Source organism: Fodinibius sp. AD559, from assembly GCF_052712805.1.
The window spans coordinates 1-115343 of record NZ_JBQPVW010000007.1; the positions used below are offsets into that span (position 1 = coordinate 1).

Here is a 115343-nt window from a genome sequence, read left to right on the forward strand (position 1 = left end):
GAACCCCAACCTAAGTTGGGGCTGACAAGGGCTCGACGTGCGATCGTCTGTATGTTCTCAGTCTGTCAAAGAACGAATTGTTCTTCCCAATTTTGGCCGATTTCTTAGAGCCAAAAAAACGGAGTTGAACTCATTTGCTTCTGGGCTCAACCCCGTTTCAAATTGGAATCCTAATGTAAGACCAAACCGGGGTATATGTCAATGTTTTTTTGGGATTAATTTTACTTTTTTTGCCAACCTAAGCTGACGTTATTTAAACCGTATTTTGGGACATAAAATTACTCATAAAGGCTACTTCCAGTCGGATCTTCTTCGAATTCTTGGAAGATTTTTACCCCCAAATAACAAAGTGGCGTATCGAACAGTGCGAAGAAGAATTTAAAGAGGTACGAATTCAAAATTAAGATGACTAATTTGCCAATTGTATCAACGTCTTGCCCCAGGTTTCCGGCAAAGTAAAGGATGGATAAAATGGCCGTTGAATCCACTAATTGACTTACAGTAGTAGATGCATTATTACGTAACCACAAGTGTTTTCCATCTGTTAAATCTTTCCAAAAATGAAACAACCGAACATCTACTGTCTGCGCAACAAGGTAAGCAATCATGCTGGCGATAGTATTGCCAATCATAAATTCATAGACTCCCTCAAAAAGCTGAAGTCCTCCACTTACTCCTGCAGTACTGGGCAGCCAATGGTTTACGGTCATCAGAAACAGCATAAACACATTCATCCAGAATCCCACCCAAACTACCAGTTGGGCTTTCTTTCGTCCATACAGTTCGGATATCAGATCGGTTGCTAAAAAAGTAAAAGGATAGGCAATGACTCCTACCGGCACACTCATTGTATAAATACCATTGTCACGGATCAGCTCGGGAATAACATCCAACATCCAATCAGATAGCTCAACGGAAAATATGGTAACAAACTTGGTCGTTCCAATAACATTTCCCAACACCAGGGATGTCAAAAATATACCAGCTAATGATAAAAACAGAGCATCTCTTTTATAGGTAGCAACAGGGGGCGTTCTTTCACCGTCCATCTGTAAAGTATGGGATTAATTTATTTGAGATTTCTTTTCTAATGATCGTTTCTAATTATAAATTAAATAAAAGCAATTTCCACTCTCATCGTTTCAACCAACTATGAGTAACTCCGTTTATGCACTGATCGACTGCAATAACTTTTATGCTTCGTGCGAGCGTGTTTTTGATCCACAACTCCGTGGCAAACCTATTGCCATTCTTTCGAATAATGACGGATGTATTATTGCACGATCTGATGAGGCTAAAAAAGCGGGCGTAAAAATGGGCATTCCTGAATTTAAAATCAGGGATCTCATCAAAGAAAAAAATATTGTGTTGAAGTCCTCAAACTATGCTTTATATGGGGATATGTCGCGCCGGGTGATGGAAACGTTGCGGCATCTTACGCCCAAGGTGGAACCCTATAGTATAGATGAGGCTTTCATGGAATTTCCAAAACTTATTGCCAAAGATCTGGATCATTTTGGAAAGGAAATAAAAACAACCGTAAAGCAATGGACGGGACTCCCGGTATCAGTAGGAATTGCGCCCTCAAAAACACTTGCAAAAGTTGCCAATGAGACTGCCAAATCAAATCCCCAATATAATGGGGTTTTAAATCTGGTTGAAAATCCCCGACTGAATAACTTGTTAAAAGAAACAAAACTAACTGATATATGGGGAATTGGAACAGGTTTATCACAGCGTTTATTTAAAGAAGGAATACAGAATGCATTTCAGCTAAAACAACAGATCAGCAGAAAGGAATGGGTGCGCAGCAAACTAAGCGTAACCGGGCTGCGCACGGTCATGGAGCTTAATGGTGATCCTTGCCTTAATGTTGAACAGGTGGGCGACCCCCGGAAGGGCATTATGACCTCCCGATCGTTTGGAAAAGCCGTTACAGACTATAATGATCTAAGTGAAGCTATTGCCCAATTTGTCAGCATTGCAGCTGAAAAACTTCGCGCCCAAAATTCTGTTGCATCCCTGTTACATGTTACCCTTCGCACCAATAAGTATTCCAATTATAAATCCAAATATAAGTATGGTATTGAATTCCCCTTGCGCATGCCAACGGCCAATACTTCTCATCTGATCAAATGCGGACATGCCTGTCTGGATAAGCTTTATCAAAGTGACCAGCGCTACAAAAAGGCGGCTGTTATGTTTACGGGAATTTTACCGGAGTCGGAAGTACAGCAAGATCTGTTTAGCAAAAATCACTATACGACAAGTGAACACAACCTGATGCAAAAGGTAGATGAAATCAATACAAAGTATGGTTCGGAAACTACTCATTTTGCGTCAACGGGTATTGAAAAATCATGGCAGATGAAGCAAGAGCATTTGTCCCCCAAGTATACTACCAAATGGAATGAGCTCGTAGAAATCCAGGCTTATTAACATCAAAAATCAACTATTGAACACCTGAACGGTTGCTTGTAACGATTCGGCTATGTCTTCTTGCAATTGCTGCCACTCCTCTTCCAGAGATGATTCCGTAAAACGCTGGTTTACCTCAATCTCTAAACCCAAATAATTATTGTCGGAAAATTGGCTCCGTAGATAGGTCGTAAATCCATCCATCGTACCACGATAGGGCTCATTCATTTTTAGACGGAGTTCTGGTGAACGCTTGCTCAACTCATGACGCCAAAGATAACAAAAATGTTGCTCTGCTTTACTTCGGGGATCAAATAGAAACCCTACATCAACCTCTCGCTCCTCATTTTCCCAGATGGGGGTAAAAGTATGAACACCTACATGAATAGCCTGCTCTCCATTTGCTATCACCTGTTTAATTTTTTCTTCGATTTTTTTTCTATGGGGCCGATAGTATTTCTCAAATATTTTCTCTCGTACCTGCAACGGCTGCTCCCTGGTAAATTCAGAAAAGAGAGTTGGGCTTTGCGTTGAGCGGTTCAGATCCACGAGCAATCGCGTAACAGTATTTAAATAGGGCTCTTTTCCCAATCTCTTAGAAATAGCATTCGTTAGCTCCATAGCCCCTATATCAATACCCCGGTGTGTCTCCAATACTTCGGGATTATGCTCAAACAAATGTCGAAACTCCTCCGGAACTTTATTTCCGGCATGCTCACACGTAATAATAAGTTGAGTTTCCATTTTATGTCAATCCCTTTTTGTCCAATTTCATCACCATATAAGTAACAAACGATTCACCAATATTTCATTCCCTAAAGAGCCTAAAAACAACCACTATTTTTTATACTTTGTTCCGTAATTAAAAATTCAATCATTCACATATATTAATATGTCGCTACTATTTATTGCTCCTGATCGGGATCTTTCTTCCTGGGAAAATGCAATTCACAGTGTTGATCCCAATATTGAAATTGATATTTGGCCCGCCATCGAGGACAAAAGTAAAGTACAGTTTGCCGTATGCTGGAATCATCCCCAACATCTGCTCGATAGCTTTCCCAACCTTAAAGCCGTTTCTTCGCTGGGAGCCGGAGCCGATCATCTGCTTTCGGATGAATCGTTACCAGAATCTGTTGATATCTGTCGTGTTGTTTCCCCATCGCTGGTCCAACAGATGAAGGAATATATTTTAGCGGCCGTTTTAAATATTCAGCGAAATTTTGTGCACTATATCCGTCAAAACGATCAGAGAACATGGCAACCCCATGATCATCCATCCCCAAAAGAACTGCAGGTGGGCGTTATGGGGTTGGGAGAACTTGGCAAACCAACTGCCAAGCAGTTAGCTCATCTGGGATACCAGGTTTCAGGATGGTCCCGATCAACCAAAGAAATTGATGGCGTCAATACTTTTGCCGGCCCAGATGGGCTACAGAAATTTCTCGAAAATATCCACATCCTTATTTGCCTGCTCCCTCTCACCGATGAAACCAAAGACATTCTTAATCTCGATATCTTTAAACAAATCCATGACCGTGGTTGGATTATCAACGCAGCACGAGGTGAACACTTGGTAGACGAAGATTTAATTTACGCATTGGACAGTAATATTCTGCAAGGAGCCTGGCTGGATGTTTTTTCTGAAGAACCGCTCCCCAACAAACATGCGTTCTGGAATCGGGACAATGTTATCATTACTCCCCACATTGCCAGTATTACCAAACCCGATGAAGTGGCTGACCAGATTGTAGAAAATTATAAGCGAGCACTTTCGGGCTTGGAATTAAATCATAAAGTGAATCGCGAACTCGGATACTGACTGATGTAGATTAGTCCTGAGCAACAAGTAAAGATCATGTTTTACTCGTTACTCAATTTTACTATTCACTTATTAACTTTGACCGATGTAATCCAGTCGAATGGATCTTCGGCTTGCCCGTACTGAATATCAGTAATCGCATCGTAGAACTTCTGTCCAACGGGACCTCTGCCCTCAATATCGAACGTCACTGACTGTCCATCGTGATGGACCTCCTCTACCGGAGCCACTACGGCTGCGGTTCCGGCGCCGAATACTTCTTCCAGTTTTCCATCTTCGCCAGCTTGCATCACTTCTTCAATACTGATGCGGCGTTCTTCCACCGGCATATCCCAATGTTTAGCTAATTGAATAATTGAATCGCGCGTAACACCGGGCAAAATAGTACCTCGTAAACTGGGTGTTACCAATACCCCATCAATGACAAAAAAGATGTTCATCGTACCCACTTCCTCAACATATTTATGCTCTTCGGCATCCAACCAAAGCACCTGATCAAATCCCTGCTTTTTAGCCTGCTGCGCCGGATACAAACTGGCCGCATAATTACCAGCTGTTTTGGCAGCTCCCACGCCGCCTTTAACAGCTCGCACATATTGCTGGGTAGTCGTCAACTTCACCGGGCGATCGTAATAAGATCCCACGGGAGATGTGATAATATAAAATCGATACTGTTCTGCTACTCGCGCAGAAATAATGGGATCAAAAGCACAAGCAAAAGGACGTATATATAGGGAGTTTCCATCCTTTTGGGGCACCCATTTATGGTCCAGTTTTATAAGTTCTTTAATTCCTTCTAAGAATACTTCTCGTTCAACCTTGGGGATACACATTCGTTCACAAGATCGAACCATTCGCTCAAAGTTCTTTTCCACCCGAAATAGATTTACTGTCTCTCCATCAACATAATAAGCCTTGGTACCCTCAAATACCGACTGGGCATAATGCAGCACACTTAGGGCTGGTGTTATTTCAATAGATCCATAAGGTTTAATTTCTGGCTGCTGCCACCGTCCATCCCGATATTCGGCCTCGAGCATATGATCTGCAAATTCACGCCCAAATCCCGGATTATCGAGATCTACATTATTTATTCTGCTCGACGATGTACGTGTTATATCAAAAATAGTATCAGTAGTCATAATAAATTCTTTCAGTTCAAGTGTGCTAAAATACAATTTTTATGGATGAATTGCTCCACAAAATCACTTCGACGATAGCTACTGATCCATTTAAAAATCAATAGCAACACGCAATGACTTATCTCAAACTATTTACATTTCAATCTTTTGATAGTTGACAAACTTAAGCGGTTTCTGCTTTTTTAGAATTGCTTAACCTCTTTTAAAGAAATATTTATCGCCAATGAAAATATTATCAAAGTCCTATATTCTTATTTCAATTCTTTTGCTGATAACAGTACATGTTTCATCGGCGCAACAAACAGCCCCTGCTAAAATATTATCGATGCAGGAACGAGCTGAAATAATGAACAACTGGCTCGAATATCGACTCGACAATATTGTTCCCAAACTCATGCAGCGAGAAAATATTGATATGTGGATTATTATTGCGCGTGAATATAATGAAGATCCCGTTATCAAAACGATGCTTCCCGCTACATGGCAGTCCGCGCGCCGTCGTACAATACTTGTTTTTTCGGACAACGACAAAGAGGTAGAGCGAATGGCCGTTGCTCGATACAACATTGGCGAATTTTTTAAAACAGCCTGGGATAAAGACGAAGAACCGAACCAGTGGAAACGCTTGGTCAAAATTATAAAAGAACGCGATCCAAATAACATTGCGCTGAACTATTCTTCGACATTTGCACTGGCCGACGGCATTAGTCACTCTGAGTATAGAGCTTTTACTTCTGCCCTTCCCGAACGTTATCAAAACCGAATAGTATCAGGAGAAAAGCTGGCCATCGGCTGGCTCGAAACCCGCACTGAGCCCGAAATGCAGGTCTATCCGATGATCTGTCATATTGCCCACGATATTATTGCTGAAGGATTCTCGGAGAAAGTCATTCAACCGGGCATTACCACGACAAAGGATGTTGAGTGGTGGTACCGTGAGCGTATTCGGGATCTCAATTTAACAGCGTGGTTTCATCCAAGCGTATCAGTTCAACGGGCGGCCCAGCCTGATACCTCATTTTTAGCTAACTTTTCAAAACGTCCCGCTGAAAATGTTATACGTCCCGGCGACCTTCTACATGTAGATTTTGGGATCACTTATCTTGGACTCAACACCGATACTCAACAGCATGCCTATGTTTTAAAGGCCGGAGAAACGGAAGCCCCAAAAGGATTGCAAAAAGCGTTAGAAACCGGCAATCAATTGCAGGATATTTTAACCAATAATTTTAAAGAGGGATTAACGGGTAACGATATTTTATCAAAAAGCCGAAAAGAAGCTATAAGCCAAAACATCGAACCGAGTATTTATACGCACCCCATTGGATATCACGGTCACGGTGCCGGCCCAACTATTGGTCTTTGGGATCAACAGGATGGTGTACCGGGCAAGGGTGATTATCCCCTTTATGCAAACACCGCTCACTCTATTGAACTTAACGCTACTGTAGAAATTCCTGAATGGGAGAAAGACATTCGTATTATGCTCGAAGAAGATGCCTTTTTTGATGGCGATTCTGTTCGATATATTGACGGCCGCCAGACAAAGCTCTGGCTGATTCCACGACAGCAATAATTCTAACTGATTGATCTTTTTAATGAGCAGTATTGACTCCCTATTAAATCTTCTGAAAAATACTCCGGATGGTCCTTTTTTTAATCCCTGGTATCAAAATGATCCCCAACATGATTTAGATAGTAACGGCCCCGACATCCGTAAAAAACAGTTAACCCACTATCTCAAGGAACGAATAGATACTGCTAAGTACCTGTTCATCGCTGAGGCTTTGGGCTATCAGGGCGGACATTTTACCGGTATTGCCATGACCTCCGAGCGTATTTTACTTGGGCATCATGAATCAGTCCACGGCATTCCGGCCGACGGAGCTTTTCAATCCATCGACCCACAACGTACCAGCAAACCGAAGGTTAATGAAAAAGGAATGTCAGAACCTACGGCTACCATCATGTGGAAAGCGATTTATCAGCTGGGAATTGATCCGTACGAAACCGTGCTTTGGAACGCCCTGCCCTGGCATCCGTACGATCCCGATGAAGGGTTACTCAGCAACCGCACTCCTACCGACAGTGAGCTCGAGCAGGGATATCCCTCACTTAAAGTTTTTTTAGAACTATTTTCTGACGGGCAAATAATTGCAGTAGGACGAAAATGCGAGCAGAGTTTGGACGCCTTCGGGATTTCAAATTATACCCCCGTTCGTCATCCTGCCAATGGTGGGGCCCCAAAATTTCGAAGACAGATGAAGGAACTAATTAGAAATTAAGAATGAAGAATTAGGAATTGAATATCCTACATTCCTAATTCCCAAATTCCTAATTATCATCCCGTGCTTTGCATGGCAGCGGCTACTCCGTTGATGCTTAAGAACAGCGCATCACGTAACTTTTCTTCTTCGGCATTTTCCACTTTTTCTTTGTTTCTCCACCGATCCAGAAGCTCGGTTTGCATCATATTCAGCGGGTAAGTAAATGGATTCCGAAATCGAATTGATTTCTTGATTACAGGATTAATATCGAGCAGTTCATCTTGTCCGGTAATCTGCTTAATGGCATCCTCCGCTTTATCAAAATCTTCTGTAATACGGTTGTGGAATGCTCCATCATCGATATCATGATAAATATTGGCAGTAGGAATATGCGTCCGAGCCATTTCTCGCTGGGCGTTATCGAGTACCGTCTTAAAAAAGATTGCCTCTTCATACCACTCCTGAAGCTGAGCAAGCATCCCCTCTTTCTGCAGTAGCTGCTGTAAAGCCTCACCAATGCCATACCAACCCGGCACGTTGTATCGCACCTGGGTCCATGCAAAAACCCAGGGAATAGCTCGAAGATTTTCAAAATCAGCAGCTTTGGCACTGCCCCGCGAAACCGGTCGGGAAGCAATGGGCAACCGACTGATATGCTCAATGGGCGTCTTTGCCATATACCAACTCCAGAAGTTTTCATTATCAATCAGGTCGCGATATCCCTTCATAGATGTTGTTGCCAGTTGTTCCATCGTTTCATCAAACTGCGACTGCTGCTGCATTTCGGACTGTTCTGAAACCGTTACCCGAATCATTGCATTTATGATTTGCTCCAGATGACGGCGCGTAATAGGTGCAAGTGAATACCGAAATGAGATTACCTCCCCTTGCTCCGTAAAACGAATGCGCCCATTATTACTGACAGGCGGAAGCGCCAAAATAGCCTGGTTCGACCGTCCACCGCCGCGACCGACAGTGCCGCCCCGACCATGAAATAATCTAAAATCAACCTCATACTCTCGACACACTTTACCAAGATCACGCTGCGCCTTTTCAAGGGCCCAATTGGCCATCCAATACCCACCGTCTTTGTTACTGTCAGAATAGCCAAGCATAATTTCCTGTAAGTTATTTCGCGCACTTAACTGCTTCTGATAGACAGGACTCTCATAAATCTCAGTCATAAGCCGTCCGCACTCCTCCAAATCTTCAATCGTTTCAAAGAGTGGAACCACATCAATGTTACTTTCAACCTTGCCATCATCATAACTCCAGAGCCCGGTTTCTTTTGCCAGGATAAGCACTTCCAGCATATCGCTTACTCCGTGGGTCATGCTAATGATATACTCACCAAAACTATTTTCATCCAGCGTCAGCATCTGATCAATAATCTCAAACACTTCCAGCATCTGCGAAGTATTTTCATCCAGATGTGCCTGGACCGGAGAAAGCGGCCGCGGATTTTTAAGCTCGTTGGTCAACAGCTGCACTTTTTCTTCTTCGGATAGAGATCGATATTCATCCGTAACCTGCCCTACTTCCAGCAGTTCGGCAACAGCAGCCTCATGTTTTTCAGAATGCTGCCGGATATCCAATGCTGCCAGATGAAAACCAAATGTTTCAGCTCGAACACGCAAATCCCTCAACTTTCCCTGGGATGCCACACATTGTAATCCGGATTTTTCCAAACTTTTGGATATCAGCTCTAAATCATTGATAAAATCGGATACCCGATATTCCTGCGCTTCCTCTAAAACTTCACTGGGGCGCCCCGTTTTTATCAGATCAAGCTGATGCTGCAGCTTGTGCATCATGTGCGTAACCTTTCGACGATACGGCTCTTGATTGTATAACCGCTGATAGCGATCCGAAAGCGGATCTTCTTGCTCGTCCCGCTCTAACGAGTCCGCCAACTCATCCGATATATCAAACTTATTTTGAGAAATACTCAAGTAACGACGCAAGTCATCGAGCTCACTCAGATACAGCTTCATCACATTCCTGCGCTGTTCCAAAATGGTCTGCCACGTAACCTCCGGCGTCACATTGGGATTACCATCCCGATCGCTGCCAATCCACGAGCGATAACGCAAAATCGTATCAAAATCCGGCACCTCATCGTAGTACATCTCAAAGGCATTACGCAGATCATCATATAAAATGGGAATCGTCTGCCAGATAGCATTTCTGAAATAAAATATCCCGTTTTCAACTTCGTCTTCAACAGTCACCCGCTCCGTTCGAACTTCATCAGTGGCAAGCAGCAAATATATCTCGTTAAAAATATCCAGCGTCAATGCCTTGCGCTCATCCGGCGTTAAATCATTAGCCTTGAACTGCTCAATCATCTCAGTGATATGTTGCTGCTTGGTAAGTACACTGTGGCGCCGGGCCTCAGTAGGATGAGCCGTAATTGTTGGTTGGATGTCGAGCTTCGCTATTACACTGGCCGCCTCATCAACCGAAAACCCCTCTTCTTTTAAATGATAAACAGCCTCTGCAATACTTTCACTGCGGGGGGAATCCGGCCCCGTGTTCATTGCTCGTTCATGGTTGATGCGCGTAATTTCTCGCTGCTCCTGTGAATTCATCAAGTGGAAGAAAACAGTAAAATATCGAAGGAATTGAGCAATTTGATCGGTCGAAAGGTCTGTGATCTTAGACTCCAGCTTCGCTAACGCATCCTCATCTTGCTCATCAAAAGCCTGATGGGCAACTTTTGGAAATGTAACCAGCAATTCTAAAAACTCTTGATCTTCTTTATCTTCAATAATTCTTTCCAGAAAATCCGCCAGCAGCTCCAAACGCGCCGAAAGTTTTTCACTTATACCACTTTGACTACTTCGTTCTTTAATAAGTTTATCCCACTTCATAGATTTTACTTTTTCGTACATTAAAAGATATATATCCAAAATGGGATTTTAATTCTAAAAAACACAATTATGCCAAAACGATGCAACTGGTGTGAAAATACCTTTGATCAATACATTCGATATCACGATGAGGAATGGGGTGTTCCCGTTTTTGATGATCAAATACAGTTTGAATTTTTAGTACTTGAAAGCTCGCAGGCGGGCTTAAGCTGGAGCACGATCTTAAAAAAACGGGAAGGGTATCGTAAAGCCTTCGCCAATTTTAATGTCCAAAAAATAGCTGCATTTGATGAAAACAAGATTCAGCAGCTTCTATCCAATCCCGATATTATCCGCAATGAAAACAAAATACGTTCAGCCATCAATAACGCCCGGCAATTCATTCAAATCCAACAAGAGTTTGGTAGTTTTTGTAACTATATCTGGGATTTTGTGGATGGCGAGCCGATCCATAATCACTGGGAAACTATGGACCAAGTTCCAGCAACCACCAAAATTTCGGACAAGCTTAGCAAAGACTTAAAAAAACATGGATTTAAGTTCATCGGCAGCACGACTATATATGCCCATATGCAGGCTACAGGATTGGTTAACGACCATTTGACATCATGTTTTCGCCATCAGCAGATCATAGACAAATATCAAAGCCAAAATAATGCACAGGAATTGCAATAATTTTACTATTTGTTGCAGAACAACCGTTTTAAAGGGTATTAAAAAAGTTGAATTTTTCTATCTTTGAGGCAAAATAAATTAACCGGCTAACTTTTAAAGAGAAACCATCATTATGCGCTCAATGTTTTCACTGGAAGAGGTTGGAGAAATGTTGGATATGAAAACCAGTGATGTAGAAAAAGAAATTGAAACCGGTCATTTAACCTACTCATTTCACGAGGGGGAGAAAATGATTACACTCTACGATCTGGAAAAATATATGGGAGCTGAACAAACACGAAAAATAACCAACGAATATTTGGAAAAACAAGATACTGAATAGACCGTATTCTCCTTTAAATTATATTATAACCAGAGAATACACTATTATTCTTTCCCTTCCTCACGCTGTCTATTTGCCAGCCACGGTTCTACATTGTCATTCACATATTTAACATCAAACCCATCTCTGCGTAGCAAAGAGGTAGCAACCGAAGCCCGGACTCCGGTCTGGCAGTAAACCACCCACGTTTTATTTTTATCCAACTCCTCTTTGCGCTCTAATAAACGGGTATGTGCAATATTCAATGCTCCTTTGACATGTCCACCATTAAACTCCGTTAACTTTCTAACATCGAGCGCCTGATATTGGCTATCCTCAATTAGCTTGGCCACATCATCAAAGGTAATTGTCTCTACTCGTTCAGTATACTCGCTGCCCTCCAAATACTGTTCTAACTCATCCGGAGTTACATATCCTTTAATGTTGTCCAGTCCAATCCTAATCAGATCGCGTACAGCTTCTTCAAGGTTATCTTCTTCAATAACCAAGTAGATATCCTCGTCTTCTTTTACATAGGATCCAACCACCGTATTAAAAGCCTTGTTATAGGTAGAAAGTAACGATCCTTTTAAATGTGCATCCATAAAATCAGTACGCTCCCGGGTATCAACCACCGCACTTCCCTCCTGCGTTGCACGGTTCACTAATCCTTCTACAGTCATTTTTTGGGGATCAGGAAGAGTGCCAAGTACTTTAGGACCTCCCCGATTATCACGTTTCATACGGGCAAAATAGAGGGGCGGTTCGGGCTGTCCTTCAAGGATAAAATCTACAAACTGCTGTTCATCATCGGATGCCTGAATAGACGGATTATACCGCAACTCATACCCCACCGTTGACTCGGGTACTAATCCCAATGCTTTCCCGCATGCACTACCCGATCCATGCCCTGGCCACACCTGCAAATACTCTGGCATAGATTTAAATTGTTCTACTGATTTATACAGCGTGCGCGCAGATGACTGCATAGCTCCTTTTTGCCCGGCTGCTGTCTCCAACAAATCAGGCCGACCGACATCACCGACAAAGATGAAATCACCGGTAAGCATCCCCATAGGATCACTGGCAGCAGCCCCATCCGTTACCGTAAAACTTACATGCTCGGGTGTATGGCCCGGGGTATGTTTTACTTCAAAATGGATATTTCCAATACTAAACCGGTCACCGTCATCAACCAGCTGGTAATTGTACTCGCTACCTATTAGCCACTCATATTTCCAGTCCTTGTCTCCCTCATCAGAGGCATATACCCTTATCCCCTGCTCGGCAAATTCACGAAGACCCGTCAAATAATCTGCGTGAATATGGGTCTCAGCAGCTGCTACAATATCCAGATCTTCATCTTCTGCTATCTTTTTATACCGATCAATATCCCGCATGGGATCAATTATAATAGCTTCGCCCGTAGCCTGACATCCAATTAAATAGGAATATTGGGCTAATTTCTCCTCAAATATCTGCTTAAAATACATCTGTTAACGCTTCTACCGTTTAAAATGAAAAGGTGGAATTTTCAGCCGTTCAAGATAACCAATAATCATGTAAGAAAACATTTGCTGAAATTTTTACAACTCATAATCTCAATTTCTTACAAGACACCTAATTTGATAAGCCAATTAATTAGAAAATATTAAAATAAGTAACATTTAATATAATCGTAGCTCTTGGTGATAAAAGAATTAATACCAAAGACTATCTTTTCAAGATGATTATTAACCTTTTGCATTCGAGAGAAATTGAAGGTGAAGCCACCACTTTCAATTGTGAATTGAATTTTAATTTAGAAATTCTAACCAGAGCCCAATTAAAGAAAACAAACGGTGTTAGTTTGGTATTAGGTACTGTTACAGCTGCAACTGGTGCTTTTTTAGATTTTGAAAACTTTCATGTTATTACTTCATATCTAAATATATACGGTATCATCTTATAAGAAGTATTTATATATGACAGACATATATTAACGATAAATAAATTTTATTTAATCATGGATATAGTAGTTTTTATCAATTTGGCGATTATTAGCATACTTTTAATGCTCACTACTAAAAAGAACAACTGGTCTCAATTTTATCAAAAAATCTACAATATCACTTTAACAGAAAAATAAAATAGAGATTAAAATAATTTAATATCGTAACAAACTCCTTTTTATCTTTCTTTATTACTTAGGTTATGCAAATCATGTTATTTGAAAATTAAGTATATACAGAAGAATTCCTTCATCAATTTCTCTGTAACATATCTCAATTGGAAACGTCTGATCTTGTTTAAAACAACAAACTATTCATTAGCAAATCATTACGGGCATAAACTCTTCCACTATACATTAACCATAAACTATCAATCATAAATTGGAGTACATATGAAAGTAAAACACAGTACCTGGATTTTGGGATTACTATTGTTCGTTATCTCATTTACCCAGACTACCCAGGCACAATCATTAGATGACTTCGAAGAAAAAGTAACAGAATTTACCCTCGATAATGGTTTAACTTTTATCATTATTGAGCGTCCGGTTGCACCGGTGGTCAGTTTTGCTACTTATGTAAATGTAGGTGGAGCAAACGAACCCGTAGGACATACCGGGATGGCTCATATTTTTGAGCACATGGCTTTTAAGGGGACCCATACCGTAGGGACCACCAATTGGCAAAAAGAAAAGAAAGTGCTCAAAGAACTTGATAATACCTATCAAGAATGGTTAGCTGAAAAATACAGCACCCAACCCGATTCCGCCAAAATGGATACGCTTTGGAGTGAATTTGAAGACCTCCAAGAAGAAGCGGGAGAATATGTGGTCAATAACGAATTCTCAGAAATTATTGACCGCAATGGTGGTACCGGCATGAACGCCACCACCAATCAGGATCGTACAAACTATTTTTACAGTTTGCCAGAAAACCGACTTGAACTCTGGTTTAGCCTGGAATCCGACAGATTTAAAAACCCGGTCTTTCGTGAGTTTTACAAAGAAAAAGAAGTAGTACGCGAAGAACGGCGTATGCGTTCCGAATCGCAACCAATCGGACGTCTTATTGAAGAGTTTGCAGCTGTTGCATATACGGCACATCCCTATGGACGCCCAACCGTGGGCTGGCATTCTGATATCACAGCCACTACAATGGAAGACGCCCGTGAATTCTACAACACCTACTATGTACCCAACAACATTACATTTGCAATTGCAGGTGATGTAGATCCACAAGAAGCCAAACAACTGGCTAAAAAGTATTTTGGGGAAATGAAAGAAGGTCCTAAACCTCCTCCCGTTTATACCAAGGAGCCCGAGCAGCGCGGAGAACGTAGGTTTACCATTCAAGGGCAATCGCAACCATTCTTTATTATGGGATATCATACCGTCGCACAAGATCATCCCGATTTCAAGGCCCTACAACTGCTGGGCAGCATTCTTTCTGGGGGGCGTACCTCTATCCTTTATGAGCGGATGGTTGAAGAAGAGCAAACTGCACTGCAGGTTAGCGCTTTTAACGGATATCCCGGCCAAAAATATGAAACACTTTTTGCCACACTGGCTATACCCAACCAAAATGTTGGAGTAGATACCATGGAGGCATCTATCCTTGAGGAAATTGAAGAAATTAAGAATGAGGGTGTATCCCAAGAGGCACTTGACCGAGCCCGAACCAATGCTCGAGCAAATTTAATTCGAAGTCTCGACTCCAACTCCGGATTGGCTTCTTCATTAGCTTCCGCCGAAAATATGCGGGGCGACTGGCGAAAAGTATTTACGGATATCGAAAAACTCAACGAAGTAACTGTTGATGATATCCAGCGCGTAGCAAATAAATACCTCACCAAAGACAATCGAACGGTAGGAGCTATCGTCAACGAAAAAGACAACTCATCCGACGAGGAGGTTGCCGATGCAAATAACTAACTCATTATTTTCAAAAATTTTGAACAACCATAATTCAACTATTATGAAGAGGTTAAGTTTATTTTTACTTATGGCTGTTTTCGCATTCGCCTGTTCGCAAACCGAACAAATGGCCGATTCGCAACAGTCTGACAATACTTCAACGAATCCATATGAAAATATGGACTTCCCGGAACTCAATGATTTTCAGAAACCCAAGGTAGAAACCTTTACTACCGAAAACGGGATTACCTTCTACTTAGTAGAGGATAAAGAACTACCCTTAATAAATGTGAGTACACGTATTCGCACCGGGGGCGTTCTTAATCCCAATAAAAAAACAGGCCTTGCTTCTATAACCGGTACTGTTATGCGATCTGGAGGAACGGAAACGTATCCTGCCGACTCGCTTAATACTATGCTCGAAAACCGGGCTGCCAGTATTGAAACCGGTATTGGATTTACCAGCGGTAATGCCAGCATGGATGTTTTAAAAGAGGATTTTGATGACCTTCTTCCCGTATTTATTGATGTTCTGACAAATCCGAAGTTTCCTGAAGACAAAATTGAACTGGCTAAAAAACAGCAAAAGTCTTCTATTTCGCGCCGTAATGATAATACCCAGCAGATCGGTATTCGAGAGTTCCAAGCTCTGATCTATGGTGAAAATTCACCTTACGGTCGCACCACAGAATATGAAACCATCAATAATATTAGCCGAGAAGATTTAGTTAATTTCCACGACAAGCACTTCTCAGCAAGTAATATGATGGTTGGTATCGTCGGTGATTTCGATGCTGAAGAAATGAAGAAAAAGCTTCGTAATAGCTTTGGTGAACTTCCATCCGGAGATGAAACCACACTCAAATTCCCAGAAGTGGACTACGAGCCGCAAAGCTCCATCAACTTTATTGAAAAATCTGATGTAAATCAGAGCTTTGCAATGATGGGGCACATCGGCGGCATGCGAGATAATCCCGATTACGCTAAAGTACAAGTTATGAATCGTGTGCTCAGTGGCGGATTTTCTGGACGATTGATGCAGATAGTACGGACTGAAATGGGCTTAGCTTATTCTGTTTCTGGGCAATATGGCATGAACAGTTTTTACCCAGGTATGTTTTTCGCTGGAGTAATGACCAAAAGCTCAACTACTGCCGAAGCTATTGATGCGATCATCGAACAGATTGAACGCCTGCAGGAAGAACCTATCACTAAGCAAGAACTGCAGGACGTAAAAGATCAGATCCTCAATTCTGCGGTTTTTGAGTACGACAGCTACGAAGAGGTACTCAGGGAACGCATGTCAAATGAATATCGCGGACTTCCAGCTGATGCCTTTGAACAGTATATCGAAGGCGTTAAAGCTACCACTATTGAAGATGTTCAGGCTGTGGCTCAAGAGTACTTAAATCCGGATAATCTGCAAATTCTTGTAGTCGGAAATAAAGAAGAAATTGGAGACCAGCTTGAAAAATATGGGGATGTTAATGAGATCGATATCAGCATTCCTGAACCCGGCAGCGGTGAGGAGCAGATGGTTGAGGGTGATGCTGAAAAAGGAAACGAGTGGCTTTCAAAAATGACAGATTCCGTTATTAAGTCCGGAACTAAGCTTAACAGCATTTCTCTTACCGGTGAAATGAACATGCAGGGCCGTAAAATGCCCATGACCACGACTATCAATTACCCTGATGCCATTAACCAAACAATTAAAGGCCCTATGGGTGAAATAAAGGTAAATTATGAGGGTGGATCAGGAACAATGACTGTCGGTGAACAGGAACGTCCCCTTCCACCACAAATGGCCAAAAATCTTAAAAGTACCCTCAACAGAAGTTTTCTCTCAATTGCCCTAAATGCAGACAGTGTTAATCCTCAATATTTGGGCACTGAGGAGGTTGATGGAATGAGCTATGAAAAGATTAACGTAACGGTAGATGGCTCGAACGTTAAACTTCTATTGGATCCGGAAACTCATTATCCGGATATCATCCGTTACAAACAATTTAACCCGCAGATGGGGGAACAGGTTACCGTAGAGAATCACAATTCTGACTGGAAGATAGTCGACAGCGTCGCATATCCATATCTGCAGGAAACAATGATTAATGGGAATAAATCTGGTGAAGCAGTGTACAAAAGCCATAAAGTAAATAAATAGCACGAAGTCTCACATATTGATTCTAAAAGGCCGGAGCATTCCGGCCTTTTTTATTTTACATTGATGGTTATTCAGGAGTACTTTTACAAAAGAACAAGAGTTAAAATAAATCGAGCCAAATGGCACTTTTAGACTGGGAAGAAAACAGACCTGAACCCGATGAGTACGGCGATTTCTATGAAGGATATATCAATCTTGTTGAACAACCGAACGTAATTCAATCACTCATCCAACAAGGGCAAAAAGTTTATACCCTTATCCAGCAACTGACCGATGAAGAGGCAAACTACCGCTATGCCGATGACAAATGGAGCGTTAAAGAAATTATTGGTCACCTGATAGATACCGAACGCATTATGGCTTACCGGGCCTTGTGCATCAGCCGCGGTGAAGAAACTGCACTACCGGGATATGATCATGAATCCTACGTGCAAAAGGGCAACTTTGATCAACGAAGCCTGCAAAGTTTATCCACAGAATATGATGCTTTGCGGAATGCCAACATCAGTATGTTTAACAGTTTCTCTAAAGAGCAAATGTTACACAAGGGAACGGCTAATGAAGTGTCCGTTTCGGTACGGGCATTAGCCTTTATCATCTCGGGACATGAAAAACATCACCTGAATATTTTAGAAGAGAAGTACAATATTTCAACTTCATCTAACTAATCGAAATAGTGAACTGGAAGATTTTTTGTCTGATCTTTGCTCGGATGTACCTAAATCTAAAATCTTCTGTACTATCTTTTGGGGATCGGCAATCTCATCAATTCTGACAACCTCCCCCTCCTCAAGCCAATGCCATATTTTTTCGGCTTTATCTTTCAAGGAACCTATAGTTGTTACTCCCAACTTTTCCAGTGCTGCCGCATTACATTCCTGTTCATACTGTTTTTGAATAGGCACTGCCAATAATTTCTTTCCCAGATACATTGCTTCGGCGCAGGTTTCAAATCCTGCATTACAAATTACCCCTTTGCAAGAAGCAAAACTATCTAAAAAAGGCTCATTGCTCACAGGATGTATTCTTACATTTTCTCTTCTGATAGGCGTATTGCATGAAGGAGAAAATATATGCCAATTCATTTGGGTAAAAGTTGCAAGAAAATCCCTTAATACCTCATGATGAAAAGCCGGTAGATAAACAGTAATGTGATTATCTTCATTTATTTCTAAATTGCGGATAAATCTGCGAATTATCGGCGGTTCAATAAAATCATCGTATCGTTGAAAGTGAAAACCCTATAACAGAATTAGTTGGTGCAAAATGCTTTAATACAGTCTCCGCAAACTGCGATTTATACGCGGGGCGAGACGTTTTATCAGACAGAAAGGCCGCTTGATGACTCAGACCTAACGAAGGGACGTTTTCCAGTTTTGCCGACCAAGCAGATATTGGCTCATAATCACTTATTATCAAATTATACCTATCCAGTGAAATCGAGCTAATATCGTTTATAAGGCTAATCGGACGAAGCTCTTGAAGCGTTTTAAGTATTGAAACACCTCCAGCACGATTATAAGACAAGCTAATTTTTTTATGAAATCGTACTTCCCTATCAACACTAATTCTATTCTTACCACCACTAATTAATACATCCAGAGATGCATATTTACTTAAAGCAGGTAGTAATTCTTTTGCCCTACTAATATGTCCATGACCAGTTCCTTGAATACCATAAAGTATGTTCATTTTATAACTGAAGTATCTTTAAATCGTTGGCGGATAGGTACCATTACCGAACTGTTTTTATCTATGAATTCATCCTCGGTATATTTATACATTGACCATTCTCCATCGTCATATTCTAAGGCCGTCAAATTTTCAATCCAGTCTCCAGAATTCATATAAATGACTGATCCTTTTTCATTTTCATAACCCCGAATTTTTGGCTGATGGATATGCCCACAAATCACATAGTCATACTCATTTTGAATAGCCAAATCCATAGCTGCAACCTCAAAGTTATCAATAAACCGCACAGCTTTTTTAACGCTTTCCTTGATTCGTTTTGAAAGCGAAATTTTGTTGCGCCCCATTTTTTCAAACATCCAATTGACGACACGATTTAATAAAATGAGCAAATCATATCCCTTCCCTCCGATTTTAGCTACCCACTTGGTATGCTTCATGGTGATATCAAAAATATCGCTATGAAAAATCCAGCACTTTTCACCATTGAGTTCCAAGATTAGCTTATCCTTCACAAAAAGCGGCCCTAACTGCAGACTTGAAACCTTACGGATTACCTCATCGTGATTACCAGTCAGATAATAAATATCAGTCCGTTTGCCATCATACTTAAAAGGCATTTTAGCACTTGCATATGCGAATCTGGCCAGTAATACTTTTTAAAATTCCAGATATCAAAAATATCGCCATTAAAAATAAGTAGACGGGGTTCAATAGAATTAAGATACTTTGCTAATTCCACAGCATGACATCCCACTGTACCCAAATGAAGATCAGAAAGAACAACAATATCAACTAATCGCTTGTTGGACATAGGCAGCTCGGTTTTTGGGATAAAAAACAGATTCTATATTATCCCACAATAGCCTAATCGTTATTAATCGATCACGTTTGTGTTAAAATAATATGACCTTAATGTCTCAGGAGAAGGTGTAATAAGAATATTGAATTACAATTCTTTTTGTAAGTTTGACCTATCCCGACGCATCAATTGATCTTAATTCATAAAAAAATGTTACATCATGGCTAAAGATTCTGACAAGAAAAAGATTGTACACGCACATCTACCCAAAAAAGAAACTTATACCACCACACTTACGGCCGGCAAACATGAATTAATGGGCGATGAGCCCAAATCGGTGGATGGTGGAAAAGATAAAGGTCCTGACCCATACGATTATCTGCTGATGTCACTGGGATCGTGTACCGTTATGACCATCAAAATGTATGTCAACCATAAGGGCTGGGATAATGTGGATGACATCTATATAGAGTTACGCCACAACAAACATCATGACGAGGATTGCCAAAACTGTGAAGATCCCAAAAGCAGAATTGATGTCATCGAAAAAGAAGTTATTGTGGAGGGCGATATTACCGATGAACAGCTCGATCGTATCCTTGACATTTCTCAAAAATGTCCGGTGCATCGTACTTTGATGAGTGATATACAATTAGAGAGTTCGATTACAAGAAAATAGCACAATCACCATCGCCTGAAGATAAATCATCAGGCTAAATAACATAAACCCGAAGCTCACTTAAGTGAGCTTTATAAAAAAGATTTAGCCCACGGATTCATCCGTGGACAATAAGATATATCCTGAAAAATTAATTTCCATCCATTTCTGGCAAATAAATTAGTCCACAGCCGCCGGCTCCTGCCCTTCGCTATACCAATCAATGGGCACACAATTGCACATCAAGTTGCGATCACCATAGGCATCATCAACGCGGCTAACGGCCGGCCAAAATTTATTAAACCGCAGATAATCGAGTGGAAAGATTGCCTTTTCGCGACTATAGGGCCGACCCCAATCATCAGCCATTGCTACGCGCATAGTGTGGGGCGCATGCTTGAGTACATTATTTTCGGGATCTGCATTGCCCTCTTCAATCTCTTTTATTTCTTCACGAATTGAAATCATAGCCTCACAAAAACGATCGAGCTCTTCTTTCGTTTCGCTTTCAGTAGGTTCAATCATTAGAGTTCCGGGAACCGGAAATGACATCGTAGGCGCATGAAATCCGTAATCCATCAGGCGCTTGGCCACATCAATTGATTCAATGCCGGCCGATTGCTTAAAGGGACGAATATCTACAATAAACTCATGAGCAGTACGTCCGTTTTTCCCAGTATATAAAATGGGATAGTGATCCTTTAACCGTTCCTTTAGGTAATTCGCATTAAGAATAGCTATTTCAGAAACCTTGGTTAGCCCTTCTGCCCCCATCATTTTAATATACGCATATGAAATTGACAAAATGCTGGCACTGCCCCAGGGTGCTGCTGAAATACTTTTTATAGCATGCTCACCTCCAGTCTCCTTAACGGGATTTCCTGGTAAAAACGGAGCAAGATCCTCCGTCGCTGCAATGGGTCCCATTCCCGGCCCGCCACCGCCATGAGGTATGCAAAAGGTTTTATGCAGATTCAGGTGACAGACATCTGCACCAATCTCGGCAGGACTCGTAAGGCCAACCTGTGCATTCATATTAGCCCCATCCATATACACTAAGCCACCATTATCGTGAATAACCTCGCAAATCTCCTTGATATCTTCCTCAAAAACACCATGCGTTGAGGGGTAGGTAACCATCAGCGCCGCCAAATTTTCTTTATTCTCATCCACTTTTTCGCGCAAATCCTCAAGATCAATATTACCGTGCTCATCACACTCCGTGACTACAACCTCCATACCGGCCATAACTGCGCTGGCAGGATTGGTACCGTGAGCAGAATCAGGGACAATAGTTATATTGCGATGGCCTTCATCTTGATGCTTATGATAAGCACGAATCGTCATCAATCCTGAAAACTCACCCTGGGCACCCGAGTTAGGCTGCAGCGAAACAGCCGGAAACCCAGTAATAGCTGCAAGCTGATGTTCTAATTTATCAAACAATTCGTGATACCCTTCGGCCTGATCTTTTGGCGCAAAAGGATGCAACTTCCCAAATGCTGGCCACGTTAGTGGAATCATTTCTGATGTAGCATTGAGCTTCATCGTGCACGAGCCCAGCGAAATCATAGAGTGAACCAACGAAAGGTCTTTATTCTCCAGCTTCTTCAAATAGCGGAGCATCTCGTGTTCAGAGTGATATAAGTTAAATACAGGATGTTCTAAATAATCAGACGTGCGAGTCAATTTTTCCGGGTAATCAACCTCAACAGATTTTGACAGCTCAGTTACGTTAACCTCGTCTTTTCCATCATTCAGGGATGCAAAAATTGAGAGCAGTTCCTCAACGTGATCCAGATCCTTCACTTCATCAAAAGCAATACCGACTGCCGGCTCGTCAAAATAGCGCAGGTTTAACTTGTTATTCAGCGCTTTCTGGCGAAGTTTTTCTTTCTGATTATCATCCTCAAGCTTCACTTTAAGCGTATCAAAATAGAGATCGTTTACCACTTCAAAACCAAGTTCTTCAAGACCTTTATTCATTACTTTAGCAAGTCCATGGATTCGCTCAGCGATGCGTCGCAGACCTTTGGGACCATGATACACGGCATAAAATCCGGCAATCACAGCAAGTAATACCTGTGCCGTACAGATGTTGGATGTCGCCTTTTCCCGCCGAATATGCTGCTCCCTTGTTTGTAGTGCCATCCTGTAAACGGGGTTCTCCTCAGTATCTTGCGTAACCCCAATGATACGTCCCGGAATCTTACGCTTGTATTTCTCCCGGGTCGCAAAATATGCCGCATGCGGTCCACCGTATCCCATGGGTACGCCAAAACGCTGGGTGGATCCAACAACAACATCTGCTCCCATCTCACCGGGAGGAGTCAACAAGGTAAGGCTCAATAAATCAGCAGCCACTACCGACCGCACATTCTTCTCTTCGCCAGCAGCAATTAAATCTGAATAATCTTCAACAGTCCCATCTGTAGCAGGATACTGTAACAAAATTCCGAAAAGTTCTTCATCTGTGACATCAAGCTCCTTGTGATCACCTACTACTACTTCAATGTCGAGGGGTTCAGCACGCCCTTCCACTACATCTATGGTCTGTGGGTGACACAACTCTGAAACAAAAAACTTTTGAGCTTTTTTGCGCTTGGCTCCGCGACGCATGGAATAAAGCATCGACATCGCTTCAGCTGCTGAGGTCCCCTCATCCAATAGCGAAGCATTCGCCAGTTCCCTTCCGGTTAGATCCGACACCATCGTCTGAAAATTAATCAGTGCTTCGAGCCGTCCCTGGGCAATCTCAGCCTGATATGGGGTATAAGCCGTATACCATCCGGGATTTTCGAGCACATTGCGCAAAATCACATTAGGCGTCAACGTATCGTGATACCCCATGCCAATGTATGATTCGACAATATCATTCTTATTGGCAAGCTCACGAAAATCCTCCAAAAACCGATATTCGCTCATTGGCTCATCAAGATCGATCTGTTCTGGCAATCGAATACCTTTGGGGATGGTTTGATCAATAAGTTCATCAATGGAAGAAGCGCCAATGGCCGAGAGCATTTCACTTTCCTGCTTATCATTGGGCCCATTGTGGCGGTGCATGAAACGTTCTTTATCGAAATTGATACTCATAGCTCAATTTTAAAATTGGATTTTCTCGGAATGGAAATATAGCCGTATGTAAACTTACCAAATACTTCTGCTGATGACCTTGTAGGTACAAATAGAAGTGCAGGAAATTAAGCAAAAATGATAAAAATTAACAGCTGGTAAACATAATTTTAGTAGCAATAAAACTTTTTAAAATAAAGTTGATTACAATAGTAGTAATTTATTGCTATAAATTTTTAGCCTTGGCTAACTTTAATTTTAATAAGGATTATTATTTTTATATCTTCAGATTCAAATAAAAAATAAAAACCTCATTCCATGTTTGATCCGATTGCAATTAAAGACGCCTTTTTTGGACTAAATCCCATAATGCAAAGTTTATTTGGGGGCTTATTTACCTACACCCTAACCGCTTTAGGAGCAGCTCTTGTCTTTTTTACAAAAGATGTGGGTCATAAACTATTGGATGCCATGATGGGATTTGCCGCAGGCGTAATGATTGCTGCCAGCTTTTGGTCTCTATTGGTTCCATCTATTGATATGGCTTCTGCACAGGGAATGATTGAATGGCTTCCTGCCGTTATTGGATTTCTGACGGGCGGCATTTTTCTACGAATCTGCGATGCCTACCTGCCTCACCTGCACATCGGATTGCCCATTGAAGAAGCAGAAGGAGTACCAACATCATGGCGCAGAGCTACTCTTTTAGTATTGGCTATCACCCTCCATAATATTCCCGAGGGTTTGGCTATCGGTGTTCTCTTTGGTGCTGCAGCATCCGGTATTGAAGCGGCCGGGGGAGCTACCGTAATTGGAGCTATCACGCTGGCCATAGGTATTGGGATTCAAAATTTTCCCGAAGGGACAGCCGTTTCTTTGCCGCTACGCCGAGAAGGGTTGTCCGTAGGAAAAAGTTTTTGGTATGGTCAACTTTCTGGTATTGTAGAACCTATATCAGCAGTTATTGGTGCAGCAGCTGTATTAATGGTACAACCTCTCCTACCCTATGCTCTTGCGTTTGCAGCCGGAGCCATGATTTATGTGGTCGTCGAGGAGCTTATCCCCGAATCACAACTACATGGTAATACCGATATTGCCACTCTCGGCACGATGATCGGCTTCAGTGTAATGATGGTATTAGACGTTGCCTTAGGTTAAGTCCCAAAAATTTATTTTATTACTTACAACTTAAAAATAAGTTGGGATCAGGTGACGTAATAATGGGTGATTCAGTTACAGGTAAAAAGGTTCTTATCGTTGAAGATGACATGATCATTTCTATGGTGCTCGAGCGAATGATTAAAAAGCTCGGGCATGAAGTGGTTAAAAAAGTTATTGCCGGTCAAGATGCTATTGACTCTGCCTTTGAGCTTGAACCCGACCTTATCCTTATGGATATACAGCTTAAAGACGATATTGATGGCATTACGGCAATGCAGGAAATTCGTGAGAAATCAGATGTCCATGTTATTTATATTACCGGGAACTCTGACCAGTATAATCTTGAGCGAGCTAAAAAAACTGATTTTGTAGATTACCTGGTAAAGCCGATTCAAATGAGTCATCTTAAGAAATCTATCAGTAAAGCTTTTGCTGAACAGATTTCTTAAGAACAAAGACATTATTCCCCTCTTAAAAGGGTCTTCACTCTCCTTATTGCTATTTAACAAAAGAGTAATAACATTGTTATAGCAGAATAACAGTGTTACATTAAAATTCTTCGCAGCTATCACTTCTTAATAAACAGGAGGAGTTATGGAAGCTAACCTATTTATCGCTGCAATTTCAGGTTTTATTGGCGCTTTAATCTTAACCTCGCTTATATACCTGCTAAAACTATTTGGACAAGATCTCGATATTCCCTACCTCATCGGAACGCGATTCGTAGATATACAAAATAAAACGCAAGTATATATTGTCGGCATATTGTTGCATCTACTTATTGGGGCGGGATGGGGCGTATTATATGTAATATTACTCACCGCCATGGTGGTAACGCCCAATTGGCCAGCTGGTATTCTTTGGGGATTTGGTCACGGCATCTTTGTGGGTATCATGATCGGAATAGTCACTGATACTCATCCCTATATCGGGGAAGATAAGCCCATCAACAGTCCGGGTATTTTAGGTCGAAAATGGGGTGCGCTTATGCCCTACTGGATTTTAGGTCTCCATATCATTTTTGGAGTGTGCACGCTGTCGATTTATCACTGGTGGCTTACTGGATAGCATCATAATTACTAAAATCCTCATTTGATGGCTTGGGATCTTCCTCATCAAACATACTACTGTTACCACCTTCGCCATTGGATAGCCACACCCGATAATCCATTGCCTTAGAGATATCAATATCTCTAACCGTAAAAGCACGACCCTGATTACCACTGGCAACATGAACCGTAAGATTGGTTAGGTCTAATCTTTTTTGAAACGGATTCTGTTTAAGCTGGCACGACTGCATCCGGTATTTCTTAACCATAGCGGTTGTTTTGCTCAGTAATCGAAACGTGAGAATAAGAGTATCTTTACCTCTGGCTATTTCTGCATCTCGGTACTGCTGAAACCCTAACAGCAAGGCAGGTATCAACAGGAACCAACTATAAACACCATAGGGAATGCTCCCCCAAATAATCAAAATTACAGGAAGCGAGATCCAAAGCATTCGAAAGAGGTACCGGCGTAAACCCACCGATGGAACATTAGTATTTTCTGATATCTCGGTTTGATAATCGGGAATTACTTCGTTGATAAAGTTATAAATCTGCGGCTTTGCCAATAAAGGAAATAAGGTTGTAGAGTTCCCTTCTTTTTCTCCGTAACCGGCGCTTTCAATAACTAACGAAGCATATCCCAAAGGCTGACGTAACAGTTCTTCTTTAATTTGTACCGCCTGAATACGATTAAAAGGGATTGTCAGCTGCGTACGCTCAAATAGCCCGCGACTTATCAGCAATTCGTCCTCACGAACCTCTATCACAAAATCGTAATACTTGATAATTGTGCTCGCAAACGAAAACAGCCATGCTATTGCAATAACCGCAAAAATAGACATAGCAATCATAGAAGCGTTAGTACTCCGGGGAATAACCGTTTCTACAAAATGAATCATCTGCTCCTCAGAAATAAGCTGCTCAATCTGAGAAAAAGCCACACCAACCACCGAAAGGGCTACCCCAAATCGACCTGAAGTTGACGCTGCAATAAGTAGATCCTTGGTATCCAGTGCATACACTTTCCGATGAGCAACAGGTTCAGCTTGCTGTGCATCATCAGACTTTTCGGTCTTTTTTAGGAGTAACGCTTTTAGCTTTTCTGCTTTTGTCCGGGTGATCGCACTAATCTTTGCCTCTTTTGAACTACTGCCCGCTGTTTTTACTTCTACGGCCACCAGTCCAAACAATCGCTGAACCACTCCCGCAGAAATATCAATCACCTGAATGCGATCGGAAGTAAGATATAGCTTTTTGCGCACCAGCACTCCCTGTTCAATTCGAAGCTCCCCATCCTCAATGCTGAATTGAAACCGATACCATGAAATGACCCCCCAAATCAATAGAAATAAAAAAGTGCCAATAATCCAGTAGAGCGTAAAGTTAGCTTCCCTTCCGCCACTTCCTACGAAAATTAAAATAACGATGGTAATAAAGTTCGCCCTGATAATATCAAAGGCGTTAGCCAATGCTGCGGCAGGATGTTGTCGCTGTAGTTTAAACATCTTCTTCGGCTAAGCGGGCAAATTTAGAAATTTGATCGCGCACTTGGTCAGCAACTTCTTCATTCAGTGCCGGAATACGGTGTGTTGTCGCTGCCGTAGAAATAGTTACATCTGCTAAATTATAGGATCGAAGAATGGGACCCTGCCGAGTATCCACATGCTGTACTCTTTTAATGGGCACTAATGTACGGGTGATAATAAAAATGCCGCTTTGTAAATCAACCTCATGCTTATCGACCTCGTAAAACCAACGACGCCAGCGAACCTCAGGAATAAAAAATATACCAAACCCTGTTATAACTACAAGTATTGCTGTTATAGCTATAAGAGTCCACGTAGATAAAAAATCAGACTCCGGTGATAGCAGTTTATATCCCCAAAGAAAAAATAATCCGAAAACTAAAAATAAAATGAATATCGATAACGAAACTCGCCATGCCTTGATGGCATCGTGTGATAATTTACTTTTCGGTGATGAACGCATGAGATTAAACCTTCAAAAGATTACAGCGAAAAAAGCGTATATAAAAAAAGCCACTATTACATGGCTTTTCAAAGAAAGATAGGAAAAAAATTATTCGTTGTTCTTGATATCCTGAATTTCAAGACGGACTTCTTGAGCAAGCTTCTTCAATCCTTGCAATCCTTTACGTGCACGGGTTCCGGCTGCTTTGTTCCCTTTCTCGTAGAACTTTACCATATCATCCTCAAAACCCTCGATGATTTCTTTTATTTCGTCGAATCGGCTCATATTTGTTTCCTTTTAAGTTGGTTGTTTAATCAAATGGAGTGTCTCTCCACCTTGGATATTAACATCCATATCAAAATATGAGCTTAAGTTAGTATTTTCAGGATTAAAAACACGGCTTAATTTAAAAATTAAATGATTTACTCCTTAGGCCGCGCATCTTCGGCCTCGGGCACGAAATAAAGCACTGTAAATCCGATCACAAATAAAACGACAATTACACTCATTCCTATACGCTGACTATCAGCAATATAAGTGAGCCAGCCCACTAATAATGGACCTGCAAAAGAGGTTACCTTGCCTGAAAGCGACATTAATCCAAACATTTGGTTTTCTAAGTCGGGGGGTGATACCCGAGCCATATAGGTTCGACTGGCGGCCTGTACGGGTCCTACAAATATTCCCAACACCAACCCAAATACCCAGAACCAAATAAGCTCCGTGACAACTAAGACACCACTGGTTGTGACAATAAGTCCAATCAGTGAGAGCAGCATTGTTGTGCGACTACCCAGCTTATCATCCAGCCAGGCAAACAAGACCGCTCCCAGTCCGGCAGTCACGTTCAGTCCGATACCAAACATCAACACCTCGCGTTCGCTAAAATCAAAAGTTCCCGCTGCGTAAATCCCCCCAAATGCAAAAACAGTAGCCAGTGCATCAATAAAAATCATTCGGGCAATGAGAAAGCGAACGATATATTTGTACTTGCGTACGTTTGCTATGGATGTTTTAAGTTGCTGCCACCCAGACTTGGCGGCCTTTTTCAATGCAATACCTGTCCTTGGCCGATCATTGGTAAACCCAAATAGTGGAAGCGAAAACAGAGCATACCAAACCGCAACCATTAAAAAAGTGGCACGCACATGTTCAGCCATAGCTTTATCTAACCCAAAGGGCGGATTTTCCACATCCACAAACACAAAAAGCGCCACAACCAGACAGGCAAGTCCCCCAGCGTACCCAAGTCCCCACGCCCAACCCGACCAGCGCCCCATCCGCTCTTTCGAGGCTAAATCAGGCAGCATAGCATTATAAAAAATGATGGCAAACTCGGAGCCCACCGTTCCGATGAATACCAGCACTAATGCCAATATTACAAAATCTTGGGACGGCTCTACGAACCAAAGACCGGCAGTAGCCAAAATGCAAAGTAGTGAAAACCAGGCTATCCACGGTTTTCGGCGCCCCATCTGGTCAGCAATAGCTCCAACAAAAGGAGCAGAAATAGCAATTAAAACACCTGCAGCGCCAATAGTATTTCCCCACAATGTACTACCGAGTGTTTCGTCTTGAACCACCGACTGCATAAAATAAGTGGCAAAAACAAAGGTTTGTATAACAGTAAAAAAAGCACTGTTTGCCCAATCAAAAAGTGCCCATGAAAATAGGGAGCATGTTTGATCTTTTTTTTGTTGCGACATCTGAATAACTATGTTTCAAATTCTGCCATATTATGGATGGAATAGTTGGGAAAAGCAATTTGTTATTGTAAACTCAAAGATAAACGAAGAAACAATATATTTATGAAGCACAAAAGGCAAGATCTCATTTATATCTACGATACCGAACACCACAAAATTATTGTAATTGATGGTGAGACAGGAAATCAAATTAAAGAAGAGGATGATCAGGTTACATCGCTCCTCAAATATCTTCATGAAGAGGATAACCCTATTCTACTTCGAAGATTTGCTGTATGGTGTGCCCGGCAGATAAATGACGAACTAAAACCAATACAGAAGAAAATACTTGATCTTGCCGAAAAAGCTATACAGGAAGAAGCTGAAGAGAAAGAACTGCGCGAGCTCTACGAAGAAACTGAAGGAACTGCTATTGCCGCTGACACTACTGGAATGATGCAGGGAAATAAAAATGCCCCTGCCTATCTTGCCGCCCGCGAATGCATCAATCCCGACCCTTTGGAAGGGGCCGTACAGGCTGCCCGCTTTCACCGGCTTTGGGCCGAAATGGAGGACAAGGAAGATGACCTTAACGATGTGGCCCTAAAAGAAGTAAAAGCAGAAGCATCAAAATCGACCATCCAGAAAGTAGAGCAACAACAAACCAACTACTTGCTTGACTTGATGAATGAATAATCATCCATGCCCTTCAAAGCCTGTTAACAACCATATATCCCGAAAATTGGGAAAATAAGGCCCTTTACCTATATTAGCTGATACGTATATATTTATCATCCGCGAGCTATATGTATCAAAACAACGGAAACATATTATTTATTTCTAATGATCAGCAGGTCTTAAGCCGGTTTCGGCAGGCCTATGTTGAGTCGTATAATGTGTTTACGGCATCTACAATTCAGGAAGCTCACAGTACCCTTACTAATTATGATATTCATGTAGTAACCGTAGAACAGATGATGCCGGAAATGAGCGGTTTGCAATTCTGCGAAAGCATTTCTCATGAGTTTTCGGACTTGACCAATATTATTATAAGCAGATCCAAGGATACTAATTCTTTGGAACAGGCCTATAAAACGGGGCTTATTTTCAGGTTTATTTCTGAACCTTTCACAAATGTGGATCTGCAAATGGCCATTGACAACGCCTTACAAATTCACAAGGCCCATTTTGAGAATAAGAAACTATCGCAAAAAATATCCTCGTATGAAGAGGAGCAGCAAGATATTCTGGATCTATTTAAAAAGTATGTCCCTGGCGAAGTAGTATCTCAGACCTTAAAAACTAAAAAAGAAGATATAATGAAACCCGGAGAATCTCGGGTAGTTTCAGTCTTATTTGCAGATATGAGGGACTTTGCAAAAATGACCAGTGACCTGCCGCCTTCTGAGGTAGTTCAATTTTTAAATGACTACTGGGATGTACTTTCCATTGCTATTAAAGAAAATAAGGGATCTATCAATAAGTATATCGGGGATGGGTTATTAGCCGTTTTTGGTGCTCCGGTATCCCACCTTAATAACCATAAAAATGCCGTTTCTGCTGCACTTGATATGGTTGGCCTGCTCGATCGAATTAATATAAAATACAGTGAAAAAATGGGTACTGAAATAAGTATCGGTATTGGTATCAACAGTGGCGAGGTTATTGTCGGAAATGTTGGTACTGATGACTTCATGGAGTATACCGTTATTGGAAATACGGTTAATAAAGCTTCGCGGCTGGAAAAGATTAGCAAGAACAAACCTAATTCAATTATTATAAGTGAACGGACCCACGATCTCGTTAAAGACTCTTTCCAAACATCAGAGCTTAAGGAGAAAAAACTTTCCGAGAAAAATGAGACTATCAAATATTGTGAAGTACTCAGTCCAAAGCCCGGCAATGTTTTTCCTATGAACTCAAAGAGTAATATTCAGTAATACTTTTCCCCATCCTCTCTTTTTAATTCTTGGAAAAGGTAAACGTAAATTTAGATCCCACTTCTGTATTTTTGATATCTTTTTCCGCATTTAGCTGTGCTGCAAAAGTTTCAATAAGCAATGATCCTAAATTTCCTTCGCTGCCAAGATCAAAATCCTCAGGCAATCCCGGACCATTATCTGCGACACTTAGTTTGATGTTATCATTCTCTTTGAAAAGCCCTATCTCTAACACTCCTTTTTTATCCTTTTTAAATGCATGTTTAAACGCATTTACCACAAGCTCATTTATTAAGAGTCCACAGGGTATCACCCGATCAATATTCAGCTCTATCTCATCCAGTTCAAACTTTAAGTCAACCGCCTTTTTATATGCTGTAAAAGTGCCGTGAATTGCTTCAACCAACTCTTTGACATAAGTATCCAAAGCAATATCAGAAAGCGATTTGCTCTGGTATAACTTTTCATGGATCAAAGCCATTGACCGTATTCTCGTTTGACTATCCTGAAGTACATCTTTTGCCTCCTCACTATCTGTGCTATCCAACTGAAGCTCAATGAGCCCCGACACAATAGCCAGACTATTTTTTACTCGATGATGGATCTCTTGAAGCAAAATCTCTTTCTCCTTAAGTGATTCCTGAATTGTACTGGTCTTACTATCCACCCTTTTACGCAGCACCATAACCCAACCTACAACAAGTGCTGTAATGACCCCCAAGCCACCAATAATCAATAACATATAATATTTGGGAAAGTCCACATATTCCAGATCTTCGGGTGTTCGCAGAAAAAGTTTATAGGTTCGTACTTCCGGAAATTCGGGGTTATACTCTGAGATGATACCCCTTACTGATATCTTATCTCCCACGCTCAGAACATCAAAATTGAATTGACCGAACAAGTGATGAAAATTAGATACGTATACCATGATAGTGCCACCTGCTAAATCGCCTGATGATACCCTCAGATATTTTCCATTAAAGGTACTTCCTTTTTCAATAATACTACCTTCTCCTTCGACCAGCATTCCCAAATATTTAGATGGATTGGCTATGGCTTTATTTAGAGATTTTGGGGCAGGCACTTTTGAGGCGTTGCTAAACACTCGATAAGAATCCGCATTAACTTCTGCCAGACCATTATATCGCTGGATTTTCCCTTTTACTACCAAACTATCACCGGGCTGAAAAGGTGTATCAATTTGCATTGCAAAAATAGACATTCCGGCCGAATCATTTTGAATGGATGCCTGCAAATAATGCTCATGGAACAGCCCGGTACTAATATTAGCAATTCCCGTTATTGTTACTTCTTCCCCAAGATAATCAAGCTCATTATCGGCATTCGTATCCGTTCTTATTTTAGAGAATGACCAAAGTGAGTCATCCGATACTTGTCCAAAACAGTATTCTGCCGGAGATAAAGACAGTAATAAAAATAATACTACATATAGCACGACACCTGGAAATTGTTTTTGCCAACCTGATTTTTTCATCGCCGAATTTTGATAAAATTTTCCTAAAGCAGATAATAAATTATTTTATTCTACAAAAGTTGAACATCTAATAAAAATAAAACGGTAATAATATTTTTGCTCTATCGGACTTTTTTCATCCTTCCTGCTGTTACATTCTTCAACCTTAATTAACCACGATTATATTGGAAGAACATTTACGCTGCCTCGTTACTGGTGTAACCGGTTATATCGGTGGACGTCTTGTACCTGAATTGCTCAAAAAAGGATATCGCGTACGCGTACTGTCTCGAGATACAGATCGTCTGCAGGGGCGGCCCTGGATTAACGATGTCGAAGTAGTAGAAGCAGATGTACTACAACCTGATACATTGCCAACGGCCTTACAAGATGTTGATGTTGCTTATTACCTAATACATAGTATGAGCGGAAAAGGCAGTTCGGGGTTTCATGACCGGGATATACAAGCTGCCCGTAATTTTGGCAATGCCGCAGAACGACAAAATGTTGATCGAATTATATACTTAGGGGGACTTGGTGATCCTGATGACCAATTATCTGAACATTTGGCTTCACGACAAAAAACAGGCTCCATTTTAAGAGAATCAGGGGTTTCAGTAACGGAATTTCGCGCCGCCGTTGTCGTAGGCTCGGGCAGTAAATCATTCGAAATGGTCCGTTATCTTACAGAACGCGTTCCTATTATGATTTGTCCGTCTTGGGTATACAGCAAAGTGCAGCCTATTGCCATTCGCAATGTATTACAGTATTTGACATCAGCAATTGAAAAACCTGAAACAAAAAATGAGATCATTGAGATCGGTGGCAGCAGTGTGATCACCTATGCTGACATGATGAAAACTTATGCAACAGTAAATGGATTAAAGCGTATTTTAATTCCAGTGCCAGTCTTATCACCTACGCTTTCGTCTCACTGGGTACATTGGATGACGCCTATTCCTGCCTCATTGGCCCGGCCGTTAATTGAAGGGCTCAAAAATGATGTAATTGTACAAAGCGACAAAGCTCAAAAACTGTTCCCCGAAATAACTCCTCTCTCCTACAAAAAGGCTGTTGAACTTGCCATGGCCCGCATTGATACCGACGATGTAGAAACGACTTGGAATGACGCCCTCATCAGCAGCAAAGGGGATGAAGAACCTGTCATATTAAAAACAAGAGAGGGCCTAAATATTGAACGTCGAATTCGTACTATACACAGCTCTCAAGAACAGGTTTTCAAAACCTTTTCAAGTTTGGGAGGAGAAAAAGGCTGGCCGGTTTTTCAGTGGGCATGGAAACTGCGCGGTATTGCAGATAGGCTTATTGGAGGAGTAGGATTTCGGCGCGGTCGCCGAAATCCTACTGAACTGCGCGTGGGAGATGCGCTTGACTTTTGGCGCGTTGAAGCCATAAAACCGGGCGAATTACTGCGACTACGTGCAGAAATGAAGGTACCCGGGAAAGCATGGCTTGAATTTCAGGCTATCAAACAACAAGAAAAGACAACAAAATTAGTACAAACGGCTTATTTCGCTCCAAAAGGATTATTTGGGCTACTCTATTGGTATGGATTATATCCATTCCACTCGCTTATATTTTCCCAGATGATTGAAAAGCTGGCACAACAAGCAGAAAATAAAAAATGACCAGCGCCACGTCACGTAATTTCTATACTTAACTAATCATTTGAAACCTATTCATCTCTTTGTAGCTTTCGGGTCGAATAAGTAACAACTATGCTTTATTACAAGACATTTTATAAAAATGAAGATAGCGACTGGGTCGTGTTTGTCCACGGTGCGGGCGGAAGCTCCTCGATCTGGTTTAAACAACTACGTGCCTATAAAAAAGAGTTTAACGTGCTAATGGTGGATCTCCGGGGACACGGCAAGTCAAAGGGGATGCTCCAAAAATATTATGAGGAAGAATACTCTTTTAAGATGGCCAGCCAAGATATTATTAATGTGCTGGACGAGATCGGTATCAAAAAAGCACATTTTGTGGGTGTTTCATTAGGTACCATTATTATACGAACAATTGGCGAAATGCAACCCGAACGAGTACAATCACTGGTGATGAGCGGTGCAATTATGCGCCTTAATATACGATCTCGATTTTTAGTTTGGCTCGGACATCTATTCAAGAAAATGGTGCCCTTTATGTGGCTATATAAGCTTTTTGCATGGATCATTATGCCTCGGCAACGACACTCCGAATCCCGAAATCTTTTTATTCGGGAAGCCAAAAAACTCTATAAAAAAGAGTTTCTTAAATGGTTCAATATGACACACGAGGTAAATCCACTACTGAAGTACTTCAGGGAAAAAGAGTTAAAAATCCGCACGTTGTATATTATGGGCAGTGAAGATCACTTGTTTTTGCCACCGGTAAAAAACATAGTAAAAGAGCATACCAAATCCGTTTTAGAAGTGGTAGACAAATGCGGTCATGTGGTAAATGTGGAAAAGCCCGAGGTTTTCAATCGCGTATCGATCAACTTCCTCAAGTCTGAAAACCTTTCTACAAACCCTTCTTAATTACTCCAGAATGTAATCTCATCAACAAAAAACTATTTAAGTAAATAATCTAATACGGCATCCCAATCGGGAAATGGTTCTTCACCAAAATGAATATGTTCACCCTGAAAATATCCAGCCCCGTTAGCTGTACGATCATCAATAAGATAGTCGCCCCTATTAAGATGTTTATTATGGCTTAAAATAAGGCGTTTATGTGCCACTTGAGGCAAATGTTTTTTGACCCACAGCAATTTATCAATCCAAGCAGAGGGATTTTGCCACGGAGCTGTTGACAGAATATAGACATCGTATTGCTTACTCAGTTTATGAAAAGCCTCAATGGCTCCCTCAACAGGTGGAAGATCACGGAAAAATCCGGGCACTTCGTCAAGATCATTCTCATATTCCTGATAGGTTTCTTCAGAAAGCCGATCGATCCCACTTTCAAAATCGACCAGCACACTATCCATATCTACATAAACAATTTTCATAGGCCGATAGATCTAAATCTTAAGGTGTTAAAATAACTTTTCCGATATTTTTTCGCTCCTCTATATACTGATGAGCTTCGCCTACGTTATCAAAACTGAATGTCGCGTCTACATGAGGATTAACCCACCCGTCTTCTACTCCTTTTAGGATATCGTTCATCCAAATTTTTGCTTTTTCCGGCTCATGCCACAAGTGACCCAGGTTAACGCCAAATACACCCCTATTTTTTTCCAGTAACGATAAGGGATGAAAAAAAGGCATTTGCACAACCATTTTTAGCATACTCCACATGGCTCCAATACCACCAGTTGTTCCCTCGCTAGCTGATGAAATACCAAACATGCCCAAACGACCAGTAGCGCGCAGCGCCTTATAACTTCGTTTCCATTCCTTTCCTCCTAAAGGATCGGTGATAAGTTCAACCCCTTTTCCATCAGTCAGCTCCATCAGCTCTTCGTACCAATCCTTGTTGCGATAATCAATAGCGTAATCCAATCCGCGCTCGGTTAAAAATTTATGCTTCCGTTTGCTGGATGTGCCGTAAGTGGTTGCCCCAATATGTTTTGCAATATCCAGTGCGGCAATTCCAACGCCACCACCCACATTATGAATTAAAATAGATTCATAAGATCCCAACGATCCCATCACTTGAATTAAAATATGAGCTGTTAAATAATTAACTGGTAGTGCGGCTGCTTCCTTGAAAGATAACCGATCCGGTTTTTCGAATAATTGCGCTTCCCGAACGGCTACTTGTTCGGCCTGACCTTTAAATCTTGTAGTGGCAACCACTTCTTTATCCAGCCATTTATCGTCAACCTGATCACCAACAGAATCTACCACACCCGAAACTTCATATCCCATTACGCAAGGTTTCGACGGACCATCAGGATACTGCCCTTTTCGCGCTAAAATATCTGCAAAGTTTAAGCCCGATGCTTTTACGTTAATAATAATTTCATTAGAATCGGGCTCAAGATCAGGAACCTCCTGAACCTCCAACACTTCATATCCGCCAATCGATGTGTTTACAATTTGTCTCATAAATATTCTGTTTTTTTACCGTTCACTTCTGGGAATTTATACTGTACAAATCATTATTAATTAACTGTCAGATATCAGAAACAATATTACTCATGAATACTCATTTCAGTTTTGTATCTTTGGCTCGCTTTATTATAACGATATAAATTTTAGAATTCTGAACTTTACAGATGGCTGCATCTTCTCCATTTGAACAAAATTCTCGTCTCAAAAATATATTACTTATATCGGGCATCGTGCTTATTGCCCTAAATCTGCGCCCTGCACTGGCGGGCGTTGGACCATTGATTAGCACCATACGAGAAGCTACTGGGCTTTCTAATGCCATGCTGGGATTGCTTACCACCCTGCCCCTATTGGCATTTGGCGTGCTGTCAACATTAACACCACTGTTCACAAAACGCTTAGGTATCGAAGGTACCCTTGCTCTGGCAATGGCCTTACTTACCGGAGGTATCCTGCTTCGGGTTGTACCCGCTAATTGGGCTCTTTTTGCGGGTACATTATTATTGGGCATTGCAATCGCTTTTGGAAATGTACTTTTGCCCAGCCTTGTAAAACGCGACTTTCCCAACCATACCGGGATTATGACGAGCGTTTATTCAAGCATGCTGGGACTTGGAGCTGCCATTGCAGCGGGCGTTAGCGTACCACTGGCCCATGATTTAGGATGGGGCTGGCGATGGTCACTCGGTTCCTGGGCAGCACTCTCAATTCTCGCTTTCATTATTTGGCTTCCGCAGCTAAAGGATCTGACTGTTCCAAAACAGGAACGAAACTTTTTGACATCTATGAAAGCACTTGGAAATTCTCTTGTGGCCTGGCAGGTAGCATTATTTATGGGACTGCAATCTCTCGCATTTTATGTGGTTTTGGCATGGCTCCCAGAGATTCTGCAAGATCGCGGACTTTCGGCCAGCAATGCCGGATGGATGCTCTCTCTTTCTCAGGGAATGGGTGTGGTCGGTACCCTCTTAATTCCTATCTGGGCCGAAAAAATCAACGATCAACGAAAGTTAGTTTGGGCACTCATGATTGCCGAAGCTATTAGTTTAATAGGGTTAATGTTTCCCGATCCTTTCTTGGTTGTCCTCTGGGCATCAATAATTGGACTGACACTGGGTGGTAGCTTTGGATTAGCACTTTTATTTATTGTACTTCGATCATCCAATAGCGAAACAGCTACTGAACTTTCAGGGATGGCACAATCAATCGGCTATTTACTTGCCGCAATTGGCCCTACATTATTCGGAGCTATGCACGACTTCACCGGGGCATGGTTTATCCCGCTCCTATTTCTATTACTCATTGTAGGAGCTAAACTTATTTTTGGATTGGGGGCCGCTCGTCCACAAGAAGTAAAATAGCATCCATAAAAAAGTGGATACCCATCTCTGGATATCCACTATAATATTTTTTGCAAAATATGTACGGTTGTTACGCTACCTTAACGTGCACCTTTTTGCCTTTTACTCTGTTTCTATTCATTCCGTTGAGTACTTGGTTTACATATTGACCGGGGACATCAACAAAAGAATGCTTGGGAAAAATATCGATATTTCCGATCACTTTTCCCGGAATACCGGATTCGCCAGCTATCGCCCCAACTAAATCACCGGGATACACATTGTTCTTTTTACCCACGTTAAAGTGAACTTTGATCATTGCTTTATCATCATACTGACCAGCTTGAGCACTGTCATCAGAAGGTTCCTCTACTGAAGTATTCATTTTAAGCAGAGCAGCTGCAATTTCGATAGTTGTAAACCGATCATCAGTAAATCCTTCAAGTTGTTCGATATACGGACGCAGATCTCCTTTTTCAAGCACTTCTACGACTTCTTCCATGCGTCCGGCCATTTGTGATATTCGAACATCGGCTGTAGAGGGCATCTCAAGCGGGTTCAACTGATTTTTAATCTGCTTCTCAATAGTGTGCAGCTCCTTTCTTTTGCGACGTGTTGTAAACGTAATCGCCATTCCAGATCGCCCGGCACGTCCAGTTCGACCAATACGGTGTACATAATACTCCGGATCTTGTGGAATATCATAATTAAATACTACTTCGATATCATTAATATCCAATCCACGAGCGGCTACATCCGTCCCGACCAAAATATCTATCGCACCGGATCGGAATTTTGCCATCACGCGATCGCGCTGATTTTGATTTAAATCTCCGTTAATAAAATCCGAAGAATATCCCCTTGATTTAAGCTCCCGCGTTACCTGCTCGGTTTTTCGTTTGGTATTACAAAAGACAAGCGCCAATTTAAAATCATTGATATCCATAAATCGACAGATCGCTTCGGTGCGGACAGAGTCGCGCACTTCAACTACATACTGCTCAATATTAGGTGCCGTAACTTTTTTACGTTCAATTCTGATAGTCTCGGGATCGTTCATATAGCGATTCATAATCTTGCGAATCCCTTTCGACATCGTCGCAGAAAACATAATAGTCTGTACCGGCTGGTCAGAATAAGATAGAATCTGTTCCATATCATCCCGAAAACCCATATTGAGCATTTCATCAGCTTCGTCAAAAACGACACGCTTCAGATTGTTTAGTTTCATAGTGCCACGGCGCAAGTGATCGATTGTTCGTCCCGGCGTCCCAACTACAATATGAGCACCTCGCTTAAGGGCTTTTATCTGTCGTGATATGGACTGTCCTCCATAAATAGGAATAACATTCAATCCATTGAGGTGTTTGCCTATTTTAATAAGTTCTCCCGTCACCTGGATAGCCAGCTCACGTGTGGGACACATAATAATAGTCTGTACATTTGCAATATCGAGATCGGTTTTCTGTACGACCGGAATTCCGAATGCAGCCGTTTTTCCTGTACCTGTTTGAGCCTGCCCAACAACATCCTTCTCTTCCAAAAGCGATGGAATACACTGGACTTGTACGGGGGTTGGCTTTTCAAACCCCATCTGTTCAATGCCCTTAAGAATAGGATCGGAAATATTAAGTTCGTTAAAATCTAAATCTGTCATAAATAAAATTAATTGAGTATTAATAAATACCTGACGCCACAAAAACATACTTATAGTACCGGTCTTCTAAACCGCTATCCAAAAACCGTATATATTAGAGGCGCCGACAGACCAAAGAAAGGATTGTAAGAACCTGTTTAACGAGTAGGTGGGATATTAAGTAACACCAGCTGGCGGGAAGATACGCAATTATCTGCAGAACAACACTATTAATTATTCTTAGTTTGTTATCGCACGAAAGTGCATCACTATGATCTTTAATATTCTATAATACTCATCTTCAGCATCTTAAAATATGCCCTCATTGTATTAAAAAGCAGTTTTGGTAGTCAATTAAAATTCGCTAACTATTTTTTACACCAAATAAATGTTCTGTAATTATTATTAATAATTCTATTTAACATTCATTTATGGGACAACAGCAACTGCTTTTAGTTATATTAGTAACTATTCTCGTGGGCGTAGCAGCCGTCGTTGCTATTGATACGATGCAAGAATCTCGAAACAACGCAAATGAATCAGCTGTTCGTCAAGATATACTGATGGTAATCAATGATGCCCAAACCTATTACAAGAAACCGAAAATGATGAACGGCGGCGGAAGTTCATTTGATGGAATATCTGAGAAGCATATTTTGTCTATTGAACCTGAAAACGAAAATGGCAGTTACGAGATTTCCGGATCGGGAAACACCCTAACTATTAAGGGAACCGGCACCAACGAAAATGTCGAGATTACCGCAACAGCTACAATGACTTCTGACGGGTTGGAAGTCTCATGGTCTACTCCTTAGGCCTTAATACACTGTTGCAATTCTATATTCTTACGAATACGCTCGTAATATAAAGAAGATCGCCACTCCTGTTACCGAAACATACAGCCACACTGGCAGTGTAACTTTAGATACTTTACGGTGCAATTTTAACTTCCCGGAAAAAGCCAGATAAAAACTGGTTAGAATCATTGGCATGACAAGTGCTGATAAAATGATATGAGATATAAGAATAAAGAAGTATACGGGGCGAATAAATCCTTCTCCCGTAAACGGCGTACTGCCGTGAAAGTTATGATAGATTACATAACTGATCAGAAAAAAGGTTGAGGTTATAAAAGCAGTAAGCATAAATTTCATATGCTTACTAAAATTACGCTGACGTATCGCCCTATATCCAAATATCAGTAATACTGCACTCGCACTATTTAATAATGCATTCAGTGCAGGTAGACTTGTAATTAAATTTGAACTGTAGTCGCTCCCTCCCTTGTAATAAATCAGCCAGATCAAAAAGCCGAATGCCACACTACTTATTAATAGTATTACGCCAATGGCTTTGGAGAGACTAATATTTTTAAAAAGTTCAATGGTAACAGGTTTTTCAGAATCCATAGACTGGTATTAACGCACATAATTTTATGTAGATTGAAGATACATAATATTCAATTGTTCTACAGCTTCATCTCAGTTTAAATATCTGTCAAGTTTACAGATATAATTTTCGGAATTTCCTGAATTCAATTAGGCATTTTTGATAAATAGATTATATTTTAGCCACTTAATTTTCGGGCATGGAAAAGCAACTCCTTCTATTTAGATTCGATTTAAATATGAGAAAGCTCATTTTTATGGGTTCTAAAAGAGTTGGATTTTCCATACTTTCATGCCGAAATCTTTTAGAGGACAATTACATAAAGTAACGACAAATTTCACCTAACCCATGGCTCAGATTTTTCCCCGATGGGCAAATGAAGTACCCCAACGTATTTTGCTCGGGCTCATTATTTTCGCAACAGCAACAGTAGCAGGAGTTTGGTATTTCTTTTCTCCCGAATATACCGATGTTGGTTATGCTCCCGAGCAGCCCATCGAATACAGCCACAAGCTGCATGCCGGCGAACTTGATATTGATTGTCAATATTGCCACACCAACGTCTTTAAATCCAAGTTCGCGAATGTGCCCCCTACAGAAACATGTATGAATTGCCATAATCAGGTTGACGGCTCACAAAATCCCGAAGAAGTACAAAAAATTCGTGACAGCTGGGAATCTGGAGAATCAATTGAATGGGTTCGCGTGCACAACCTTCCGGATTACGCTTACTTTAATCACGCAGCGCACGTCAACGTGGGCGTAGGTTGCGAAACATGCCACGGACGTGTTGATCGAATGGAGAAAGTATTTCAAAAAGAGCCTCTGAGTATGAGTTGGTGTCTTGACTGTCACCGAAATCCGGAGCAAAATGTTCGTCCGGTTGAGGAAGTCACTACAATGGGATATGAACCCGAAAAGGATCAGATTGAAATGGGACGTGAGCTTGTAGCAAAGCACAATATTGCTCCCCCTACCTATTGTCAAAGTTGCCATTATTAATAAGAAGGAATATTTAACCGAACGAATCTGAATTAACGCAATCGTAACGGAATGAGCGAAGAAGTAAAAAATCCCAATTACTGGAAAAGCCTTGGCGAACTTGCTCGCAATGAAGAGTATGAAAAGTTCGTTGAGCGCGAATTCCCTGAAAATGCCACAGAACTTAACGACAAAGTATCACGACGCAGCTTTCTGCGTGTGATGGGTGCTTCCATTGCGCTTGCGGGATTTGCTGCCTGCCGACGACCGGTGCAAAAAATCGTACCCTTTAGTAAGCAGCCAGAAGATCTGGTAGAAGGCGTACCTCAGTATTACGCTTCAGCATCCCCATTCCAGGATGCGCTAAACGGGATCGTCGTCGAAAGTAATTCAGGGCGACCGACAAAAATTGAAGGAAATGAGATGCACCCGGCCAGTAGCGGGAATACCAGTATCTTTGGTCAGGCCGAGATCCTAAACATGTTCGATCCTGACCGTTCACGATACGTCCGCAAAGACGGTGAGCGTTCTTCGGTTAATGCTTTTACAGAATTTTGTAGTAATCATTTCTCAAACACTGATCAGAATATCGCCTTCATTTCCGAAGCGAACTCCTCTCCTACTTATAACAGGATGAAGGGGCAGGCACTGGATCAATTCTCCAATGCACAATGGATTACGTACGAGCCATTTGGAGAGGACAATGCCCTTGAAGGTACTAATATTGCATTCGGTGAGCGACTGCGAACATATAATAAGTATGATGAAGCCGATGTCATCGTAAGTTTTGATGATGATTTCCTGAATCCGACTGGTGACAAAAACAGTGTTGAAAATACCAAGCGTTTTACCGACAGGCGTCGCGTGATGTCTGAAGATGACGACATGTCTCGGTTTTATGCTATTGAAAGCACATTTAGTATTACCGGTTCCAACGCTGACAACCGCCTGCGCATTAAATCAGGCGAAATTGAACACTTTATATATGCACTGGCTGCTGAGCTTTCTAACTCTGTAAGTGGATTGTCCGCATTCAGTGGTTACAGCAACAAATTTTCTGATCACGAGTGGATCGCTGTTCTGGCTGAAGAACTGCTCAACAATCGAAGTAATTCTATATTAACAGTTGGACGTGATCACAAGCCGGAGCTGCATGCTACCGTTGCTGCTATTAATGTTGCGCTTGGTAACGATGGACAAACTGTTGATTATCTTAATGTTCCACATATTGATAACCAGAACAATCGGGAAGCTTTTGCCGGTTTAGTTGAAGATCTTAACAACGGTAATATAGATACAGTTGTACTTGTTGGAACCAATCCCGCATTCACGGCACCAGCTGATTTGAATTTTGATGAAGCTCTTGCCAATGCTGGACAGGTTATTCATCTCTCTAATTATTATGATGAGACCTCAAAACTGGCCAACTGGCATATCAACCGAGCTCATTTCCTTGAGGCTTGGGGCGATGGCTATTCCTATGCCGGAACCCGCTCTATTATTCAGCCTCAAATCGAGCCGTTGTACTCCGGAATTAGCGAAATTGAATTTTTAAATATTATTCTGAACGGAGAACAAGCAAAAGGTTATGACCTGGTTCAGAATACATGGAAAGATTATTACTCAAACAACTTTACGAGTCAGTGGAATAAAGCACTGCACGATGGGTTAGCAGGCGAAGAAACATTTTCAGCTTCTTCTGTCAGTATTTCAAGTGCATTTAATTCGCAAGCCAGCGATTTCATTAGCAATGCAGACTCTTCTGAGGGTATGGAACTGGTTATTCGACCCGACTCAACAGTATTCGACGGACGCTTTGCCAATAACGGCTGGCTGCAAGAACTTCCCAAACCGATGACGAAGATTACTTGGGATAACGTTGCGCTGATGAGCAAGAAAACAGCCGACAAGTTGGGCGTTAAGGAAGCCAGTCTTGGAAAATCAGAAGTAGAAGTTATTTCTATCACTGTTGACGGCACAACAATTGAAATCCCAGCCTGGGTTCAACCCGGTCACGCCGATGACAGTATTACTATCACCGTAGGATATGGTCGCGAAGGTGTTGGACGCGTAGCTAATAAAACAGGTGTTGATACCTATCCGCTTCGCACAACAGCTAATATGCATTTTGCTAGTAATGTATCAGTTGAAAAAACTGGTGAAACATATGAAATAGCTTGTACACAAGACCATAACACTATGGAAGGGCGATCGCTATTGCGGCATGCTACTCTTCAGGAATACCGCGAGAATCCCAATTTCTCGACGTACGAATCTGCTTATGATGCCGAAATGCCGGGCGTCGCATATGCTGAAGAGCATGGAGAAGATGATCCGCTTTCAATTTTCGACCCTATTGGTGAACAAGATTACCCCGATTATGAACCGCAATGGGGTATGTCTATTGACCTAAACACCTGTACCGGTTGTGGAGTCTGTACAATTGCATGTACAGCAGAAAATAACATTCCGGTGGTAGGTAAGCGCGAGGTAAGTCGTGGACGCGAGATGCACTGGATCAGAAACGACCGCTATTTTGATGGCGATGTCAACGATCCCAAAGCCTTACACCAGCCCGTGCCCTGCATGCACTGTGAACTGGCACCTTGTGAACAGGTTTGCCCGGTAGCAGCAACTACGCATAGCGATGACGGTATGAACCAAATGACCTACAATCGCTGTATCGGAACCCGTTATTGTGCAAATAACTGTCCATACAAAGTTCGTCGCTTTAACTTCTTTAACTATTCAGAAGAATTTTTAACAGGTGGAGATGATCCGGAAATCATCCAAATGGCGATGAATCCGGAAGTAACCGTACGTTTCCGCGGTGTAATGGAAAAATGCACCTATTGTGTACAGCGTGTCAACCGCGCCAAGATCAATCGTGATATTGAAACTAACGGCGAAACCATGAAACCAAAAGATGGAGCTGTAGAGACGGCTTGTCAGCAAGCGTGTCCTGCAGATGCTATCTACTTTGGAGATCTCACCGATCCCGAAAGCGAAGTAGTGAAAACGAAGAAGAACAATCGAAACTACTTGTTGCTTGAAGAGCTTAATACGCGACCAAGGACGTCGTATCTTGCTAAAGTTCGTAACCCCAATCCCAAATTGGCTTAATTTTCAACATACCTTACGATGAGCACAGATTATCAATACGCGCCAGAGCCAAAACTCGTAAAAGGAAACCATTCCTTTGGGAGTATAACTGATCTTATTGCCAAAACTCCGTTATCTCCCACTCCTAAATTATGGTATTTAGCATTTGGTCTTGCGAACATTTTAATGATCATCCTTTTAGGATCTATCGGATATCTCATCTGGGATGGTATCGGAATTTGGGGGCTTAACAACCCAGCCGGATGGGGTTGGGCTATTATCAACTTTGTTTGGTGGGTTGGTATCGGTCACGCCGGAACGCTTATTTCTGCTATCCTATTTCTCTTTCGACAAGGATGGCGAACGGCAATTAACCGTTTTGCTGAGGCAATGACCATCTTTGCCGTAATGTGTGCCGGAATCTTTCCTGCTATCCACGTAGGACGTATCTGGGTTATATACTGGGTATTTCCAATTCCTAACCAGATGGCAGCTTGGCCCAACTTTTCAAGTCCACTGCTTTGGGATGTTTTTGCTGTAAGTACCTATTTCACCGTTTCATTGCTCTTCTGGTATGTGGGATTGATACCCGACTTTGCCACACTGCGTGATAAAACCAAAAGCAAAATTGCTAAAATTACGTATGGAATTGCCTCTCTGGGCTGGACAGGCAGCTTTCGTAATTGGTGGAACTACGAAAAAGCCTACATGATTCTTGCCGGTCTTGCTACCCCGCTGGTACTTTCGGTACACACTATTGTATCCTTTGACTTTGCCGTTTCAGTTATTCCGGGCTGGCATAGTACTATTTTTCCGCCCTATTTTGTTGCCGGTGCTATTTACTCCGGTTTTGCCATGGTATTAACGCTGATGCTGATCGCTCGAAAAATTTACGGTCTTGAAGACATCATGAACATTGATATCATGGAAAAGATGAATCTTGTAATGATGATTACAGGTAACTTAGTTGCTTTTGCTTACCTGATGGAAGGTTTTATAGCTTGGTACAGCGGCTATATTTATGAACAAGGAATTTTCTGGCTTTACGTCGTCGGACCCTATGCCTGGGGCTTTTGGATACTCATGTTCTGTAATGTGGTAACTCCCCAATTCCTCTGGTTTAAGAAAATACGACGTAACGTTGCTATCACATTTGTTATTTCGATTATTGTGAACATCGGAATGTGGTTTGAACGCTTTATGATTTCCGTTGCATCACTCTCAACAGACTTTATGCCCTCTGCGTGGGATTATTATTCGCCCACCTTCTGGGATATTATCACCTATGTTGGAACATTCGGACTCTTCTTCACTTTCTTCCTGCTATTTCTTCGCTTTCTACCAATGGTTGCCATTGCAGAAGTTAAAGGAGTTATGCCGCAGGCAGATCCACATAATTATGATGAAGAGACCAACGAATTTGATATCGAGAAAACGAAACCTGTTGTAGTTCAACACGAGAAAACTGTTTAGTAACTGATATTTATGGACGCAGAAAACAAACAAATTTATGGTGTATTAGCCGAGTTCAGAAACCCAAAAGAACTCGTTGATGCCGCTTCTTCGGTAAAAAAATCCGGATACCAGGATTTTGATACCTATGCTCCCTTTCCCATTCACGGGATGGAAAAAGCCATGGGATTAAAAAAATCTCCCCTTGGCTGGATTGTATTAGGTGGAGCCCTAATAGGTTTGATAGGTTCATTGGCATTAATGATTTGGGTAATGGGCTATGAGTACCCAATGAATATTAGCGGTAAGCCTTATATCAATTTCCCAATTTATGTACCAATAGCATTTGAGTTAACGGTTCTTTTGGCTGCATTTGCCACAACATTTGGAATGCTGGCACTCAATAATTTACCGCGTTTGTATAATCCGTTGTTTAACGTAGAGCGTTTCTCAAAAGCGTCGGATGATGGCTTTTTTGTTCATATTGAAGCTTCTGATGATCTTTTTTCGGAAGAAAAGGTAAAAAAACTGTTCCAGGATAACGGAGCAACACACATTGAAACCGTATACGATTCGGAATAATTGACCACAAAAATCTTTAGTTCGCATAATAATCCGATGAAAGTTTCCAAGTACTTATTATTAGCTGTTATTGTCTTTCCAGTGGCTTTAGCTGGGTGCAGAGGTGAGAAATTTCAATCTCAGCCTGTTCATCCCAATATGAATATGGATCAGCAAGAACGTTTCGAACCACAAGAAAAAAATGAGTTCTTTGCAGACAATCGTGCCATGCGCAAACCTGTTGAAGGAACGATTGCCCGAGGCAATCTTAAAGAAGACAAAGCCCTATACCAAGGTATCAATGAGGACAGCAGCTTTGTAGATGAAATTCCCTTGGATGTCACTAAATCTTTTATTTACCAGGGTAAAGACCAATACGAAGTATTTTGTACGCCATGTCATGGAATTGCTGGTGACGGAAATGGTATTATTATGGCGAACAATTACGGATACGTTCCCGCTCCGAGTTTCCATCTTGAACGTCTGAGAGATCAAAGCGATGGATACCTTTATTCTACTATTGCCAATGGTATTCGAAATATGCCATCCTACGCCACACAAATTCCTGTAAAAGATCGATGGGCCATTGTAGCCTATGTGCGTGCACTACAGAAAAGTCAAAATATTTCTGAAGATGAAATTCAGGAATACGACGTAGATCTTACTGCCCTGAAAGAAGACCACCAGGAACAATTGGCTGCAGAGCAAGCCAAAGAAGAAGCCCAGGCAGGCGGCGATGGTGGAGAAGTTTCTGTTGAACGAGGTAAAACGATTGCACAAAATAACGGTTGTATGAGCTGCCACTCTACCGATGGTTCAAAGATGGTAGGCCCGACTTGGCAAAATTTATATGGATCCGAGAAAACCTTTGATGACGGATCCACCGCTACCGCTGATGAAGAGTATTTAAGAGAATCTATTGTAGAACCATCTGCTAAAGTTGTAGAAGGATTTCCTCCTTCTATGGTTTCATACGACTTTCTAAGTGATAGCGAAATAAACTCGCTCGTTGAGTATATAAAATCATTGAGTGAAAACGCTGAATAATATTTCAAAACGTATTTAACGTATATAAACGATTGGTTTAACCTATGAGCAAGCCCAAAATAACTGATACACTGGATTTTCCTTCAGATTTGAATACAACCAAATCATTATTTGGAGTAGGAATTGTAGGTCTGCTGGCTACCGGTGTTGGATATTTCCTGGATCATGATCAGTTTTTCTTCTCCTACCTTGTTAGTTTTTCCTTTTTCTCCAGTATAGCACTGGCAAGTTTGTTTTTTGTGATGGTTCAGCATTTAACCCGATCAGAATGGAGTGCTGTATTGCGAAGAATTCCTGAGACGTTCTCATCATATATTTGGATCTGGGGATTATTTATCATTCCCATCTTTTTTGGAATGCATTCTCTTTATCATTGGACGCACGCTGATGCCGTTGCTGCCGATCCGGTTTTACAAGGTAAAGAACCCTACTTGAATACTACATTCTTCATCATTCGTCAGTTTATCTACTTTGCGCTCTGGAGTTTTCTCGGTTATCGACTGTATACAAAATCAGTTGAAATGGATAAAACCGGCGACTGGGGACTGCAAACGCTGCTACGAAGAACCAGCGGTCCCGGATTATTTTTCTTTGCCATTACTCTTGCTTTCGCCTCTTTTGATTGGATAATGTCGCTTGATCCACACTGGTACTCTACCATTTTTGGCGTTTATTATTTCGCAATGAGTTTCCAGGGATTATTTGCCGCCCTGATTCTTGTCATATTTTTCTTGTGGAGAAATAATTTACTTACAAATACCATCCAGAAAGGGCATATATATGATCTGGGTGTGCAGATGTTTGGCTTTACCGTATTTTACGCCTACATCGCATTTAGTCAATTTCTGTTGATCTATTATGCAAATATTCCGGAAGAAACAGTTTGGTATTTAGAACGCTTGTCGGGCGGATATGAATATTTGGCTTACTTCTATCTATTTGGACGTTTTATCATTCCATTTATAGTTTTACTGCCTAAAGGTCCAAAATCCAATTACAAAATTGTTGGCAGTGTCTCCGTATTAATTTTAGTATCACATCTGGTTGAACTCTATTGGCTTGTTATGCCAGTACTCAACCACCATGGTTTCCATCTTAACTGGATGACTATTACAAGCTTTATCGGACTTGGAGGTATCTTTTTAGGATTATTTTTCTACAAGTTTAAACAAAATAAAATGGTACCTATTAACGATCCAAAATTGGGAGATTCACTTAATAAACATTAATCCAATAGGTAACAATTAACGCAGTAGAACTGTTACTGCTAACAAAGCTTTTATTTTCATGGCTAACGAGAAGCAAAATTATTCTGCCGATTTTAAAAAAGAAGTTGCACAACAAGCATTAGACCAGTCCAAGAAAAATTTGGACGAGCTGTCAAAAAAGTATGATGTACCCGTTTCAGTTATTCTAATGTGGGCAACTGAGTTGGAAAAAGGTGGAGACGACGTTTTTGAAACTGAAGAAGATGACACCTCCTCTCCCGAAGAACCGGCTGAAAGTGTTGATGTAGAAATAACCGACGAACAGTTAGCCGACTCTGTTGAACACGGAGTAATGCAAGATAAACTAAATTACAAACGCCTTGTATTTTGGAGCGTTTTTGGAACAATTTTAGTTGTAGTATTTGTATGGGGTCTTTTTGAAATGTATCAATATAATTCAGCAGTTACACAAGATCGCGTATCATCTGAAAGTGAATACTATCAGGTTAACCAGATGAAAAGGGAAGCACGACAACAACTCGATAGTTTTGGTGTTGTTGATCTTGAAAATGGTACTTACAGAATTCCTATCGACAGCGCCATCAATAAGATGGCTGCCGATGAAGAATAGCTAAAAAACACTTATGAAACATTTTGGGCTTGCAATAGCAGTAATAAGCCTGTTTTTACTACCCTACTCTTCCAATGCACAACTGAATCAAAATAAACCAAGCCAACTGGAAGATGTAGGAGTTGAAGAGCGGTTGGGTGACCAGATCCCACTTGATTTGACATTCGCCAATGCAAAAGGCGATTCTATAAAACTTAAAGATTTATTTACTGACGGCAAGCCGGTACTTTTGAATCCGGTTTATTATGAGTGCCCGCAGTTGTGCTCCATGATAAAAGAAGCCATTTTTAAAGGGGTTAAAGACTTAAAGTGGTCACCGGGTAAAGAATACAATATTGTTACCTTCAGTTTTGATCCCCGAGAAGAAACAGCTTTGGCTGCTGAAAACAGAGAACGTTTTTTGAATAAACTTGGAAGAAAAGGTGCTGAAAAAGGATGGCACTTTCTAACCGGTAATAAAGAAAATATTAATAAACTCACTGAGGCCGTTGGATTTAATATGAAGCGCCTGCAAAATGGACAGTATGCACACGGCGCTGCTATTATATTTCTTAGTCCCGATGGCGTGATAACACGTTATCTGTACGGCCTCAAGTTTGACGAGTTTAATTTGCGAAATGCATTATATGATGCAGCTGATGGTAACATCGGGAGTGCTGCAGAACAAGTTTTACTTTATTGTTATCAATACGATGCGGATTCCAATACATATGTACCGGTAGCCTGGAAAATCATGCAGGTTGGCGGCTTTGCTACCATGTTAATTCTGGGTATATTCCTCGGTTTTATGTGGTTGCGGCACCGATATTCTAATAATGAAAAGCAAATAAAAGAAACGAATGGACGCGATTAGAGATTTCTTGTTACCCCCGGCAAAATCTACACTGGCCGAACAACACGATACCCTTTTCTGGTTCGTACATGGCAGCAGCCTTATTCTGACGATTGGACTCATTGCTGTCTTAATTTATTTCATCTATAAATATCGGCGTAAGTCTGAAGATGAAGTAACTCCTCTTATCACTCATAATAGTGCTTTGGAAGTTACATGGTCTGTTATTCCCTTGATACTGGTTCTTATCGTTTTTGGTTGGGGATACCAAGTATTCATGAATCAACAAGTTGTACCTGACGATGCCTACGAAGTAAAAGTTACGGCACAAAAATGGATTTGGCAGTTTCAGTACGAAAATGGTGCCCAGTCAACTGGAAAATTGCACGTCCCAGCCGACCGTCCAGTGAAACTTATCATGAGTTCCCAAGATGTTATTCACTCCTTTTTTGTTCCCGACTACCGTTTAAAGCAAGACGTAGTGCCAGGACGATATACCGAAATGTGGTTTAATGCTCCTGAGCCGGGCGAATCAATCATATACTGTACCGAATATTGCGGTGATGGCCACTCCGACATGTTGGGTGAAGTTATTGTGCATGAGCAGAAAGAATTTGAAACCTGGCTCGCAGAAAATGCCGGTGGAGGGTCACAACCAGAAGATCTTGCCCCAGAAGAATGGGGAGAACAATTGGCACAGGAATGGGCTTGTACTACCTGTCACTCTACTGACGGTAGCCAAATGACTGGCCCAACCTGGCAAGGAACATTTGGAAGTGAACAAACTTTTGAAGATGGCTCTACGGTAACTGTGGATGAAAACTATCTCCGTGAGTCTATTCTGGAGCCCAATGCTAAAATCGTTGAAGGATATCCCGCAGTGATGAATACCTACCAAGGGCAACTTAACGATGAGCAGATTAATGCGATTATCGAATACATCAAAACATTGAAGTAATATGGATACAGCAGAAGCAAGTTCTACATCTAAAAAAATTCAGGTTCAACGATATAAACCTGATGACAATCCTGATAAGCACTATTTAAATGAGGAAACAGGACTGTGGTCTTGGTTAACAACAGTCGATCATAAGAAGATCGGCATCATGTTTCTGGGATCCATTACCTTCTTCTTTTTTATTGGAGGATTGATGGCACTCTTAGTGCGTACCGAACTTTGGACGCCTGCCAAAACTTTTATTGAAGCCAATACCTATAATCAGCTTTTTACGCTGCATGGTGCAATAATGATTTTCCTTTTTCTGGTTCCGGCGGTACCAGCAGCTCTTGGTAATTTTATCTTGCCGCTACAATTGGGAGCCAAAGATGTAGCGTTTCCCAAGCTTAACTTATTAAGTTTTTACCTGTATTTAACTGGGGCATTTGTCGCTATCTTTGCCATACTCAATGGGGGCATTGATACCGGATGGACGTTCTATACCCCATACTCTTCTACGACAGGCGGTGCTGTAACAACCATGGTATTCGGTGTTTTCATAATTGGATTCTCATCCATTTTAACAGGAGTAAACTTTATTACCACTATTCATAAATTGCGGGCACCCGGCCTTACATGGGATAAACTGTCGCTATTCTCCTGGAGTCTATATGCTACAAGCATCATCCAGATTTTAGCAACGCCAGTGCTTGCTATCACGCTTGCACTTCTTGGTATGGAACGCATTTTGGGAATCGGAATCTTTGATCCGGCGATGGGCGGTGACCCGGTTCTGTTTCAACACTTCTTCTGGTTCTACAGCCATCCAGCGGTATATATTATGATTGTTCCCGGCTTTGGCGTTGTCTCAGAAGTTATCACGACCTTCAGCCGCAAACACATTTTTGGCTATTGGGCTATTGCGCTTTCATCATTGGCTATTGCCTTTATCAGTTTCCTGGTGTGGGGACATCACATGTTCGTTTCCGGGCAGGCATCATTAGCTTCTATGGTCTTTTCATTCCTAACCTTTCTGGTTGGTATTCCCACAGGCATTAAAATGTTTAACTGGACTGCAACCTTGTATAAGGGTTCGATCGATATCAAATCACCGCTGCTTTACATTTTTGGATTTTTCTTCCTCTTTTTGGTTGGCGGCCTGACAGGTATTGTACTTGCTTCTATCGCACTCGACGTTCACCTGCACGATACGTATTACGTAGTCGCGCACTTTCACTTTGTAATGGTTGGTGGTATGGTGATGGCATTCTTAGCCGGCCTACACTACTGGTGGCCTAAAATCACCGGTCGCATGTACAACGAAACCTTGGCAAAAATTACCTGTGGTATTATCTTCGTAGGATTTAACGTCACATTCCTTCCCCAGTTCGTAATGGGATCTCAGGGAATGCCTCGACGTTACTTTAACTATATCGAACAGTTTCAACCATTCCACCAAGTTTCAACCATAGGATCATATATTCTCGGTTTTGGCTTCCTGATGGTATTCTACTATTTGGTCAAGTCACTCTTTAGCGGACAAAAAGCTACAGCAAATCCCTGGGGTAGTCGTGCTCTCGAATGGCAAATAAATACACGGCCACCACTGCATAACTTCCATCATATACCTGTAATCATTAACGGTCCATATGATTATCACAAACCAATGGAAGAGTTTCAGTTAGGTTTAGCAGAATCTACTGATGGACACGGGCAAGAAAGTAATCTTGAAGTAACAAGCGATGGCAAAGAAATTAACGCTGAGTAACAACGTATTAACCTGAAAATCATTAATAACTGATTATGGCAGATCATTCATCTTCCACAACACATTCACGATTTTTTCAGCATCATTTTGTGGATGCCGAACAGCAGTTTCAGACTGCAAAATTGGGAATGTGGATATTTTTGGTAACAGAAATTCTGATGTTCGGCGGATTATTTGCTGCCTATATCGTCTTCCGAACATGGTATCCCGATCTATTTACGCAGGCCTCAGCAGAGCTTAACACTCTTTGGGGGGGCGTTAACACGGTGGTACTTATTGGCAGTAGTTTAACAGTAGCTATGGCCATCAAATCAGCCCAGCTAAATCAGAAAAAGAACATTGCCATTAACCTGGGAATTACGCTGGCTCTTGCCGCCGTATTTATGGTTATCAAGTACTTTGAATGGACCCACAAGTTTGAGCTCGGTATTTTTCCCGGCCAGTTCTATGACTTTGGGGGCATTGAACATGAGAAGGCAAATGTATTTTTTAGCCTATACTACCTGATGACCGGTCTGCACGGCATCCACGTATTAATTGGAATGGGATTAATGAGCTGGTTACTCTGGAGATCTTTGAAAAACCATTTTGACAGCGAGTACTACACCCCAATTGAGATTACGGGCCTTTACTGGCACCTCGTTGATATTATCTGGATTTTCCTCTTTCCCCTGTTCTACCTAATTGAATAATAACTCTAAATATTTTAAAGCTCATGAGCGGACATCATATATCCTCGGATAAAACATTACTTGGCGTTGCAGCCGCATTGCTGGCACTAACGATTCTTACAGTAGGAGTATATTATATCCAAATTCCCGCTCCCTGGAATATTATCACGGCAATGGGAATCGCTATTGTAAAGGCAACATTGGTTGCACTATTCTTTATGAATCTTTACTGGGACGAGCGATTTAATTCCATGCTGTTGGTAGCAGGGTTAGCCTTCTTTGGATTATTAGTGGCACTTACCCTTTTGGATACCCTTTTCCGTGCCGAAGTTATACCAACCTTTTAAGGAAAACAATCCATATCTTTGCAATAAAAAAAGCCGATCCCATCCATGATCGGCTTTTTTTATTACCCATCCTTCTTACATACTACTATATAGAATTATCTATACATCGGGCACCTACCTATTTAAATGTGAGACAAGAAAGAACAAAAAGGTTTCCACTGCTATTAAAACGCAATACCTGTCTTTTTTGATAAATGGTTGATTAAACCCTCAATTGATCAACCAACATACCGCCAGTAAAAAACCCATAAAAAGCTACGTTGAATCTCATCAATCCAACTGATGCAAAATTTACACTCTGCCAAGGGTAACAATTTCCAATTTAAATTAGTACATTTGCATCTGACAAAAACCACGTACTTGGCATGAAGTTAACTACAAAATTTTCCCTTTCAACATTTCTTGATACCCAGCAAATAGCGGCATACTATGAGCTTACCAAGCCGGGAATCACCCTCACGGTTTTAATAAGTATGCTGATCGGATTTGTATTGGGGTCATCCGGACAAATTGATTACATCACCCTTATTCATGCCACTCTCGGGACATGGCTTATAGCATCAGGCACAGCAGCACACAACCAATTTTTGGAATGGCGGTACGACGGTAAAATGAAACGGACCCAAAAACGTCCTGTCCCCGCAAGTAAAATATCGCCCAAGAAAAGCGTATTATTTTCTCTCACATTAATTACCGTTGGACTACTTTATTTACTACTTGCCGTTAATGCCGTTGCCGGATTAGTATCACTATTAACGACCCTCATCTACTTGGGCATTTACACGCCCATGAAACGCATTTCGGTTGCTAACGTATTCATTGGTGCAATACCGGGAGCACTGCCTCCGGTAGGCGGTTGGGCCGCTGCAACAGGTCATCTGGGAAGTACGGGCATGTGGCTACTGTTTGGCATCGTATTTCTATGGCAAATTCCCCACGTTATGGCTATTGCCTGGGTCTGCAAAGATGACTATAGCAATGCAGGCTTTCAGATGCTTCCAAAAAGTGATCCTAAAGGCGCAAAGGCAACAACACTAATTGTAGGATGTTTAGTTGCTTTACTACCGGTTTCATACGGGCTGTATCATATTGGAATGAATAGTTGGATCTATTTAATCGGCGGCCTCTTAAGCAGTATTGTGTTCCTTTATTATGGACTTATCTTTGCCAAAGATCGCGACAAACCTTCCGCCAAAAAATTAATGTTTGCCTCATTTGGATACTTACCTGTCATCTGGGCTTTCGTTATTATAGATATTCTGGTCCTGTAATTATTACTCTTCTTTTCTAATTCAAAAAGAGTTTTAAGCGAAAAGCCGGAGAAGTAATGACCTTTAATTCTATGAAACATCCAATAATACTTCTTGCTACAGTATTTTTGTAAGTGCATGCGGGTGATAATAAGCTCATCTCCTAAAACTGGATTGAAATAGCCCGGACACCCGAGGCCAACAATGGCAATGGTTATATGAATTTCTTTTTAAGCTACGACCAAGAACGTCTGCCCAGCGCTCCCAAAAGTGCATATGTGTTTCTGGACAGTGGTATTAATATGGTCTATATCGACCAGAAGAATAATCTGGTTATTGTAGGTCGATGGATATCAGATTATGATGCAATGGATGGTTTAATCAAACGTGTAATTGTGATTGACTCCATAGAATAAGACCCCTGCACTTTTAAAGGAAGAGTATTTAACCATGAATTACGTTATAATCCTTTACAACAGTCCGTAAAAATTTTAACGTGCCCTTTTCCCGAGTCTTTTCGATTCCCATCTTTTCCTTGATAGCATTACGCGTTCTCAAAGCTATAATCTTATACGTCTGCCGATCATATTCTTTCCTTTCATTCAATACTTCTTTAACAATGGATATATCTTTATCGCTTAAGACCGATACCTCGGGATAGATCGGCTCATATCCCTCTTCCACATCTGCATACAAAGTATCCGACAGGCTGGTTCTTTTTTTATTTTTTACTACCGCAGTGCCCGCGGCCAAGTCTCCCAGTCGCTGCCCTTTGCCATTAACCAAAATAGTAACAAAAGCTACAGTACCCGATGTAGTAGTAATATCAATAAGACGAAAGATCCATCGCATTATATAATTACCAAACGTTGCCGGGGTCCCGTCGGTTTTTATCACTTTGATACCCACCGCTTTCTTTCCTGGTGACCGCCCCTCCATAAAAAGCTCAAAAACAAGATGATAAGCCATAAGCGGAAGGGCCACTACTGCCATAATAACCCATGTTGACGATTCCGAAAACTCAAAAATTAAAGAAAGAGAAACAGCTAAGTAGATCCCCATTATGATTATATCTAAAATGTAGGCTCCAATACGTGCCCCAATGCCTGCTGGAATATAATCTATCTGTACATGCTGAGAGGTTTCTATATTTAAATGATTCATAAAGAAATAATCCTGGTGGGTATATTATTTTTGATGAGTTTGAGAAATTCTGTTTATTAGGTTAATAATATCAAAGGCTTTTCAAGCATCAAGTCATCCACGAATAATTTCAAGAGCGCAACTAGTACCAGAGGCTATGCGAGAGGTTAAATTTTTACGTCAAAATGCTCCTCACTGGAAAAAGTTTGAGCAACTGCTGGAACAACCAGAAAAAGCAGATGCTGATGAACTCGCTGATTTATATACCAGGCTAACTGATGATCTGGCATGGGCGCAAACATATTATCCCAGTAGTGAGACCACCGCATATCTCAATGAGTTAACTGCAAAGGTACATGAACAGATCTATGAAAACAAAAAGGAGGATAAAAGACGTATCCTTCATTTTTGGAAACAAGAATTACCCCAGCTCTACTATAAGCACCGCCATAAACTCACGATTGCATTCACGGTATTTATTGTTGCCCTCGGTATAGGCATCATATCAGAACTAAATGATCCTGATTTTAGTCGAATGATATTGGGCGATCGGTATGTAAATATGACGATCCATAATATTGAGCAAAACGATCCCATGGCTGTATATAAGCAAGATCATTCGATGGATATGTTTCTTGGGATTACCATCAACAACGTACGAGTCTCTTTTATGGCATTCGTATCTGGTATACTTGCGTCAGTAGGAACCGGATTACTGCTCATGTACAATGGCATTTTCATCGGGGCATTCTTGGCTATGTTTAGCCAATATGGGGTGGTTACCGAATCACTGTTAGTTGTCTTTATTCACGGTACCCTTGAGCTGTCAGCTATCGTCATTGCCGGGGCGGCCGGTATAGTGATGGGGAGTGGTATCCTGTTTCCCGGTAGCTATAAACGCTTAACTTCATTTAAGCGAAGTGCCCGCGAAGGACTTAAAATGACCATTGGGTTAGTACCAATATTTATATTGGCCGGTTTTTTAGAGTCTTTTGTTACACGTTATACCGAAATGCCACTACTGTTAAGTTTATTCATCATAGCAGGTTCACTACTGTTTGTGCTATGGTATTTCGTTTTATATCCTCGTCATCTCCAACAATAAATAACAAATCATTATGCCTGATACTTTAAAAATAAAACAACCTCGGGATTTTGGTGATCTCATTACGGCACCATTTACATATATTCGTCAACACTATGAGGTGCTTGGCAAAAGTTTACTCTATTTTGTCGTCCCCCTCATTGCTGTAACAAGTATTCTAATGACCCAGTACTTTTCAGCTTCTTTTGAGATGGGAATGAATCCGGATGCCATGAACTCTGGAGATTTCCTATCAAAATTTATGGCTACTTCCGGAACCGGAACATTCTTTGGAGTTCTAACAATGACTGCCTTGGCTGCGGTTATATACACTCATATGAAGCTGGTAGCTGATGAAACGGTCTCTAATGCTAAAATAACAGTAGATCATATTTGGCAAGGGCTCAAATCAAATTTCTTAGGGATTTTGATGATCTCGATTGGAGTCTTTTTCGCAACTATGTTGGGAGTGATAGCCTTAGTAATTCCCGGCATCTTTATCTCTGTAAAACTTACTTTGGTTGCCGCAGCATATGTATTAGAAGACAATCACTCTATTAGTGATGCTTTTTCACGATCGTGGCATTTAATTACCAATCACTGGTGGTTTACATTGGGTCTTGTGTTAGTTTTATCAATCCTTATTGGCCTATTATCTCAAGCGCTAAGCCTGCCTTTTGTAATCGTCTCTGCTATTAGTGGCTTTTCTGGCTTTGCAGATCCTAATACAGCAGGTACATTAATAGCTATTTTCTATGGTTTTGTAACCTCTTTGAACTATATATTCTACAGCATATTATACTTAGCTCTCGGCTTTCACTTTTATAACTTGGTAGAACGTAAAGAAGGCGCAGCATTGCAACAGCGTATCAATGAAATTGGTAATTCCGCTAACGCCTAAGTATTCTGTTCGTTGAAGTATCATCGCTATTTCTTGTTTTCCTTTTTTATGACTGTTCTTCCGTTTTTTGCCTTCGGGCAGCAAACGGATCGGCAGTCCTCTGTTCCGGATGTCCGACAGCCGACAGAACAGAACATCGATTCCTATGCCCAACAAGAGGATTTTATCTATCGATCTCTTCCCAAAGAAGACCAATCACTGGTAGAAAAAATTTTTGCATGGGGATTAAACCAAATAGCTAAACTGCTGGACAATCCCACAGCAAATAGTATACTTAAATATTTATTCATACTGCTCTTCATCGGGCTTATTGTTCTCCTTATTAATCAGTTTATGAAAGGGAACATAAGCAATATCATCCGCAGTCATGATATCCAAAAGCAACCGATAACTTTTAACAAGCAAGACCTTGACAACCTTGACCTGGATGAGCTTATCAACAACGCCATTACAGATAATAACTATAGTTTAGCTGTCCGATATCTGTATCAACAAAAACTTAAACAGCTACAGGAGGGCGGTTATATTAACTGGAAAAAGGAAAAGACTAATCGTACGTACCTCTATGAAATAGATGAACCCAAACTCCGTACTCATTTTCGTGAGTTGACCCAATATTATGAGCTAATTGAATATGGAAACTTTCCAATAAATAGTACTGACTTTCAATCTATTCACGAACAGTTTAAAGAAATGCGAACTCTTATTCGGCATTCATCGTGAAAAAGAAACACCTTTATATTTCTATATTAGTTATAACAGTAGTGGGATACCTGCTGGTTCAATGGACTCAACCCAAATCCATTGACTGGTCCCCCAGTTATTCCGGTCTGGCTAAGAAACCCTACGGCTGCTTTATAACGCGCAATGTACTCGATGATATTTTTCCTGATCAGCCTGTCCTTTACCGGAATAAACCTATTTTTAAAAGCCGTGATACTGCCTCGTTCCAAAATGAAATCTATATCAACAGTAGTTTTTCGCCCGATCGTTATGAATCTGAAATATTGTTGGAACGAGCCCGCAACGGAAATAATATTTTTATCTCTGCCCATACTCTTGATGGACCGCTGGCCGACAGCCTTGAATTGAAAGTAACCGACCTGCCTATATTTTCGGCTCCTGCCCTTAATTCAAAATGGGATTCCCTGAGTCTAAATTTTACTCATGACAGCAAATCTTATAAGGGGCAATGGTGCTTCCCTAAAATGCTGGGAAGCTCCTATTTTACCGATTTTGACTCCTCTGCAACTACTATCATGGGTAGCAATGGTAACGGTGAAGTGAACTTTATTAAGATTGAACGTGGAACCGGTACATTCTATGTGCATTCTGTACCCCATGTGTTTACCAACTACTTTATGCGTGATTACCAAAAGGCTAAGTATGCCTCACGTGTGCTTTCTCATCTTCCGGTAGCCCAAACGGTTTGGGATGAATATAACAAAGACGGGCGCATGGTGAATACCTCTCCCCTTCGTTATATTGTTTCCCATCCCTACTTAAAGTGGGCCTGGATTACAGCACTTATTGGGTTAGCTCTATTTCTTACTTTCCGTGCTAAACGCAGACAGCGTGTTATTCCTGTTATAGAAAAGCCCAAAAATTCCACCGTAGAATTTACGAAAACTATCGGTCGCCTGTATCATCAGAATGGAGATCATAAGGGCATTGCTTCAAAAAAGATTAAGTACTTGTTAGAACATATCCGGGAAGATTTGAACCTGGATACTCAAAATATCAATGATGAGTTTTTAGAACACCTTTCCCAGCGTTCGGGAGCAGATATGGAAACTGTAAAAACGCTTTTTAACTTTATTGACCGAATTCAAGCTAAGGAGAACATCTCTTCTGATGAACTCTGGTATTTGAACAAACATATTGAAACTTTTTATCAACAATCATCGCGATGAATAACCAACCTAAAGAAGTACCTGACAACTCCAACTCCTTTGCACCTGCTGTACAAAATCGAACTGATCTTTCCGATATTAAAGCCATGGCTGATAGTATCCGGAGCGAGATTGGTAAAATAATCGTAGGTCAACATCGTATGGTAGATCTGCTCATAACGGCCCTGTTGGCAAATGGGCACGTTCTTATTGAGGGCGTGCCGGGGGTTGCTAAAACCCTTACCGCCAGACTATTTGCCCGTACCTTGTCGACCGACTTTTCTCGCATCCAGTTTACCCCCGATTTAATGCCGGCGGATGTCATCGGTACCTCAGTATTTAATCCCAAAACAACAGAATTTAACTTTAAAGAGGGACCAGTCTTCTCTAATGTGGTCCTGATTGATGAAATCAACCGATCACCGGCGAAGACACAGGCCGCACTTTTTGAAGTGATGCAAGAGCGGCAAATATCGGTTGATGGTACCACTTATGCTATGGAGGAACCCTTTATTATCCTGGCAACACAAAATCCCATCGAGCACGAAGGTACCTATAAATTACCGGAAGCACAGCTCGATCGTTTTCTTTTTAAAATTAATGTAGATTATCCCGAACGGGATCAGGAAACGGCTATTTTAGAAGGCGTACATCAGCGTAAAAATAAAAATGATCCCTCACAGCTCGATCCCGTTGTTGAGGCCAAGAAATTGGTACAAAACCAATCGCTGGTTTCTGATATCCACGTTGAAAAATCGTTGATGCAATACATTACCGGCATCACACAGCATAGCCGAAATCATACAGCCATCCATATTGGAGCCTCACCACGAGCTGCCGTATTTATGATGCGTGCTGCACAAGCCTGGGCTGCTATTAATGGTCGCGATTTCGTAATTCCCGATGATATTCAGGATATTGCTCGGCCGGTATTGCGCCACCGCCTTATTTTAACGCCCGAAAAAGAGATGGAAGGCACCTCTACTGATGAAGTAATAACCCGAATTATTAAACAGATAGAGGTACCGCGATAGTACGTTTCATCAAAAACATCTACCTGACCAACCGGTTTTTCATCTCACTGTCTTCTGTTTGTATACTTTTCGTACTGGGATACTTCTTCCCTATCATCGGAGCCATAGCTGAAATATTATTATTAGCTCTTTCGGTCTGTATAGCAACGGATGTCCTGCTTCTGTTTTATCCCGGCCAGGCAGTAGAAGCCTCAAGAGATCTCCCAAAGCGATTATCAAATGGAGATCCCAATACCATTAGCATCTCCCTACAGCATTACCATCCTTTTGAAGTTGGGGTTACTATTATTGATGAACTGCCCTTCCAGTTTCAGAAGCGAGATCATAATTTTAAAGACAGTCTGTCACCCCAAAAGCAAACTAAGATTGGTTATAAACTAACACCTACCCAACGAGGCAGCTATACCTTTGGAGCTCTTAATATTTATGTAACCTCACCACTTGGGCTTATTGAACGACGGTATCGTTTTGATGAAGAACAGGAAGTGCCTGTGTATCCATCCTTTATTCAAATGCGACAATTTGAGTTGTATGCCATCTCGGATCGATTACAAGACGTAGGTATTAAAAAGATACGGCGTATTGGCCATACAATGGAATTTGATCAGATACGGGAATACGTGCGGGGAGATGATGTTCGATCAATCAACTGGAAGGCCACAGCCCGAGGCGGTGATCTTATGGTGAACCAGTACCGAGATGAACGCTCACAACAGATATACAGCGTCATCGATACAGGCCGGGTCATGAAAATGCCTTTCAAAGGACTGCAACTGCTTGATTATGCAATTAATTCGAGCCTGGCTATTTCTAATATTGCCCTCACAAAACATGACAAGGCCGGCTTGCTTACATTTGGAAACAAAGGATGTAAAATCGTGCCCGCTCAAAAGAAGCGAACGCACTTGCACAAAATTCAGAAAGCGCTCTACAATGTTGATACCGATTTCAAAGAATCGGATTTCAACCGCTTGCTTACCTTTATGCACAATAAGATTTCGCAGCGAAGCCTTATCTTGTTATATACAAACTTTCAGACTATTGAAAGTATGAAGCGGAAACTGCCGGTCCTACAGCAACTCGCTTCCAAACATCTGTTGGTCAGTATCTTTTTTGTAAACACCGAATTAGACGACCTTTTACAGAATACGCCCGAAAACATAGAAGAGATCTATATCAAGACTATTGCAGAAAAGTTCAGTTATGAAAAGAAAAGTATTGTTAAGATGCTAAACCGGCGTGGTATTCAAACTATTCTTAGCCGGCCTCAAGACCTCTCTATTAATACCATCAACAAATACCTGGAATTAAAAGCCCGGGGACTTATTTAATACAGAGACTTTAAACACTCCCTTCATATTTTTTAAAAACGCACCTGAAACTGTTACTCATATATAGGCGGATACTTTGCCGGGTTAGCCTCACTCATAAGGGCATACACCGCCTCAAAGATATCTTCTTCGTTGGGTTTAGAGAAGTAATCACCGTCAGAACCATACGCACCACGATGCTCTTTAGCAGTCAGGCACTGTGGTTCGGAATCCAGATAGTAATACCCTTTTTGATCTTGAATCACCTTGTTCATCATAAACGCGGAAGCACCGCCCGGGACATCCTCATCTACAAATAAAATGCGATTGGTTTTCTTGAGCGATTCCACAATATCATGTTTGCGATCGAATGGCAGCAACGTTCGCACGTCAATCAATTCTGCCGAAATACCAACTTCTTCTAATTCCGGCAACACATCTTCACAAATATTGCAGGTAGATCCATACGAAACGATAGTGATGTCTGTACCCTCGGAAACCACTTTGGGAATACCAAGCGGTACCGTAAATTCTCCTAAATTTTCGGGCAGATCTTCCTTCAGCCGATAAGCGTTAAGCGGCTCTATAACCAATGCCGGATCATCCCCTTTTAAAAGACTGTTATACATTCCAGCGGCTTCGGTCAGATTTCGCGGCACGCATACATGCACACCTCTGATCCCGTTGATAATCATGCCCATGGGCGATCCGGTATGCCAGATTCCCTCCAAGCGATGACCTCGCGTTCGAACAATAAGCGGCGCCTTTTGTCCCCCCATACTTCGATAGCGAACAGTGGCAAGATCATCACTTAATCCCTGAAAACAGTAAAGCAGATAATCCAAATACTGGATTTCGGCAATGGGTCGTAATCCTCGCAATGCCATTCCAATACCTTGCCCTAAAATAGTAGCTTCGCGAATACCGGTATCGCTTACCCGCAATTCGCCGTATTTATCCTGCATATTTTCGAGTCCCTTATTCACATCCCCCAGCTTCCCGGTATCCTCACCGAAAACAAGGGTTTCGGGATATTTCTCAAACAGCTTGTCAAAATTATCACGCAGTACTACGCGTCCATCCACACTTTTGGGATCATCGCTATATACCGGTGGGTTTTCCTCAACATTCAGTGGAGACTGCTCGCCTTCGCTGTACAAATGACTATCATATCTATAACTATTGGCTTCCTTACTTTCTTGGAGCCAATTCTGTAGCTCAGTGCGGGCAGAAATATTTTCATCCCGTGTTAATCGCAATGCTTTACGAGCCCCCGAAACGATATATTTTCGCAGCGGTACAATGGGGGCCTTCATGTCCTTTATTATCTTGTTCAACTCCTCTGATTTACTGCTCTCAGAGGCAAGGTCTTCAATCAATGCTGTTACCGTTTCAAGCTCTTCCTTCAACTCTGATTTAAAAGATTTCCAGGCCGCTCTCTGGGCCTCTTTAACTTCTTCCTCAGCTTCTTTCTCAATTGCTTCAATCTCCTCTTCCGAAGCAATATCTTCTTCAATCATCCAGCTTCGGGTTCTGTTGAGGCAGCAATACTCTTCCTCCCATTCCAGGCGTTCATCAGACTTATAACGCTCATGCGATCCGGATGTAGAGTGTCCCTGCGGCTGTGTCACCTCGGTAACATGAACCAACACAGGCACATGTTCTTCCCGAGCTATTTTTTCAGCTTTTTCATAAGTTTCCATAAGAGCCTGATAATCCCAAGCCTTAACTTTCAGGATCTCGATTCCCTCCTGTTCCTCCGTTCGCTGGAAACCCTTTAGAACTTCAGAAATACTTTCTTTGGTCGTCTGATATTTGCGAGGCACCGAAATACCATAGCCGTCATCCCAGACTGACATCACCATCGGAACCTGCAAAACACCGGCGGCATTGATCGTTTCCCAGAAAATCCCCTCCGAGGTACTGGCATCACCAATAGTACCCCATGCTACTTCATTTCCTCCATCCGAAAATTTTTGAAATTCATCCTGCTCTAAAAGGGAATCATGATTGCGATACACTTTTGAAGCTTCGGCCAATCCCAATAACCGTGACATCTGTCCCGCAGTGGGAGAAATATCCGGCGACGTATTTTTCATCGCGGTTAGATCTCTCCAACTGCCATCATCATTCAGGCTACGCGTACTAAAATGTGCATTCATCTGACGTCCACCGGAATGAGGCTCTTCTTCAACATTTGCATGAGCATAAAGCTGTGCAAAAAACTGCTGCACCGTAACCTGACCAATAGCCATCATAAAAGTTTGGTCACGGTAATAGCCAGCACGGAAATCGCCCTCCTTAAAATATTTAGCCATTGCAATCTGCGGCATCTCTTTACCGTCGCCGAAAATCCCAAACTTCGCCTTACCGGTGAGCGTTTCCTTGCGGCCCAAATAAGCAACTTCTCGACTTTTAAAAGCTAACTTATAGTCACTTATGATCTCTTGTTTCTGCTCTTGAGAGTAAGAAATGTCTGACGATTTCTTCTCCTTTTTTGTCTTTGTAGATGCCATAATATCCGTTTTCAGTTAAAACTTTTGCAGCAGTATAAATTATTTTCAGATAGCTATTTTTTTAAAGTCTACTCCATAAAACCACCTTTGGTCATTTTAATGGGATCTAATGCCTGATCCAATTCTTCATCACTTAAGTCCGTCATTTCACGTGCCACCTCCTTAACCGGACGACTTTCGGTAAACGCTTTTTTCGCAATTTTTGCTGCTTTGTCGTATCCGATCAGCGGATTCAAAGCAGTTACTAAAACAGGATTTCTTCCAACCATATCAGCAACTCGCTCTTTATTGACGCTCAATCGAGAAACAGAACGGTCGGCCAGGTTACGTACGGCGTTTCCTAAAATATTGATTGATTCTAATAGATTATGAGCAACAACTGGCAGCATAACGTTCAATTCAAAATTTCCTGATTGCCCGGCTACTGTGATGGCCGAATCGTTACCAATTACCTGAGCACATACCATCGTGATAGATTCCTCAATTACTGGATTGATTTTACCCGGCATGATTGATGAACCCGGCTGCAGTGCTTCAATATTGATTTCTCCAATTCCACTATTGGGACCAGAATTCATCCAACGAAGATCATTACCAATTTTCATTAATCCGGTAGCAATCGTTTTTAGCTGACTGCTTAATTCCACAGGTGTATCAACTGTTGCCTGCGCCTCAAAATGATTTTGCGCTTCACTCAAATCAGCATCAACTTCCTCGGATAACGCTTTTGCCATTTCTACACCAAACTTGGGATTGGTATTTAATCCCGTTCCCACGGCCGTTCCTCCTTGTGGGAGTTCTGTAACTCGCTCCAATGCTGATTCCAGGCGCTCAACGCCAAGCTCAAGCTGACGTGCATATCCGTCAAACTCCTGTTTAATCGTTACCGGCATGGCATCCATAAGGTGAGTACGGCCAGTTTTTACCACATCAGCAAATTCCTCGCCCTTTTCTTTAAATGCTTTTTGCAGATGCTCGAGAGCAGGTATCAAATTGTTCTCGACAGCTAATATCGCCGCAATACGAATTGAGGTAGGAATGACATCGTTAGAACTTTGTCCATAATTCACATGGTCATTGGGATGAATCTGGGTATCAACCTCATCTTCTTTAAGCTCATTGGCCCGTTTTGCAATAATTTCATTAGCGTTCATATTAGTTGATGTTCCAGATCCGGTCTGAAAAATATCGATGGGAAAATCTTCATCAAACCTACCTTCTGCAACTTCCGATGCCGCTTTTTGAATTGCCTCTGCAACGCCTTCTTCGAGTTCACCCAATTCCGCATTTACTTTCGCAGCATTTTTCTTAACTAATCCAAGCGCCTCAATAAATCCTCGGCTAAACCTAATGCCACTTACCGGAAAGTTATCAACAGCACGTTGGGTTTGTGCACCGTAATAAGCATCTTTCGGCACTTTTACTTCTCCCATTGAATCGGTTTCAATACGGTAATCACTCATAATACTCGATTTTTTAGTCAAAAATTCTTTTCAATTCCTGCAGGAAATTCACTCTGCACGGGTATTCAAAGGTAGGAAATTTTTCGGAGATTTCGGAGTCTTGAAAGGCCATAAAATATACTCCGATTTAACCCACCACTTTCAGAACTTCTAAAACAGAATGGTGCTACAAATCCTTGCAATACATACGATAGGTCTTTTCGATACTCGCGCCCAACTTTTCGGCAACCCGAATCATATTTTTGTTGGATTCCAAAACCCAACTCAATTCTGAGGAATTATAACCGACCTCCCTACCGTTAATTATAGCCTCTTTATGGAGTAACGCATCAATACCTTTACCCTGATATTCTGGAATAACGCCCATTAAGGCTGTGCGAATTTGATCAATATTTCGACGGTGCCAAAGTAACTTAAAAATTCCGGTTGGGAACAATGTACCGTCGGTATGCTTTAAGGCCTGATTCAAATCGGGAAGAGCAATTGAGAAGGCTACCGGCTCACCGTCAACTTCCGCGACATGAGCTACTTTAGGGTCCAGGATAAGTTTCAAATCCTTGGCCAGCTCTTCCAACTCTTCTTTTGAAAGCGGGATAAACCCCCAATTTTGTGACCAAGCCTGGTTAAATATATTTCTAACAATTTCTACTTCTTGATCAAGATTTTTAGTATCAATCTCGCGGATCTTGAGTTTAGGCAAGCGACGGCGAACAATCTCCTCAGCCCGATAAATCCGATCAAGTGTTACGCTGGCCTGCGTCACCCGAAAGGCATACATATCCATCTCCTTTTCGAGTCCGGCATTGATAATCAAATCATCATAATAAGGCTTATGATAGGGCATCATAAAGCTGGGCTCGTATTCAAACCCATCAACTAAAATGCCGATTTCATCCATCATACTTGGATTTGCTGGGCCCAAAATATCCGTGTGTCCACGCTGCTTTAACCAGTCGCCTGCAACTTTAAATAAAAGGTTGGCTACCGACTGATCATTGATACATTCAAAGAATCCAAAAAAACCGGTCTTATTATTGTGATGTTCGTTGTAGCGACGATCTTGTATAGCAGCTATCCTTCCACAGGGTTCGCCATTCTGTTCAGCTAAAAACAGGGCGATATCAGCATTATCATAAAACGGATTATTTTCCGTATCGATGAGCTTTTTCTGCTCCATTTTCAATGGAGGAATCCAGTTCTCATCTTCGGTATAATGCTGATAAGGAAAATCTATAAATTGCTTACGCTCTTTTTTGGTGGTAGCAAGCGTAATACCATTTATTCGCTGAGTAGTTTTCACAACTTAATCCATTTCGAGAAGTGAGTGACCGTTCTGATCAATAATACCTTGCTCAATACCCACTTTACGGAAGGCCTCGAGAATTCGATCCAAATGCTCATCAGTGTGCGTTGCCATATAACTGGTGCGAACCAGCGATTGACCGCGTGGTACCCCGGGAGGAACCACTGCATTCACATAAACACCAGCTTCGAAAAGACCTTTCCAAAACTTAAAGCAGTCCATCATTTCCCCAATTACCACAGGAATAATCGGAGTTTGGCTGCTCCATACATTAAAGCCCATATCACGAAGCGATTCCCGCATATAATTAGAAATTTCATCCAACCGCTCCAGACGCCACGTTTCTTCCTTTAAGATTTCAAGTGCTTTAAGAACCGTTGCAACATTAGCAGGTGGCATAGATGCACTAAAAATATGTGCGGGCGAATTGTGTCGAATATATTCGATCACTTCATGATCGCCAACCAGAAATCCGCCAAGCGAAGCAAATGATTTTGAAAATGTTCCGCTAATTAAATCAACGTCATCCATCAGATCAAACGTAGATGCGGAACCACGGCCGCCTTCACCGATCACCCCAATAGCATGGGCATCATCGAGATAAAGACGAGCATCATATTTTTTCTTCAATCGTACAAGCTCAGAAACATTTGCAATAGTTCCCGACATCGAGAACACACCGTCGCTGACTATAATTTTTCCGGCATTTTCATCTGCCCGTTCCATCAACATCTCCAGCTGCTCCATATCATTATGCTGGAAACGCATCGTCTTGGCATTGGACACAAGAGTTCCCGTAACAATGCAGGCATGATTATCTTTGTCAGAAAAAATTACATCTTTCCGGCCTGCAATAGTCTGAATTGCGCCCTCATTGGTTTGATATCCCGTGCTAAACAAAACACAGGAATCCTTGCGCATAAAATCCGCTAATTTCTCTTCAAGCTCGATGTGCAAATCAAGCGTACCATTCAAATATCGTGAACCCGTACAACCCGTTCCGTAAACTTTTAAAACTTCGGTAGCGGCCTCAATAACACGGGGATCATTTGTCAACCCCAGGTAGTTATTGGAACCGGCCATAATTACTTCGCGACCATCAATCTGAACCGTTGTACCGTCGGTAGCTTGGAGAGGCTTAAAGTAGGGATAAAGACCCTCCGCTTTTATTTCCTCAGCTTTGGTAAAATCGTAAGCCTTGGCAAAAATATCGTTTGGTTTTACATCTGATTTAGAATCAGCCATTCGTTCCATTTTTCGGCTTTTAAAAAAGTGCTTATCGTTGCAAATATACTTCCATATTAACCATCAATCAAATTATCAATAAGATAATATTAATTAAGGTACCCAGAGGTATATCTGTTGATTATAGTTTGAAAAAAGTCAATATACTGTTGTGCTACATGCTTCCAGCTAAATTGCTCTTGCACATAACTACGTGTTTGCCTCGAGAATTGTTCCAAATTATTAGAAAGAATACTCTTCACTGTTTCCGCAAATTGGTCGGCATCTCGGGTTGGCACGCGATAGCCATTTTCACCTTGGGTAATTACATCCTTAATACCTTCGAGATCAGCAGCTACAGCAGGAGTCCGTGCCATGTTAGCTTCGAGCAACACAATACCAAACCCTTCCATATCGCCTGCTACGGGAATATTTGGCATTACAAAAAGATCAGCTGCTGCATAAGCCTGGTTCAATACCTCATCAGGTTGTCGTCCCAACAGAAAAATTCGATCCTGGTACTCTGATTCATCAACAGCCTCTTCAATATTATCAAACTCAGGGCCATCTCCCACCGTTACATAAACGATGTTATCGTCTATCTTAGGCATTACTTTGCGTATAAACCACTCATGTCCCTTGCGTTTAACTTTTCGCCCAACCGTAAGAAGCATAAACTTATTTTCCAGAGGAATGCGAAAGTTCTGCTGCAGTCGATTTCGAGATTCTTTTTTATCCGGAAAATTGTTCAGCTTTTTAAAATCAAATCCGTTCGGCAGTGCTACCCCTTTTTCAGGATCCATTCCTCGTTTAATACATTCTTTGCGCGTTGCCCGCGAAACGGAAATTACGCCATCAAGATTTTTAAAAATCTTTGGCACAAACCACTGATAAATTTTAACCGGTAGGGTCACATCGCGACCGTGATTAATCGTAATCATCGGTACCGAAACTTTATCCCGAATAAAATAAGCCAGGCTTGCCGTAACCATAGATGAAAATACCACTACATCGGCATTGTGTTCACGCACTTTATGGGGCAATTCGAACAAGTTTCTAAACAGAAAGCCAGCCGTATGTAGAGCTATTTTACCATCTTCAGAAACATTAATCGCTTCTGTAATAACTTCCACATCATCTTTACGCCTCAGCTCGTTTATCAACTGTTGGCTTACCCGCTGCATGCCACCTACATTTTCAAGAATTTTTCCTTCCGGCGGATGTGTATGAGAGACGTATAAAATTCGCACGATTTAAAAAAGATTAGGCTAAAATTTAAGAGCGGGACGAGGTTCGTTGAGCGCTTCCCGATAATTTTCCAATAACTTATTGTTTACATTTTCCCAAGAATATGCCAACGCTTTTTGACGCGCTGCTTTGCTCATTTCATCCCAAAGTTCTTCATCATTTGCAATATTCGCCACACATTCTGCAAACCCTCGTGTGTCGCGGGGAGCAGCTAAAAATCCGTTTACCCCTGATTCAACCAATGAACGGCTCCCCGTAGCATCGGCAACAACGCACGGCAGTCCGCTCGACATCGCTTCAAGCGTTACATTTCCAAAAGTTTCCGTTTCGGATGGAAATAGAAATATATCACTGCTGGCATAGGCGCGACTCAACTCATCACCGGTAATAAATCCGGTAAAGTGTGCTTCGGGCAACATGTGTTCGAGCTCCTTCTTGGCCGGACCGTCGCCTACGATCATCGCTCTAATATTAGAATGATCTTGCTGTAGGCGCTTCACCGTATCAACAAAAGTCTGAAGGTTCTTCTCCCAAACCAATCGCGATACAAAGGTTACAATCTTATCGTCATCGTCAAATCCAACCGATCGGCGCCATTCCATATCCCTAAAATCGGGATTAAACTGATCAGTATTTACACCGCGTGCCCAAATTCGGATCCCCTCATCGATACCTTCCTCGTTAAGTTCATTAGCCATTGAAGGAGATGGCACATAAATATGCTTGCACTGACTGTAAAACCATCCGATATACTTCCAGCCCAGCATTTCCAGCATATCCAAATTATAATACTTCAAATAACTGGTGAAATGGGTATGATACGAGGCTACAAGCTGTATATTGTTAGCCTGAGCCCAGCGCATGGCACGAAATCCCAATACATCAGGCGTGGCAAGATGAATGAGCGTAGGTTCAAATTTTCGAAGTCGCCGCTGAGCTTTTTCGGGAAATCCAACGGTAATACGATATTCTGATCGTCCCGGAACCGGAACTGAGGGAACGGGCACAAATTCTCCTTCATGATCAATGGCCGGCTCATCAACGGTGGGACCAAATACAATTACCGGGATACCTTTCTCTTCCAAAAACCCAACCAGCCTATTCAGAGTCAATGAAACACCATCCTGAATATGGTTGTAATTCCCGGTAAAAATGGCAACTCTAAGTTCTTTCATAAATTTTCCAATACATCTTTGATATTTGTATCTTAATAACTGTTTTAAACTTGAGATGTTTTAACAATCACAGTTTAATTTAGGCCCCAAATATACAAAATTTGATGAAAGCCTTCGTAACCGGCGGCACAGGTTTTATTGGAAGTCATCTGGCCGACACGTTAATCAATTCTGACGACTATTCTGAGGTACGATGCCTCATTCGCAACAATGAAAAATGGCTTAAGGACAAGGATTTTACCCGAGTGCACGGTGATCTGGATGACCTACCTGTGCTAAAAAAAGCAGTTAAAGATGTAGATGTAATCTTCCACATTGCCGGCCGTGTAAAAGCCCCCACATATGAGGAGCTTAAATATGCCAATGTGGATGCAACCGAAAACCTTCTTCGTATTGCCCAAAAAGAAGGCGTTCCCAAAATAGTGGTGCTCTCATCATTGGCTGCGGCCGGTCCCAGCGAAGACGGGCCCGTTACCGAGGACAAGCCCATGAATCCCATCAGTAACTATGGGAAATCAAAAAAAGAAATGGAGGAAGTTATCCACGAGGTCTCAAATGGAAATACCTCTATTACTATATTGCGTCCGCCCGCAGTATATGGACCGCGCGAAGATCAAATTTACAGCTTCTTTAAGATGGTCAATAAACGAATATGCCCTATTATTGGCGACGGTGAGCATCCCAAAATTTCAATGATTTATGTGGGCGATGTCATTAATGGGATTTTAAAAGCAGTGGATCAATCCGCCACAGGGGTACACACGTATTTCATATCCGGGCCGGAAGTTTACACCTGGAATCAAATTCGTGGAACTACCTCCAAGATATTAGGTAAAAAAGCGTTACCCATTTACCTAAAACCCAAACTTGTAAAGACCATCGCAGGTACGGTTGAAAAAGCTGCATCATTTTTTGGGATGTATCCCGTTCTTAACAAGGAAAAAGCAAAGGAATTAATATTAGAATGGACGTGCTCCCATGAAAAAGCACACCGTGAACTCGGCTATACCCCGCAATACTCGCTGGGAGAAGGGATTTCGCGTACCATTCACTGGTATCAAAAACATCACTGGCTATAAATTTATGAAGAACAAACTACTCACTTTTTTTGTCGGCTTACTGTTTTGCATTGCAACAAATGTACAGGCACAACCGACCCTGCAAAAAGATTTTTCTTATGTATTAGAAATACCATCCACTTTAACGATAGGCAGTTCAGCTGCACATGTTTACGTTCTATCTGACACCGAAGGCATGGCTGTATTTCGTACCCAGCAGGATACCCTGCAGTGGCTCTACTCATCCACCGGAATGGAACAGCGAGGTAATATGATGACGGCCGATATTCGGTTTGCTTACCTTTGGGGAGACAGCCGGCGACTCACAGTTTTGGAACCCACTTCGGTATTGGGCGTCTACTCCTCTACCCTGTTACCCGCCAATCCACAGGATGCTAAACGCATCGACAATAATCTATATGTGGCTCTCGGTAATAAAGGGCTCGGAAAGCTTTCGCTTCGTACACCTGCTGCAGTTGATTCCACAATGGATTATGTAGAGCGTTCTCGCTTAAGTCGAGAAAATATTGTTGATATCGAAGCTTCTAACGATCAGCTTTTTGCTCTTGCATCCAGTCAAAAACTCTATCACTTTGACTATGAGGATGGACAATTAGCGCTGGCAAAAGAGCTGGAGCTCTCCGGGAATATCAGTAAAATATTTTTAATTGATAATACTGTTTACGGATCGGATCCTAATGGCAACATATACGAGATTGACAGCTCTGGAAACACATCAAAACTCGGCAGTATTAACGAGCCCATAGTTAAGATGGAGTCTTGGAAAAACTGGCTCATTATTCAGGGCAATTCAAACAGAGTTTGGACCTCATATCAAAATAGAAGCCCCGACCTGTGGAAAGAAGACAAAGACGCCGGGAATTATTTCACAGTGACAAACGATGACCTGTGGGTTTCGGAATACAATAAGCTTAGCCGAATAATAACGTCGGTGCCCGGCGGTTCTGACGATGATGTAAGCACGGAATTAAGCGAAGTGTACTCCGGTGAATTTTCTTTGAAAGATATTTCTAACCAGGTAGTTCCACATACAAAACCACTGTTATTTCCAATCCAATTTGAGCAGGATGTTCCTGCAAACGCGGTTCAGATCTCTTATCAGTCTGATGATATTACACACGCCGAAATACGAGGACAGAGCTTTTACTGGCAACCCACAGCCGACGATGTTGGGAACCATCGCGTTAAAATTATCGCCTCAACAAACAGTGGCAAAACGGACAGTACCAGTGTTAATGTTGAAGTCACATCATTTAATTCACCACCACGATTTGCGCCTATACGATCGATAAGTATTCCAATCAATGAAAAATTTTCATTACCCATTAAAGCAACCGATCCGGACGGAAGCGATAGCGAGCTGATTCGGTACTTAGGCGTAGACTTACCCGAGGGTGCTTCAATTGACGAGAAAACGGGCAAATTCACGTGGTCACCTACTCCGCGCCAAATAGGTGAAAATGAATTTCGGGTAATTGCAACTGATCAATACGGTGCGGCAAAATCGATTGACATCACCATTAATGTTGTTGAGAATCCCCGCAGTGAAGAAGCCGACAACTAACGCAGATCATTTTAACTTTTAGGAAGTAGCAAACATTGGATAAGGGTACATTTCAAAACCTCTTGTTGGATTGGTACGATCAAAACAAGCGTGAGATGCCTTGGCGCGACTGTGGTAACCCCTATAAAATATGGGTCTCTGAGATTATGCTGCAGCAGACTCGCGTGGACCAGGCCACCCCTTATTTCAATCGTTTTATGGAGCGCTTTCCCACAGTGCAAGATTTAGCCAAGGCCGACCAACAAGAAGTGCTGAAAGTGTGGGAGGGACTCGGATATTACAGTCGCGCTCGTCATCTGCATGCTGCGGCAAAACTCGTTGTTGACGAATTTGACGGCAAAGTTCCTGACAACTGGGATGACATCAACGAGCTCAAAGGCGTGGGGCCCTACACCGCATCGGCCGTGCTTAGTATCGCTTATCAAAAAAAGCATGCTGTTGTGGATGGAAATGTTATTCGCGTGCTTAGTCGGTATTTAGGAATTGAGGATAATGTTAGAAGTACATCTACAAAAAATACTATACAGGATGCTGCGGATGATCTAATTTCCGAGGAACGACCCGGGGATTTTAATCAGGCCGTAATGGAATTGGGCGCAACGATTTGCACCCCTTCCAATCCCAGTTGTGAAGAGTGTCCCATACAATCCAATTGTATAGCTTACAAAACTGCGAAAACTGAAGAAATTCCTTATAAATCATCTGCTAAAAAACGACCGCATCACCAGATTGGTGTTGGCATTGTGATGAATAAAGATGAAGAGGTGCTTATCGCACTACGTCCTGATGACGCGATGCTGGGCGGCATGTGGGAGTTTCCCGGCGGAAAACAGGAAAAAAACGAGGAAATGGAGCAAACCGTTAAACGCGAACTTAAAGAAGAGCTGGATATTGATGTTTCCATTTCAAAACCGTTTATGAAGCTTGACCATGCGTATTCTCATTTTAAAATCACACTACATGCTTATTTATGTGAGTTAGTGGATGGAACACCCAAACCAAAATCGAGCCAGGAAATCCGCTGGATTGCTATTAATGAACTTGAAGACTTTCCATTTCCTAAAGCCAATCGCAAGCTTACCGAAAAGCTGATGGATTTGGATAAAGGCCAACAGGAATTAGAAATATAATCAATACGTCATGCTGAACCCCGATATACCGGACCAAACTTATTTCAGCATCTATAGTTTATCAACTTCTATATTTTCAGATTTTCAATCTCCCTGAATCCCTCTTTTCAAAGAGGGACTTTTCGCTAATTTTTGGATTCAATATAGATTTAAAACAATTGGGTTCCTCCTTGGCGAAGGAGGACAGGAGGATTGGTAATAAGAACCTTTAATTCAAACTATAGCAATGCCACCAGAGCTTCAAAAACGATCAAGCAAAGAAATTAAAGAGCTAAAATCTTTCTTGGATAAATGGGTCGAAAAAATTGAACAGCCCGATTATATCGATGATGATCCCATCCTGTTTATGCATGCTTTTAATCAAAAAGAGGACCAGCTATTAGCCGGATTTTTTGCTGCTACCATGGCGTGGGGACGTCGTGATGTGGTTATTCGAAAAGTGCGTGATTTCCTGGATCGCATGGATAATCGTCCGGCCGATTTTATTGCCAATTTCTCTGATCGCGATGCCAAACGTTTCGAGGGATTCAAACACCGAACCTTCAAGCCTGTTGACATGAAATGGCTCGTAAAAATTTTGCAATCCATCCTATCAGAGTACAGCTCTTTTGAGGATTTCTGGTCGTTTTGCTATAACAATGCTTCCGAAAACAAACGACCATTGATGTCCGTTTTCCACGAGCAGTTCTTTGCCCGGCATCCCGAAGCCCCACAACGCACGCGCAAGCACGTGTCCAATGCCGATAAAAAGAGCTCCTGCAAGCGACTTTATCTCTTCCTTCGATGGGCGTTGCGTAATAATAGCCCCGTTGATTTAGGCTTAATGGATTTTATGCCGCAATCAAAACTTATGATTCCGCTGGATGTACACGTTGCACGTCAGGCCCGTGCGATTGGCCTCCTTTCCCGAACTTATAATGACTGGTGGGCAGTGCAAGAACTTACCGAAGCGCTTCGACTTTTAGATCCTCAAGATCCTGCCAAATATGATTATGCGCTTTTTGGGCTGGGCGTTAATCAAGATGAAATTCCTAAAGAGTTCATCAAAAATCCGGTAATGCTGGATTAAACTTTTGTCCCCTAAATTTATTAATATTCTTATTAAGACTATTAATCATTAACGGGCGCTACTTGTTACATTCCAAAATATTATCAATATGAGACTTGCAAAAATCACTATTACGACCCTCCTATTTTTTGTTCTGTTAACCACCGCAAATATTACACAAGCCCAAACTACCTACGAAGATGATCCGGGCTTTTTTACTCCGATGGTAGAATCCTTGTATCTGCGGGGCGGTATTTTTGAAGATACGCAACTTATTGGTCCGGCCATTGGATATCGGTTCAACAACCGATATGATTTGAGCCTGCATGCCGAATTATTAAACACTGAATCAAATATTTTGATAGATGCGTCCACAATACAACTTTCTATTCTTAACCTTGGCCTCACGGCGGGACAAACCAATCACTGGGATAACAACCTTCTACTCCGAACTGAACTGTCTGCTTATCACAGCTTTAATTTAAATCTTGAAAATTATCAGGGATTTGCTGATCCATCTTTGACTTCCATACTTGGTGTATCATCCATTTATAAGTCACTCTCCATTTCTGAGAATATTACATTTATGCCAAATATCGGTGCATTAGTAGGATTGGGCGACTATGATCCCCCGGTTTCGTCCGGGAACTTACGGCAGGGATTTGACGGCTTTGTTGCCGGCCCGCAACTGGGGCTGGATACAAAATTCAGTCTTGGAAACTCTTTTTCAATCACGGCAGAGCCACAATATTGCCTCCGATACAATTTTACGAACGAATATTCAACGGGTACACTCACTTTCAACCTGTTGTTTAACTTTTAGGCATGAAACAGTTCTGCATTATATCCCTATATATGCTTTCAGCCTGGGCAACATCAGCCTCGGCTCAGGATGACAAAGTGCCAAATCTTTGGGCGGAAATTCATGCAAATGCCATTCCCTCTTTTCAAGTCAACAGTATCAAACATACAGGCACGCAATCCCAAGGCATTATTCTTTCCATTTCAGATTTTGAACAATCTCGTTTTGGCATAAATTTTCAGCTCTTCCGAGGATTCAATTCTGCCGTAGATTTCTTATATGGTGCCGGAATCTTTTACGCCGTTATTAACAATGATTCCTTTAGGCTTAAAAGTGGTATTAACATAAGTCGATTTGCAGTTAATGATTACAGAAGAGAAGGTGATGTTGTGGGTGGAAAAATTGAGGATCAATTCCCGGATACTTTTAAACCCTATCTTGAAGTTGAATGGCCTTTAGCGAAATCCATCTCTCTTACTCTGCAAAGTGGGTATCGATTGATGCGAAGTGATATCACCACAATAGAAGAAATTTTAGAACGGTATCCTGATGGTAGCCCTTATAGAGTTCATGCCACAGATAATCAACAATGGTACAGTTCAGGCTTTGAATTTGGATTCGGAATTAAGTTCAAGCTTTATTAGAAATGATACTCAAATTTTCTTTGTTCTAAGTATGTACATTTACAAAAGAATCCTTATATTTCGCGTCCGAGAATTGAAAGCAAAACAATTTACAATTTATGGTTGGAGTTAAAGTAAAAGATAACGAGAGCATTGATCGAGCCGTTAACCGGTTCAAAAAACTGGTTGCACGTTCACGAATTCTGAACGAATACAAAGAAAACCAGCAATACACTAAGCCTTCGAAAGAACGTCGTGAGGCTTTAAAGAAAAGTATTCGCGAACAGCGCAGACGAGAGCGCAACCAGTACTAAAAAATATTTTACGATCTTAAAAAGCTCTTTAGTTTATACTAAAGGGCTTTTTTTATCGCTGATGAAATATTGGTAACCCCACTGGTTTTTAAATCATTACCACTCTCTACGTTATTCGATTTGGGAATAATTGCATGGCCAAACCCCAATTTATTGATCTCTGTAAGGCGGTGATCAATTTTATTTACCGTACGCACTTCTCCTCCCAGTCCCACTTCACCTAAAAATGCAACTTTATTGGAAATCGGCTTATCCAAGAAACTGGATACCAGTGCCATGGTCACTCCTAAATCAGCGGCCGGATCATTCACTTTCAGTCCTCCCGCTATATTGAGATACACATCCTGCCCTGAAAACTGATAACCACCCCGCTTTTCTAATACCGCAAGCAATAGCGACAAGCGACGATGATCAAAGCCTGTAGCCGTACGCTGAGGCGTTCCATAGTTGCTGGGCGTTACCAGTGCCTGTACCTCAACCAAGAGCGGACGAGAACCCTCAATCGAGCAGATTACCGCATTGCCACTCACCTTGCTGTTATACTCTGAAAGAAACAGCTGGGATGGATTTAACACATCTTCCAGACCCGATTCCTTCATCTCAAAAACGCCCACTTCCTGCGCCGGGCCAAACCGGTTTTTAATACTGCGCAACATCCGGTAGTTATAATTGCTGTCACCTTCGAACTGAAGCACGGTATCAACCATGTGCTCCAGCACGCGCGGACCGGCAATAGTTCCCTCCTTCGTTACATGACCAATCACCAGCGTGGTGATATCCTGCTTTTTAGCCAGCTGCTGCAACAGCGCAGCACACTCCTTGACCTGCTGTATACTGCCTGCCATACTCGTCAGCTCGGTACGATAAACTGTCTGAATGGAATCAACAACTAATAGGTCGGGATCCAGTTTTTGTGCTTCTTTAAGAACTTTATTGATATCGGTTTCAGTATAGATATAGAAATTATCTGAACTGACGCCCAACCGCTTTGCGCGCTGTTTTATTTGTCCCGCCGACTCTTCTCCTGCACAGTAGAGTATCTCTAAATCGGGTCGTGCTTTTCCAATCTGTAGCGTAAGCGTGCTTTTCCCAATACCGGGATCACCACCAATCAGCACAAAGGATCCGGAGACAAATCCACCGCCCAGCACACGATCAAACTCTTGGATATTACTCAAAAACCGTTCTTGGGAATCCATATCAATATCGTCGAGCTTTTGCGGCGGCTGGGAATCTTCAATTCCATCAACTTTGCCTTTATGGTCTTTTTCAGACTTTGTCTTTCGCTCCACCGTAAATTCCTTAAACGTATGCCACGCGCCGCAGTTGGGACAGTTCCCCAACCACTTGGTCGAAGTGTGTCCACAGTCCCCGCAAACATATTGTATCCGATCTTTAGGCATAAGTAATACTTTTTTTAGGATGGTAAATCGCTTTCAATCTTTTCTTTGGCAGCCTCATCACTCAGCGTATCTACCATGGAACGGTTGATATACCAAGTGGTAGCCATCATTCCCAATCCGATACTGATATAATAACTGATAACCCGCCACGCAAAAACGGCTAATCCAATAAAAGCCTTACGATCCATAAGCGGACCCTGGAAAATGGCGAACAGCCCTTCCACACCGCCACTGCCTCCGGGAGTCGGCATAATGAGGAAAGCAAGATTCATTGCCAAGCTGCGCAGAACCGATAAGATAACATCAGCAGGTAGTAAACTCAGCACTACAATAGTCGGCAGGGCAATCCTGCACAACCACGACATAGTGGAGAGAAAAAATGCTTTGAGCAGAAAGCTTTTTGGTTTCTTGCGGAGTTCGTGGGCATACTCAACAAGGTTATCAACTTCACCGGCAACGGTATCTTTCCAACGACGTAAAAATGGAAGCTTTAATAACCAGTGTACAACCTTGCGAATTGCATTGGGATTTTTGAGCACGCCGTAGGCCATCAAACCGGCATAACTTAATAAACCAACGTATAGCAACATCATCGATGCATGACCAACAAATCCGGTATTGTTGGGGACTACTTCGAAGAAAATTCCCGAAATCAATAGAATCGGCACGGCCATAGCGAACCAAAGCTGATCAAGGAGTAGGCTATAAAGCATAATGGCCGTAGATTGTCCAAAATTGAACCCCTCTTTTGTCATTGCATAAGTGGCCATGGGCGCTCCACCTACAATCGACGGTGTAATCGAGGACGTAAAATCCCAGCTCAGCATTACTCTGAACGAACCCATCCAGTCAAGCGCTTTTTCCGATAGATACCTGATCTTTGCAGCTGAAAAGCCCAATCGCATGAAAGAGACAACAATTGCAATAATAAGTCCGGGCAGCCTCTTTGCCTTAAGATGGGTTAACACTCCGGGCGTATAAGTGAGCCAAATGACAAATGCCATGGTTGCTACACTAAGCCCAATAGAAATAAAGAGATATTTTTTAGAAAAATACCGGTTTGGATCCTCTTGTATGTGCTCTTCTTTATTAGACAATAAAAAGTAGTTCTACAGTAAAATTAAGTTCTATATTTTGCTGTGGATATGGTACAAATCAACGAAAAATAAGCGAGTACTCCACGACTGTTTTCATTTCATAAAAAAGGCCTTATGGAAAGCTCCATAAGGCCCGTAAAATAGGCAGAGTTATTATGCTACCGTAATATTGTCATCAAGATAAACATCCTGGATAAAGTTCAGCAGTTGAATACCTTCTTCCATAGGACGTTGAAATGCCTTACGACCACTAATCAGCCCCATACCGCCGGCACGCTTGTTGATCACAGCTGTACGTACGGCCTGGGCAAAATCATTTTCACCAGAAGAACCACCCGAGTTAATCAGTCCTGCGCGGCCCATATAGTCATTAGCCACCTGGTAACGCGTTAAATCAATAGGATGATCGCTGGAAAGCTTATCGTAAATATCTTCATCCAACTTACCATACGAAGAATCGCCCATATTCAGCGCCTTGTATCCTCCATTGGTCGTTGGTTGTTTCTGTTTGATGATATCCGCCTGAATGGTAACACCTAAATGATTGGCCTGACCGGTAAGATCAGCAGCGGCATGATAATCTTCACCATCTACTTTAAAGGCTGAGTTTCGGGTATAACACCACAGAATGGTAGCCATTCCCAACTCATGTGCCCGTTCAAAGGCTTTGGCTACTTCCTGAATTTGTCTACTCGATTCCTGAGATCCGAAATAAATAGTCGCCCCGACTGCAACAGCTCCCATATCAAAAGCGCGTTCAACCGATCCAAACATAATCTGGTTGTATTCATTGGGATACGTCATCAGCTCGTTATGATTAATCTTAACGATAAAGGGAATCTTGTGAGCATATTTACGTGCAACAGAACCTAACACGCCAAACGTGGATGCTACTCCGTTGCATCCGCCTTCAATAGCAAGTTTCACAATTTTCTCTGGATCAAAATAATCGGGATTAGGCGCAAATGAAGCTCCACCCGAGTGCTCAACACCTTGATCAACAGGCAAAATAGACAGGTACCCTGTTCCACCCAAACGCCCATTATCCAACAGCGTTTGCAGGCTTCGCATTACACGCGGATTGCGATCTGATCCACCCAACATATCATCAACATAGGTTGGGCTTGGCAAATGTAATTTTTCTTTTGGAATGGTCTCGCACTTATGTGTTAACAGATCTTCTGCTTCCTCACCAAGTAACTCTTCAATACTTTTTTTTGCTAAAGCCATAGCGTAGCTCCCAGGTTTAACTAAAATTATTTTGTTTTAAAAGGTAATTAATATAAGTGATTCAATATGAAATGACTAGTTAACATTGTAAGCAATATGTTTCAAAACCTTGAAATCCTATCTATCGATGTTCATCAAAAAAATCAATATCTTTATCAGTTATTACAAGGAATTAAATAAACATTTCTTATGAATATAGGCGACATTGATCTCGGCAATAAACCCATTCTACTTGCTCCGATGGAGGATGTAACGGACTCCCCTTTCCGTACCATCTGTCGTCGCAAAGGAGCTTCTGTTGTTTATACTGAATTTATCAGCTCGGAAGCTATTGTGCGCGACAACGACCAGGCACTGCACAAGATGGATTTTACCGAAGAACAACGTCCATTTGGGGTGCAGATTTTTGGTGGCCGTGAGGAAGCAATGGAAGATGCCGCCCGAACAGCCGAAGAGGAGAATCCCGATATCATTGACATCAATTTTGGATGTCCGGTTTATAAAATTGCCAAAAAGGGAGCCGGTGCAGGATGCCTGCGCGACCTTGATATGATGGAGCGCATGGCGGCCAGTGTTGTTGATGCTGTTGATGACGTTCCCGTAACTGCCAAGACCCGCCTCGGCTGGGATGATCAGACTATAAAAATTCGCGAAGTAGCACTCCGTCTGCAGTCTGTTGGTATTAAAGCCCTTGCTATACATGCACGCACTCGCAGCCAAAAATATAAAGGCGATGCCCGCTGGGATTATTTAAAATATGTTAAAAAAACGCCCGGACTCGAGATTCCCATTATCGGTAATGGCGATGTTACTTCGCCTGAAGAAGCCAAGCGTATGTTCGATGAAACCGGCGTTGACGGCGTTATGATTGGCCGCGGCGCTATCGGTAATCCATGGATTTTTGAACGGACACGCCACTATATAGATAATAGCGAACTACTGCCCGAACCTACGATCGAGGATCGCATTAATTTGTGTGCAGAACAGCTGCGGCGATCGATTGATCATCACGGAGAACGGTACGGTGTTATCATCATGAAAAAGCACTACGGTCAATATCTGAAGGGTATCCGTAATAGCCGTCAATTGCGCGCCGAAATCATGAAAGAATCTGAGATGGAGCCTATTATTGACTTACTCATGAACTTTAAAGAGCAGGAGATGTTAGCAGCGGTGGCTTCGTAGCATATATCCAAACTGGGGATTAACTAAGCATTTCACGCAACATTTGTGCACTTTCAACTGCATTTCCTCCCGGATTATTAAAATAGACCTGAGCATCCCGGCCTTCATCCAATTGTTTCTGCACAATTTCTGCCCAGGGCTCTAAATCCGATTTTTTGTAATTATACCTGTATCCCGTTAGTCCGTGAAACCTGATATAGATAAAGTCTGCTGTAGGAGTACAATCATTCGGGAATTTGCCTGAGCTCTGCCAGACAATGGCTGCATTTATATCTGAAAGTAAATTATACACCTCCTCATCCAACCATGAAGTATGCCTGAATTCAAAAGCAAATTTCTGATCATCGGGGAGTTTTCCCAAAAACGATTCCAACCGCTCAACATTCTTTTTAAAGTTCGGCGGAAATTGCCAAAAAATTGTCTTAAGAGACTCTCCCAATCTCCGTACACGACTTAGATATTTATTTAAAGGTTCATCAATATCTTTCATCTTGTTGTAGTGAGTAATACGACGATGACCTTTTACAGAAAATTGAAAATTATCGTCAGCCGTTTTTTTCCAATTGTTTACCGCATTTTCAGTAGGGATATTGTAATATGTTGCATTAACCTCCACAGAATTAAATTGCCTGATATAATATTCAAGATAATCCTTTTGGGAAACATCCTCTGGGTAAAAATTGCTCCACCCTTTATATGACCACCCACTTGTTCCAATCCATAAATCAGACATAATTAGTTCGAATAATTTTAGGAGTCTATTTGAAAGTGTAGTCCAATGGAAAAGAATAGCGACTCATAATCAAAAGCAACCTCATCCTGCAGCAATGTAGCAACTCCCAACTGCGATTCAATTTTAACATTTTTCCAACCTAGCCTCGCAAATGCAGCTGGCTCAAAAAAGGTTCCGGACTCCGCTTCTCCCAAACTCATGCTGGATGTTTCAAACTCAGAAAAAGTTATCTGAGCCAATCGTAATGCCACCCCTGTTTCAAAGGCCGAAGTTTCCAATCCGATATTGGTCTGGGCAAACGCTTTGTGATAACTACCTTCCGCCCGTACCTCATTGGGGCCAAAAACGTCATACTGATCAACCGCTTCTGCTCTTCCCAAACCAAAACCACCAAGGGCTTCAAATCGTCCAATATTTCCAATGGGATGAAAATAAATCGCCCCAAACTCCCCATATCGATGCTTGTGATAATCCTGATCAGTATCACCGGTTTCCTCATCTGTTTTAAATGATGTAGATCCGAATATTCCGACATGATCAAACATCGCATAAGCCAATTGTATATCCCCTCCGTTTGTACCAGCGTGGGCAGCACCGTGAAATTCTCCCTGTTTTTCCATCAGATTAGTTTGACGGGCATTAGGCACATAAACCGGTGCACAAGAAGAAAGAGCTACACTGATGAGTAATAGTAGAATAGAAATATTTAAATCCCGCATAAATCCCCCGTTTTATATTTTATGGTAGACTATTGTAAAAATACTATCAGCCGGGGAAAATGCAACTGCTGTAAATCAAATTACTAATGGTGGAAAATGAATCAAATTGAGTTTCTTTTCGTAGGAAAATTTATAACAATACTAATAAATCCTGCAAAAAATGGTTGCCCGAATTCTACGTCTGCTCGCCACTGGCCTTAATGCCTATACCTTCTATTCAAATCCAACCCGATTTTTCTCTATTATTCTTTGCGTAATTGCCATACCCTACCTCACTTATATCCTGTGGGGCAGCTTGCTTATTATGATACTGGCAATACTGGGAACCTATTTTTCATATAAAGCAATCCAAAGCTCCTTACAAAATAGATCAACCTATTACTAATCGGTGTCCTGCTCCAGGGTTTCACTATTTTTTACGAGCTCAATAGACAATGGTTTGGATTCCGATCCTGTATAAAAAGAGACGTGTGGAAATGGAATTTCTATCCCCTTTTCGTCAAACTGTTTTTTGATCTCTTCCTGTATTGAATTTTTCACCAATAACCACTCGTCAACCGGCGCCCAAATTCTGAAATCCAAATCAATGGATGAACTACCAAACGCATTGAAAATAATTTGTGGCTCTGGATCACTGAGCGAATACTGATTTTTTTGGGCTACATCCAACAAAATTTCTCGCACTTTTTCGATATCCTCTTTATAAGCTACCGAGACTTTTGCATCAAATCGACGTATTGGGAATCGGGTCAGGTTAGTGACTTCAGTTTTTATAATCGTTTCGTTGGGAATGCGAACGAACTTATTATCAAAAGTGCGCAGCTTAACCGACAAAACATCAATTGACATTACAATCCCGATTGTACCACCTACATTAATAATGTCATCTACCTTAAACGGTTGTTCTGCAATTAAAAATAAACCACTGATAATATTAGACACGCTTGTTTGTGAGGCAAAACCAAGCGCTACCCCCACAATACCCGCACCTGCAAGCAGTGGAGCCAGGCTTATGCCCAACTGTCCGAGTACAGTGATTATCATCAAAATAATACCGGAGTAAAAAACAACCTTGCCGGCCAGCATACCGTAGTGTGGAGCATATTTCTTGGTAAAAAAGCGACGAGCCCATCCCCGAAATATTAGCAGTACGGGAATACTTATGATAAAAATCAGCAGCACCCTTACCATCTGGCGTACTATTTCTTCCGACAAATAATTATAAATATTAAATAAATCCATTGGCATAAAATGATTTAGCGATCAATCAGAGGTCTATCTTTAAAAAGCGTTTAAATGTTCGAGTAGCTAAACTCTTTTGTACCTGTCTCCTCGGCTTGGTAAGTAGCTGTTTTGTGGTGATTCCATCGGGAAGTTTTCCCGTCATAATAACTTCGCTGTTTAACTCTTCCCCTTGGAAAATAATCTGCGTTTCATCAGCCCAAAGCTCATCATCATGCAGATACATACTTAACCGCTCTACCCGGAAACAAAAATTTGAAAAGGTAAGCTCCTCATCAGATTTGTTATCAATTTTGATTGGACAACTTACGAAATAGGGCTTTTTATCAACATGGGATAAATCTCTGCGTGCCTTCGTGGTAGCATGATAACAAAGCTCTCCCTCGATAAAAGTACCGAACCAAGTTCGCGACAGCTTTATCGCAGGCAATTCCATCAGCTGATAATTATTATTAGCCAGCGATATGCGAACCCAAATAGGTATGCGGGTAAATATTTGTATCCTTGTTTCGGGACTTACTTTTAGGTTATACTCCGAATGCAGCACAAGCGGTCTATCGGGATAAGCCGGTGTAACCGTAATATCAGCAGAACTATTTTTATGTGCCCAGCGAGACCATTCCACATTTTGAGGGGGCTGGTCGGAGCCAGCCTTTTGTTCAAACTCATCATTATACGCATGGGCAATCCACACCTCTTCATTTCTATATTTTATCCACAGATGCAGATCCCCAACAGTAATATACTCTACCTGATTCTCTGTAAGCGATCGATCTCCCCAAATTTCATGCTTCATATAACTCTACTATTAATATTAAATAGTTTACATTTCCGGTATTATAACATCAGTACCCATAAACGGTTGCAACACTTCAGGAATTTCGACACTGCCATCTTTTTGCTGATAGATCTCCAGAATAGCTGCCACAACGCGAGGTAATGCCAACCCGGATCCATTAAGCGTATGTACTATTTCGGTGTCCCCATTTTCTTTACGGCGACGGATCATCATGCGACGTGCCTGAAAGCTCCCAAAATTAGAGCAGGAGCTTACCTCCAACCACTGTTGCTGACCCGGGCTCCAAACCTCAAGATCGTACTTTTTGGATTGGGTAAAGCCCATATCTCCGGTACACATTAGCAAAGTACGATATGGAATATTTAACTCTTCCAACAGTGATTCGGCATGTTTACGCAGACTTTCCAACTCATCATAAGCCGTTTCGGGATGTACAATTTTTACCAGCTCAACCTTGTCAAACTGGTGCAGGCGATTTAATCCCCGCACATCTTTTCCGTACGAGCCTGCCTCACGTCGCCAACAAGGCGTATAAGAAGTATAATAGAGTGGAAGCTTCTCATCTTCTAAAATTTCATCGCGATGAAAATTCGTTACCGGGACCTCGGCTGTTGGGATCATAAAAAACTCATCCCTCGGAATTTCATACATCATATCTTCCTTGTCGGGAATTTGTCCCGTACCCCGCGCCGAATCTTCATTCACAAAATAAGGTACCTGCAATTCAGTATAACCAGCCTCGGCAGCTTTATTTAAAAAATAGTTGATCAGCGCGCGCTGCAACCGAGCCAACGGGCCCACATAAAAGGGAAAACCGGCTCCCGTTACTTTGGCGCCGCGATCAAAATCGATCCAACCCTGCTCCTCGAACAGCTCCCAATGGGGCTTGCGCCAGTTTTCTTCATTGGGATCTCCCCACGTTTTAAAAACCTCATTATCATCCTCCGTTTGTCCCACCGGTACGGACTCATGCGGCACATTAGGTATTTTGAGCAACAGATCTTCCCGAGCTGTTTTCAGTGACCGCAGCTTATCCTCTTTCTCCTGAATCTGCTCCTTTAGCTCGGTGGTGTAAGAAATAATTTCCTGGGCTTCCTCTTTTTTTCCCTGCCCCATTAGTTCACCAATTTTCTTGGCTTTAGTATTACTCTCATTTCGCAGGTTATCTGTCTCCTCTACCAACGAACGCCACTGTTCATCAATACTGATAACCTCATCAACAATCTGGAGATTTTCTTCCCCCTTGTTCTTCATCGCTTGCTTAATTAAATCGGGATTATTCCTAATAAAAGTGACGTCTAACATTGAGTAATTTATTTGAAATTTTGTTGATAGTTTAGCTAAAGATAAGAGAGTTTAACGAAAGGTTTGAACCCAAAATATTTGTGAAGACTTCTTTCTACAATTCCCAAAAAATTTTCCGAGAATCTACTTTATAAGCTTGACCTCCTAATTAATTTAGGCTATTTTCAAAAAAAAATAGAAAATTAAGGACATATTACAGGTTATGGCTCAAGGATTAGACGAAATTGATCTTAAAATATTAAACCATCTCCAAAAAGATGGTCGGTCGCAGCGCAATAAACTGGCTGAAATTGTTCACCTGTCAGTTCCTTCTGTGTCAGAAAGGATGCGAAAGTTGGAAGAAAAAGAGTTGATAAAGGGGTATACAGCACTTCTGGATTCCAAAAAGTTCAAGTTTGACATTACAGCTTTTGTATTTGTGGAAGTAGACGGTTCGGATAATTACCCTATCTTTATTGAAAATGCGGTGGCAGAACCGGAAATTCTGGAATGTCATTCTATAACCGGAGACGGATCACATATTCTTAAAATTCGAACCGAAAACACATCATCATTCGAACAATTGCTCTCGAAAATTCAATCCTGGGATGGGGTTAGCAAAAGCCGATCAAATGTTGTTCTCAGTAGTTTTAAAGAAACTACTGAACTGCCTGTTGAAAAAACGATCGATCCTAAATAAATCTTTTTCTACCATACATTGACAAACTCTCGACTGCGTTATTTTCTTATTACGCTTTTACTTCTTGGGGTTTCGCAAACCGAATTATGCGGACAATCAAAACTGGGAGTAGTTTGGGATATTCCCAGTAATACAGACTCAGCCAATGTGCAGCTTCAACAGTTTCACGAACTTGGCATTTCGATTCTGGAAATTGACACCTCTCCCCCACCGCAAATATGGAATCGGATCGACAGTTTAGGATTTAACGTATATGGTAATTTGAATATAAACTTTCCCATTACCCATACTTTTGCCCGCCCTGATTCCAATCTCATTACCCATATAGAAGACAACGTCACAAGCTATCTATCACAATCCTCAGTAAAGGCGATAGGCCTATTTAATTACGGCAGTGTATACAACCCCGCCTTTTGGAAAAGGGTTGCATCATTTGCTAAAGATATAAAGCAGGCAAAAGAAATGGACTTATACCACAAAAGCAGGGAGGGGCTACCAACTGATAGTTCTGTGGTTTCATTTGCGATAATTAATGTACCTATAACGTCTAAAAATTTTAATTCTCTATCTCTTTCCTCTACAAAAACTAACAATCATCTCTATTATGCCCCTTCGAATGAACTGAAACCCTTTTTAAGACCATTCAAAAGTTTTGTCAAAGCAGTTAATCAATCTAAAAACAATACTATTTTTGTAGACTCGGGATGGCTTCTTATGATGATCGAAGAACATCCACAATTTACAGAAATTCTACTAAGCCTTTCTTCAGAATCAGAACTGATTTTTCCTCTTCCAAACGAAACTATTCCTACGCCCGACAATACGGCTCTACCCATGATCCTACTTCTATTAATTTGGGGAAGCGTAGCGCTACACTATAACACGAGCCCGTTATATCGTAAATCACTATTCCGATATTTTACAGCTCATAAGTTTTTTGTTGATGATATTTTTAAGCGCCTAATCCGCTCCCCAATGCCTGCTGCCATTATTATTTTCCAAAATGCACTATTGTTATCAATATCCACGTATGCAGTGTTCTCAATAACACTGTCTCCAATGGGGCAACAGGCCTTTTACCATCATTTTCCAGAGCTTTCAATAGCTGGTAAAAGTCCCCTCTCAATTTTTGTATGGACTTTCTTTCTGGTCTTAATGTTTTCTCTTCTAAGTATAATATGGCTCTATTTCAGTCATAAGAGAATAAAATCATTCACACAGATAGCAACCGTTTTCGCATGGCCGCTACAGCTAAATTTTCTCTTTTGTACCGGGGCAATAACTTTTTTTTCAGCATCAGGATCGGAAAGTGCAACGTTCTTTACAACCCTTGCACTGCTGTTATTCCTGCTAAGCCACACTTTTACAGCGCTGGATATCAGTCGATTTGCAAGATCTACAGCCAAGCACCTGTTTAAAACAATTATTCCCTACACCATATTAATTGCAGGACTTTTGATATGGTTTTTTACCCATGATCAGTGGATGGACGTCTTAATCTTGACGCTAAATCTTACATAATCTGTTTTCGAAGACGGGCAACAGGAATATTCAGCTTCTTGCGATATTTACTGACTGTACGACGTGCTACTTTGTAACCTTGCTCTTTCAGTTTTTCAACGATCGCCTGATCGCTAAGCGGCTTCTGTTTATCCTCATTATCAACAATCTCTTGTACGGCATTTTTTACCTCTGTACTTGACACCTCTTCACCGTCTTCAGTCTCAATACCTTCACTGAAAAAATACTTCAACTCAAAAACACCAAAGTGTGTCTGCACATACTTCCCGTTGACTACCCGAGATATAGTCGAAATATCCAGATTTACACGTTCGGCAATGTCTTTCAGGATCATCGGCTTTAACCCCTCACCGTGCTTGAAGAAATCCTCCTGTAAGGCAACAATCGTTTTCATTGTATTCATCAATGTATTTTGCCGCTGACGAATGGAATCGATGAACCACTGAGCCGACTCTATCTTATTTTTTATAAAGTTTTTTGTCTCCTTTGTCTGCTTGTTGGACTTTTTCTTCTTTTTAAGATCATCCCACATTTCTTTATAACGTGGGGAAATACGCAACGGAGGCACATTTCCGTTATTAAGCGTAATTACAAAATCACCTTCCTCTTCTCCCTCTATATCTCCCTTTTCTGCCGGCTGATAGTAAACCTCAAAATCAGGCTCGATATAATTAGAAGTATCATCTACCGCAGTTCCTACCGCCCCCGGCTTGGGATCCAATCCCGTTACACAATCAAAAGCCGTTTGCAGTTCTTCATCATCGATATCCAGCTTCTTTTTAAGCTTCTTAAAATGTTTTTTCTCAAAAAGGTCCCAATGATCGCGCAGCATTTTTATAGCATCATCGCGTCCCTCTTCATCATCCATTAATTTAAGCTGCACAAGCAGACAATCACGCAGGTCACGAGAAGCAATGCCCGGTGGATCTAATCGCTGAATTTCTTTCCTTACCTTCTCGACTTCCTCCTTGTTGGTTAACGTCCCGTGATTAAACGCAATATTATCGACGACGGCCTCAATCTCACGACGAAAATACCCATCCTGATCCAGCGAACCCAGAATCTGGTCTGCTATGAGTTTCTGCTCTTCATTAAAATCCAGCAGGCTAACCTGCCGTTCAAGTTCTTCTAACAACGATTCGTGGTAAGGATTTGGTAAGTCGCGCCAGCTCTCATCACCACCGCCTCCGGAATAGCTCGACCCTCCGCTATAATTTTCCCCGTCATACTCGGTATTTTGCATATACTCATCCCAGTCGATCTCCTCATTCTGATCAACGGGCTCCAGCTCTTCCTCTTTCTGCTCTTCCCATTCCGTCTGCTCCAACTCATCAAAAGAATCTTCAGGCTCTCCCTCCTCCAACACCGGATTCTCCTCCAGCTCATCTTTGATACGCTGCTCCAACGCCACTGTGGGTAGCTGCAGTAACTTTATATACTGTATCTGCTGAGGTGACAGCCGCTGCTGTTGCGACTGCTTTTGATTCATTTGCTGGCCGGTTTTAATCATAGTATAGCGGCCTTACTATTTTCGATTCTCATTTCTTTACATTTTTCTTCAAACTCATCATACCAATCTTTGCCATAACGACGAACAAGCGGTTCTTTTAAAAATTCAGATAAATAAATATCCTCTTTTTCACCTTTTTTACAAGCCGCCGAGCATAATTTATTGATGTATTCAAAATTAGCATATTCTGTTTCGCCCACTTTTTTCAGCCGGATGGGATATAAGTGACAACTTATCGGTTTTTCCCATTCTATGCGACCTTCCAGAAAGGCCTTTTGAATAGCACAATAGGCTACATCATCCTCGTAGGTAACGAAAATGCATTCTTCATTATCGCAACACGAAAGCTCTAACCCATGCTTCGATTGTTGTACAATGCCCTGTCTTTCTACCGTTTTACGAGCTTCGGGATGTAATTCTTCCTTCAAAAGTTCAAAAGCTTGTTTTAAATGAGAAAGCTCATCATCCCCAACAGGAGCACCTGCATCACCAACTACACAGCACGCCCCTTTGCACTTCGCCAAATCGCACGCAAAACGCGCCGTGGCAATATCGTCAGATAATATGGTGTCTTGAACTCGAAACATTTAAAATAAAATACCTTTTCTGACGGCTAATTTAAAAACAGAATAGAAACAATAACAGATTATAATAATTCGAAATTTTTACCTGCCGTCTGACGGATAGCCCCCTGCATTTCGAGCTCCAGGAGCTTTGGCATCAATTTATGCGTTTCAATTTCCAGCCGCTCTGCCAAATGATCGATGTGCAACGATTGTTCATCCAGCACTTCACAAATACTTGTTGATAGGTTATCCAACTCCATAGATTCCCATTTATTCTGAGAAGATCGGGGCGTATCTGCAGAATCTGATTCCGTTTCCTTCTCTTTGATATGAACATGAATTTCAGTCAGAACATCCTCAACATTCTGGACAAGCTTTCCCATCCCTCTCTTAATCAGGCTGTTGCAACCAATGGCATTGGGATGACCAACCGGATGTGGGATAACGAATACCTCTCGGTTTTGATCCAATGCCGACTTCGCCGTAATCATACTACCTCCCTCCAATCCCGATGCCACTACCAGTGTTCCCAGACTCATTCCACTGACAATGCGATTTCGAACGGGGAAATTACCCATTTCCGGAGCTGTTCCAAGCGGAAACTCAGAAATTACTGCTCCCCCGGTCTCTATGATCTGTTTAGCTAATCCTTTGTGGTCACTCGGATAAATCCAATCGATACCCGACCCGAGAACTGCGACCGTTTTACCACCGGCATCTACCGTAGCCTGGTGGGCAGCCCCATCTGTTCCATATGCCAGCCCGCTGATAATCGTTAAGTCATGATCAACCAGCTCTTTTGCAAATTTCTGAGCCATTTTCTTTCCATAGTTTCCCACGCGACGTGTACCAACAATAGAAATAGCATCGGTATCAAGCACCGAGCGATTACCTTTAATCCAGAGCATAAGCGGCGGATCATAAATTTCGCGCAGCAAATGGGGATAATCATCATCCCAGTACGTCATGATTTGTGCGCCGGTGCGTTCGGTCTTTTCAAGGATGCGATCGACTTTATCCCACTCGTTGAACCCCAGAACTTCCTCGGCTGTTTTGGGACCAATTCCGCGTATGGATTCCAGCTCATGACGCTCAAGACGAAAAATAAGCTGTGGATGCTCGACGGCTTGCAACAGCAGACGAATGCGCTGTGCACCCAGATTATCCAATAGATGTAAGGCTACAAATTCTCTAACTGGCGGTTTATACGTCTTCTCTTGTTGATTCAACTTCTTGTAATTTCTCCCAGATGATTTCTTTAAGTTCATCTATATGGTAGTTGGTTGCGGACGAAATTTCAACTACCGGGATATCTAAATCAACTTTTTTTTCTTCATCAAGCTCATAATTCTCCTGCAAATCCATTTTGGTTATCGCCAAAATACGCGGTTTATCCAGCAGATCGGCCCGATATTGCTCTAATTCCTCGAGCAGCGCATTGTATTCATACTCGATATCCTGCTGTGAGCTAACCATAAAAAGCAGTACGTTATTGCGCTCGATATGACGCAAAAACTGGATTCCGAGCCCCCGCCCGTCGTGCGCCTCTTCAATGATGCCAGGAATATCCGCCATCACATACGTCCGATAATCGGGCATAGTCACTACCCCGAGATTAGGCTGCAGTGTCGTAAATGGATAAGAATCGATTTTTGGTTTAGCGCCAGACATTGTTGAAAGGAGCGTACTTTTGCCCGCATTGGGGAATCCAACAAGACCGACATCAGCAATAAGCTTAAGCTCAATTTCAATTGCGCGCTCATCTCCCTTTTCACCATCTTGGGCATGCTGTGGCGTCTGATTAGTAGCACTTCGGAAGTGCCAATTTCCCAGTCCACCTTTACCGCCCTGTGCGACAACAATTTCCTGCTCGTGTTCGGTAATCTCACCCAAACGCTCTTTGGTATCGGCATCGTAAATAACACAACCCAGCGGTGCTTCAAGGATTTCATCCTTTCCACTTTTTCCTTTCTTTTTGCTGGGGCCTCCGCGCTCACCGTCTTTGGCATTCACGTATTTTCGATACCGGAGATCAAGCAGTGTATTCAGTTGTTCATTTCCTTTCAAAATCACGTCACCGCCGTCGCCGCCGTCACCACCATCGGGGCCACCTTTAGGAACGTATTTCTCCCGACGAAAATGAACAGATCCCGGCCCGCCGTCACCGCCGGTAACATAAATTTTTGCGTAATCGGCAAATTGAACTCGACCCATATTATAGATTCTCTAAAATAAAATTACTCATCATCTTATAGAGGTGCTTCCGTGCATTGCCTCCATAAATTGCATGACTTCTATTCGGATAGTACATCGACTCAAACTGAACGCCTTCGGCCACCAGTTTATTCACTAACTCAACAGAATTCTGGAAATGAACGTTGTCGTCACCGGTGCCGTGTACCAATAAATAATTCCCTTCAATCTGATCCGCATACGTAATGGGAGATCCTTTTTTATATCCCTCCGGATTCATTTGTGGCGTCTGCATAAAGCGCTCAGTATAAATGGTATCATAAAATCGCCAGTTTGTTACCGGTGCTACAGCAATGGCGGTATCAAAAAGATCATTGGCCTGCGCCAACACTAAACTCGACATATACCCGCCATAGCTCCATCCCCAGATACCTAATCGATCTTCATCAATAAAGTCATAGGTTTCAGTCAGATACTTGGCAGCATCAATTTGATCCACAACTTCGTACTGTCCTAATTTTTTATATATCTGTTTTTCAAAGTCGCGTCCCCGGGCACCCGTTCCGCGATTGTCAACGCTTACCACAATATATCCCTGCTCGGCAATATATTTATGCCATGTAGCACGCTGTCCTGAGCTAAAACTCTTTGTTACTGTTTGACTGCCCGGTCCTCCGTACACATAAAACAGCGTGGGATATTCCTTCTGAGGATCAAAATCGTGCGGCTTCATAATGTATCCATTCAGCGTAGCCTGCTCTAAGGGTATCTCAATATACTCTTTTGACGGCATTGCATATTCCGAAAGCCTTTGCTCAAGCATCTCATTTTCTTCAAGCATACGTACCTGGGTCCCATCACCTTTGTGCAATGTATAGGTTGGCGGATTCCCGGGCGACGAAGTCGTCTTGATATAATATTCATAGTCACGACTCATATTGATACTATTCCAGCCCTCACCATCACTCAGCTTTGTTTTACCACTGCCATCAATATTTATGCTGTACAGGTGACGCTGAAGAGGAGATTCTTCTGTACTTACATAGTAAATCTTATCCGAATTCTCATCATATCCCAGATAATTAGTTACCTCCCAGTTGCCTTTCGTAATCTGACGAATCTGCCTACCAGACATATCATACAGATAAATATGATTATAACCCGATTCTTCACTTACATAGATGAACTGCTCTTGATTCTCCAAAAATTTCAGATCGTCGTTTACATCCACCCACGCATCTGATGTTTCTGTTTTAATGATTTCCGTATCACCGGTATTCACATCAGCGAGCATCAAATCCTGTTTATTCTGCAGTCGATTCATCCACCGAATCGCCAAAACCTCGGGATCTTTCGTCCAATTGATACGGGGAATGTATTGATCGTTTTCCGATCCAACATCCATCCAGGTGGTTTCTTCGGATTCCAGATCGTATACGCCAATTTTTACAATCGCATTTTTTTCGCCGGCTTTGGGATATTTGAAGCGCGTCAATCCCGGATACAGCTCCCCCCAGTCCGTCATAAAAAACTCTTTTACATACGACTCATCAAAGCGATAGAAAGCAATCCTGTTTCCATCGGGTGACCAGTACCACGCCTTCGCGATCCCGAATTCTTCTTCATAAACCCAGTCGGTAGCCCCATTTATAATATGATTGAACTTGCCATCCTCAGTAATTGCTTTCTCTTCACCGGTTTCTAAATCCACCAGATAAAGATCATTATCCTGCACAAAAGCAGCTTTGTTTCCCAAGGGCGATAGCTGCGCATACTGCTGTTTTTGATTCGACTGCGTCAGCTTTTTCGTTTCTGTGGTTTCCAGATCATGCACAAAATAGTTTTCCCGCGTACTTCGCCGCCAAATCTGCTCAACATCAGACTTTATCAGAATCTTTTTTTCATCGGATGAAAACTGGTATCCCTGAATAGGTATAGGCTTTTCTCGACCATCAACCTGCAAATCGGTAGCTGATACCAAAACCTCGTAATCTCCTTCAAGGATGTTGTATTTCCGAAGTTCAATATCATTTTGTGTACGCTCCAGAGCAGTGTAAAACTGCCCATCCTGCATCCAGTTTACACTACGTATTTCATCCGGGGAAAACGTTTGATCAACGACATGCTCAAATGCAAGTTGTTTCTTCTCCTGAGCCAAAGTAGGCTGGATAAGCCAACCTATTGCAAAAATAAATAGAAATATTTTTTTCATTATACCTAACTTTAATACTAAGAATGGCGCTCCGAAACTTCGGAGTGCCATTCGGATAAACAATGGGCGATAGGAAATCGCGTTAAATATTTAAATTGTATTTACTCCTCGTATTTGTGGAGCAGAATTTTGATAAGCTTGGTAAGCTTCCCTTTTAATTGGGGACGAGGTGTTATAAAGTCCAGAAAACCATGGTCAAGGAGATATTCCGAGCGTTGGAATCCTTCAGGTAAATCGCGACCGATTGTCTGGCGAATGACTCGAGGTCCGGCAAAACCGATGAGCGCTTCTGGTTCAGCAATGTTGAAATCACCAAGCATTGCAAAACTTGCTGTCACACCACCCGTTGTCGGGTTCGTCATCAGTGAAATATAGGGCACACCGGATTCTTCGAGCTGTGCCAGCTTGGCTGACGTTTTGGCCATCTGCATCAGACTCAAAACGCTCTCCATCATGCGCGCACCACCCGATTGTGAAATGATAATAAGAGGCTTTTCATTTTTTCGGGCATGATCGATAGCCATACCAATTCGTTCACCTACGACCGAACCCATGCTACCCCCGATAAAATTAAAATCCATACAGGTAATCACGACATCCAGTTCGTTCATCTTGCCAATCCCCACCCGCACGGCATCCGTTTTACCGGTTTTTTCCTGATATTCATCGAGACGATCGCTGTACTTCTTGCGATCTTCAAAGTCCAGCGGATCAGTAGGAACAATATCTTGGCCGATCTCCTCAAATTCTCCTTTATCAAAAAGAAAAGAGAAATATTCGTCGCTCCCAATACGGAAGTGATATCCACTCAACGGATCCACCCAGAGATTATCCTCAAGTTCCCGTCGGTGCACCGTTTCACCGGTTTTGGGCACTTTTACCCAGACGCCCTCCGGCATTTCTTTACGCTGATCGGTTTGTATATTTTTATCTTTTCTCTTAAACCAAGCCATGTTTGTCCTGTTTCATTTAAATGATTCCCAAAAATAATGATTATCGGTCGAAGCTAAAATCTTTTTATTTGTGTGGCTTTTTCACCTGTAAACAAAAGCCATATAATTACTCAACTGTAAGATAAAGTTATGCTTTAAAAAATTATACCATTAACGCTTTCAAAATAGTATTAATCAAAAGGTACAAATCTTATCAATGATACCATTTTCCTTCAACCCCCACTCCCGGTAAAAGAACCGTGAGTTTCCCCTTCGAAGGGGGACAGGGGGATGACGGCCCAGCATCAAATATTGAACCCTAAATTTATTCCGTTAAGAGGTGAAACACTTCTAATCCTTACAAACTAAGGTTCTGACCAAAGAAAATAGCGTTCAAGAACAGTCGGCTGGTCGTATGCCAGTAACTCCGAAAATTAGGAGCATCCGCAAACAAGATAACTTTTCCCTGTCCTTCACTTCGTGCTACGATTGCCGACGTGCCGCTAACTTTTTGCAGATTTTCCTCATTAATATGTCCTCCTACAAATGGCTCTTCGATATATTGAGCTACGGTGCCATAAGGATTTTTACTCTGCTTAAGAAAAAACTTACTGTTTTTTATAAACAACTGTCGGCGATCTGGCACACCAAAGGCAATTGGATTTGACGGATCAATATCCGCTTCCAGAATTGTTCCCGGAATAGTATCTGCCCGCCACCTGTCGGCCTGTTCTTCGTAGTCGTATCGTTCTTTTGATTCAGTCGTATCCTCAGGGAACCTCTTAACTAAATCCTCACTAACCAGCTCCTTCTCGATTGTCCACTCGGAGGCATCCTCGTTGGTAATGAGCACCCCGCCGGCCTGTACCCAACGTTGAAGTTTATCCACAGCATTCTCATTCCAGTCACTATAATCACCATCGACGAGCACAATGGTATTATATCGCTGCAGATCGGTTCGGGGAAACTGTTGACTGCGAATCTTTGTAACTTCCATTCCTACATGCATATTTAACAAAAACCAGGCTTCGCCAACTTCGTAAGTGCTGGTCCCTTCGCCCACAACCATTGCTACTTCAGGTTTTTCTATAGGCTCAATATTAGTACTTCCCAGATCGATACCCGACGGTGTCATCCCGGTATCTACTGAATAAAATGTGACATTATGTGCATTAGCAACAGAACGTAATTTCTGGTATAACTCATTAGGGCTCATATCTTGCTCACGCACTGATACCACAATACTGCCATACCCAAATTCCTCCTTATTATTTGATGTGATACTTGCTGTAAACGGTTTGTGTGCTACCCGCACAGTCAAATCTGATTCCAACATCTCATACAAAGCCGGCGACGCATTATAATCCGACCATTTCAATAGGTAGGCATAGTCTGATGATCCGCCTTTAACCGTGCCATTGCGTTCGGGAAGTTTGGTAATCTGATCCCCTTGAAAATTTCGGTAACTATCCGACTCCAATTCCTCATACTGTATGCCGTATCCATGTACCAGCGACCACCCGGTAATATCATAAAACACGCTATCGGGGAATGACGTATTGGCTTCAAAAATATCATGAATCACCCGATAATGGATTTGATCCGTCGGAACCATATAACTGTTTCCAGCTTCAAAGCGTTTTCCATTTTGTTCTATATCCGAATCTACCTCATACACATCAAGGCGGTGCTTGAGCATCAAATCCAAAAATTTGTGTGTTAGCGAAGGATCATCTTCATCTCCAAAAACATACGCCTTTGTCGGCTGCGACGATGCTTCCTCAAGGGCTGACCGGAAGAAATCTTTCTGATATTCGAACAGTTTCTGTTTTTCATTAACGGCGGCACGCACTGTGGCTATACCGGTATGCAGATGTTTGAGAATAGTTGATCGAAAAGTCACTTCTCCCGCGTCACTTTCCTGTACCAATCCCCGCGAGCTACCGACCTCAAAAGTTACCCCAACTCCACCTTGTATATCGGGATAGGTAGAACCATAAATAGGCGAAATATTGTCAAATATTTCTTTTGTCCAATACAGTGCACCAAGATCATCAAGTGCATCCGTTTGATATTCGGCCAGCAATGGATTCATTACCTCATAATGATATTTGGGAATAATGGGGTTCCATGTTCGAACCGGCTTCGTCGGCTCCAAATAATAAGTGCTGTTGGTCCCCATCTCATGAAAGTCGATCTGTACATTGGGATACCACTGATGATAAAAATCTACACGATTTTCGCTCTCCTGTTGCGTTACAGCAAACCAGTCTCGATTTAAATCATGCAAAAAGTGATTCGTTCGCCCCTCCGGCCATGCTTGGTTGTGTTCGGCATCAGCCGGATCAGCGACCGGTGGAAATGATTTGAAACTGTTATGCCAGTGTGCCGCCCGATCACGTCCATCGGGATTTTGAGCGGGATCAATATGAATTACTGATTCATCCAAAAACTTCTGAGTTTCCTCGCTTTGGTTAGCAATTAAATAATAAGCCGTTAGCATCGCTGCCTCACCGCTGGAAGTTTCATCTCCGTGCACACTGTAATTCAAGGCAACGATAGATTTTCCCTCTTCAGGATCTAATACCGGCACTTCCGGATCAAGAAGCGTAAGATGTTCTTCTCGAATATTCTCAATATTTGAATGATTTTCCGAGGATGTAACGGTCAATACCACTTGTGGACGTTTTTCATAGGTTTCCCCAATAATCTGAAAACTTGCCTTATCCGAAATACCAGCCAATTCTTTTAAATATGCTACAATGCGATCATGCCTTGTATAATGTGTACCGATATCATAACCCAAAAACTGCGCAGGCGATGGTATCTGCTCATCAAATTCCGTTTCACTTACTTCCGGGAAGTAATAATCGTTTTGGGCAGTGGCATTACCCGGGAAGAGTATTCCTATCGTAATTCCCAATATTGCTATTACCGTTAATATATTTTTCATGCGTGATTTCATTTTTTACTCCTGTTTAATTACTCAAATTCTTTACAGCAATTTAGAAAACCATAAAGTCCAAATTGCAAGAGATCTATTTCAATTCACCTGATTCGACGTGTAATACTTTGGTTCGAATAGTTCGGGATCTTTTTCCTGATAGAAATCAGAAAAGCCGGCCTGATATAATTCAATAAGCGATGTTGCTGATATTAAGTTAGGGTTCAAACTCCTTGCTTTATTCACAACCTGCTCATCTATTCGTTGCAAGCCCGTACCAATAACAGTATCATCCTCTCTCAGCATCTTTTCGAATGCCTTTATAGGAATGACTTCGACTTCATCCTCCGTTGATAATGTTCCATCAGCAAAAACAAATTCCTGGTGATATACATGTACCCGTCGAGCATCAATAACACTGTGAATACGATTGGCTTTAGGATTTTCCCGGGTTGCCTGCATCGCAAACGAAGCAAGCGTATTTATACTAATCAAGGGTACCTCGGTTTGAAAAAGCAATCCTTTAACCGCACTTGCACTAATACGTAATCCCGTATAAGAGCCTGGCCCCTCGCTCACTAAAACTGAGTCAAGATCTGGAATTCGAAAGTCGTGTTCATCCTGCAGTTGTTCAATAAAAAGGAACAGCTGCTCGGAATGCGTGCCGCGCTTATTTGTCCTTTGCTCATAGATACTTCCGTTTTCATCACAATAAGCAACGGAACATACGTTAGTTGCCGTTTCCAAAGCAAGCAACATTATTAATTACCCTTCATTAAAAAGTTTCTGTTACAATGATACCAATCTTTATGATAACTGTTATTCTTCGATAAGCCATGAGCTATTACTGAGCTCCACCCAACGGTTGTACAACTTGTACAGTGACGGGAAATAGTCGGCAGAAAAATTCCGCTGATCAATATTTATCTGATATCGATAATTGAGCTGTCCGGTCGTATTGTCATATCGTTCCACAAATTCAGCACCGGAAAATCTGATTGTTCGACCACCAGTAACAGCCACACTGTACCCCTGCGGTAGCGCAATCGAATATGATAAGTTCAATTTTTCGGGTGCATCAAGTGTGATGGGCAGATTACGATCGGGACCCGAAAATGGGTTTTCATTTCTATAGCCCACAACCAAAGGGCTAAATTTAAGTCCATCGGTGAAATCCGTTGCATAGTTCTCGATCTTAAAATCAGCAGTAATTGCTATAGGCTGTCCATATTTCTCTGCATTATTAACTATGACATCAGTAGCTCTCATTTGGGGATACCCATCAAATAACGTTTGACGCAAAATCTCGCTGTCACTGCTTCCATCCGCCTTCTGTTGGCGTATTATCTGAGCCGGATATCCCTGTTGCACGGCTTCTATTGTTCCCCTAAGCGTTCCATCCCGTTCGAGCTGACCATCAATTTGAACCTGTATATCAAAAAGGCTTTTATCGGGATTAATATCGATCCATTCATATCCCTCTTCCCTGAGGACCAGCCCACGACTGCCGTAGGTATCAACAGGAATCAGACCCGGCTGACTATATGGGAATCCTGCATCCATCAGATAAGATCTTTCATTAATTTCTGACCGGGCCATCAATCCATTAAACTGATAAAAAGAAGGAAAATCCATATTAATTTTCCCCGATTTTCGGGTCGAAATTAGAACAGGATTAGCGTCAATATCAGCAGCCCGAAGCATAGCAACAAGCGCCTGATTGATAGCTGCCTGATTGGAGGGTTTACCGGCCAAAACCTGTTTCCCCGAAGTTTGACTAAAGGCTGCATGCTGACCCGAAAAATTAACGCGCTCGTTCAAGTAGTGATAGATACTGTCCTGAACCTGACTTACAGGTGCTCCATCCAACGCCCCTGCTATCGAGTCACCCACAGCTTCCGCCTCACTATTCTTGTTGATAGGTTCCCAGGGATCGGTCTTGTCCCGAATACGGGCTACAACAACTTCCCAGTTATTCTCGAGCTGTTGACGTGGGATCCCAAATTCACTAAGCAAAAATTTAATCTTAGCCCGATAATCATCCAGCGTAGTTATATAAGCCTCTTCTTTAACAGGCGGGATATCCCGCGCCATCCAGCGTTCAGTGACAATTGGTTGCGGCTGTGGAATAGTGAACACTTTAGGCACCGAGCTGGTATCGGCATACACCACATCATGTGTTATCTTGCCATCAAAATTTTCGGTGTACGACTGATAGCGCAAATATTTGGGATAGGTTATCGTAAGTTTGGCGTTATCTGTTGGCACCTTGTGAGAGAGATAAAAATCGGGTAATTCCTCGATATAGCGACGTTCGATCGTATAGCGATATTCAATAACCGCTCCATCCTCAACAGCAGGCATGGCAAACTCTTTTACATTATAACGCGAATTAATGTTGATGGTACGAATATCCTGCTCCGATAAAGCTACGCGTTCACCGGAAGGCAGATAGGTATAGGCCTCGAGAGAAGTAACGCGCTCCATATCATTATCAAAATAATACGGTATCGCAACAACCGAGGCTTCTTGAACTGAATCGTCAAAAACTTTGATTCGGATGTGATACTCCAACACCGCTAATATTGACTCATCAGCCTCCTGAAAGGATATATTCAGCTCCTTATTGGTGATCCGGTACGGAGTATTATCTTCTGGAGCTTGCATCTGAAAAAGCGAATCGGGAATATTTCCAAATTCTGCATCTGGTATATTTTGGGCTGAGGCCCCACCAATACCAAGCAATACAATACATACAGTTGTCAGAAAAAATCGATCCAAAAGAAATGCCATCCATTCAAATTTAGAACTCAATAACGTAGAACCAGCCGTTTCATTCTGTAATTAAATTTCATTGATCACAAATCGGCCCTTATTATAAATAGCCTCAGCTCGTCCCTTCATTTTTTCACCTAAATAAGGTGAGTTCTTAGATTTAGATCGTACTGTTGATTCGGCAAATGTCCACTCCTCATCAACATTAAAAAGAGTCAAGTTAGCCTTTGCCCCCTCTTTTATTTTGGGAATATCCAAATTCAAAATCTCACGCGGCTTTTCTACAAATTTTGTCAACAATATTTGCAGATCGAGGACTTCGGAATCAAGCAGACGTTTTACGCTCACTGCCCATGCCGTTTCCAAACCAATAATTCCGTTAGGGGCATAAATAAATTCCACTTCTTTCTCCTCAATTGAATGAGGCGCGTGATCAGTACAGATCGCATCAATAGTTCCATCAGCCAGTCCCTCGATCATCGCATTCACATCTTCCTGGGTGCGCAGCGGAGGATGCATTTTTACGTTTGTATCGAAATCGCGGCGTTCAATTTCCTCGTCAATTAAATCAAAATGATGGGGACAAACTTCGGTTGTTACATTAATGCCATCAGCCTTGGCCTGTCGCACCAGATCTACCGCTTTGGCCGTACTGATATGCGCCACGTGAATATGTCCGCCGGTAAATTCGGCCAGCAAAATATCACGAGCAATCATCGTCTCTTCAGCAATTGCGGGTGTACCGTCAATGCCAAGCCGCGCCGACACCTTTCCCTCGTGCATATGTCCCGGTCGTGAAAGCTTCAAATCTTCCTCATGATTGATAATCGGCATCTCTAACATCGAGGAATATTCCAACGCCACACGCATTAGCTGTGAATTATAGACCGGATCGCCATCATCACTAAACGCCACAGCACCGCCCGCTTTCATGTCGCCCATCTCGGCAATCGACTTGCCTTTACGCTCTTTGGAAACACAACCGATGGGATGCACCTCGACCGCCAACTTCTCAGATTTTTTCTTAATGAACTCCACTACATCCCGCGTATGAATGGCCGGATTCGTATTGGGCATACAGGCCACTTCCGTAAATCCCCCGAAAGCCGCTGCGGCACAACCGGTTTCTATCGTCTCTTTATGCTCGTACCCGGGCTCACGAAGATGCACATGCATATCCATCCATCCGCCGGAAACATACGTCCCGTCGGCATCATGAATCGTCTCATTTTCTTTTTGTGGATTTAATTCAGTACCAATCTCAGTAATAGTCCCGTCTGTTATACGGATATCAACCGTTTGCGCACCGTCAAAATCTCCACCGACCGGCCTGACGTTCTGAAGTAATAAATTAGGCGTGTAACTCATAAAAACTTTCCGTTATTTTTGTGAGCAAATATACATGTTTTCAACAGAATTCAATAATAGCCACGAACCTGCACAGATAACGTAATCCATTTACATCTGCGGCCCAAAAATCATTATGGATCAATCTGATCTTTTTACATCACAAATACTTTCGGTTTCTGAATTAACCGACGAAATAAAAACTCTCCTTGAAGGCAATTTCCTCGATATTAAAGTTGAGGGGGAAGTTAGCAACGCTTCCACCAGTCGAGCGGGACACACCTATTTTACTGTCAAAGACGAAGATGCACAACTTTCGGCTGTGATTTGGCGGGGTATCAATCAACGATTAGGTATTGAGCTCGAAGACGGGCAACAAATTATTGCCGGCGGTGATATTCAGGTTTATCCGCCACACGGAAAATACCAGCTTATTGTACGATCTGTAGAACAAGCAGGTAAAGGTGCACTACAGGAAGCCTTCGAAAAGCTCAAAAAAGAACTTAGGGAAGAAGGACTTTTCGACGACAAGCACAAAAAAGCATTGCCGAAATTTCCGTTTAAAATCGGAGTTATCACCTCTGCTACGGGAGCCGCTTTTCATGACATTCGCGATACACTGCAACGCCGATGGCCGGTTGCCGAAGTGCTGCTCCACCACGCGAGTGTTCAGGGTGTAAATGCAGCCCCACAATTAGTAAAAGCTATTAGCTGGTTTTCGCAGGAACAAAATGTGGATTTGCTCATCGTTGGTCGGGGCGGCGGTTCACTGGAAGATCTCTGGCCGTTCAACGAGGAAGCAGTAGCCCGTGCGCTATTCAATTGTAAGGTTCCAACTGTCAGCGCTGTGGGACACGAAGTAGATTTTAGCATCTCTGATTTTGTAGCCGATGCCCGTGCTGCCACGCCCACTCAAGCTGCTATTCTGGCTACGCCCGATATCAATGAAGTACGCATGTTTGCCGATGATCTGACTACACGTCTGCATGATATTATCCAAGAGCGAACCACCGAACAGAAAGAGCGTATCCAGCAGTTAGTACAATCACATGCCCTGCAAGTGGTGCAACAAAAAGTGGAGAACAATCACGAAAAAGTAAATAATTTGGTGGATCGCATTCAACATCGACGCGAGGTACATTTTATGAAAAAGCACGATAAACTCAAGGAGTTGCGTCACAGATTGGAACTCAAAAATCCCAACACTGCCCTTGAACAAGGATATTCGCGCATCTGGCAAAACGAAGAATGGGTTCGTTCTGTTGATGAGTTTGATACTGATAAAGAAACAACCATCGAGTGGCAGGATGGAGGAACCACAATTAGTTGAAAAAAATACCATATTATGACCGTAGATTACTGCAAGATTCTTTAAAAGAAAAACGTATCTCATAATATATGAGAAAGCACTCGTTACTGTTTAAAAGTAATAGCCTGATTTTATGGAACTATATTTACGATTACTCGGTGGAGTAATCCTCCTTCTCCTTAATGCATTTTACGTAGCTGCTGAATTTGCCCTGACGCGACTCCGTCAATACAAGCGTGAAGAGCTGGAAGACAGTGCCGGTCTTAACCGTGCCTGGAAGATGACCGAAACGCTGGAAATCTATCTTACCTCGTGCCAAATTGGTATTACTACAACCAGTATTTTGCTGGGTGTTATTGCAGAACCTGCTGTTACTGAACTAATTGAATTATTTATGCCAGCAGGAACGATCGGTTCCTTCTCTTCCCATACCATTTCAATCATATTGTCAGTTTCAATTATTAATCTCGTTCATACGATATGGGGCGAACAAGCTCCAACCTATTTGGGGGTAGAGCGAGCCGAAACAGTGGCACGTTATTCCTCTTTTCCACTTTACTTGTGGACGTATGCCATTTATCCGGTACTATTGTTTGGGGATTGGGTAACAAAAGCAACACTGAAACTATTTGGCGTTGAAATAGATCGCACCTGGCTTAAAGAAGATTCTACTTCCGGTGGTATCCGCTCGGAGATGGTTGACCTCTTGAAGACAGAAGGAGTTTCAGATGACCGGCGCGAAGAGGTTATCAATGCACTTGATATTGATGAAATTACCGTGAAAGAAATCATGGTACCACGGAAAGATATTATCAGTCTGAGTACTGAAAAATCATTCCGGAAAAACCTGAATGCCATTCGCAGCCATATGCATGCCCGTTATCCGCTGGTGGGCAAAACACTTGATGATTTTAAGGGCATACTATATACACCACAAATTACGGCTAATATCAAAAGCCTGCTAAACGGTGAAAAAGAGCTTGACGATTTTGACTGGCCCAAAATGACGGTCCAACAGAACCTTCCGGTCAGTAAGTTAATCGACCATTTTCAGCAAAAAAATCATGAGCTGGCATTGGTACAAGAAAATGATCAGATAGTCGGACTTGTCACTCTCACCGATGCCATTGAAACGATTGTAGGGAGCGCCGAAGATCCGTTGGATTTACTAAATGATTAATTACAGTAAATCTTTATAATTTTCATTTATATCACTTATTCCCGCTGATTGAATCCAAAACTATTCCAGTTTAACAATGAACACCAATCAGCAATCTTTGGGCATTGTACAACTTAGGATACCGTAAACAAGGATGAGAGCAATTCAGTATCACTGGAAGTGATTTTAGACGTAGCCGGGCGTAAATCATTCGGCTCACTCCTGTTCATTACCGGTGTAATTACATTACCCCCCATCATTGGCGATATTCCCGACATCCCCAGCATAATGGGTATTATTGTTCTGCTGGTAGCCATTCAGTTACTTTTGAATCGTAAAAACCTCTGGCTGCCACAATTCTTGTTAAATCACCCGTGACGAACTACCAATTGTAATGGCTTTTGTTTTTGCAATTTTTATAACTGGTATTATTTATTTTCATATGTTGTGGTAGCAACCTCACATACAATTTTTAGCATCCATAACATTATTGGATATAATACCTTAGCACTTAGCAGGATTTATTACTCACTCAACAACTATTTATTCTTATGCTTGAGCAATATCGTATTCAGATCAATTACAAGACCCGTGAGCGGCAAATTCTAAATGCCCTGTTGGCACTGACTACCGGGTGTCTCACACTCATTTATCCGAATTTTCTTTACCTAATTGCAGGCGGTTACCTCGTTGCCTTAGGATTATTGTTTATCGCCTTCCGTATTTCGCCTACTCTGTCCGCCATTCCTATTGTTGCGGGAATTCTCATCTTCATTTTTCCTGAGCTTATTCCTGTCACATTTGCGGCCTTTTTAGGGCTGTTCGGGTTTATCCTACTATTTGGATTTCAATTTTCCATTGTTGGCGTTCTTACACTGATAATAGCTTTGCTTATCGTTGCAAATCCTGACTCGGTGGCCTACCTGATTGCCACCTTTTTACTGATCTATTCTGTATCAAATCTCATTCGATTTTATCAGGATTGGCAGGACCATAAATTGCAGTGATTTTATTGAGCTCAAAGAAATCTTTTGTTTGATTCTGCACTCCCATATTTAGCTGTAACAATGCGATCGATTACGCTTCATTTAAAAGCAATACACCCATGAAAAATCGAGATGAATCTGTAGAATTATTACAGCAGTATATTGAAAATGACAACCTCAGGCATCATTGTCATATGGTTGCTACAGCCATGGAAGCATATGCCCGTAAACTGGACAAATTTCACGAGGAGACCGAAGCATGGTGGACGGCCGGATTGCTTCACGACTTAGACTGGGAAAAGTATCCTGAAGAACATCCTAAAAAAGCCACCGAAGAAATCCTCCCTGGCGAAGGATATTCCGAAGCAATAATTAACGCAATTGAGGCGCATGCACCTGAACGAACGGGACATGAACCGGAAACTGAAATAGAACGTTATCTATTTGCCTGTGACGAACTGTCTGGATTTATGAACGCGGTTTCTTTAGTTCGTCCCAACGGATTCGCAGATATGCGGGTGAAATCAGTTACCAAAAAACTTAAAGACAGTAGTTTTGCAGCAGATGTACCCCGCGAAGATATTCAAAAAGGTGCCCAATTAATCGATACCGATCTTAATGACCATATCGCATTCTTAATTGAGGCATTCAAACAAGAGGCCCAACCTCAATAGAAGTTTATCACCCATCCGGAGTTCCCACTTGGGCAGGATAGCAACCAAGCACCTTCAGCGAGCTGGCTTCTTGTTCTAATTCCTGAAGTGCCACTCGAATATCCGGGTTAGCAATATTTCCTTCTATATCCAAATAAAACTGATATTTCCAGGGTTTATTGGGTTTAGGACGCGATTCGAGTTTGGTCATATCAATGTCATGATCGGCAATAATATTCAGACAGCTAACCAGCGCTCCCTGTTCATGAGTTGTTACCATCAGTAACGAAGTTTTACATGGTATCTGTGAATCAACTTCCACCAGCTGACGTCCAACCACCACAAATCGGGTGAAGTTTTCGGATTGATTCGCCAAATCGCGCTTCAATATTTTAAGACCATAAATATCTGCCGCGTAACTTCCGGCAATAGCAGCCTGAGATAAATCTCCGTCCTCAAGCACTTTCTTCGCCGACATCGCCGTATCGATATAAGATTCCACCCGGCAATCGTGGAGCTTTGCCAAGAAGTTACTGCACTGTGCTATAGCTTGGGGATGTGACATAATTCGACGAATACGATCTACAGGAATATCCTCTAACGCCAATAAACAGTGAATAATCCGAATAGCCTCTTCACCCACGATGTACAATTCATCATCCGCCAACAAATCATACGTTTCGCGAATAGAACCGGCCGTGGTGTTTTCAATAGGCAGGATAGCATAATCCACCTTTTCCTCTTTTACTGCTTCCGCAGCCTGACGAAAAGTGTCATAACCGAAACAATCGACCTGACTATAGCGCTCTTCAAAATGTCGATATGCAGCCTGATGACTAAACGCTCCATCCGTCCCCTGATAAGCCACTTGAACCGTATCGGTATTCTTTTGTTCATTCTGATGATCAACCAGAGAATGGGTCTGAAATCGTACCGAGTGATGAATAATATCCTTAAACAACTGCTCGGCAAAGTAGCGATCAAGTCCGGCTTCGCGTGCCAGTTTTGTTATTTTTGACAGCAGTTCTTCTTCTCTTTCAATATCTCGTATATCAGATTCATCATTAATTTTAAGCTCCGAAATTTCACGTACCAATCCCTGCCGCTTCGCCAAAGCCTCGATAATCTTCTGATCGGTTTCATCGAGTAGCTTTCGGATGGAATCGAGTTTATCAGTCATTGAAGTAAGGTGATATTAAACTAAATTGAGCGTTTATAGAATATTGTATTCCCGGCTTTAATGAAAGAATAATTGATTTATCTCTGGATAATACGAAATCAAGATGTCGATTTACGATACCTGAAAATAGCGGCGGGCAGAATTATTACCGCCATCACCGTAAGTAATCCAACCAAGTGCTGAACCTCAAACCAGCCCGCTCCCTTGAGCATTACACTCCGCATAATTTCAATAAAATGAGCAATAGGATTTAAAATCGTAAGCTTCTGTGCCCAAATCGGCATGCTTTCAATAGGAGTAAACAGTCCGCCCATCAGGATAAATACCACCATAAAAAACCATGCAATAAACATCGCTTGCTGTTGCGTTTGAGTGACAGTAGAAATAAACAATCCAATGCCCTGCACCACCAGTAAAAAGATTCCGGCAATCCCAAAAAGCAGCCATACGCTACCTACGAAAGGAACACCAAAACCGTAGTAGGCGATGAGCAATCCAATACCCAGCTCAAACAGAGCAATAATCCAAAACGGGAGTAACTTACCGGTAATAAATTGGTAACGCTTTATAGGTGAAACGTTTAGCTGCTCGATAGTGCCAATTTCGCGTTCGCGCACGATATTCATCCCCGATAAAAACATTCCTATCATCGAAACAAGAACCACTAAAATGCCCGGTACCATATACTGGATATAATCAAGGTTGGGATTGTACCAGCTCGCGGGGATGACTTCTATATCTTTCCGATTGGTAAGTTCCATATTTTCAATTACCGGACGAATACTACTGTTATAATCCTGGATAATAGATCGCCCGTATCCCTGGATGAGTCCAGCTGTTGTACCATCCACGGCATCAATATTTAACTGCACCGAAGTAGGTTGCCCCAATTTCAAACGCTGTTCAAAATCCTGCGGAATCACCAGTGCCAACCGAACATCGTTACTGCGCATTTTTTCTATTCCATCATCCACATCAAACGAACTGCTTTGCAAAGTAAAATATCCTGAGGCTTGAAATTTCTGAACAAGCGCATGTGACGCTTCAGATTGGTCGAAATCAGCAAGATGAAAATTAACCTCTCGAAGTTCATAGGTTGCCGCAAATGATAGGATAACCAACTGCACAACTGGCATAAGAAAAATAATTGGCAGCATTCCCTTATTGCGAAAAATCTGCAGAAACTCTTTTTCTAAAAGAAATTTTATTATTCTCATTGCAGCCTCACCTTAAAATTCTTCACGCTCAATGCAACAAATCCAAGGGTCATTACAAGTAATATCAGCGTTTCTTTCCACAGTAGTAGCAAGCTTGAATCTTTAAGCATGATGCTTCGAATAATTACTAAAAACCAGCGCGCAGGAATAATATTACTGAACCACTGCAAAGGAAGTGGCATACTTGAAATGGGAAAAATGAATCCCGATAAGAGTACAGTTGGCAGTAGCAAACCCGCTAATGCTACCATCATGGCCGTTTGTTGATCGTTAGCCTTGGTAGAAATGAATACTCCAAGCGCCAAAGCAGTAAAAATGAAAAGCAGAGATTCCGCCATAAAGAGTCCATATGAACCACGAAACGGAACCCCAAACACCCACTCTGCCAATGCTAACACCGTAAGCACATTTACAAAGGCCAGTACCAAATAAGGCAGCACTTTACCGATAATTATCTGTGCCGGTCGCAAGGGGGAAACGAGCAAGATCTCCATATTACCCATCTCCTTTTCACGAGTGATAGAAATTGAAGTCATCAATGCAGAAATGAGCATCAATATAACGGCGATAAGTCCCGGTACAAACAGATTTACACTTTCGAGCTGTGGATTAAACAGCATATTTGCATTTGCAACTACCCCGCTATTCTGCTCATCGGGCGGCCCGCTTCTGCGCTGCTGCCAATCCACAATAATAGACGTAGAATACTGCTGGATGAGCTGTGCTAAATTGGGATTTGATGCATCTGTAATAATATTTACTGTCGGTTGTTCCCCACGTTGCAGCTTACGGGCGAAGTCAGATTCAAAAATAATAGCTTCATCAACCTCTCCGTCCTGAAAAAACTCATCAATATTATTATACCTTTGGATAGAACCTTTCACTGAAAAATAATTGGAAGCATCAATTTTACTGATGATCTGACGAGTTATTTCGTCACGGGAATGATCGAACACAGCCACCTTGGCATTTTCTACTTCATTTCGGATGGCAAAACCAAAAAGCAGCATCTGGATGATAGGCATCCCGAACAACACCAGCAGCGTCCGCTTATCGCGATAAATCTGCTTGAATTCTTTTATAACGAACCCTACAAATGCATTTATTTTATTCCTTATTCGACTATTCAACACGTTCGGCACCTCGAGCCAGCCTTATAAAAACCTCTTCAATATCATCGGCCTCAAACTCCTCTTTAAGTCCGGCCGGTGTATCCAAAGCATCAATACGACCATCCACCATAATAGAAACCCGATCACAATACTCAGCCTCATCCATATAGTGCGTAGTCACGAAGACAGTGGTTCCTTCCTCGGCCACTTTATAGATCTGCTCCCAGAACTGTCGTCTTGTAATAGGATCAACACCTCCGGTAGGCTCATCCAGAAAAACGATCTGTGGTTCGTGAATCAGTGCCACCGAAAAGGCCAGTTTCTGCTTCCATCCCAGGGGCAACGAACCTATCATCTTTTCCTGCAAATCTTTCATACCCAACCTCTCGATCAGCTGCTTCAACTTTCGGCTAATTTCTTTGTCAGAAAGTCCATAAATACCGCCATACAACCGAATATTTTCACGAACTGTTAAATCCTCGTATAGTGAAAATTTTTGACTCATATAGCCGATCTTCTTCTTGATTTCTCCGGCTTGAGTGTATACATCATATCCGGCTACTTGAGCCTCACCCTCGGTAGGAATCAATAATCCTGTTAACATGCGCATAGCTGTTGTCTTACCAGCACCATTAGCGCCAAGAAAGCCAAAAATTTCACCCCTGCCGACTTCAAATGAAATGTGATCCACGGCGGTAAAATCACCAAACATTCGAGTAAGATTATCTGCTTTTATCATCGGATCAGCCATGAGTTCCCTCCTGATCCATCAATCGAATGAACATATCTTCAATATCGGGTGCAATTTTTCTTATCTCGGAATTTTCGATTCCATGTATTTCTAAAAAGGAAGTAATATCATCCGGGCTTATATCTTTACGTTGATCGGTATAGTGCACATAATCACCGAAAGGCTGTACCGAGTCCATAAATTCGTACTTCCTAAGCACTTGGATTAGCTTATATTTTGACTCAGCTTTAATCGCCCACAAATCTTTATCAAATCGGCTGGTAATCACTTCGGGCGTAGCGATGGATAAAATTTTCCCTTCCTGTATTAATGCTACGCGATCACACTGCTCAGCTTCATCCATATATGGCGTAGAAACCAGAATTGTAATCCCCTCATCCTTAAGCCGGTGAAGCATCTGCCAGAATTCCTTGCGCGAAACCGCATCCACGCCGGTCGTGGGCTCGTCCAAAAACAATACTTTTGGCTTGTGAATCAACGCACAGCTTAACGCCAACTTCTGCTTCATACCGCCTGACAAAGCTCCAGCCAAGCGATCTATAAATGGTTCAAGTTGCTTAAATATTGGCTTTATAAGCTCATAATTAGCATTTATAGTTGTCCCAAAAACAGAAGCAAAAAAAGAGAGATTTTCTTGCACTGATAAATCCTGGTAAAGTGAAAAGCGTCCCGGCATGTACCCCACCTGGGGACGTATCTTTTTGTAATCCCCAACTACATCCAAACCCAATACAGAAGCTTCCCCGGCATCTGGTTTTCGCAGTGTCGTTAAAATGTGAAAGATGGTAGTCTTTCCCGCGCCATCAGGACCAATAAGTCCGAACAGTTCACCCTCTTTTACTTCAAAAGATATTTCCTTGACAGCATCAACCTTACCGTAGGATTTCTCAATATTTTGGACTTGGATCGGTTTCATAACTTGGTTATTCGTTATCTGTTATTAGTTATTCATATATACCAAATAACCAATAACTAATTCCCCGCTTGAAAATTCACCTCACCGGGCATTCCAATTTTCAAAATTCCATCGGGGTTCGGCACCTTTACTTTTATCGCATAAACCTGCGTAACACGCTCCTCTTTGGTCTGTATCATCTTAGGTGTAAATTCGGCCTGTGATGCAATCCAGCTTATTTTTCCGGGTATCTGCTGATTCTCCTCCGCATTTTTATCAACTATTACTTCTACCGATTGTCCCAATATTACCGATGGTAGCTGAGCACCACTTACGTAGGCCCGTAGCTCCAGCGTATCTAAATTTGCAATCTGATAGAGCGGCCTTCCTTCTCCGACAAGTTCATGCGGCTCAACAAAGGTTGTAAGCACCGTCCCATTCACGGGATTCACAACATGGGCATCGTTAAGCTGCTGCTCAACCTGATTTAATCGCGCATCTATCGATTTAATTTCTGCACGTACCGACTTCTTTTGTGTTTCCAAAG

Annotated in this window: 104 protein-coding genes and 1 pseudogene (1 of these 105 running past the window's edge); 55 read left to right on the forward strand and 50 right to left on the reverse strand. The window is 42.0% G+C overall.

Translation table 11 applies throughout. The annotated features are described in order from the left end of the window. Positions 1–278: 278 nt before the first annotated feature. Positions 279–1049, reverse strand: a complete 771-nt coding sequence (locus ACQ4LT_RS12355) for a queuosine precursor transporter (protein WP_445666368.1) — start codon at positions 1047–1049, stop codon at positions 279–281. A gap of 103 nt (positions 1050–1152) precedes the next feature. Here ACQ4LT_RS12355 and ACQ4LT_RS12360 point away from each other — a divergent pair, with 103 nt between their 5' ends. After that, entirely contained in the window at positions 1153–2439 is a 1287-nt protein-coding gene (locus ACQ4LT_RS12360) for a Y-family DNA polymerase (protein WP_445666369.1), read from the forward strand. 9 nt (positions 2440–2448) lie between these two features. Here ACQ4LT_RS12360 and ACQ4LT_RS12365 read toward each other — a convergent pair whose 3' ends face one another. After that, positions 2449–3162 carry an N-formylglutamate amidohydrolase gene (locus ACQ4LT_RS12365; RefSeq protein WP_445666370.1) on the reverse strand — a complete coding sequence of 238 codons (714 nt, stop codon included), beginning with the start codon at positions 3160–3162 and terminating at the stop codon, positions 2449–2451. Positions 3163–3310: 148 nt separating this feature from the next. On the opposite strand from ACQ4LT_RS12365, the gene ACQ4LT_RS12370 reads away from it, so the two are divergent. Next, a complete protein-coding gene (locus tag ACQ4LT_RS12370; protein WP_445666371.1) occupies positions 3311–4240 on the forward strand; it encodes a 2-hydroxyacid dehydrogenase in 930 nt (309 codons plus the stop codon). Positions 4241–4305: 65 nt separating this feature from the next. Here ACQ4LT_RS12370 and ACQ4LT_RS12375 read toward each other — a convergent pair whose 3' ends face one another. Further along, positions 4306–5382 (reverse strand): branched-chain amino acid aminotransferase, encoded by a 1077-nt coding sequence (locus ACQ4LT_RS12375; RefSeq protein ID WP_445666372.1) that lies wholly within the window; start codon positions 5380–5382, stop codon positions 4306–4308. Positions 5383–5605: 223 nt separating this feature from the next. Here ACQ4LT_RS12375 and ACQ4LT_RS12380 point away from each other — a divergent pair, with 223 nt between their 5' ends. Next, positions 5606–6958 (forward strand): M24 family metallopeptidase, encoded by a 1353-nt coding sequence (locus tag ACQ4LT_RS12380; protein ID WP_445666373.1) that lies wholly within the window; start codon positions 5606–5608, stop codon positions 6956–6958. Between the two features lie 22 nt (positions 6959–6980). Beyond that, on the forward strand, positions 6981–7667 hold the full coding sequence (locus tag ACQ4LT_RS12385; protein ID WP_445666374.1) for a uracil-DNA glycosylase: 687 nt from the start codon (positions 6981–6983) through the stop codon (positions 7665–7667). 56 nt (positions 7668–7723) lie between these two features. On the opposite strand, the gene ppc is transcribed toward ACQ4LT_RS12385, so the two are convergent. Next, positions 7724–10522, reverse strand: coding sequence for a phosphoenolpyruvate carboxylase (gene ppc, locus ACQ4LT_RS12390; RefSeq protein WP_445666375.1), 2799 nt, complete (start codon positions 10520–10522; stop codon positions 7724–7726). 69 nt (positions 10523–10591) lie between these two features. On the opposite strand from ppc, the gene ACQ4LT_RS12395 reads away from it, so the two are divergent. Next, the gene (locus ACQ4LT_RS12395) at positions 10592–11197 is read left to right on the forward strand and encodes a DNA-3-methyladenine glycosylase I (protein WP_445666376.1); all 606 of its coding nucleotides are present in this window, start codon (positions 10592–10594) and stop codon (positions 11195–11197) included. Positions 11198–11309: 112 nt separating this feature from the next. After that, entirely contained in the window at positions 11310–11519 is a 210-nt protein-coding gene (locus ACQ4LT_RS12400) for a hypothetical protein (protein ID WP_445666377.1), read from the forward strand. Between the two features lie 44 nt (positions 11520–11563). Here ACQ4LT_RS12400 and ACQ4LT_RS12405 read toward each other — a convergent pair whose 3' ends face one another. Then, positions 11564–12991, reverse strand: coding sequence for an MBL fold metallo-hydrolase (locus ACQ4LT_RS12405; protein WP_445666378.1), 1428 nt, complete (start codon positions 12989–12991; stop codon positions 11564–11566). A 233-nt stretch (positions 12992–13224) separates the two neighbouring features. Between ACQ4LT_RS12405 and ACQ4LT_RS12410 the strand changes: the two genes are divergently transcribed. The 4 genes from ACQ4LT_RS12410 to ACQ4LT_RS12425 all read left to right on the forward strand — a co-directional run bounded on the left by ACQ4LT_RS12410 (position 13225) and on the right by ACQ4LT_RS12425 (position 18231). After that, positions 13225–13449, forward strand: a complete 225-nt coding sequence (locus tag ACQ4LT_RS12410; protein ID WP_445666379.1) for a hypothetical protein — start codon at positions 13225–13227, stop codon at positions 13447–13449. A gap of 432 nt (positions 13450–13881) precedes the next feature. Beyond that, a complete protein-coding gene (locus tag ACQ4LT_RS12415) occupies positions 13882–15420 on the forward strand; it encodes a M16 family metallopeptidase (RefSeq protein ID WP_445666380.1) in 1539 nt (512 codons plus the stop codon). Positions 15421–15463: 43 nt separating this feature from the next. Continuing rightward, positions 15464–17563: a M16 family metallopeptidase gene (locus ACQ4LT_RS12420; protein ID WP_445666381.1), complete on the forward strand. Its 2100-nt coding sequence runs from the start codon at positions 15464–15466 to the stop codon at positions 17561–17563. 119 nt (positions 17564–17682) lie between these two features. Beyond that, positions 17683–18231 (forward strand): DinB family protein, encoded by a 549-nt coding sequence (locus ACQ4LT_RS12425; RefSeq protein ID WP_445666382.1) that lies wholly within the window; start codon positions 17683–17685, stop codon positions 18229–18231. Here ACQ4LT_RS12425 and ACQ4LT_RS12430 read toward each other — a convergent pair. From ACQ4LT_RS12430 to ACQ4LT_RS12445, 4 genes are read right to left on the reverse strand one after another with little or no spacing between them, the layout of a single operon-like run. Next, complete coding sequence (locus tag ACQ4LT_RS12430) at positions 18220–18774, reverse strand: glycosyltransferase family protein (RefSeq protein ID WP_445666541.1); 555 nt, start codon at positions 18772–18774, stop codon at positions 18220–18222. The genes ACQ4LT_RS12425 and ACQ4LT_RS12430 overlap by 12 nt on opposite strands. A 4-nt stretch (positions 18775–18778) precedes the next feature. Then, positions 18779–19255 (reverse strand): glycosyltransferase family protein, encoded by a 477-nt coding sequence (locus ACQ4LT_RS12435; protein ID WP_445666383.1) that lies wholly within the window; start codon positions 19253–19255, stop codon positions 18779–18781. Beyond that, positions 19252–19875 (reverse strand): UDP-2,3-diacylglucosamine diphosphatase, encoded by a 624-nt coding sequence (locus ACQ4LT_RS12440; RefSeq protein ID WP_445666384.1) that lies wholly within the window; start codon positions 19873–19875, stop codon positions 19252–19254. Before ACQ4LT_RS12440 ends, ACQ4LT_RS12435 begins: the two co-directional genes overlap by 4 nt. Continuing rightward, entirely contained in the window at positions 19830–20069 is a 240-nt protein-coding gene (locus ACQ4LT_RS12445; protein ID WP_445666385.1) for a hypothetical protein, read from the reverse strand. The genes ACQ4LT_RS12440 and ACQ4LT_RS12445 overlap by 46 nt, the downstream gene beginning before the upstream one ends. A 208-nt stretch (positions 20070–20277) precedes the next feature. Between ACQ4LT_RS12445 and ACQ4LT_RS12450 the strand changes: the two genes are divergently transcribed. Further along, positions 20278–20736, forward strand: a complete 459-nt coding sequence (locus ACQ4LT_RS12450) for an OsmC family protein (RefSeq protein ID WP_445666386.1) — start codon at positions 20278–20280, stop codon at positions 20734–20736. 159 nt (positions 20737–20895) lie between these two features. On the opposite strand, the gene gcvP is transcribed toward ACQ4LT_RS12450, so the two are convergent. Continuing rightward, positions 20896–23811, reverse strand: coding sequence for an aminomethyl-transferring glycine dehydrogenase (gene gcvP, locus ACQ4LT_RS12455; protein ID WP_445666387.1), 2916 nt, complete (start codon positions 23809–23811; stop codon positions 20896–20898). A gap of 297 nt (positions 23812–24108) precedes the next feature. Between gcvP and ACQ4LT_RS12460 the strand changes: the two genes are divergently transcribed. From ACQ4LT_RS12460 to ACQ4LT_RS12470, 3 genes are all read left to right on the forward strand, one after another. After that, on the forward strand, positions 24109–24948 hold the full coding sequence (locus ACQ4LT_RS12460; RefSeq protein WP_445666388.1) for a ZIP family metal transporter: 840 nt from the start codon (positions 24109–24111) through the stop codon (positions 24946–24948). Between the two features lie 62 nt (positions 24949–25010). Next, complete coding sequence (locus tag ACQ4LT_RS12465) at positions 25011–25400, forward strand: response regulator (RefSeq protein ID WP_445666389.1); 390 nt, start codon at positions 25011–25013, stop codon at positions 25398–25400. A 145-nt stretch (positions 25401–25545) separates the two neighbouring features. Beyond that, positions 25546–26019 carry a hypothetical protein gene (locus ACQ4LT_RS12470; RefSeq protein ID WP_445666390.1) on the forward strand — a complete coding sequence of 158 codons (474 nt, stop codon included), beginning with the start codon at positions 25546–25548 and terminating at the stop codon, positions 26017–26019. Here the strand turns inward: ACQ4LT_RS12470 and ACQ4LT_RS12475 are convergent. The 4 genes from ACQ4LT_RS12475 to ACQ4LT_RS12490 all read right to left on the reverse strand — a co-directional run bounded on the left by ACQ4LT_RS12475 (position 26009) and on the right by ACQ4LT_RS12490 (position 29677). After that, the gene (locus ACQ4LT_RS12475; RefSeq protein ID WP_445666391.1) at positions 26009–27505 is read right to left on the reverse strand and encodes a PH domain-containing protein; all 1497 of its coding nucleotides are present in this window, start codon (positions 27503–27505) and stop codon (positions 26009–26011) included. The genes ACQ4LT_RS12470 and ACQ4LT_RS12475 overlap by 11 nt on opposite strands. Beyond that, positions 27498–27989, reverse strand: a complete 492-nt coding sequence (locus ACQ4LT_RS12480) for a PH domain-containing protein (protein ID WP_445666392.1) — start codon at positions 27987–27989, stop codon at positions 27498–27500. The genes ACQ4LT_RS12475 and ACQ4LT_RS12480 overlap by 8 nt, the downstream gene beginning before the upstream one ends. A 90-nt stretch (positions 27990–28079) precedes the next feature. Next, positions 28080–28256 (reverse strand): histone H1, encoded by a 177-nt coding sequence (locus ACQ4LT_RS12485; protein WP_445666393.1) that lies wholly within the window; start codon positions 28254–28256, stop codon positions 28080–28082. Between the two features lie 137 nt (positions 28257–28393). Continuing rightward, positions 28394–29677, reverse strand: a complete 1284-nt coding sequence (locus tag ACQ4LT_RS12490; protein ID WP_445666394.1) for an MFS transporter — start codon at positions 29675–29677, stop codon at positions 28394–28396. A gap of 102 nt (positions 29678–29779) precedes the next feature. On the opposite strand from ACQ4LT_RS12490, the gene ACQ4LT_RS12495 reads away from it, so the two are divergent. Both ACQ4LT_RS12495 and ACQ4LT_RS12500 read left to right on the forward strand, forming a co-directional pair. Then, entirely contained in the window at positions 29780–30352 is a 573-nt protein-coding gene (locus tag ACQ4LT_RS12495) for a hypothetical protein (RefSeq protein WP_445666395.1), read from the forward strand. 110 nt (positions 30353–30462) lie between these two features. Continuing rightward, positions 30463–31596, forward strand: a complete 1134-nt coding sequence (locus tag ACQ4LT_RS12500; RefSeq protein ID WP_445666396.1) for an adenylate/guanylate cyclase domain-containing protein — start codon at positions 30463–30465, stop codon at positions 31594–31596. Between the two features lie 22 nt (positions 31597–31618). On the opposite strand, the gene ACQ4LT_RS12505 is transcribed toward ACQ4LT_RS12500, so the two are convergent. Then, a complete protein-coding gene (locus ACQ4LT_RS12505) occupies positions 31619–33094 on the reverse strand; it encodes a sensor histidine kinase (RefSeq protein WP_445666397.1) in 1476 nt (491 codons plus the stop codon). A gap of 164 nt (positions 33095–33258) precedes the next feature. Between ACQ4LT_RS12505 and ACQ4LT_RS12510 the strand changes: the two genes are divergently transcribed. Beyond that, entirely contained in the window at positions 33259–34722 is a 1464-nt protein-coding gene (locus tag ACQ4LT_RS12510; RefSeq protein WP_445666398.1) for an SDR family oxidoreductase, read from the forward strand. A gap of 90 nt (positions 34723–34812) precedes the next feature. Further along, entirely contained in the window at positions 34813–35613 is an 801-nt protein-coding gene (locus ACQ4LT_RS12515) for an alpha/beta fold hydrolase (RefSeq protein ID WP_445666399.1), read from the forward strand. A 32-nt stretch (positions 35614–35645) separates the two neighbouring features. Here the strand turns inward: ACQ4LT_RS12515 and ACQ4LT_RS12520 are convergent, their stop codons facing one another. Both ACQ4LT_RS12520 and ACQ4LT_RS12525 read right to left on the reverse strand, forming a co-directional pair. Continuing rightward, complete coding sequence (locus ACQ4LT_RS12520) at positions 35646–36086, reverse strand: 5' nucleotidase, NT5C type (RefSeq protein WP_445666400.1); 441 nt, start codon at positions 36084–36086, stop codon at positions 35646–35648. 19 nt (positions 36087–36105) lie between these two features. Further along, the gene (locus ACQ4LT_RS12525; protein ID WP_445666401.1) at positions 36106–37131 is read right to left on the reverse strand and encodes a zinc-binding dehydrogenase; all 1026 of its coding nucleotides are present in this window, start codon (positions 37129–37131) and stop codon (positions 36106–36108) included. A gap of 170 nt (positions 37132–37301) precedes the next feature. Between ACQ4LT_RS12525 and ACQ4LT_RS12530 the strand changes: the two genes are divergently transcribed. After that, on the forward strand, positions 37302–38498 hold the full coding sequence (locus ACQ4LT_RS12530) for a CynX/NimT family MFS transporter (RefSeq protein WP_445666402.1): 1197 nt from the start codon (positions 37302–37304) through the stop codon (positions 38496–38498). A gap of 70 nt (positions 38499–38568) precedes the next feature. On the opposite strand, the gene ACQ4LT_RS12535 is transcribed toward ACQ4LT_RS12530, so the two are convergent. After that, on the reverse strand, positions 38569–40134 hold the full coding sequence (locus tag ACQ4LT_RS12535) for a DEAD/DEAH box helicase (RefSeq protein WP_445666403.1): 1566 nt from the start codon (positions 40132–40134) through the stop codon (positions 38569–38571). A 410-nt stretch (positions 40135–40544) separates the two neighbouring features. Between ACQ4LT_RS12535 and ACQ4LT_RS12540 the strand changes: the two genes are divergently transcribed. Continuing rightward, entirely contained in the window at positions 40545–40928 is a 384-nt protein-coding gene (locus tag ACQ4LT_RS12540; protein ID WP_445666404.1) for a hypothetical protein, read from the forward strand. Between the two features lie 30 nt (positions 40929–40958). Here ACQ4LT_RS12540 and ACQ4LT_RS12545 read toward each other — a convergent pair whose 3' ends face one another. Then, entirely contained in the window at positions 40959–41522 is a 564-nt protein-coding gene (locus ACQ4LT_RS12545) for a DUF420 domain-containing protein (protein WP_445666405.1), read from the reverse strand. A 328-nt stretch (positions 41523–41850) separates the two neighbouring features. On the opposite strand from ACQ4LT_RS12545, the gene ACQ4LT_RS12550 reads away from it, so the two are divergent. From ACQ4LT_RS12550 to ACQ4LT_RS12615, 14 genes are all read left to right on the forward strand, one after another. Continuing rightward, the gene (locus ACQ4LT_RS12550; protein WP_445666406.1) at positions 41851–42504 is read left to right on the forward strand and encodes a cytochrome c3 family protein; all 654 of its coding nucleotides are present in this window, start codon (positions 41851–41853) and stop codon (positions 42502–42504) included. Between the two features lie 51 nt (positions 42505–42555). Further along, the gene (locus tag ACQ4LT_RS12555; protein ID WP_445666407.1) at positions 42556–45606 is read left to right on the forward strand and encodes a TAT-variant-translocated molybdopterin oxidoreductase; all 3051 of its coding nucleotides are present in this window, start codon (positions 42556–42558) and stop codon (positions 45604–45606) included. A gap of 18 nt (positions 45607–45624) precedes the next feature. After that, positions 45625–47058, forward strand: coding sequence for an NrfD/PsrC family molybdoenzyme membrane anchor subunit (gene nrfD / locus ACQ4LT_RS12560; RefSeq protein ID WP_445666408.1), 1434 nt, complete (start codon positions 45625–45627; stop codon positions 47056–47058). A 12-nt stretch (positions 47059–47070) separates the two neighbouring features. Continuing rightward, positions 47071–47619, forward strand: a complete 549-nt coding sequence (locus tag ACQ4LT_RS12565) for a DUF3341 domain-containing protein (protein WP_445666409.1) — start codon at positions 47071–47073, stop codon at positions 47617–47619. Positions 47620–47655: 36 nt separating this feature from the next. After that, positions 47656–48645 (forward strand): c-type cytochrome, encoded by a 990-nt coding sequence (locus ACQ4LT_RS12570; protein WP_445666410.1) that lies wholly within the window; start codon positions 47656–47658, stop codon positions 48643–48645. A gap of 44 nt (positions 48646–48689) precedes the next feature. Continuing rightward, complete coding sequence (locus tag ACQ4LT_RS12575) at positions 48690–49874, forward strand: hypothetical protein (RefSeq protein WP_445666411.1); 1185 nt, start codon at positions 48690–48692, stop codon at positions 49872–49874. A gap of 58 nt (positions 49875–49932) precedes the next feature. Further along, complete coding sequence (locus tag ACQ4LT_RS12580) at positions 49933–50484, forward strand: transposase (RefSeq protein WP_445666412.1); 552 nt, start codon at positions 49933–49935, stop codon at positions 50482–50484. 13 nt (positions 50485–50497) lie between these two features. After that, positions 50498–51337: an SCO family protein gene (locus ACQ4LT_RS12585; RefSeq protein WP_445666413.1), complete on the forward strand. Its 840-nt coding sequence runs from the start codon at positions 50498–50500 to the stop codon at positions 51335–51337. Continuing rightward, positions 51324–52274: a cytochrome c oxidase subunit II gene (gene coxB / locus ACQ4LT_RS12590; protein WP_445666414.1), complete on the forward strand. Its 951-nt coding sequence runs from the start codon at positions 51324–51326 to the stop codon at positions 52272–52274. The genes ACQ4LT_RS12585 and coxB overlap by 14 nt, the downstream gene beginning before the upstream one ends. Position 52275: 1 nt before the next feature. Continuing rightward, complete coding sequence (ctaD, locus tag ACQ4LT_RS12595; RefSeq protein WP_445666415.1) at positions 52276–54021, forward strand: cytochrome c oxidase subunit I; 1746 nt, start codon at positions 52276–52278, stop codon at positions 54019–54021. 35 nt (positions 54022–54056) lie between these two features. Next, complete coding sequence (locus tag ACQ4LT_RS12600; protein WP_445666416.1) at positions 54057–54713, forward strand: cytochrome c oxidase subunit 3 family protein; 657 nt, start codon at positions 54057–54059, stop codon at positions 54711–54713. A 23-nt stretch (positions 54714–54736) separates the two neighbouring features. Beyond that, positions 54737–55039 (forward strand): cytochrome C oxidase subunit IV family protein, encoded by a 303-nt coding sequence (locus tag ACQ4LT_RS12605; protein WP_445666417.1) that lies wholly within the window; start codon positions 54737–54739, stop codon positions 55037–55039. A gap of 365 nt (positions 55040–55404) precedes the next feature. Continuing rightward, positions 55405–56310, forward strand: a complete 906-nt coding sequence (gene cyoE / locus ACQ4LT_RS12610; protein WP_445666418.1) for a heme o synthase — start codon at positions 55405–55407, stop codon at positions 56308–56310. A 197-nt stretch (positions 56311–56507) separates the two neighbouring features. Continuing rightward, a complete protein-coding gene (locus tag ACQ4LT_RS12615; protein WP_445666419.1) occupies positions 56508–56705 on the forward strand; it encodes a hypothetical protein in 198 nt (65 codons plus the stop codon). 28 nt (positions 56706–56733) lie between these two features. Here the strand turns inward: ACQ4LT_RS12615 and ACQ4LT_RS12620 are convergent, their stop codons facing one another. After that, positions 56734–57453: an RDD family protein gene (locus ACQ4LT_RS12620; protein WP_445666420.1), complete on the reverse strand. Its 720-nt coding sequence runs from the start codon at positions 57451–57453 to the stop codon at positions 56734–56736. A gap of 136 nt (positions 57454–57589) precedes the next feature. On the opposite strand from ACQ4LT_RS12620, the gene ACQ4LT_RS12625 reads away from it, so the two are divergent. The 6 genes from ACQ4LT_RS12625 (at position 57590) to ACQ4LT_RS12650 (ending at position 63674) form a co-directional block, all read left to right on the forward strand. Then, positions 57590–58537, forward strand: coding sequence for a stage II sporulation protein M (locus ACQ4LT_RS12625; RefSeq protein ID WP_445666421.1), 948 nt, complete (start codon positions 57590–57592; stop codon positions 58535–58537). Positions 58538–58550: 13 nt separating this feature from the next. Beyond that, complete coding sequence (locus tag ACQ4LT_RS12630; RefSeq protein WP_445666422.1) at positions 58551–59417, forward strand: hypothetical protein; 867 nt, start codon at positions 58551–58553, stop codon at positions 59415–59417. Positions 59418–59465: 48 nt separating this feature from the next. After that, positions 59466–60140, forward strand: a complete 675-nt coding sequence (locus ACQ4LT_RS12635; RefSeq protein WP_445666423.1) for a DUF4129 domain-containing protein — start codon at positions 59466–59468, stop codon at positions 60138–60140. After that, positions 60137–61330, forward strand: coding sequence for a DUF4350 domain-containing protein (locus ACQ4LT_RS12640; protein ID WP_445666424.1), 1194 nt, complete (start codon positions 60137–60139; stop codon positions 61328–61330). The genes ACQ4LT_RS12635 and ACQ4LT_RS12640 overlap by 4 nt, the downstream gene beginning before the upstream one ends. Continuing rightward, positions 61327–62343 (forward strand): AAA family ATPase, encoded by a 1017-nt coding sequence (locus tag ACQ4LT_RS12645; RefSeq protein WP_445666425.1) that lies wholly within the window; start codon positions 61327–61329, stop codon positions 62341–62343. The genes ACQ4LT_RS12640 and ACQ4LT_RS12645 overlap by 4 nt, the downstream gene beginning before the upstream one ends. A 491-nt stretch (positions 62344–62834) precedes the next feature. Next, positions 62835–63674, forward strand: a complete 840-nt coding sequence (locus tag ACQ4LT_RS12650; protein ID WP_445666426.1) for a DUF58 domain-containing protein — start codon at positions 62835–62837, stop codon at positions 63672–63674. 53 nt (positions 63675–63727) lie between these two features. On the opposite strand, the gene ACQ4LT_RS12655 is transcribed toward ACQ4LT_RS12650, so the two are convergent. From ACQ4LT_RS12655 to ACQ4LT_RS12680, 6 genes are all read right to left on the reverse strand, one after another. Continuing rightward, the gene (locus ACQ4LT_RS12655) at positions 63728–66169 is read right to left on the reverse strand and encodes an alpha-ketoacid dehydrogenase subunit alpha/beta (RefSeq protein WP_445666427.1); all 2442 of its coding nucleotides are present in this window, start codon (positions 66167–66169) and stop codon (positions 63728–63730) included. Positions 66170–66237: 68 nt separating this feature from the next. After that, positions 66238–67632, reverse strand: a complete 1395-nt coding sequence (locus ACQ4LT_RS12660) for a class II fumarate hydratase (RefSeq protein WP_445666428.1) — start codon at positions 67630–67632, stop codon at positions 66238–66240. Positions 67633–67798: 166 nt separating this feature from the next. Further along, a complete protein-coding gene (locus tag ACQ4LT_RS12665; RefSeq protein ID WP_445666429.1) occupies positions 67799–68932 on the reverse strand; it encodes a GNAT family N-acetyltransferase in 1134 nt (377 codons plus the stop codon). 3 nt (positions 68933–68935) lie between these two features. Then, positions 68936–70180, reverse strand: coding sequence for an aminotransferase class I/II-fold pyridoxal phosphate-dependent enzyme (locus ACQ4LT_RS12670; RefSeq protein WP_445666430.1), 1245 nt, complete (start codon positions 70178–70180; stop codon positions 68936–68938). Positions 70181–70269: 89 nt separating this feature from the next. Beyond that, positions 70270–71409, reverse strand: coding sequence for a glycosyltransferase family 4 protein (locus tag ACQ4LT_RS12675; RefSeq protein WP_445666431.1), 1140 nt, complete (start codon positions 71407–71409; stop codon positions 70270–70272). An 18-nt stretch (positions 71410–71427) separates the two neighbouring features. Beyond that, the gene (locus ACQ4LT_RS12680; RefSeq protein ID WP_445666432.1) at positions 71428–72582 is read right to left on the reverse strand and encodes a glycosyltransferase family 4 protein; all 1155 of its coding nucleotides are present in this window, start codon (positions 72580–72582) and stop codon (positions 71428–71430) included. A 104-nt stretch (positions 72583–72686) separates the two neighbouring features. Here ACQ4LT_RS12680 and ACQ4LT_RS12685 point away from each other — a divergent pair, with 104 nt between their 5' ends. The 7 genes from ACQ4LT_RS12685 (at position 72687) to rpsU (ending at position 79142) form a co-directional block, all read left to right on the forward strand. Next, complete coding sequence (locus ACQ4LT_RS12685; RefSeq protein ID WP_445666433.1) at positions 72687–73661, forward strand: NAD-dependent epimerase/dehydratase family protein; 975 nt, start codon at positions 72687–72689, stop codon at positions 73659–73661. After that, on the forward strand, positions 73561–75225 hold the full coding sequence (locus tag ACQ4LT_RS12690) for an Ig domain-containing protein (RefSeq protein WP_445666434.1): 1665 nt from the start codon (positions 73561–73563) through the stop codon (positions 75223–75225). The genes ACQ4LT_RS12685 and ACQ4LT_RS12690 overlap by 101 nt, the downstream gene beginning before the upstream one ends. A gap of 35 nt (positions 75226–75260) precedes the next feature. Further along, positions 75261–76355, forward strand: a complete 1095-nt coding sequence (gene mutY, locus ACQ4LT_RS12695; RefSeq protein WP_445666435.1) for an A/G-specific adenine glycosylase — start codon at positions 75261–75263, stop codon at positions 76353–76355. A 226-nt stretch (positions 76356–76581) separates the two neighbouring features. After that, positions 76582–77424 (forward strand): TIGR02757 family protein, encoded by an 843-nt coding sequence (locus ACQ4LT_RS12700; protein WP_445666436.1) that lies wholly within the window; start codon positions 76582–76584, stop codon positions 77422–77424. A gap of 88 nt (positions 77425–77512) precedes the next feature. Next, positions 77513–78226, forward strand: a complete 714-nt coding sequence (locus ACQ4LT_RS12705; protein WP_445666437.1) for a hypothetical protein — start codon at positions 77513–77515, stop codon at positions 78224–78226. A gap of 2 nt (positions 78227–78228) precedes the next feature. Next, complete coding sequence (locus ACQ4LT_RS12710) at positions 78229–78849, forward strand: hypothetical protein (protein WP_445666438.1); 621 nt, start codon at positions 78229–78231, stop codon at positions 78847–78849. Positions 78850–78947: 98 nt separating this feature from the next. Further along, on the forward strand, positions 78948–79142 hold the full coding sequence (rpsU, locus tag ACQ4LT_RS12715; protein ID WP_095607056.1) for a 30S ribosomal protein S21: 195 nt from the start codon (positions 78948–78950) through the stop codon (positions 79140–79142). A gap of 38 nt (positions 79143–79180) precedes the next feature. On the opposite strand, the gene radA is transcribed toward rpsU, so the two are convergent. The 3 genes from radA to ACQ4LT_RS12730 form a co-directional block, all read right to left on the reverse strand. Next, positions 79181–80545: a DNA repair protein RadA gene (radA, locus tag ACQ4LT_RS12720; RefSeq protein ID WP_445666439.1), complete on the reverse strand. Its 1365-nt coding sequence runs from the start codon at positions 80543–80545 to the stop codon at positions 79181–79183. A 14-nt stretch (positions 80546–80559) separates the two neighbouring features. Beyond that, positions 80560–81642: a lysylphosphatidylglycerol synthase transmembrane domain-containing protein gene (locus ACQ4LT_RS12725; RefSeq protein WP_445666440.1), complete on the reverse strand. Its 1083-nt coding sequence runs from the start codon at positions 81640–81642 to the stop codon at positions 80560–80562. Between the two features lie 153 nt (positions 81643–81795). Beyond that, on the reverse strand, positions 81796–82872 hold the full coding sequence (locus ACQ4LT_RS12730; protein WP_445666441.1) for a class I fructose-bisphosphate aldolase: 1077 nt from the start codon (positions 82870–82872) through the stop codon (positions 81796–81798). Between the two features lie 189 nt (positions 82873–83061). Between ACQ4LT_RS12730 and dusB the strand changes: the two genes are divergently transcribed. Next, a complete protein-coding gene (dusB, locus tag ACQ4LT_RS12735; protein WP_445666442.1) occupies positions 83062–84057 on the forward strand; it encodes a tRNA dihydrouridine synthase DusB in 996 nt (331 codons plus the stop codon). A gap of 19 nt (positions 84058–84076) precedes the next feature. On the opposite strand, the gene ACQ4LT_RS12740 is transcribed toward dusB, so the two are convergent. The 5 genes from ACQ4LT_RS12740 to serS form a co-directional block, all read right to left on the reverse strand. After that, on the reverse strand, positions 84077–84790 hold the full coding sequence (locus ACQ4LT_RS12740) for a DUF72 domain-containing protein (protein WP_445666443.1): 714 nt from the start codon (positions 84788–84790) through the stop codon (positions 84077–84079). Between the two features lie 17 nt (positions 84791–84807). Next, complete coding sequence (locus ACQ4LT_RS12745; RefSeq protein ID WP_445666444.1) at positions 84808–85509, reverse strand: hypothetical protein; 702 nt, start codon at positions 85507–85509, stop codon at positions 84808–84810. A gap of 381 nt (positions 85510–85890) precedes the next feature. Continuing rightward, the gene (locus ACQ4LT_RS12750) at positions 85891–86751 is read right to left on the reverse strand and encodes a mechanosensitive ion channel family protein (protein WP_445666445.1); all 861 of its coding nucleotides are present in this window, start codon (positions 86749–86751) and stop codon (positions 85891–85893) included. Between the two features lie 25 nt (positions 86752–86776). Continuing rightward, complete coding sequence (locus ACQ4LT_RS12755; protein WP_445666446.1) at positions 86777–87547, reverse strand: DUF432 domain-containing protein; 771 nt, start codon at positions 87545–87547, stop codon at positions 86777–86779. A gap of 27 nt (positions 87548–87574) precedes the next feature. Next, positions 87575–88855: a serine--tRNA ligase gene (gene serS, locus ACQ4LT_RS12760; protein WP_445666447.1), complete on the reverse strand. Its 1281-nt coding sequence runs from the start codon at positions 88853–88855 to the stop codon at positions 87575–87577. Positions 88856–89057: 202 nt separating this feature from the next. Between serS and ACQ4LT_RS12765 the strand changes: the two genes are divergently transcribed. Further along, complete coding sequence (locus tag ACQ4LT_RS12765) at positions 89058–89534, forward strand: Lrp/AsnC family transcriptional regulator (protein WP_445666448.1); 477 nt, start codon at positions 89058–89060, stop codon at positions 89532–89534. Between the two features lie 18 nt (positions 89535–89552). Continuing rightward, positions 89553–91055 carry a hypothetical protein gene (locus ACQ4LT_RS12770; protein ID WP_445666449.1) on the forward strand — a complete coding sequence of 501 codons (1503 nt, stop codon included), beginning with the start codon at positions 89553–89555 and terminating at the stop codon, positions 91053–91055. Here the strand turns inward: ACQ4LT_RS12770 and rpoN are convergent. The 10 genes from rpoN to ACQ4LT_RS12820 all read right to left on the reverse strand — a co-directional run bounded on the left by rpoN (position 91048) and on the right by ACQ4LT_RS12820 (position 105555). After that, positions 91048–92565, reverse strand: coding sequence for an RNA polymerase factor sigma-54 (gene rpoN, locus ACQ4LT_RS12775; protein WP_445666450.1), 1518 nt, complete (start codon positions 92563–92565; stop codon positions 91048–91050). The genes ACQ4LT_RS12770 and rpoN overlap by 8 nt on opposite strands. Then, a complete protein-coding gene (locus tag ACQ4LT_RS12780; RefSeq protein WP_445666451.1) occupies positions 92562–93152 on the reverse strand; it encodes a DUF3109 family protein in 591 nt (196 codons plus the stop codon). The genes rpoN and ACQ4LT_RS12780 overlap by 4 nt, the downstream gene beginning before the upstream one ends. A 59-nt stretch (positions 93153–93211) precedes the next feature. Continuing rightward, on the reverse strand, positions 93212–94399 hold the full coding sequence (gene dprA / locus ACQ4LT_RS12785; RefSeq protein WP_445666452.1) for a DNA-processing protein DprA: 1188 nt from the start codon (positions 94397–94399) through the stop codon (positions 93212–93214). Continuing rightward, positions 94335–95345: a GTPase ObgE gene (obgE, locus tag ACQ4LT_RS12790; RefSeq protein WP_445666453.1), complete on the reverse strand. Its 1011-nt coding sequence runs from the start codon at positions 95343–95345 to the stop codon at positions 94335–94337. Before obgE ends, dprA begins: the two co-directional genes overlap by 65 nt. A 1-nt stretch (position 95346) precedes the next feature. Continuing rightward, a complete protein-coding gene (locus tag ACQ4LT_RS12795; protein ID WP_445666454.1) occupies positions 95347–97536 on the reverse strand; it encodes a S9 family peptidase in 2190 nt (729 codons plus the stop codon). A gap of 101 nt (positions 97537–97637) precedes the next feature. Further along, positions 97638–98489 carry an acetyl-CoA carboxylase, carboxyltransferase subunit beta gene (accD, locus tag ACQ4LT_RS12800; RefSeq protein WP_445666455.1) on the reverse strand — a complete coding sequence of 284 codons (852 nt, stop codon included), beginning with the start codon at positions 98487–98489 and terminating at the stop codon, positions 97638–97640. A 337-nt stretch (positions 98490–98826) separates the two neighbouring features. After that, entirely contained in the window at positions 98827–101433 is a 2607-nt protein-coding gene (locus ACQ4LT_RS12805) for a M14 family zinc carboxypeptidase (protein WP_445666456.1), read from the reverse strand. A 78-nt stretch (positions 101434–101511) separates the two neighbouring features. Then, positions 101512–102159: a tRNA (adenosine(37)-N6)-threonylcarbamoyltransferase complex dimerization subunit type 1 TsaB gene (gene tsaB / locus ACQ4LT_RS12810; RefSeq protein ID WP_445666457.1), complete on the reverse strand. Its 648-nt coding sequence runs from the start codon at positions 102157–102159 to the stop codon at positions 101512–101514. A gap of 72 nt (positions 102160–102231) precedes the next feature. Further along, entirely contained in the window at positions 102232–104226 is a 1995-nt protein-coding gene (locus tag ACQ4LT_RS12815) for a DUF3857 domain-containing protein (protein WP_445666458.1), read from the reverse strand. A 30-nt stretch (positions 104227–104256) separates the two neighbouring features. Further along, positions 104257–105555, reverse strand: a complete 1299-nt coding sequence (locus ACQ4LT_RS12820) for a dihydroorotase (RefSeq protein ID WP_445666459.1) — start codon at positions 105553–105555, stop codon at positions 104257–104259. 115 nt (positions 105556–105670) lie between these two features. Here ACQ4LT_RS12820 and xseA point away from each other — a divergent pair, with 115 nt between their 5' ends. The 5 genes and pseudogenes from xseA (at position 105671) to ACQ4LT_RS12845 (ending at position 109662) form a co-directional block, all read left to right on the forward strand. Further along, positions 105671–106864, forward strand: a complete 1194-nt coding sequence (gene xseA / locus ACQ4LT_RS12825; protein WP_445666460.1) for an exodeoxyribonuclease VII large subunit — start codon at positions 105671–105673, stop codon at positions 106862–106864. 112 nt (positions 106865–106976) lie between these two features. Further along, positions 106977–108023 (forward strand): CNNM domain-containing protein, encoded by a 1047-nt coding sequence (locus ACQ4LT_RS12830; protein WP_445666461.1) that lies wholly within the window; start codon positions 106977–106979, stop codon positions 108021–108023. Between the two features lie 138 nt (positions 108024–108161). Beyond that, a pseudogene (locus tag ACQ4LT_RS12835) lies at positions 108162–108380 on the forward strand (exopolysaccharide biosynthesis protein); the annotation flags it as partial. A gap of 173 nt (positions 108381–108553) precedes the next feature. Next, entirely contained in the window at positions 108554–109009 is a 456-nt protein-coding gene (locus ACQ4LT_RS12840; RefSeq protein ID WP_445666462.1) for a hypothetical protein, read from the forward strand. 98 nt (positions 109010–109107) lie between these two features. After that, entirely contained in the window at positions 109108–109662 is a 555-nt protein-coding gene (locus tag ACQ4LT_RS12845; protein WP_445666463.1) for an HDIG domain-containing metalloprotein, read from the forward strand. 7 nt (positions 109663–109669) lie between these two features. Here the strand turns inward: ACQ4LT_RS12845 and pheA are convergent, their stop codons facing one another. The 6 genes from pheA to ACQ4LT_RS12875 all read right to left on the reverse strand — a co-directional run. Then, entirely contained in the window at positions 109670–110821 is a 1152-nt protein-coding gene (gene pheA / locus ACQ4LT_RS12850; protein ID WP_445666464.1) for a prephenate dehydratase, read from the reverse strand. Positions 110822–110919: 98 nt separating this feature from the next. Beyond that, complete coding sequence (locus ACQ4LT_RS12855) at positions 110920–112038, reverse strand: ABC transporter permease (RefSeq protein ID WP_445666465.1); 1119 nt, start codon at positions 112036–112038, stop codon at positions 110920–110922. Continuing rightward, the gene (locus tag ACQ4LT_RS12860) at positions 112035–113168 is read right to left on the reverse strand and encodes an ABC transporter permease (RefSeq protein ID WP_445666466.1); all 1134 of its coding nucleotides are present in this window, start codon (positions 113166–113168) and stop codon (positions 112035–112037) included. The genes ACQ4LT_RS12855 and ACQ4LT_RS12860 overlap by 4 nt, the downstream gene beginning before the upstream one ends. Continuing rightward, a complete protein-coding gene (locus tag ACQ4LT_RS12865) occupies positions 113161–113901 on the reverse strand; it encodes an ABC transporter ATP-binding protein (RefSeq protein WP_445666467.1) in 741 nt (246 codons plus the stop codon). The genes ACQ4LT_RS12860 and ACQ4LT_RS12865 overlap by 8 nt, the downstream gene beginning before the upstream one ends. Next, entirely contained in the window at positions 113894–114817 is a 924-nt protein-coding gene (locus tag ACQ4LT_RS12870; protein ID WP_445666468.1) for an ABC transporter ATP-binding protein, read from the reverse strand. Before ACQ4LT_RS12870 ends, ACQ4LT_RS12865 begins: the two co-directional genes overlap by 8 nt. Before the next feature lie 56 nt (positions 114818–114873). Then, positions 114874–115343: the 3' portion of an HlyD family secretion protein gene (locus tag ACQ4LT_RS12875; RefSeq protein WP_445666469.1), read on the reverse strand. It continues 445 nt past the right edge of the window; only the last 470 of its 915 coding nucleotides appear in the window; its start codon lies off the right edge, out of view; it ends in the stop codon at positions 114874–114876.

Bases quoted from the DNA above. Each gene is read 5' to 3' on its own strand.
- rpoN (WP_445666450.1), bottom strand. From the start codon at position 92,565: ATGATTAAAACCGGCCAGCAAATGAATCAAAAGCAGTCGCAACAGCAG.
- ACQ4LT_RS12495 (WP_445666395.1), top strand. From the start codon at position 29,780: ATGAAGCACAAAAGGCAAGATCTCATTTATATCTACGATACCGAACAC.
- ACQ4LT_RS12765 (WP_445666448.1), top strand. From the start codon at position 89,058: ATGGCTCAAGGATTAGACGAAATTGATCTTAAAATATTAAACCATCTC.
- serS (WP_445666447.1), bottom strand. From the start codon at position 88,855: ATGTTAGACGTCACTTTTATTAGGAATAATCCCGATTTAATTAAGCAA.
- ACQ4LT_RS12600 (WP_445666416.1), top strand. From the start codon at position 54,057: ATGGCAGATCATTCATCTTCCACAACACATTCACGATTTTTTCAGCAT.
- ACQ4LT_RS12705 (WP_445666437.1), top strand. From the start codon at position 77,513: ATGAGACTTGCAAAAATCACTATTACGACCCTCCTATTTTTTGTTCTG.
- ACQ4LT_RS12830 (WP_445666461.1), top strand. From the start codon at position 106,977: ATGGAACTATATTTACGATTACTCGGTGGAGTAATCCTCCTTCTCCTT.
- nrfD (WP_445666408.1), top strand. From the start codon at position 45,625: ATGAGCACAGATTATCAATACGCGCCAGAGCCAAAACTCGTAAAAGGA.
- ACQ4LT_RS12375 (WP_445666372.1), bottom strand. From the start codon at position 5,382: ATGACTACTGATACTATTTTTGATATAACACGTACATCGTCGAGCAGA.
- ACQ4LT_RS12625 (WP_445666421.1), top strand. From the start codon at position 57,590: ATGCGAGAGGTTAAATTTTTACGTCAAAATGCTCCTCACTGGAAAAAG.
- ACQ4LT_RS12400 (WP_445666377.1), top strand. From the start codon at position 11,310: ATGCGCTCAATGTTTTCACTGGAAGAGGTTGGAGAAATGTTGGATATG.
- ACQ4LT_RS12535 (WP_445666403.1), bottom strand. From the start codon at position 40,134: ATGACAGATTTAGATTTTAACGAACTTAATATTTCCGATCCTATTCTT.
- ACQ4LT_RS12580 (WP_445666412.1), top strand. From the start codon at position 49,933: ATGGCTAACGAGAAGCAAAATTATTCTGCCGATTTTAAAAAAGAAGTT.
- ACQ4LT_RS12660 (WP_445666428.1), bottom strand. From the start codon at position 67,632: ATGAGTGATTACCGTATTGAAACCGATTCAATGGGAGAAGTAAAAGTG.
- ACQ4LT_RS12445 (WP_445666385.1), bottom strand. From the start codon at position 20,069: ATGTCCAACAAGCGATTAGTTGATATTGTTGTTCTTTCTGATCTTCAT.
- ACQ4LT_RS12545 (WP_445666405.1), bottom strand. From the start codon at position 41,522: ATGGATTCTGAAAAACCTGTTACCATTGAACTTTTTAAAAATATTAGT.
- ACQ4LT_RS12570 (WP_445666410.1), top strand. From the start codon at position 47,656: ATGAAAGTTTCCAAGTACTTATTATTAGCTGTTATTGTCTTTCCAGTG.
- ACQ4LT_RS12865 (WP_445666467.1), bottom strand. From the start codon at position 113,901: ATGGCTGATCCGATGATAAAAGCAGATAATCTTACTCGAATGTTTGGT.
- ACQ4LT_RS12380 (WP_445666373.1), top strand. From the start codon at position 5,606: ATGAAAATATTATCAAAGTCCTATATTCTTATTTCAATTCTTTTGCTG.
- ACQ4LT_RS12750 (WP_445666445.1), bottom strand. From the start codon at position 86,751: ATGGATTTATTTAATATTTATAATTATTTGTCGGAAGAAATAGTACGC.
- ACQ4LT_RS12700 (WP_445666436.1), top strand. From the start codon at position 76,582: ATGCCACCAGAGCTTCAAAAACGATCAAGCAAAGAAATTAAAGAGCTA.
- ACQ4LT_RS12635 (WP_445666423.1), top strand. From the start codon at position 59,466: ATGACTGTTCTTCCGTTTTTTGCCTTCGGGCAGCAAACGGATCGGCAG.
- ACQ4LT_RS12385 (WP_445666374.1), top strand. From the start codon at position 6,981: ATGAGCAGTATTGACTCCCTATTAAATCTTCTGAAAAATACTCCGGAT.
- ACQ4LT_RS12475 (WP_445666391.1), bottom strand. From the start codon at position 27,505: ATGTTTAAACTACAGCGACAACATCCTGCCGCAGCATTGGCTAACGCC.
- ACQ4LT_RS12460 (WP_445666388.1), top strand. From the start codon at position 24,109: ATGTTTGATCCGATTGCAATTAAAGACGCCTTTTTTGGACTAAATCCC.
- rpsU (WP_095607056.1), top strand. From the start codon at position 78,948: ATGGTTGGAGTTAAAGTAAAAGATAACGAGAGCATTGATCGAGCCGTT.
- ACQ4LT_RS12845 (WP_445666463.1), top strand. From the start codon at position 109,108: ATGAAAAATCGAGATGAATCTGTAGAATTATTACAGCAGTATATTGAA.
- ACQ4LT_RS12855 (WP_445666465.1), bottom strand. From the start codon at position 112,038: ATGAGAATAATAAAATTTCTTTTAGAAAAAGAGTTTCTGCAGATTTTT.
- ACQ4LT_RS12480 (WP_445666392.1), bottom strand. From the start codon at position 27,989: ATGCGTTCATCACCGAAAAGTAAATTATCACACGATGCCATCAAGGCA.
- ACQ4LT_RS12410 (WP_445666379.1), top strand. From the start codon at position 13,225: ATGATTATTAACCTTTTGCATTCGAGAGAAATTGAAGGTGAAGCCACC.
- ACQ4LT_RS12575 (WP_445666411.1), top strand. From the start codon at position 48,690: ATGAGCAAGCCCAAAATAACTGATACACTGGATTTTCCTTCAGATTTG.
- ACQ4LT_RS12555 (WP_445666407.1), top strand. From the start codon at position 42,556: ATGAGCGAAGAAGTAAAAAATCCCAATTACTGGAAAAGCCTTGGCGAA.
- ACQ4LT_RS12745 (WP_445666444.1), bottom strand. From the start codon at position 85,509: ATGCGGGATTTAAATATTTCTATTCTACTATTACTCATCAGTGTAGCT.
- ACQ4LT_RS12780 (WP_445666451.1), bottom strand. From the start codon at position 93,152: ATGTTTCGAGTTCAAGACACCATATTATCTGACGATATTGCCACGGCG.
- ppc (WP_445666375.1), bottom strand. From the start codon at position 10,522: ATGAAGTGGGATAAACTTATTAAAGAACGAAGTAGTCAAAGTGGTATA.
- dusB (WP_445666442.1), top strand. From the start codon at position 83,062: ATGAATATAGGCGACATTGATCTCGGCAATAAACCCATTCTACTTGCT.
- accD (WP_445666455.1), bottom strand. From the start codon at position 98,489: ATGGCTTGGTTTAAGAGAAAAGATAAAAATATACAAACCGATCAGCGT.
- ACQ4LT_RS12620 (WP_445666420.1), bottom strand. From the start codon at position 57,453: ATGAATCATTTAAATATAGAAACCTCTCAGCATGTACAGATAGATTAT.
- ACQ4LT_RS12795 (WP_445666454.1), bottom strand. From the start codon at position 97,536: ATGAAAAAAATATTTCTATTTATTTTTGCAATAGGTTGGCTTATCCAG.
- ACQ4LT_RS12710 (WP_445666438.1), top strand. From the start codon at position 78,229: ATGAAACAGTTCTGCATTATATCCCTATATATGCTTTCAGCCTGGGCA.
- ACQ4LT_RS12615 (WP_445666419.1), top strand. From the start codon at position 56,508: ATGAATTTCTTTTTAAGCTACGACCAAGAACGTCTGCCCAGCGCTCCC.
- ACQ4LT_RS12820 (WP_445666459.1), bottom strand. From the start codon at position 105,555: ATGAGTTACACGCCTAATTTATTACTTCAGAACGTCAGGCCGGTCGGT.
- ACQ4LT_RS12645 (WP_445666425.1), top strand. From the start codon at position 61,327: ATGAATAACCAACCTAAAGAAGTACCTGACAACTCCAACTCCTTTGCA.
- ACQ4LT_RS12470 (WP_445666390.1), top strand. From the start codon at position 25,546: ATGGAAGCTAACCTATTTATCGCTGCAATTTCAGGTTTTATTGGCGCT.
- ACQ4LT_RS12730 (WP_445666441.1), bottom strand. From the start codon at position 82,872: ATGGCTTTAGCAAAAAAAAGTATTGAAGAGTTACTTGGTGAGGAAGCA.
- ACQ4LT_RS12370 (WP_445666371.1), top strand. From the start codon at position 3,311: ATGTCGCTACTATTTATTGCTCCTGATCGGGATCTTTCTTCCTGGGAA.
- ACQ4LT_RS12805 (WP_445666456.1), bottom strand. From the start codon at position 101,433: ATGAAATCACGCATGAAAAATATATTAACGGTAATAGCAATATTGGGA.
- gcvP (WP_445666387.1), bottom strand. From the start codon at position 23,811: ATGAGTATCAATTTCGATAAAGAACGTTTCATGCACCGCCACAATGGG.
- ACQ4LT_RS12465 (WP_445666389.1), top strand. From the start codon at position 25,011: ATGGGTGATTCAGTTACAGGTAAAAAGGTTCTTATCGTTGAAGATGAC.
- ACQ4LT_RS12500 (WP_445666396.1), top strand. From the start codon at position 30,463: ATGTATCAAAACAACGGAAACATATTATTTATTTCTAATGATCAGCAG.
- ACQ4LT_RS12490 (WP_445666394.1), bottom strand. From the start codon at position 29,677: ATGTCGCAACAAAAAAAAGATCAAACATGCTCCCTATTTTCATGGGCA.
- pheA (WP_445666464.1), bottom strand. From the start codon at position 110,821: ATGACTGATAAACTCGATTCCATCCGAAAGCTACTCGATGAAACCGAT.
- ACQ4LT_RS12740 (WP_445666443.1), bottom strand. From the start codon at position 84,790: ATGTCTGATTTATGGATTGGAACAAGTGGGTGGTCATATAAAGGGTGG.
- ACQ4LT_RS12520 (WP_445666400.1), bottom strand. From the start codon at position 36,086: ATGAAAATTGTTTATGTAGATATGGATAGTGTGCTGGTCGATTTTGAA.
- ACQ4LT_RS12415 (WP_445666380.1), top strand. From the start codon at position 13,882: ATGAAAGTAAAACACAGTACCTGGATTTTGGGATTACTATTGTTCGTT.
- ACQ4LT_RS12755 (WP_445666446.1), bottom strand. From the start codon at position 87,547: ATGAAGCATGAAATTTGGGGAGATCGATCGCTTACAGAGAATCAGGTA.
- ACQ4LT_RS12425 (WP_445666382.1), top strand. From the start codon at position 17,683: ATGGCACTTTTAGACTGGGAAGAAAACAGACCTGAACCCGATGAGTAC.
- ACQ4LT_RS12365 (WP_445666370.1), bottom strand. From the start codon at position 3,162: ATGGAAACTCAACTTATTATTACGTGTGAGCATGCCGGAAATAAAGTT.
- ACQ4LT_RS12685 (WP_445666433.1), top strand. From the start codon at position 72,687: ATGAAAGCCTTCGTAACCGGCGGCACAGGTTTTATTGGAAGTCATCTG.
- ACQ4LT_RS12565 (WP_445666409.1), top strand. From the start codon at position 47,071: ATGGACGCAGAAAACAAACAAATTTATGGTGTATTAGCCGAGTTCAGA.
- ACQ4LT_RS12450 (WP_445666386.1), top strand. From the start codon at position 20,278: ATGGCTAAAGATTCTGACAAGAAAAAGATTGTACACGCACATCTACCC.
- ctaD (WP_445666415.1), top strand. From the start codon at position 52,276: ATGGATACAGCAGAAGCAAGTTCTACATCTAAAAAAATTCAGGTTCAA.
- ACQ4LT_RS12420 (WP_445666381.1), top strand. From the start codon at position 15,464: ATGAAGAGGTTAAGTTTATTTTTACTTATGGCTGTTTTCGCATTCGCC.
- ACQ4LT_RS12515 (WP_445666399.1), top strand. From the start codon at position 34,813: ATGCTTTATTACAAGACATTTTATAAAAATGAAGATAGCGACTGGGTC.
- ACQ4LT_RS12505 (WP_445666397.1), bottom strand. From the start codon at position 33,094: ATGAAAAAATCAGGTTGGCAAAAACAATTTCCAGGTGTCGTGCTATAT.
- ACQ4LT_RS12540 (WP_445666404.1), top strand. From the start codon at position 40,545: ATGGGACAACAGCAACTGCTTTTAGTTATATTAGTAACTATTCTCGTG.
- coxB (WP_445666414.1), top strand. From the start codon at position 51,324: ATGGACGCGATTAGAGATTTCTTGTTACCCCCGGCAAAATCTACACTG.
- ACQ4LT_RS12550 (WP_445666406.1), top strand. From the start codon at position 41,851: ATGGCTCAGATTTTTCCCCGATGGGCAAATGAAGTACCCCAACGTATT.
- ACQ4LT_RS12630 (WP_445666422.1), top strand. From the start codon at position 58,551: ATGCCTGATACTTTAAAAATAAAACAACCTCGGGATTTTGGTGATCTC.
- radA (WP_445666439.1), bottom strand. From the start codon at position 80,545: ATGCCTAAAGATCGGATACAATATGTTTGCGGGGACTGTGGACACACT.
- ACQ4LT_RS12525 (WP_445666401.1), bottom strand. From the start codon at position 37,131: ATGAGACAAATTGTAAACACATCGATTGGCGGATATGAAGTGTTGGAG.
- ACQ4LT_RS12690 (WP_445666434.1), top strand. From the start codon at position 73,561: ATGAAAAAGCACACCGTGAACTCGGCTATACCCCGCAATACTCGCTGG.
- ACQ4LT_RS12655 (WP_445666427.1), bottom strand. From the start codon at position 66,169: ATGGCATCTACAAAGACAAAAAAGGAGAAGAAATCGTCAGACATTTCT.
- ACQ4LT_RS12360 (WP_445666369.1), top strand. From the start codon at position 1,153: ATGAGTAACTCCGTTTATGCACTGATCGACTGCAATAACTTTTATGCT.
- ACQ4LT_RS12435 (WP_445666383.1), bottom strand. From the start codon at position 19,255: ATGAACATACTTTATGGTATTCAAGGAACTGGTCATGGACATATTAGT.
- dprA (WP_445666452.1), bottom strand. From the start codon at position 94,399: ATGAACTTAAAGAAATCATCTGGGAGAAATTACAAGAAGTTGAATCAA.
- ACQ4LT_RS12585 (WP_445666413.1), top strand. From the start codon at position 50,498: ATGAAACATTTTGGGCTTGCAATAGCAGTAATAAGCCTGTTTTTACTA.
- ACQ4LT_RS12530 (WP_445666402.1), top strand. From the start codon at position 37,302: ATGGCTGCATCTTCTCCATTTGAACAAAATTCTCGTCTCAAAAATATA.
- ACQ4LT_RS12355 (WP_445666368.1), bottom strand. From the start codon at position 1,049: ATGGACGGTGAAAGAACGCCCCCTGTTGCTACCTATAAAAGAGATGCT.
- xseA (WP_445666460.1), top strand. From the start codon at position 105,671: ATGGATCAATCTGATCTTTTTACATCACAAATACTTTCGGTTTCTGAA.
- ACQ4LT_RS12680 (WP_445666432.1), bottom strand. From the start codon at position 72,582: ATGAAAGAACTTAGAGTTGCCATTTTTACCGGGAATTACAACCATATT.
- ACQ4LT_RS12405 (WP_445666378.1), bottom strand. From the start codon at position 12,991: ATGTATTTTAAGCAGATATTTGAGGAGAAATTAGCCCAATATTCCTAT.
- cyoE (WP_445666418.1), top strand. From the start codon at position 55,405: ATGAAGTTAACTACAAAATTTTCCCTTTCAACATTTCTTGATACCCAG.
- ACQ4LT_RS12605 (WP_445666417.1), top strand. From the start codon at position 54,737: ATGAGCGGACATCATATATCCTCGGATAAAACATTACTTGGCGTTGCA.
- ACQ4LT_RS12440 (WP_445666384.1), bottom strand. From the start codon at position 19,875: ATGCCTTTTAAGTATGATGGCAAACGGACTGATATTTATTATCTGACT.
- ACQ4LT_RS12670 (WP_445666430.1), bottom strand. From the start codon at position 70,180: ATGGCTGATTCTAAATCAGATGTAAAACCAAACGATATTTTTGCCAAG.
- ACQ4LT_RS12485 (WP_445666393.1), bottom strand. From the start codon at position 28,256: ATGAGCCGATTCGACGAAATAAAAGAAATCATCGAGGGTTTTGAGGAT.
- ACQ4LT_RS12870 (WP_445666468.1), bottom strand. From the start codon at position 114,817: ATGAAACCGATCCAAGTCCAAAATATTGAGAAATCCTACGGTAAGGTT.
- ACQ4LT_RS12395 (WP_445666376.1), top strand. From the start codon at position 10,592: ATGCCAAAACGATGCAACTGGTGTGAAAATACCTTTGATCAATACATT.
- ACQ4LT_RS12840 (WP_445666462.1), top strand. From the start codon at position 108,554: ATGCTTGAGCAATATCGTATTCAGATCAATTACAAGACCCGTGAGCGG.
- obgE (WP_445666453.1), bottom strand. From the start codon at position 95,345: ATGGGTCGAGTTCAATTTGCCGATTACGCAAAAATTTATGTTACCGGC.